93 protein-coding genes, 3 tRNA genes and 1 pseudogene (1 of these 97 running past the window's edge) are annotated in these 115,343 nt (G+C 56.9%); 61 read left to right on the top strand and 36 right to left on the bottom strand.

Translation table 11 applies throughout. The features are described from left to right. The 5 genes from K787_RS0117955 to K787_RS0117935 all read left to right on the top strand — a co-directional run. On the top strand, positions 1–545 hold the 3' portion of the coding sequence (locus tag K787_RS0117955; protein ID WP_022964203.1) for an SPOR domain-containing protein. It extends 40 nt beyond the left edge of the window; 545 of the gene's 585 nt are visible here — the last part of the coding sequence; its start codon lies off the left edge, out of view; its stop codon occupies positions 543–545. A 62-nt stretch (positions 546–607) separates the two neighbouring features. After that, positions 608–1,090 carry a CvpA family protein gene (locus tag K787_RS0117950; protein ID WP_022964202.1) on the top strand — a complete coding sequence of 161 codons (483 nt, stop codon included), beginning with the start codon at positions 608–610 and terminating at the stop codon, positions 1,088–1,090. A gap of 57 nt (positions 1,091–1,147) precedes the next feature. After that, entirely contained in the window at positions 1,148–2,653 is a 1,506-nt protein-coding gene (gene purF, locus K787_RS0117945; RefSeq protein WP_022964201.1) for an amidophosphoribosyltransferase, read from the top strand. A 67-nt stretch (positions 2,654–2,720) separates the two neighbouring features. After that, positions 2,721–3,938 carry an O-succinylhomoserine sulfhydrylase gene (locus tag K787_RS0117940; protein WP_022964200.1) on the top strand — a complete coding sequence of 406 codons (1,218 nt, stop codon included), beginning with the start codon at positions 2,721–2,723 and terminating at the stop codon, positions 3,936–3,938. Between the two features lie 149 nt (positions 3,939–4,087). Then, complete coding sequence (locus K787_RS0117935; protein WP_022964199.1) at positions 4,088–4,372, top strand: ComEA family DNA-binding protein; 285 nt, start codon at positions 4,088–4,090, stop codon at positions 4,370–4,372. 37 nt (positions 4,373–4,409) lie between these two features. On the opposite strand, the gene K787_RS0117930 is transcribed toward K787_RS0117935, so the two are convergent. After that, a complete protein-coding gene (locus tag K787_RS0117930) occupies positions 4,410–5,858 on the bottom strand; it encodes a methyl-accepting chemotaxis protein (protein ID WP_022964198.1) in 1,449 nt (482 codons plus the stop codon). A 192-nt stretch (positions 5,859–6,050) separates the two neighbouring features. On the opposite strand from K787_RS0117930, the gene rnd reads away from it, so the two are divergent. Both rnd and K787_RS0117920 read left to right on the top strand, forming a co-directional pair. Next, complete coding sequence (gene rnd / locus K787_RS0117925) at positions 6,051–7,196, top strand: ribonuclease D (protein WP_235801956.1); 1,146 nt, start codon at positions 6,051–6,053, stop codon at positions 7,194–7,196. Further along, a complete protein-coding gene (locus tag K787_RS0117920; RefSeq protein WP_022964196.1) occupies positions 7,193–7,486 on the top strand; it encodes a YcgL domain-containing protein in 294 nt (97 codons plus the stop codon). The genes rnd and K787_RS0117920 overlap by 4 nt, the downstream gene beginning before the upstream one ends. Before the next feature lies 1 nt (position 7,487). Here the strand turns inward: K787_RS0117920 and K787_RS0117915 are convergent, their stop codons facing one another. Then, positions 7,488–7,730: a DUF3820 family protein gene (locus tag K787_RS0117915; RefSeq protein ID WP_022964195.1), complete on the bottom strand. Its 243-nt coding sequence runs from the start codon at positions 7,728–7,730 to the stop codon at positions 7,488–7,490. A gap of 86 nt (positions 7,731–7,816) precedes the next feature. On the opposite strand from K787_RS0117915, the gene K787_RS0117910 reads away from it, so the two are divergent. Continuing rightward, complete coding sequence (locus tag K787_RS0117910; RefSeq protein ID WP_022964194.1) at positions 7,817–8,188, top strand: glutathione S-transferase N-terminal domain-containing protein; 372 nt, start codon at positions 7,817–7,819, stop codon at positions 8,186–8,188. Positions 8,189–8,210: 22 nt separating this feature from the next. Continuing rightward, a complete protein-coding gene (locus tag K787_RS0117905; protein WP_022964193.1) occupies positions 8,211–8,798 on the top strand; it encodes a TetR/AcrR family transcriptional regulator in 588 nt (195 codons plus the stop codon). Positions 8,799–8,878: 80 nt separating this feature from the next. Here K787_RS0117905 and queD read toward each other — a convergent pair whose 3' ends face one another. Both queD and K787_RS0117895 read right to left on the bottom strand, forming a co-directional pair. Then, positions 8,879–9,235, bottom strand: a complete 357-nt coding sequence (gene queD / locus K787_RS0117900; protein ID WP_022964192.1) for a 6-carboxytetrahydropterin synthase QueD — start codon at positions 9,233–9,235, stop codon at positions 8,879–8,881. Between the two features lie 77 nt (positions 9,236–9,312). After that, on the bottom strand, positions 9,313–9,714 hold the full coding sequence (locus K787_RS0117895; RefSeq protein WP_022964191.1) for an NINE protein: 402 nt from the start codon (positions 9,712–9,714) through the stop codon (positions 9,313–9,315). Between the two features lie 80 nt (positions 9,715–9,794). On the opposite strand from K787_RS0117895, the gene K787_RS23625 reads away from it, so the two are divergent. From K787_RS23625 to K787_RS23615, 5 genes are all read left to right on the top strand, one after another. Continuing rightward, on the top strand, positions 9,795–11,153 hold the full coding sequence (locus K787_RS23625; RefSeq protein ID WP_022964190.1) for a YcjX family protein: 1,359 nt from the start codon (positions 9,795–9,797) through the stop codon (positions 11,151–11,153). After that, entirely contained in the window at positions 11,150–12,184 is a 1,035-nt protein-coding gene (locus tag K787_RS24405; RefSeq protein WP_022964189.1) for a TIGR01620 family protein, read from the top strand. Before K787_RS23625 ends, K787_RS24405 begins: the two co-directional genes overlap by 4 nt. Beyond that, complete coding sequence (locus K787_RS0117880) at positions 12,171–12,854, top strand: hypothetical protein (RefSeq protein WP_022964188.1); 684 nt, start codon at positions 12,171–12,173, stop codon at positions 12,852–12,854. The genes K787_RS24405 and K787_RS0117880 overlap by 14 nt, the downstream gene beginning before the upstream one ends. Positions 12,855–12,980: 126 nt before the next feature. Beyond that, complete coding sequence (locus K787_RS0117875) at positions 12,981–13,775, top strand: acyl-CoA thioesterase (protein ID WP_022964187.1); 795 nt, start codon at positions 12,981–12,983, stop codon at positions 13,773–13,775. 39 nt (positions 13,776–13,814) lie between these two features. Then, entirely contained in the window at positions 13,815–16,937 is a 3,123-nt protein-coding gene (locus K787_RS23615; protein WP_022964186.1) for a bifunctional diguanylate cyclase/phosphodiesterase, read from the top strand. Between the two features lie 13 nt (positions 16,938–16,950). On the opposite strand, the gene cmoB is transcribed toward K787_RS23615, so the two are convergent. Further along, positions 16,951–17,922 carry a tRNA 5-methoxyuridine(34)/uridine 5-oxyacetic acid(34) synthase CmoB gene (gene cmoB, locus K787_RS0117865; RefSeq protein WP_022964185.1) on the bottom strand — a complete coding sequence of 324 codons (972 nt, stop codon included), beginning with the start codon at positions 17,920–17,922 and terminating at the stop codon, positions 16,951–16,953. Then, a complete protein-coding gene (cmoA, locus tag K787_RS0117860; protein ID WP_022964184.1) occupies positions 17,919–18,659 on the bottom strand; it encodes a carboxy-S-adenosyl-L-methionine synthase CmoA in 741 nt (246 codons plus the stop codon). The genes cmoB and cmoA overlap by 4 nt, the downstream gene beginning before the upstream one ends. Positions 18,660–19,046: 387 nt before the next feature. Here cmoA and K787_RS0117855 point away from each other — a divergent pair, with 387 nt between their 5' ends. After that, positions 19,047–21,182, top strand: coding sequence for a type IV pilus assembly protein FimV (locus K787_RS0117855; protein ID WP_022964183.1), 2,136 nt, complete (start codon positions 19,047–19,049; stop codon positions 21,180–21,182). 50 nt (positions 21,183–21,232) lie between these two features. Here K787_RS0117855 and lon read toward each other — a convergent pair whose 3' ends face one another. Then, a complete protein-coding gene (lon, locus tag K787_RS0117850; RefSeq protein WP_022964182.1) occupies positions 21,233–23,644 on the bottom strand; it encodes an endopeptidase La in 2,412 nt (803 codons plus the stop codon). A 136-nt stretch (positions 23,645–23,780) separates the two neighbouring features. Here lon and K787_RS0117845 point away from each other — a divergent pair, with 136 nt between their 5' ends. From K787_RS0117845 to K787_RS0117820, 6 genes are all read left to right on the top strand, one after another. Next, positions 23,781–24,551, top strand: a complete 771-nt coding sequence (locus tag K787_RS0117845) for a helix-turn-helix transcriptional regulator (protein ID WP_022964181.1) — start codon at positions 23,781–23,783, stop codon at positions 24,549–24,551. A gap of 252 nt (positions 24,552–24,803) precedes the next feature. Further along, positions 24,804–27,959 (top strand): bifunctional proline dehydrogenase/L-glutamate gamma-semialdehyde dehydrogenase PutA, encoded by a 3,156-nt coding sequence (gene putA / locus K787_RS0117840; RefSeq protein ID WP_022964180.1) that lies wholly within the window; start codon positions 24,804–24,806, stop codon positions 27,957–27,959. Between the two features lie 112 nt (positions 27,960–28,071). After that, positions 28,072–29,547: a sodium/proline symporter PutP gene (putP, locus tag K787_RS0117835; protein WP_022964179.1), complete on the top strand. Its 1,476-nt coding sequence runs from the start codon at positions 28,072–28,074 to the stop codon at positions 29,545–29,547. A gap of 191 nt (positions 29,548–29,738) precedes the next feature. Then, entirely contained in the window at positions 29,739–30,395 is a 657-nt protein-coding gene (locus K787_RS23610; RefSeq protein ID WP_022964178.1) for a TetR/AcrR family transcriptional regulator, read from the top strand. Between the two features lie 241 nt (positions 30,396–30,636). After that, on the top strand, positions 30,637–31,677 hold the full coding sequence (locus K787_RS23605) for an efflux RND transporter periplasmic adaptor subunit (protein ID WP_161785949.1): 1,041 nt from the start codon (positions 30,637–30,639) through the stop codon (positions 31,675–31,677). Between the two features lie 4 nt (positions 31,678–31,681). Beyond that, on the top strand, positions 31,682–34,783 hold the full coding sequence (locus K787_RS0117820; RefSeq protein WP_022964176.1) for an efflux RND transporter permease subunit: 3,102 nt from the start codon (positions 31,682–31,684) through the stop codon (positions 34,781–34,783). 74 nt (positions 34,784–34,857) lie between these two features. Here the strand turns inward: K787_RS0117820 and K787_RS0117815 are convergent, their stop codons facing one another. Beyond that, positions 34,858–36,870: a S9 family peptidase gene (locus tag K787_RS0117815; protein WP_022964175.1), complete on the bottom strand. Its 2,013-nt coding sequence runs from the start codon at positions 36,868–36,870 to the stop codon at positions 34,858–34,860. Positions 36,871–36,937: 67 nt separating this feature from the next. Here K787_RS0117815 and K787_RS23600 point away from each other — a divergent pair, with 67 nt between their 5' ends. Next, positions 36,938–37,321, top strand: a complete 384-nt coding sequence (locus K787_RS23600; RefSeq protein WP_152486863.1) for an MFS transporter — start codon at positions 36,938–36,940, stop codon at positions 37,319–37,321. A gap of 7 nt (positions 37,322–37,328) precedes the next feature. Here the strand turns inward: K787_RS23600 and K787_RS0117805 are convergent, their stop codons facing one another. The 3 genes from K787_RS0117805 to aceK form a co-directional block, all read right to left on the bottom strand. After that, complete coding sequence (locus K787_RS0117805; RefSeq protein WP_022964173.1) at positions 37,329–38,003, bottom strand: TetR/AcrR family transcriptional regulator; 675 nt, start codon at positions 38,001–38,003, stop codon at positions 37,329–37,331. A 142-nt stretch (positions 38,004–38,145) separates the two neighbouring features. After that, a complete protein-coding gene (locus K787_RS0117800) occupies positions 38,146–38,352 on the bottom strand; it encodes a cold-shock protein (RefSeq protein WP_028615072.1) in 207 nt (68 codons plus the stop codon). Positions 38,353–38,658: 306 nt separating this feature from the next. Then, a complete protein-coding gene (gene aceK / locus K787_RS0117795) occupies positions 38,659–40,362 on the bottom strand; it encodes a bifunctional isocitrate dehydrogenase kinase/phosphatase (protein WP_022964172.1) in 1,704 nt (567 codons plus the stop codon). 186 nt (positions 40,363–40,548) lie between these two features. Between aceK and K787_RS0117790 the strand changes: the two genes are divergently transcribed. Then, positions 40,549–41,622: a DUF748 domain-containing protein gene (locus tag K787_RS0117790; protein WP_022964171.1), complete on the top strand. Its 1,074-nt coding sequence runs from the start codon at positions 40,549–40,551 to the stop codon at positions 41,620–41,622. Between the two features lie 66 nt (positions 41,623–41,688). Here the strand turns inward: K787_RS0117790 and cysK are convergent, their stop codons facing one another. Next, positions 41,689–42,663, bottom strand: a complete 975-nt coding sequence (gene cysK, locus K787_RS0117785; protein WP_022964170.1) for a cysteine synthase A — start codon at positions 42,661–42,663, stop codon at positions 41,689–41,691. A 149-nt stretch (positions 42,664–42,812) separates the two neighbouring features. On the opposite strand from cysK, the gene K787_RS0117780 reads away from it, so the two are divergent. Both K787_RS0117780 and K787_RS0117775 read left to right on the top strand, forming a co-directional pair. After that, positions 42,813–43,658, top strand: a complete 846-nt coding sequence (locus tag K787_RS0117780) for an AAA family ATPase (RefSeq protein WP_022964169.1) — start codon at positions 42,813–42,815, stop codon at positions 43,656–43,658. Between the two features lie 14 nt (positions 43,659–43,672). Further along, complete coding sequence (locus K787_RS0117775) at positions 43,673–44,851, top strand: vWA domain-containing protein (RefSeq protein WP_022964168.1); 1,179 nt, start codon at positions 43,673–43,675, stop codon at positions 44,849–44,851. Positions 44,852–44,921: 70 nt separating this feature from the next. On the opposite strand, the gene K787_RS0117770 is transcribed toward K787_RS0117775, so the two are convergent. Next, entirely contained in the window at positions 44,922–45,392 is a 471-nt protein-coding gene (locus K787_RS0117770) for a MaoC/PaaZ C-terminal domain-containing protein (protein ID WP_022964167.1), read from the bottom strand. Beyond that, positions 45,379–46,335: an alpha/beta hydrolase gene (locus K787_RS23595; protein ID WP_022964166.1), complete on the bottom strand. Its 957-nt coding sequence runs from the start codon at positions 46,333–46,335 to the stop codon at positions 45,379–45,381. The genes K787_RS0117770 and K787_RS23595 overlap by 14 nt, the downstream gene beginning before the upstream one ends. 204 nt (positions 46,336–46,539) lie before the next feature. On the opposite strand from K787_RS23595, the gene K787_RS0117760 reads away from it, so the two are divergent. From K787_RS0117760 to K787_RS0117700, 13 genes are all read left to right on the top strand, one after another. Beyond that, positions 46,540–48,225, top strand: coding sequence for a long-chain-fatty-acid--CoA ligase (locus tag K787_RS0117760; RefSeq protein WP_022964165.1), 1,686 nt, complete (start codon positions 46,540–46,542; stop codon positions 48,223–48,225). Positions 48,226–48,562: 337 nt separating this feature from the next. Then, the gene (gene fadD1, locus K787_RS0117755; protein ID WP_022964164.1) at positions 48,563–50,251 is read left to right on the top strand and encodes a long-chain-fatty-acid--CoA ligase FadD1; all 1,689 of its coding nucleotides are present in this window, start codon (positions 48,563–48,565) and stop codon (positions 50,249–50,251) included. Between the two features lie 115 nt (positions 50,252–50,366). After that, the gene (gene hrpA / locus K787_RS0117750; protein WP_022964163.1) at positions 50,367–54,263 is read left to right on the top strand and encodes an ATP-dependent RNA helicase HrpA; all 3,897 of its coding nucleotides are present in this window, start codon (positions 50,367–50,369) and stop codon (positions 54,261–54,263) included. Continuing rightward, a complete protein-coding gene (locus tag K787_RS0117745) occupies positions 54,263–55,168 on the top strand; it encodes an alpha/beta fold hydrolase (RefSeq protein WP_022964162.1) in 906 nt (301 codons plus the stop codon). The genes hrpA and K787_RS0117745 overlap by 1 nt, the downstream gene beginning before the upstream one ends. 87 nt (positions 55,169–55,255) lie before the next feature. Continuing rightward, on the top strand, positions 55,256–56,377 hold the full coding sequence (locus K787_RS0117740) for a beta-ketoacyl-ACP synthase III (RefSeq protein WP_022964161.1): 1,122 nt from the start codon (positions 55,256–55,258) through the stop codon (positions 56,375–56,377). Then, on the top strand, positions 56,377–56,988 hold the full coding sequence (locus K787_RS0117735) for an RNA polymerase sigma factor (RefSeq protein ID WP_022964160.1): 612 nt from the start codon (positions 56,377–56,379) through the stop codon (positions 56,986–56,988). Before K787_RS0117740 ends, K787_RS0117735 begins: the two co-directional genes overlap by 1 nt. Beyond that, entirely contained in the window at positions 56,982–57,239 is a 258-nt protein-coding gene (locus K787_RS24850; RefSeq protein ID WP_084672163.1) for an anti-sigma factor family protein, read from the top strand. Before K787_RS0117735 ends, K787_RS24850 begins: the two co-directional genes overlap by 7 nt. 130 nt (positions 57,240–57,369) lie before the next feature. After that, the gene (locus K787_RS0117725) at positions 57,370–57,618 is read left to right on the top strand and encodes an HvfA family oxazolone/thioamide-modified RiPP metallophore (protein ID WP_022964158.1); all 249 of its coding nucleotides are present in this window, start codon (positions 57,370–57,372) and stop codon (positions 57,616–57,618) included. A gap of 24 nt (positions 57,619–57,642) precedes the next feature. Beyond that, entirely contained in the window at positions 57,643–58,482 is an 840-nt protein-coding gene (locus K787_RS0117720) for an HvfB family MNIO-type RiPP peptide maturase (protein WP_028615070.1), read from the top strand. Next, complete coding sequence (locus tag K787_RS0117715) at positions 58,479–59,234, top strand: HvfC family RiPP maturation protein (RefSeq protein ID WP_022964156.1); 756 nt, start codon at positions 58,479–58,481, stop codon at positions 59,232–59,234. The genes K787_RS0117720 and K787_RS0117715 overlap by 4 nt, the downstream gene beginning before the upstream one ends. A 305-nt stretch (positions 59,235–59,539) precedes the next feature. Further along, the gene (locus K787_RS0117710) at positions 59,540–60,580 is read left to right on the top strand and encodes a porin (protein WP_022964155.1); all 1,041 of its coding nucleotides are present in this window, start codon (positions 59,540–59,542) and stop codon (positions 60,578–60,580) included. A gap of 153 nt (positions 60,581–60,733) precedes the next feature. Next, the gene (locus K787_RS0117705) at positions 60,734–61,429 is read left to right on the top strand and encodes a DUF2057 family protein (RefSeq protein WP_022964154.1); all 696 of its coding nucleotides are present in this window, start codon (positions 60,734–60,736) and stop codon (positions 61,427–61,429) included. 234 nt (positions 61,430–61,663) lie between these two features. Beyond that, positions 61,664–62,788: a GNAT family N-acetyltransferase gene (locus K787_RS0117700; RefSeq protein ID WP_028615069.1), complete on the top strand. Its 1,125-nt coding sequence runs from the start codon at positions 61,664–61,666 to the stop codon at positions 62,786–62,788. A 26-nt stretch (positions 62,789–62,814) separates the two neighbouring features. On the opposite strand, the gene K787_RS0117695 is transcribed toward K787_RS0117700, so the two are convergent. Genes K787_RS0117695 through K787_RS0117685 form a run of 3 tightly spaced genes read right to left on the bottom strand, consistent with a single transcriptional unit; the run spans position 62,815 to position 65,150 of the window. Continuing rightward, complete coding sequence (locus tag K787_RS0117695) at positions 62,815–63,381, bottom strand: peptidylprolyl isomerase (protein WP_022964152.1); 567 nt, start codon at positions 63,379–63,381, stop codon at positions 62,815–62,817. Positions 63,382–63,397: 16 nt separating this feature from the next. Next, on the bottom strand, positions 63,398–64,204 hold the full coding sequence (locus K787_RS0117690; RefSeq protein ID WP_022964151.1) for an alpha/beta fold hydrolase: 807 nt from the start codon (positions 64,202–64,204) through the stop codon (positions 63,398–63,400). Positions 64,205–64,262: 58 nt separating this feature from the next. Next, positions 64,263–65,150, bottom strand: a complete 888-nt coding sequence (locus K787_RS0117685; RefSeq protein WP_022964150.1) for a LysR family transcriptional regulator — start codon at positions 65,148–65,150, stop codon at positions 64,263–64,265. A 48-nt stretch (positions 65,151–65,198) separates the two neighbouring features. On the opposite strand from K787_RS0117685, the gene K787_RS24400 reads away from it, so the two are divergent. Next, positions 65,199–65,543 carry a hypothetical protein gene (locus K787_RS24400; RefSeq protein WP_152486862.1) on the top strand — a complete coding sequence of 115 codons (345 nt, stop codon included), beginning with the start codon at positions 65,199–65,201 and terminating at the stop codon, positions 65,541–65,543. A 56-nt stretch (positions 65,544–65,599) separates the two neighbouring features. On the opposite strand, the gene K787_RS0117675 is transcribed toward K787_RS24400, so the two are convergent. Further along, positions 65,600–66,589: an AraC family transcriptional regulator gene (locus tag K787_RS0117675; RefSeq protein WP_022964148.1), complete on the bottom strand. Its 990-nt coding sequence runs from the start codon at positions 66,587–66,589 to the stop codon at positions 65,600–65,602. Positions 66,590–66,738: 149 nt separating this feature from the next. On the opposite strand from K787_RS0117675, the gene K787_RS0117670 reads away from it, so the two are divergent. Beyond that, the gene (locus tag K787_RS0117670; protein WP_022964147.1) at positions 66,739–67,878 is read left to right on the top strand and encodes an acyl-CoA dehydrogenase family protein; all 1,140 of its coding nucleotides are present in this window, start codon (positions 66,739–66,741) and stop codon (positions 67,876–67,878) included. Between the two features lie 177 nt (positions 67,879–68,055). On the opposite strand, the gene K787_RS0117665 is transcribed toward K787_RS0117670, so the two are convergent. Then, positions 68,056–68,131, bottom strand: a tRNA-Asn gene (locus K787_RS0117665). A gap of 82 nt (positions 68,132–68,213) precedes the next feature. Further along, on the bottom strand, positions 68,214–69,425 hold the full coding sequence (locus K787_RS0117660) for an amino acid aminotransferase (protein WP_028615068.1): 1,212 nt from the start codon (positions 69,423–69,425) through the stop codon (positions 68,214–68,216). Positions 69,426–69,611: 186 nt separating this feature from the next. Here K787_RS0117660 and uvrB point away from each other — a divergent pair, with 186 nt between their 5' ends. The 11 genes from uvrB to K787_RS0117605 all read left to right on the top strand — a co-directional run bounded on the left by uvrB (position 69,612) and on the right by K787_RS0117605 (position 80,054). Beyond that, positions 69,612–71,633, top strand: coding sequence for an excinuclease ABC subunit UvrB (gene uvrB / locus K787_RS0117655; protein ID WP_022964145.1), 2,022 nt, complete (start codon positions 69,612–69,614; stop codon positions 71,631–71,633). Positions 71,634–72,337: 704 nt separating this feature from the next. Then, positions 72,338–72,414, top strand: a tRNA-Val gene (locus K787_RS0117650). Positions 72,415–72,598: 184 nt separating this feature from the next. Continuing rightward, positions 72,599–74,524, top strand: coding sequence for a threonine--tRNA ligase (gene thrS, locus K787_RS0117645; protein ID WP_022964144.1), 1,926 nt, complete (start codon positions 72,599–72,601; stop codon positions 74,522–74,524). Beyond that, complete coding sequence (infC, locus tag K787_RS0117640) at positions 74,521–75,072, top strand: translation initiation factor IF-3 (RefSeq protein ID WP_201765123.1); 552 nt, start codon at positions 74,521–74,523, stop codon at positions 75,070–75,072. Before thrS ends, infC begins: the two co-directional genes overlap by 4 nt. 61 nt (positions 75,073–75,133) lie before the next feature. Then, complete coding sequence (gene rpmI, locus K787_RS0117635; protein WP_022964142.1) at positions 75,134–75,334, top strand: 50S ribosomal protein L35; 201 nt, start codon at positions 75,134–75,136, stop codon at positions 75,332–75,334. A 22-nt stretch (positions 75,335–75,356) separates the two neighbouring features. Next, entirely contained in the window at positions 75,357–75,713 is a 357-nt protein-coding gene (gene rplT, locus K787_RS0117630) for a 50S ribosomal protein L20 (RefSeq protein WP_022964141.1), read from the top strand. A gap of 104 nt (positions 75,714–75,817) precedes the next feature. Continuing rightward, positions 75,818–76,822 carry a phenylalanine--tRNA ligase subunit alpha gene (gene pheS, locus K787_RS0117625; RefSeq protein WP_022964140.1) on the top strand — a complete coding sequence of 335 codons (1,005 nt, stop codon included), beginning with the start codon at positions 75,818–75,820 and terminating at the stop codon, positions 76,820–76,822. Between the two features lie 39 nt (positions 76,823–76,861). Further along, positions 76,862–79,243, top strand: coding sequence for a phenylalanine--tRNA ligase subunit beta (pheT, locus tag K787_RS0117620; RefSeq protein WP_022964139.1), 2,382 nt, complete (start codon positions 76,862–76,864; stop codon positions 79,241–79,243). Positions 79,244–79,246: 3 nt separating this feature from the next. Continuing rightward, positions 79,247–79,549 carry an integration host factor subunit alpha gene (gene ihfA, locus K787_RS0117615; RefSeq protein WP_022964138.1) on the top strand — a complete coding sequence of 101 codons (303 nt, stop codon included), beginning with the start codon at positions 79,247–79,249 and terminating at the stop codon, positions 79,547–79,549. Then, the gene (locus K787_RS0117610; RefSeq protein ID WP_022964137.1) at positions 79,530–79,889 is read left to right on the top strand and encodes a MerR family transcriptional regulator; all 360 of its coding nucleotides are present in this window, start codon (positions 79,530–79,532) and stop codon (positions 79,887–79,889) included. The genes ihfA and K787_RS0117610 overlap by 20 nt, the downstream gene beginning before the upstream one ends. A gap of 88 nt (positions 79,890–79,977) precedes the next feature. Continuing rightward, positions 79,978–80,054 (top strand) — tRNA-Pro (locus K787_RS0117605). A 108-nt stretch (positions 80,055–80,162) separates the two neighbouring features. On the opposite strand, the pseudogene K787_RS25890 reads toward K787_RS0117605, so the two are convergent. Continuing rightward, positions 80,163–80,264 (bottom strand): annotated as a pseudogene (locus K787_RS25890) (alkaline phosphatase); the annotation flags it as partial. Between the two features lie 225 nt (positions 80,265–80,489). On the opposite strand from K787_RS25890, the gene K787_RS0117600 reads away from it, so the two are divergent. The 4 genes from K787_RS0117600 (at position 80,490) to K787_RS0117585 (ending at position 87,290) form a co-directional block, all read left to right on the top strand. Beyond that, on the top strand, positions 80,490–83,594 hold the full coding sequence (locus tag K787_RS0117600; protein WP_028615066.1) for a TonB-dependent receptor domain-containing protein: 3,105 nt from the start codon (positions 80,490–80,492) through the stop codon (positions 83,592–83,594). Positions 83,595–83,655: 61 nt separating this feature from the next. Next, on the top strand, positions 83,656–84,609 hold the full coding sequence (locus tag K787_RS0117595; protein WP_022964135.1) for a HupA family protein: 954 nt from the start codon (positions 83,656–83,658) through the stop codon (positions 84,607–84,609). 157 nt (positions 84,610–84,766) lie between these two features. Continuing rightward, positions 84,767–86,248, top strand: a complete 1,482-nt coding sequence (locus K787_RS0117590; RefSeq protein ID WP_022964134.1) for a porin family protein — start codon at positions 84,767–84,769, stop codon at positions 86,246–86,248. A 259-nt stretch (positions 86,249–86,507) separates the two neighbouring features. Further along, positions 86,508–87,290: a Crp/Fnr family transcriptional regulator gene (locus tag K787_RS0117585; RefSeq protein WP_022964133.1), complete on the top strand. Its 783-nt coding sequence runs from the start codon at positions 86,508–86,510 to the stop codon at positions 87,288–87,290. Between the two features lie 10 nt (positions 87,291–87,300). Here K787_RS0117585 and K787_RS23585 read toward each other — a convergent pair whose 3' ends face one another. The 5 genes from K787_RS23585 to K787_RS0117560 form a co-directional block, all read right to left on the bottom strand. After that, entirely contained in the window at positions 87,301–88,542 is a 1,242-nt protein-coding gene (locus tag K787_RS23585) for an NnrS family protein (protein WP_022964132.1), read from the bottom strand. Beyond that, the gene (locus tag K787_RS0117575; RefSeq protein ID WP_022964131.1) at positions 88,539–89,327 is read right to left on the bottom strand and encodes an ABC transporter ATP-binding protein; all 789 of its coding nucleotides are present in this window, start codon (positions 89,325–89,327) and stop codon (positions 88,539–88,541) included. Before K787_RS0117575 ends, K787_RS23585 begins: the two co-directional genes overlap by 4 nt. Next, positions 89,324–90,130, bottom strand: coding sequence for an ABC transporter permease (locus K787_RS0117570; RefSeq protein ID WP_022964130.1), 807 nt, complete (start codon positions 90,128–90,130; stop codon positions 89,324–89,326). The genes K787_RS0117575 and K787_RS0117570 overlap by 4 nt, the downstream gene beginning before the upstream one ends. Then, on the bottom strand, positions 90,131–91,126 hold the full coding sequence (locus K787_RS0117565) for an ABC transporter substrate-binding protein (RefSeq protein ID WP_028615064.1): 996 nt from the start codon (positions 91,124–91,126) through the stop codon (positions 90,131–90,133). A gap of 425 nt (positions 91,127–91,551) precedes the next feature. Next, positions 91,552–93,846: a heavy metal translocating P-type ATPase gene (locus K787_RS0117560; RefSeq protein WP_022964128.1), complete on the bottom strand. Its 2,295-nt coding sequence runs from the start codon at positions 93,844–93,846 to the stop codon at positions 91,552–91,554. Between the two features lie 287 nt (positions 93,847–94,133). Here K787_RS0117560 and K787_RS0117555 point away from each other — a divergent pair, with 287 nt between their 5' ends. From K787_RS0117555 to K787_RS25720, 5 genes are all read left to right on the top strand, one after another. Then, entirely contained in the window at positions 94,134–94,481 is a 348-nt protein-coding gene (locus tag K787_RS0117555) for a hypothetical protein (RefSeq protein WP_022964127.1), read from the top strand. Between the two features lie 81 nt (positions 94,482–94,562). After that, entirely contained in the window at positions 94,563–95,810 is a 1,248-nt protein-coding gene (locus tag K787_RS0117550) for a TolC family protein (RefSeq protein WP_022964126.1), read from the top strand. Beyond that, on the top strand, positions 95,807–97,267 hold the full coding sequence (locus tag K787_RS23580; protein WP_022964125.1) for an efflux RND transporter periplasmic adaptor subunit: 1,461 nt from the start codon (positions 95,807–95,809) through the stop codon (positions 97,265–97,267). Before K787_RS0117550 ends, K787_RS23580 begins: the two co-directional genes overlap by 4 nt. Beyond that, positions 97,264–100,440 (top strand): efflux RND transporter permease subunit, encoded by a 3,177-nt coding sequence (locus K787_RS23575; RefSeq protein WP_022964124.1) that lies wholly within the window; start codon positions 97,264–97,266, stop codon positions 100,438–100,440. Before K787_RS23580 ends, K787_RS23575 begins: the two co-directional genes overlap by 4 nt. A 384-nt stretch (positions 100,441–100,824) precedes the next feature. Further along, positions 100,825–101,064, top strand: a complete 240-nt coding sequence (locus K787_RS25720) for a HupE/UreJ family protein (RefSeq protein ID WP_022964123.1) — start codon at positions 100,825–100,827, stop codon at positions 101,062–101,064. A 315-nt stretch (positions 101,065–101,379) separates the two neighbouring features. On the opposite strand, the gene K787_RS0117530 is transcribed toward K787_RS25720, so the two are convergent. Beyond that, a complete protein-coding gene (locus K787_RS0117530) occupies positions 101,380–101,943 on the bottom strand; it encodes a carboxymuconolactone decarboxylase family protein (protein ID WP_022964122.1) in 564 nt (187 codons plus the stop codon). After that, entirely contained in the window at positions 101,913–103,286 is a 1,374-nt protein-coding gene (locus tag K787_RS23570; protein WP_022964121.1) for an aspartate aminotransferase family protein, read from the bottom strand. Before K787_RS23570 ends, K787_RS0117530 begins: the two co-directional genes overlap by 31 nt. A 499-nt stretch (positions 103,287–103,785) precedes the next feature. On the opposite strand from K787_RS23570, the gene K787_RS0117520 reads away from it, so the two are divergent. Further along, the gene (locus K787_RS0117520; RefSeq protein ID WP_022964120.1) at positions 103,786–104,088 is read left to right on the top strand and encodes a hypothetical protein; all 303 of its coding nucleotides are present in this window, start codon (positions 103,786–103,788) and stop codon (positions 104,086–104,088) included. 215 nt (positions 104,089–104,303) lie between these two features. Here K787_RS0117520 and K787_RS0117510 read toward each other — a convergent pair whose 3' ends face one another. From K787_RS0117510 to tssI, 8 genes are all read right to left on the bottom strand, one after another. Continuing rightward, positions 104,304–104,981, bottom strand: a complete 678-nt coding sequence (locus K787_RS0117510) for a 3'-5' exonuclease (RefSeq protein ID WP_022964118.1) — start codon at positions 104,979–104,981, stop codon at positions 104,304–104,306. Between the two features lie 256 nt (positions 104,982–105,237). After that, positions 105,238–106,275 carry a hypothetical protein gene (locus K787_RS25140; RefSeq protein ID WP_022964117.1) on the bottom strand — a complete coding sequence of 346 codons (1,038 nt, stop codon included), beginning with the start codon at positions 106,273–106,275 and terminating at the stop codon, positions 105,238–105,240. Beyond that, positions 106,275–107,078: a hypothetical protein gene (locus tag K787_RS0117500; RefSeq protein ID WP_022964116.1), complete on the bottom strand. Its 804-nt coding sequence runs from the start codon at positions 107,076–107,078 to the stop codon at positions 106,275–106,277. The genes K787_RS25140 and K787_RS0117500 overlap by 1 nt, the downstream gene beginning before the upstream one ends. 120 nt (positions 107,079–107,198) lie before the next feature. Continuing rightward, positions 107,199–108,233 (bottom strand): hypothetical protein, encoded by a 1,035-nt coding sequence (locus K787_RS25135; RefSeq protein ID WP_022964115.1) that lies wholly within the window; start codon positions 108,231–108,233, stop codon positions 107,199–107,201. 255 nt (positions 108,234–108,488) lie between these two features. Next, positions 108,489–109,523, bottom strand: a complete 1,035-nt coding sequence (locus tag K787_RS25130) for a hypothetical protein (RefSeq protein ID WP_022964114.1) — start codon at positions 109,521–109,523, stop codon at positions 108,489–108,491. Beyond that, positions 109,523–113,341: a hypothetical protein gene (locus K787_RS0117485; protein WP_022964113.1), complete on the bottom strand. Its 3,819-nt coding sequence runs from the start codon at positions 113,339–113,341 to the stop codon at positions 109,523–109,525. Before K787_RS0117485 ends, K787_RS25130 begins: the two co-directional genes overlap by 1 nt. Continuing rightward, positions 113,338–114,075 carry a DUF4123 domain-containing protein gene (locus tag K787_RS24390; protein WP_022964112.1) on the bottom strand — a complete coding sequence of 246 codons (738 nt, stop codon included), beginning with the start codon at positions 114,073–114,075 and terminating at the stop codon, positions 113,338–113,340. Before K787_RS24390 ends, K787_RS0117485 begins: the two co-directional genes overlap by 4 nt. Before the next feature lie 8 nt (positions 114,076–114,083). Next, positions 114,084–115,343 (bottom strand): type VI secretion system tip protein TssI/VgrG (gene tssI / locus K787_RS23560; protein ID WP_022964111.1); only part of this gene is annotated, 1,260 nt, incomplete at its 5' end.

Genomic DNA, 115,343 nt, shown 5'->3' with positions numbered 1-115,343 from the left:
TGCTGGTCGTCGCTGCAGTGGTGTTTTTGCCGATGCTGTTATCCGGCCAGGACGAAACAGTCAGCGTTGAAGTGCAAGCGCCGCAGCAGCCTGAGATGTCGAGTCAGCCAATTGCGCCGGCTGCGCCGATTGAGCTGCCGGAGCCAGAGCCGGTTGCGGGCATTCCAGAGACAGAGGTTATTCCGATGCTGGTTGAGGAGGGCCTCAGTGAAGCCCCGGCAGTTGTCACGCCGCCCGAGCCTGCTACGGCGACGCCTGCTCCCGAGCCTACACCTGCGCCAACGGCTGGTCAGGGTGATTGGGTAATTCAACTGGGCAGTTTCTCCGCCGCCGCCAATGCAGATGGGTTCAAGGAAAAGCTGGTAGAGCAGGGTTATAACGCCTACACAGTTGCCGCCACGGCGGACGGTAAGGCTATTACCCGGGTGTATGTCGGGCCGGTGCTGGATCGCGCGAGCGCCAATCGTTTGCGTGATGAGCTCGAGCGTCGCCAGGGTGCCAAGGGTTTTGTCGTAGCCTTTGACGCGGCTTCTGGCAAACGATAGCGGTTCCGGTCAAAGGGTGGCTCTGGTAGAATATTGGCCTTTCCGCTAACGGGTGTTTCGTCGTGACACTAGCCTGGATTGATTGGGCCATCATCGCCATTATTGCCGTCTCGACCGTGATCAGTTTAGCCCGGGGTTTCGTCAAGGAAGCGTTATCACTGGTGACCTGGGTGGTTGCCGGCCTGGTAGCCTGGATGTTTGGCGGAGCGCTTGCTGAGTACCTTGTCCCGTATATAGACACTCCTTCAGTCAGGGTTATCGCGGCCTGCGCGATATTGTTTGTACTGACTTTGATTCTTGGTGGTCTGATCAATTATTTGATCGGGCAACTTGTGGTGGTTACCGGGCTGAGTGGCACCGACCGTTTCCTGGGTATGATATTTGGTGCCGCACGCGGTGCGTTGCTGATTACCGTTGGCGTTGGTCTGTTGAGCCTGGCCCCGGTAGATGCAGACGACTGGTGGCGGCAGTCCGAGCTGATCCCGCATTTTCTCCTGGTGGCTGACTGGTCCAAGAGTATGATTCTCGGGTTTGTTGGGCGCTGATCCTTGCACCTGTTAGCAATAGGTGTGGTGTATCCATAGACGAAAAGGTGTTTAGGCATGTGTGGCATTGTTGGCATAGTGGGCAAAGCGAACGTCAATCAGGCGCTCTATGATGCCCTGACAGTCCTGCAGCATCGCGGCCAGGACGCCGCCGGCATCGTAACCTGTGACCATGGACGACTCTACCTGCGCAAGGATAATGGCCTGGTGAGGGATGTTTTCCACCAGCGGCACATGCAGCGTCTGATTGGCAATATGGGTATTGGCCACGTGCGTTACCCGACAGCCGGCTCTTCCAGCTCGGCTGAAGCACAACCGTTCTATGTCAACTCGCCCTATGGCATCACGTTGGCGCATAACGGCAACCTGACCAATGTCGAGCAGTTATCGCGGGAGATCTACGAGTCAGACCTGCGCCACGTCAATACCAATTCCGACTCGGAAGTGCTGCTCAACGTTTTCGCTCATGAGCTGGCCCGTTGCGGCAAGCTGCAGCCTAGCCAGGAAGATATTTTCGACGCCGTACAGGCGGTGCACAAGCGTTGTGTCGGTGGTTATGCGGCGATCGCGATGGTCACTGGCTACGGCATTGTCGGTTTCCGCGATCCGAATGCCATTCGTCCTATCGTATTTGGCAAGCGTGATACCGAGAACGGCGTTGAATACATGATCGCATCGGAAAGTGTCTCGCTGGACGTGCTGGGCTTTGATCTGATTCGCGATCTGGAACCAGGTGAAGCGGTCTACATTACCGCCAAGGGCGAGTTGTATACTCGTCAGTGTGCTGATAACCCGCAATATTCGCCGTGCATCTTCGAGCATGTCTATCTGGCTCGCCCGGATTCAATGATCGACAATGTGCTGGTCTATAAGGCGCGGTTGCGCATGGGGGAAAAGCTGGCCGAGAAAATTCTCCGCGACAACCCCGACCACGGTATTGATGTGGTGATTCCGATCCCGGACACCAGCCGCACCTCCGCGGTTGAGCTGGCCAATCATCTGGGCGTCAAGTTCCGCGAAGGGTTCGTCAAGAACCGCTATATAGGGCGTACCTTCATCATGCCCGGGCAGGCTGCGCGCAAGAAGTCCGTGAGGCAGAAACTCAATGCCATTGAGCTTGAGTTTCGTGGTAAGAACGTGTTGCTGGTGGATGACTCCATCGTCCGCGGGACGACTTGCAAACAGATTATTCAGATGGCGCGTGAAGCCGGTGCCAAGCAAGTCTACTTCTGCTCGGCGGCTCCTGCGGTGCGCTACCCGAATGTGTATGGCATCGATATGCCCAGCGTGCATGAACTGATCGCACACAACCGCACCACCGAGGAAGTGGCCGAATTGATTGGCGCTGACTGGCTGATCTACCAGGACCTGCATGATCTGGTCGACGCCGTGAGCGAAGGGAATCCTAAGCTGACGCGCTTTGATTGCTCGGTATTCGACGGCGACTACATCACTGGCGACGTGAACGAAGCCTATCTTGGCAAGATCGAACGTGCTCGCAACGATGCGGCCATGACCACGGGCGATCAGGGCAATGCGGTCATAGAGTTGCATAACAACTGAGTAAGCATAACTGCAGGTGGTGGCCTGGCGTGAGCCGGGCTGCCAGCTCGCTGAAAGAGAATCAGCCATGACTATAGAATGGGATGCGGGTCGCCTGGATAGCGATCTGAGCGAAGCGGGTTTTGATACCTTGGCGGTACGCGCAGGACAGCGTCGCGGGCCAGAGGCGGAGCATGGCGAAGCTTTGTTTTTGACCTCAAGCTATGTCTTTCGCAGTGCTGCCGATGCGGCAGCGTGCTTTGCTGGTGAGGCCAAGGGGAACGTTTACTCGCGCTATATGAACCCCACCGTGCGCACCTTCGAGGAGCGGATGGCTGCGCTAGAAGGCGCTGAGCAAGCCGTCGCGACCGCCTCAGGCATGGCGGCGATCATGGCCATGGTCATGAGCCTGTGCTCCGCCGGTGATCACATTCTGGTCTCACGTAGCGTGTTCGGCGCGACCGTCAGCCTGTTCGATAAATATTTCAAGCGGTTCGGTGTCGAGGTCGATTATGTCGTGCTCTCTGATCTGAATGGCTGGAAAACTGCGTGCAAGGCCAACACCAAACTGTTTTTCGTAGAGTCACCGTCCAACCCGCTGGCAGAGCTGGTAGATATTCGCGGGCTCGCTGAGGTAGCTCACGCCAAGGGCGCTCTGCTGGCGGTGGACAACTGTTTTTGCACGCCGGCCTTGCAGAAGCCGTTGGAGCTGGGCGCCGACATTATCATTCACTCGGCAACCAAATATATTGATGGCCAGGGCCGGTGTCTTGGCGGTGTTGTAGCCGGGCGCCACGAGCATATGCAGGAAGTCGTCGGCTTTCTGCGCACTGCTGGCCCAACCTTGAGCCCTTTTAATGCCTGGGTCTTCCTCAAGGGTCTTGAAACGCTGCGTTTGCGCATGCAGGCTCACTGTGCCAGCGCACAAGCTCTGGCAGAATGGCTCGAGCAGCAGCCGGGTATTGAGCACGTGTATTACGCCGGTTTGCCCAGCCATCCCCAGCATGAACTGGCGAAGCGTCAACAAAAAGCGTTTGGGGCGGTGGTCAGCTTTGAGGTCGCCGGCGAGCGTGAAGCCGCATGGCGGTTTATCGATGCGACGCAGTTACTCTCCATTACTGCGAACCTGGGTGATAGTAAGAGCACCATCACGCATCCGGCGAGCACCACCCATGGTCGCCTTACGGCTGAAACCCGTGCTACCGCCGGCATACGCGACAACTTGATACGGGTCGCGGTAGGGCTGGAAGAGGTTGCGGACCTGCAGGCCGATCTGCAGCGTGGATTGGCCGCGTTGCGAGCGTGATAGTGAGAAGCGCCTCACACTAGGGGCAAAAAGGTTTTTATTTTCGGATAAAGGTGTTTTAAGTTGATTTGGCCGCAGGGAAGCGGAACCGATCTGCTGCAGTCATCCCCTGCATTGCGGCATTTCCTACTAAAACATGGAGTTCTATAATGAAACATTTCATTCTTGCTGTTTGTCTGTCTTTCGCCTCACTGTTCGCTTTGCCTACCCTCGCAGAAACCAGCCAGCCACCCCTTGTCAGCGTCAATGTCAATACCGCCAGCGCAAGCGAGATTGCTGAGGTATTGCAGGGCGTCGGCGAGTCAAAAGCTCAGGCTATTGTCGAGTACCGTGAGGCCAATGGGGCCTTTTCTTCGGTCGACGAGATAGCGCAGGTCAAAGGTATTGGTCAAGCCACCTTAGCCAAAAACCAGCAACGCATTACCTTGGAGTAAGCGCAACAGGCCTGATATCGGCGCATGCTCGCGGATATCAGGTTTTCAGCCGGCTGACCGAGCTGCTTAGCGTTTTCGCCAGGGTGGCCAGCCGTTCACTGGTCGTGGCGCTGACTAGGGTCTGTGTCACTGTTTTCTCGGTCACATCGCGTATTTGCACAACACTCTGGGTAATGGCCTCTGCGGCTTCACTCTGCTGCTCTACGGCAGATGCAATCTCACTGTTGCCATCACGGATCCGACTGACCGCAGCAGTAATGACGCTAAGGGCCCGGCCCGCGTCTTCGCTCTGTTCGACAGAGTCGTGAGTCAACGCCGCACTTGCCTGCATATCCTCCACCGCGTCAGCGGTGCCGCTTTGCAAGGCTTCAATCATGCGCTGGATTTCGTCAGTGGAATGCTGAACCCGTTGCGCCAGGGCACGGACTTCGTCAGCGACCACCGCGAAGCCACGGCCTGACTCGCCAGCGCGCGCTGCTTCAATTGCCGCATTCAACGCGAGCAGGTTGGTTTGCTCGGCGATGCTGCGGATTACGTTGACGACTCCGCTGATATCCTGGCTGTTGCCCTGCAGGCGCTCCATATGCTGAGTGCACCGTTCTATGCTGGTCGCCAATCCGGCGATGGTCTGGCTGACACGTGTGACCTGCTCATGGCCCTGCCGGGCGAGTAGGTCAGCCTGTTGTGATTGATCACGAGTGGTTGACGAGTTGCTGGCGATGTCTTGCACTGTAGCGCTCATTTGATTGGCGGCAGCAGCGACCATATCGGTCTCGCTTTGCTGGCTGATCATGCCATCGCGCATCAAGCCCATGACTTGCACCAGATCGGCTGCGCCCTCATCCAACTGATCGGCAGCCTGTCGGACGGCGCTGACGATGTTTTGTTGCGAGGCCTGCATGGCATTGAATGCGCGCGCAATAGAGCCTACCTCGTCGCGGGAGTCGGCGTGCGCACGCAATGTCAGGTCACCGCTTTCCTGTACCTTGAGCATGACGTCACGCAGGGCCACGATATGGCCAGTAATGAATGAGATTAGCCACTGGGAAACGACCAGCAGCAGAGCCATTAGCAGCATAACGCTGACGGCGTAAAAGGGCGCACGCGCTATGAGCAATTCCAGATAGGAAATCCGCTCGACGCCGAGCAGATGCAGTTGATCATCCTGCCTGCCAGACCAGACGCCGCTGAACTGGCTAGCATCGGCCTCATCCAGCTCCTCAGCTGGCGTCCACACAGCTTGAGCAACCCCAGTAGGCATAAGACTCGCATGGCGAGCAGCAACCGGCAGGCGTGTCAGGCCAAGCGTTTGTGGCAGATCAGTCGCATTTGCGGTCAGTAAAACGCCAGCGAACTGCTCGCGCTGCTCCTGCAGACTGCGTTGTTCGACCCAGAGCGCTGCCAGTACCAGCAACAAGGTGGTGATAAAGGCGACTGAGTTCACGGCCCAAAATTTGTACTTTAACGCCAAGTTCTGAAGAAACACGCAGTCTGCTCCTGAAGGCCTGTACTATCCCGAGGCAGGTGCCCCACGAGAGTCATTATAAAATGTCCTTCCAGGTTATCGGTTGATACGGATCAAACTTGAGTGGCAGGCGTGCTGGCTAATTGCAGTCAGCGCCGCGTTTCGGTGGCCGATCAGGTATACTCAGGCGCTGAATATGAGCGAGAGTTACCTATGACGAGCGCACTACCTGACCCCTTGATGATTGATCATGACGCCGATCTGGCATATTGGTGCGCGCGTTGGCTTGAGCTGCCCTATGTCGCTGTTGATACCGAGTTTGAACGGACCGAGACGTTCTTTCCGATTGCCGGCCTGATCCAGATCGGCGATGGCACCAGCGCCTACCTTATCGACCCCTTGGCGATCAGCGATTGGTCGCCGCTGGTGGCTCTGCTGCAGAGCCCGACGGTGCTCAAGGTGCTGCACGCGTGCAGTGAAGACCTTGAAGTGTTTATGAAGCTCTGTGGCGTGGCGCCGGCGCCTTTGTTCGATACGCAGATGGCCGCGGCCTATCTGGGCATGGATTTCTCGATGGGCTATTCACGTCTGGTCAAGGCGTTGTTGAATATCGAGCTGTCCAACGCTGAAACCCGCTCCAATTGGCTGCAGCGCCCCCTCAGCAACGATCAGGTGACCTACGCCGCCGCCGATGCGCTGCATCTCGCCGAGCTTTATCAACTGCTCGGGCCGCGGATCGAGGCGGCCGGCTTGACTGCCTGGTTGTTGGAAGACAGCGCCGAACTGGTCAGTACTGCGGGTCGTGTTCAGGAGCCGGAAACGGCCTATCTGAACATCAAGCAGGCCTGGCGTTTGAAGCCCTCCGAGCTGGCGATCCTCAAGCTACTGGCCAGTTGGCGCGAGCGCGAATCGCGTCAACGGGATCAAGCGCGGAATCGGCTGCTACGGGAAAAAACGCTGTGTCCGCTGGCCCAGCGTCAGCCAGATAACCTGCAAGCGCTGTCGCGCATTGAAGATATGCACCCGCGCAGCGTGCGACAGGATGGCCAGGCTATTCTTGAGCTTATCCGCGCGGGGCAGGCAGTGCCCGAAGCTGATTGGCCCGAACGTCTGCAAGAACCGCTACCTGCAGACGCCAATAAATTACTCAAGGCCTTGCGCAAAGTCGGCCAGCGGCATGCCGTGAAGCTGGGCATGGCTGAAGAGCTGATGCTGCGCAAGAAGCATCTTGAAGCGCTGGTGCGTACCGGTCACCCGGGCGGCCCATACCAACTGCCAGATGAACTTAGCGGTTGGCGGCGCGCCCTGATGGGCGACGAACTACTGGCCGTGGCCAATGGAAGAGAGCAGCTTGCATGAAAGTCATGTGTTCGATTTACCGCAGCAAGCGCAAGGATGGCATGTACCTGTATGTGCCACGCAAAAAAGATCTGACTGAATTGCCCGCAGCTCTGATGCAGTTTTTTGGTAAACCCGAGTTGTCCATGGACCTGGTCCTCACTCCAGAGCGCAAGCTCGCCCGTGAAGATATCCATAGTGTACTGCGCAATCTTGAACAGCAGGGCTACCACCTGCAGATGCCGCCTCAGGAAGACGACTATCTGGTGCACCTGCCTGATGAGTTGCTGTACCGTAATGACCCGATCTGAATCAGTGCTGCGGCCCTCGCGGCCTGGCTTGCTGTGCGTTTCTGAGCGGATCAAGTAGATAGGACAGTCCGTTGTGGTCGATCTCCTGCATGAGCGCAAGCAGTCGTCCTATTTCACCGCGGGGGAAGCCTTCACGGGCGAACCAGTTGAGATAGTGGCCAGGCAGGTCGGCGATTATCCGGCCCTTGTATTTGCCATAGGGCATCTGGCGCTCAAGCAGCAGGGGTAGATCATGTGGATTCATTGCAGGTTCCGGATGTCCAGGGTCGTTGCATGTTATCGTCGCGGTCGGCAGTTTACTGTATTGCCCAACACACAACAGGATAAGTCATGATTGTAAAAGCACTTCGCAATGGATTGGGAAATCTGATCATTTTTGTCGATTTTTTGACCCGCCCCGCCAAAATGAAGCGTTCAGCGGAGGATCAGGCCGATGTGGAGCGGGCCGCGGCTGCCATGAGTCTCTATCAATTTCGCGCCTGCCCTTTTTGCGTCAAAACAAGGCGCACGTTGCACAAGCTCAACCTGCCGGTGACGCTGCGCGACGCCAAGAATAACCAGCAGGACCGTCAGACGCTGCTGGAGCAGGGTGGGAAAATTCAAGTGCCATGCTTGCGCGTTGATGAGGCGGGTGGAACCACATGGCTTTACGACTCCAAAGCCATTGATGAGTATCTTCAGAAGCGGTTTGCTGCGGCCTGAACCGCAGCAAGTAGGAGCTGAAATGGGCGCACCGTCGAGGCATCGCAGTAATATTCTGAACGCCGCTGTCACGCTGTTTCGCCGTCGTGGCTACGCGGCGACTGGGCTCAATGACATTCTGCAGGAAAGTCGTGCCCCCAAGGGCTCGCTATATCATTATTTTCCCCAAGGGAAAGAGCAATTGGGCGAGGAGGCGGCGCTGCTCGCGGGGTCGGTAGTATCGCAAACCCTACGCACGCTAGCGGCTGAACAGCCCTCAGCTGCCGAGGTCATGCGCGCTTACGGACGCATGCTGGCAGGCTGGCTGGAGGCTTCTGCGTTCAAGGATGGCTGCCCGTTGGCCACCACGCTGCTGGAAACGACGCCACAGTCCCCGCGAATGGCGGCGGCAGGGCAGCAGGCTTTCAATCAGTGGGCCGCTGAAATCAGAGGTGTGCTGGAACGCCAGGGTGCCGATAGGGAAACCGCCAGACGGCTTGCGCAACTTGCCATCGCCGCCATCGAAGGCGCATTGATTCAGGCGCGGGTCGAATCCAGTGCTCGCCCGGTGCTAGAGTCGACTGAAGAAATTGCCTTTCTGATCGAGGCGCGGCTGGCAAAGTGTGAGTAACGCTTAACGCAGAGCTCGATCTTTTTAGCCGGTATACTTTTTGCTGGTACAGCTGCTGCCGGTATATTTGCTGGTGCCGATCAATCGCCGCGATATACGCAACCGCTGGTGCAGGTCTCACGGATGGTGATCTGGCATAGCTCGGGCAGCAGCGGCTTTAGCTCGCGCCATATCCACTTGGCCAGGACCTCGCTGGTTGGATTGTCCAGACCAGGAATGTCGTTCAGATAGTTGTGGTCCAGTTGTTCGTACAGCGGCTTGAAGATTGCCTTCAATTCAGAAAAATCACGAATCCAACCGCTGTGCGCATCCGGTTCGCCGCTGATATGAATGGCCACCATAAAGGAATGCCCATGCAGGCGCCCGCACTTGTGGCCGTGCGGTACATGCGGCAGCCGGTGCGCCGCCTCGAAGGTGAACTCCTTGAATATCTCCACGATAACTACCTGGGTGCGTTGCTGAGGGGGCGCAAGTTTATCTTAATCTGAAAGCCTGCGCAGTCTTCAGGTGTTCGTCACCATTCGCGCTGCATATTGCGCGTCGATATCTGCTCATTGAGTGTCCAGTAATCGTAGAGCACCCCGAGCAGGAACAGGCCGCCAGTGAAGAAGTAGATAATCGCAGTGATCCATTTGCCCATGTATAGGCGATGAGCGCCGAAGATGCCGAGAAAGGTCAATAACACCCAGGTAAGATTGAAGTTGACCGGACCGCTGCGAAAACGCCGGTCTGCCTGGGCATCCATCGAAGGGATCAGAAACAGATCGACGATCCAGCCAATGAAGAACAACCCCAGAGTAAAAAACCAAATGGTCCCGGTAATGGGTTTGCCATAGTAAAAGCGATGTGCGCCCATGAATCCGAAAATCCAGAGTAAATAACCGATACCTTTGCTGTGCGTGTCTGAATAGGCCATGTGGCCAACCTCTATTGAATGAGTGGACTGTGCGATACTGCCAAAGAGCATAGACCTTAAATGATTTGCGGAGTGCCTGCATGGTTGCAGTAAAAAATGTGAGCTGGCTCAAACAGGTACAGCAGCAAGCTGCGCGTTTGGGTGGCCAGACCGTCCGCGTTGGCGTCACCGGATTGAGTGGTGCCGGCAAGACCACTTTTATCACCAGTCTGATCAATCAGCTGGAAAATCACCAGCGTGGTCTGCTGTCTCGGCGCAGGCCATTTGATCGACTGTTGTCCGTGCGCTGGCAGCGCGAGCAGGTAGAGCAGCCTTTTGCCTATCTGCAGGCGCTGGGAGCGCTCTCGGGCCAACCGCCGCAATGGCCGTTGTCGACCTCTGATCTGTCGCGGGTAGTAATCGATTTGCAGTTCCGCCCTGAAGGGCTGCTGAAAAGCTTGCAGGGGCAGCGTCATGTACGCCTGGAGTTGCTCGATTATCCTGGCGAGTGGCTGCTGGATTTGCCGCTGCTAGGCATGACCTTTGGCCAGTGGAATGAGCAGATGCGCGCATTGCTGGACGCCGAGCCGCGTGCCAGCCTGGCCGGAAGTCTGCGTGAACGTTTGTTGGCTATCGATCCGGCGGCGCCTTGTGATCAGGCGCTTGTGCAGCAGTTGACTCAGGAATGGACAGATTTTTTATTACGCTGCCGCAGTGAGGCAGGGCTTTCACGCAATCAACCGGGCCGCTTTATGTTGCCTGGCAGTGGCATAGCCCCGCAGATGCTGATGTTTGTGCCCTTGCTGAGTGCCAATCAATACAGTCAGGGTGAGGCTGGCAGTTGGTGGGAGCAGTGTCGGGAACGCTTCGATTATTATCGCGATTTTGTGGTGAAAGGTTTCTACGAGCAACATTTCAGTCGGCTAGACCGGCAAATATTGCTGGTCGACATGCTCGCGCCGATGCAAGCCGGGCAAGCTGCTCTGCACGACTTGCAGCTGGCGCTGGAGGCTGTACTGGGCAGTTTCAGATATGGCCACAACAGCTTGTTCCAGCGGCTGTTTAAACCGCGCATTGCGCGCATGGCGGTCTGTGCAACCAAGGTCGACCAGGTCGCCCCAAGCCAGCAACGAGCACTGCAACAATGCCTGGAAGACCTGGTAACCGATAGCCTGTCTGAAGTCCGCCATGGAGGAGTGCAGGTCCAGGGTTTTCCATTGGCGGCGGTGCGCGCCGCAGAGCAGGATGGAGAGACAATGATTGGCGGGCTGGTTGGGCAAACGGCGTTTATTCGCTATCAGCCAGCAAGCATTCCCGAGCACCTGCCCCTGGATTTACAGCTCAAAGGCCCCTCGTTGTTGCAGTTGCGGCCGCCGGCTGGTCTGCATCGCAATAAGCCGTTCCCGCACTATCGCATGGACGATCTGGTGAGCTGGATTCTCGAGGGCGCACAACCATGACCCACAAGCCGACAATTGAACCGCCACGCATTTTGGAAACTTGGGAGCCAGCGCCGGATCGGCCGCTTGATGACGTCAAGGTGCTGGATGAATCGCTGGAACAGGTCACCCCCCGCGAGATCTTGAGTGACATGCCATTGCCGGGAACTTTGAATGCGCCTCCTGCCAGTCGTTGGCCTGCGCGCATGGGGAAACTTGTGCTTGCCGTCGTTGTAGGTGGCGCCGTGCTGGAATGGAGCCGCTGGACGCTTGAGGCTTTTGCCTGGAATCCACTTGCTGGTGGCTTGCTGGGTGCGCTGGGGCTTGGGTTGGCAAGTACCGGATTGCTTAGCTGGCGCGCGCTGAGGCAGCAGCGTCAGCGGCTGACAGCCTTGGAGCAGTTGCGCCAGGAGATGCGCGAGGCGCTGGCCGACCCAGCCGAACGCCTCGCCGTGGACTGGTTGGATCGGCTACAGACGCTGTATCGGGATACCCCCTTGGCCGCAAGCATGGCTGATGTCTGCGCGGGACTTGATCAGTCGCATAGTGCGCAGGAAGTAACGCGGCGCTTGAATCTGCAGTTCTACCAAGTACTGGATATCCAGGCTCGGCGCATGATCCGCAATGAGTCGATCAGTACCGGCATGCTGGTCGCTACCAGCCCCTGGGTGTCGGTAGACTTGTTATTGGTAGTCTGGCGCAATATCCGCATGATGCAGCGCGTGGCAATCTGCTACGGGCTGCCGATGGGGCAGTTGGGTCGTTGGCGGCTTGCCCGGCATGTGCTGCGCAACATCGCCCTGGCTGGCGGCAGTGAAATGGCCATTGGCGCGCTCAGTGACAGCTTGCTTTCGGGCATGTTGGAAAAGCTCGCCGCACGCATCGGCCAGGGCATTGGCATAGGGCTCTACAGTTCCCGGCTGGGTCATTTCACCCTGGACCTATGCCGCGCTGCGCCGCTTGCCGACCAGACCAGCCTGGCGGAAGACAACCGCGGAATCATCCAGGGCATTCGTACGCGTTTAGGGCGTAAGTCCGATGACAGCTTATAAGAGCCGGGTGCGCTGGCTGACGGAGCGCTGGTTAGCCGTCAGGCGTGACCGGCTGCTGCTGCACTGGCAGGCACTCAAGACGCAACTAATGCCTGCTCCATGGCCGCAACGCTGCGAGCGGATGTTACAGATTCCCGAGGGGAATCTAGGTGATTGGCAGCCGCGCAGTGGGTCAAGCAGTGCCGAACTGGCATTGCTCCTCGAGCGCACAGCGCTGCCTCAGCGGCGCTGGCTGGCGGCTTTGCTGGACGCGCCTTGCGCTGGAGTGCTTACGCTGGTGGAAGCGGTGGAGCGTCTGCAGCTGGATTGGCGTTGCCAACTGGATCCGCTGCACAGTCATCGTGAATATGCTGCGCAGTTGGTGATATTGGCACGCCAGCTTGATCTGCCAGCGATTGCCGCGACAGCTTACCTGGAGAATGAACAGCAGATACGCAAGGCGATTGACGAGCTGTTGTTCACCTCATTGCCCATGCGCTTGCGCGCCGAGCTGGCTGGCGAACAGATCGGTAATGGCTTTTATTTAAGCTGGTGGCATGATCGGCTATTGGCCAGAGCAGGTGTGATCAATTACACCCTGGAAGGTTTAGGCGCGGATGATTGGCCGGAGATGCCACCTTCCTGGTTAGCTCTTGCCTGGATTGCCAGTTTGCGTGTGCAGCCCGGGTAGTCTTGCGTTGTATAAACGCCTGGGCCCATAAGGGTGCATTCTGCAAGAATATGTTGCCGCTACAAGCCTTGGCCGCACCGAGCTGATGACCTACCATGCGCCTTCGCAAATAACAGGAATCCCTTCATGACCTTTGCTGAGCTGCTTGCTGCTTTAGCCGATTCTCCCCAACAGGAAGTCATCATTCCCACGGGCTGGGCGCAGGGCCGCGCCGGCTATGGCGGTTTGATTGCTGCCCTGGTGTATCAGGGCATGCGCGCCAAGGTGCCGGCTGACAGACCGGTCAGGTCGCTGGCTATTACCTTTGTTGGCCCGGTAGCACCGGGACAAAGTATGCAGGTAGAAGCCCAGGTGCTACGCGAGGGCAAGGCCGTTACGCAGATGCTCGGTATGGCTCGGCAGAATGGCGAGATCATGTGTATTATTCAGGGCAGCTTCGGCGCTTCACGGGAATCGGTGGTGGCCGTCCCGAGCTTGCCGGCACCACTCGCCAAGGCGCCAGCCGACTGTGTGGAAATGCCCTATGTAGAAGGTCTTAACCCGGTTTTTATCAAGCATTTTGCGGTACGTTGGGCGTTTGGTGACCTGCCGTTCAGCAATAGCCGCAAGCGTGAGATGGGGGGTTGGATGCGTTTCCGCGAGGATGAGGGGGGCATCCATGAGGCCCATATTCTCGGACTCGTGGACGTGTGGCCTCCAGCGGTTCTGCCGCATTTGCAGCAGCGTGCGCCAGCTAGTTCACTGACCTGGACTATCGAATTCATGCAGCCGCAACCTCAGATTGGCAACACCGATTGGCTGTTGTACCGAGCCGAGATTGAGCATGCCTGTGACGGTTACGGCCACGCTTCTGCGATGATCTGGCGAGAAGATGGTACGCTGGTGGCAATAAGCCGTCAGACAGTCACCGTGTTTGGTTGAACAGCGGCCAGCAACACGGTACAAGGCCGGAGCGTGCTGATGACAAGAACAACCTTTGCGAACCTCTTGATTGTGTGCCTTGCCAGTTTGCTGGCAGTGCAAATGGTCATCGTTGGCGTTTATTCATCCGATAGTCCAATAGCTACCGTTCGGTGGTTGTTGCCCGCTATTGCGCTCGTGCTGACCCTCATTATTGGCCGTCACCTTTGCCGTGCCCACACGGTAATCCGTGCGCTGCGAGAAAATGCTCGGGCCGCGCTGAACCGTAACATTCAGGTTATGGCAGCGGTCAGGGATGTGGTGTTTCGAGCGGATTTCGAAGGCCGGTTGGTGCATGTCACCCGTGCCTGGCAAGACCTGACCGGAATCGATATCGAAAGTGTTAAAGGGCTCTCTATTCTGGACGGGGTGCATGAAGATGATCGCAATGTGCTAGGCGATTATCTGCGAGAGGTCCGTCGCGGAATCACCGATCAATTGGAGGTAGATCTGCGTCTGCGTGATCGGGTCGGCCGTTATCGCTGGCACCATCTCACTGCTCGGCCTTATACGACGGTGGAAAGTGGCGATGTCATTATCGGTACCCTGCAGGACATTCAAGCTAGGCAAGAACAGGCCATGCTGCAGTCGGCACGTTTAAATGTGCTCGATGGCCTGCTGGGGAAAGCGGGTATCCAGGAAATGGCCATCCAGTTGGCCAAGACCTGGGAGACGTTGCAAATGGGCCAGCGGGTGTCTGTCCTGGTGGTTGATCCAGTGACCGGTGCTTTGCAGACGCTCGCTGCGCCGAGCATGCCGGAACGCTACAATGATGCGCTCAACGGCGTCATGCCTGACGAAGGCGTGGGTTCCTGCGGTACGGCTATAACCCGACGGCAGCCGGTCTATGTCAGCGATGTGCGTACTGACCCATTGTGGCGTGATTTCCAGGAGCTCGCCCAGGTAGGGTCGGTAGTGGCATGTTGGTCCACCCCTTTCAGCGATCAGGACGGCAACATTCTCGGCTCCTTTGCGGTCTACGCTGATCAACAGCGGGTCCCGGATGAGCAGGAAGTGCAAATGCTTGAGGAGTTTACTCGTCTGGCTGCCCTGGTAGTCCAGAAGTCACGCCTAGCGCAGGAGCGGGAGCTTACGGAGAAACGTTTCTCGGCGATCTTCGAGCATGCTGCCGTGGGTATATTGCTGCTTTCTCCCGCAGGTCGCTACATCAGCGCTAACCCGCGCTATCTGGAACGCTCCGGCTTTAGCCAGGAGGAGCTGTTAAGTGGGCATCCGAGTGACACGCTGTTCGCCGACGATCTGCCCTTGGTGGAAGCCGGACTGCGGGATCTGCGTTACGGTCTGCTTGAACGCTTTACCCTGGAAGCCCGTTATCTGCGCAGGGATCAATCGGCAGCATGGACCAATCTGACGGTCACCTTGGTACGCGATCTGGACGGAGTGGCGCTTTATTACGTCTTTATCGCCGAGGATATTTCCGCACGCAAGGAGCAGGAGCAGTCGCTCAAAGAGGCAGCAGCATTATTCGAGAGCAGCCCGGAAGGCATGATGGTAATGGATAGCCATTTGCATATCCTGCGGGTCAATCCCGCCTTTGCCGATATTACTGGTGCGGCGTCGCATCAGGTGATTGGCAAACGCCCCTATGCTCATCGGGATGATATGGACCGAGAAACATTGACCCAGCACCTGTTGGCTGTTCTTGACACGCATGGCTATTGGCAGGGTGAAGTGCTTTTTGATCGTGCCGGTGAACGGGATATTCCTGTCTGGGTGACGCTCACAGCAGTCAAGGGCGAGGGCCGGCAGATTAGCCGTTACATGGCGACCTTCAGCGATTTGCGTGGATTGCAGCGCAGTCAGCAGCAACTGCAGCGTATGACGCATTTTGATGGGCTAACCGGCTTGGCTAATCGCACCCTGGCGCTGCTCAAGCTGGATCAGGGTCTGCAGAGCGCGCTAGCCTGCAAGCAGCCGCTAGCGGTTCTGTACATTGATCTGGATCGCTTCAAGGCTATCAACGACAGTCTTGGGCATGCGATCGGAGACGAAGTATTGCGTCAGGCGGGCAGGCGACTGGCTTGCTGCAGTACTGAAAAGGATACGCTGGCGCGCTTGAGTGGCGATGAGTTCCTGCTTATTTCATATGATCGGGAGCCCTCGGAAGTGCGGGAGCTGGGCGAGCAGATTTGTGCCAGCATGCGCGCGCCGGTGGTATTGGAGGATGGGCGGGAAATCTATATCGGTGCCAGCGTGGGCTTTGCCTGTTATCCCAATGATGGTGACAGCGCGGCCGACCTGATTCGCAATGCCGATGCGGCAATGGATACTGCCAAAGGTATCGGGCGGGATCAAGTATGTGGCTATTCGCGTGCGATGACCGAGGACGCCAGTCAGCGCTTTGAACTCGAACGGGGCTTGCGTAAAGCCTTGGAGAATGGTGAGTTTGAATTGCATTATCAGCCCTTGATACAGGTGCGTAGCCGCCGCGCTTATGGCGTTGAGGCGCTGCTGCGGTGGCGTCATCCGCAGCGAGGGCTGATACCGCCCGACAAGTTCATTCCACTGGCTGAGCAGAATGGGCTGATCGTGCCGATCGGCCGATGGGTGTTGCACGAGGCCTGTCGCCAGGCGCGTCAGTGGCAACAGCAAGGGCTAGGGCTTGAATCGATTGCGGTAAACCTCTCTCCGCGCCAATTCATTCAGCAGGATATAGTTGCGCTGGTGCGTTCGGCGCTTGATGAAAGTGGCTTGTCCGCAAGCATGCTCGAGCTGGAAATTACCGAAAGCGCATTGATGACCAGCGCCCATCAGGGCGAGCAGATTCTCAGGCAGTTAAAGGAACTGGGGGTCACCCTGGCGCTAGATGATTTTGGTACCGGCTATTCTTCTCTTGCCTACCTGCGGCGTTTTCCCTTGGATAAATTGAAGATCGACAAGAGCTTTCTGGCGGGCGTGCCGCAAAGCATCGAAGACAACCAACTGGTGACCACCATTCTGGACATGGCTGCCAACATGCGTCTGCATGTTGTCGCTGAAGGAGTGGAAACGGAAGCGCAGTGGCGCTTTCTGCAGGGTCGGGGTTGCGGCGCCTGTCAGGGCTTCCTGTTCTCTAGTGCACTGCCGCCCGCTGAGTTGTCGGCATGGCTGGAGCGGCAGTAGATATGAACCTCGGTTACCCCGGTTTGCGCGCCGTAAACGTAGCCCGCAGGGGGGCGGGATAGCCCTCACAGGTCAGGCTCGGGTTGGTCGGGTCGAGAAAATCGGGCAGCGATTGAAAGCGCATCCACTCGGTACTGCGTTGTTCTTCGGTACTGGTTGACGTCAGATCGATACATTTGATCTGCTGGAAGCCGCTGCGCTGTAGCAGCCGTTCCAGCATAGCGACCGATGGCAGGAACCATACATTGCGCATTTGCGCGTAGCGATCTTCGGGCACCAGGCAAGTATTGGCATCACCTTCAATTACCAGGGTTTCCATAACCAGCTCACCGCCGGGCCGCAGACAGGCTTTGAGCTGCAGCAGGTGGTCCACGGGCGATTTGCGGTGGTAGAACACGCCCATTGAAAAAACGCTGTCAAAACCACCCGCTGGCTCTGGCAACTCCTCCAGAGTAAAAGGCAGTTGCCATACCGGGGCTGCCGGAAGGTAGCGCTGCACGGCCATGAACTGGTGATAGAACAGCAGATTCGGGTCTACGCCTACTACCATATGTGCGCCTGCCTGCCACATCCGCCACATGTAGTAGCCGTTGCCGCAACCCACGTCCAGAACGCGTTTGCCGGCCAGATCGATATGCGCGGCGATGCGCTGCCACTTCCAGTCTGAGCGCCACTCGCAATCCACATGGATGCCAAACAGTGTGAACGGGCCCTTGCGCCAAGGATGCAGCCCCTGCAGCCCGACCAGCAGATCCTCCTGCTGCTGTGCGCTTAGTGGCCTGGCGCTGCTGATGTCCACACCCTGGCTGAGGTTGACAACGGCCTCGGCAATCTCGGGTAGCTGACTCAGTGCCGTCTGCCAGCGGGCCAGGTCGCCGTGGTGCATATCAGCGAAACGCTGGTCCAGGGCGGCAGGCAACACGGCGAGCCAAGGCGCCAGGGGTGTGTTTTCTATTTGACGATAAAGCGGCTTGTAATCAATCACTTATGAGCCATAATTGAACAAAAGTTGAGGGACTGAAACCAGCTATGACTATGCCTGAAGCCGGCGTGCTGTAGACGGGCCAGGTGGGTTTCCAGGGTGTCGGGCAGCATAACCTTTTCGATTGCGCTGCGCTTCTGGGCGATCTCCAGCTCGCTGTAGCCGTTCGCGCGCTTGAAGGCGTAATGCATGGTCTCCAGCGTTCGCTGGGTATCGGGGTCATCAAAGCGCAGTTTTTCCGACAGGATCAACACACCGCCAGGCAGCAATGCCATGTGAATAGCGCGCAGCAACTCCAGTCGTTGTTCTGGGGCAATAAACTGCAGGGTAAAGTTCAGTACTACTACCGAACATGGGGCCAATGGCAGGCCCAGGATGTCAGCCTGCATCACCTCTGCTGGGGTGAGCTCTTCGACCATGGCGTCTTGGGCTTGAAGGTATTCACGGCAGCGCTCGGTCATCGCCAGGGAGTTGTCTACGGCGATGATGCGGCAGCCAGGCACACGCACATGGCGGCGCATGGATTGAGTGGCAGCACCCAGCGAACTGCCAAGGTCATAGATGAGGCTGTCCGGTTGGGCATATTGCCCGGCAATCAGGCCGATACTCTCTATAATGGTCGGATAGCCGGGCACTGATCGTTTGATCATGTCAGGAAAGACCCGCGCAACATCAGCGTCGAATACAAAATCGCTGACTTGGGCGAGCGGGGCGGAAAACAGCTTGTCGACCTCGGTCATAAGTCCATGTCTTTGTGCGAATGAAGGCGGCATATTAACGCATGTTGTGCCGCTTGGCAGGCGAGGACATAGATCGCTTGACTGCGGGTTGTTGTCGTGATGCCATAGTGAAATCATTCGGACGTATGATTGGCGCTGAATTCTGCGAGAAGCCATGTAATTGGTGGTGTGTTGCAGTCAAATTTGTGGCATAAAGCAACCAGTCGTATTAATTGCAGATTTTTTTGACGATTTTGCTCAATACACAGGTTGGTTTCGCCGTCACGATGGCATAATGCGTGGCGCTGGATTGTGTTGCTGAGTGCCCCGTTCCCTCAAGGGAATGCGATGGAAAGCATGGTTGGCGATGGCCTTCAGGTCAGCGTCCACAGAATAAGAGGAAAGGGTATGGCTGTGAAACGCCAAGTGATTGCGGGTGTCGCTACGCTGGCTGCACTGTATGTGGGTGTCAGCAATGCATTAGGGCTGGGGGAGTTGCGTCTGGATTCGGCATTGAATCAGCCGCTGAGTGCCATAATCCAGTTGCAGGGAGGAGAGGGCCTGGCGCCGACGGATATCCGTGTTTCGCTGGCTAACCAGGAAGCCTTTCAGAGTGCCGGTATTGACCGTCCATTCTTCCTGACCGACCTGCGTTTTGTCCCGGTAGTGGAAAACAATCAGCTATTTATTCGAGTTGAATCCAGCCGTCCGGTGCGCGAACCCTACCTGAACTTCCTCGTGGAATTGCGCCGGCCTAACGGCCGTATGCTGCGCGAGTACACCTTGTTGCTTGATCCGCCGCTATATGACCCGCAAGCTGGCGTCCTGGCTGATGCACCTCGGCAGGCCCCCGCGTCTAGCCCGCAGCGTCCGGTGGTCGCGGCCGCCCAGCCGCGCTCCAGCTATCAGGCTGATCCGCAGCCTGATTTGCCGCAGTTAACACCCGCGCCAGGTGCGGATCAATACACGACTGTTTCTGGCGATACCCTGTGGGACATCGCTGCCGCGCAGCGTCCGGACAGCAGCGTCAATATTCGTACCAACATGTTGGCGATCCGCGCGCTGAACCCGCAAGCCTTCGTGGATGGCAATATTAATCGCCTGCGCGCCAATCAAGCGTTAACACTACCTACTCGCGAACAGTTGGTCTCGGCTGGCGCGCCTGCTTCGATTCTGGATGCGGTAGCCGCAGCTCAACCGGATACCGTTGCTGAAAGCCAAGAACAGCCAGTTATTGACTCTGCGGCTCAGACGCCAGCCCAGCCTGAAGTCCAGGCTCCATCGCCGTCACGTCCGCAGCAAGAATCGGCCGAGCTAGTGGATCCCGAAATGGTCAGCGAGGCCAGTCCGCAGGACGCGTCGGATGCGCGTTTACGCATTGAAGAGTCGAGCGTCGAGACCGCAGAGGCCGACTCGGTTGAGCTGCTTGATCGCTTGCGCTCATTGGAGAGCCGCTTCAATGTGCTGCTGAGCGAACTCGATGCGCGTGACGCACAGATTGCCAGCCTGCAGGCTGAGCTGGAAGTATTGCGCCAGGCTCGTGATGCCGAAATGGTAGACGATGACGCGCTGGTTGGAGTTACTGGTGCGGGTAGCCTGGGAAGTAGTGAGCAAGGCTCAGGCCCAGGCTCTGCCGAGGGTAGTGACAGCCCCGCACCAGGCTCTTTGAACGCCAGTGTCCTGCCCGCCGAGGAGTCGGTGCAAGCTGCCCCCAGCAGGTCTTCATGGGTTGCGTGGCTGACGTTGCCGCTAGTGCTTGTGGCCTTCCTGTTGGGGCTGTTCCTGGCTCGCCGTCGTTCTTCGGACGATGCTGATGATGACCGCCCTGAATCGGTCGAACCAGAAGCACCTGCAGGATTTTCTTCGAATATCACCACCGTCCCTGCGATGGTCGCCCGGCCTGTTCAGCAGGTGGTAAAGCCGCCGGTCGATCCTCTGGATGGTGTTGAGCTTTACATTACCTACGGCCGGTTTGCCGAAGCTCGTATCATGCTCGACAAGGCGATTGACGAGGAGCCCGAACGCCTGGATCTGCGTTACAAGCAGCTGCGCGTATTGGCAGAATTGGGTGACGCCCCGGCGTTCGCCGAACAGATTGAAGAGATCGGTGATCTGGGTGGCGATCCTGAGCGGGTAAATCAGATCAAGGCGCGCTTCCCGCTCTTGTTTGATGCCAACGGCGACATGGTTGAGCAGGCTGAACAACTGGACCCGATGATTGATGAAGATCTGGAAATCAAGGGCCCATCCGAGTTTCGCTCGGGAATTGTCGAGGAACATGACGAGTCAAGCACCAGTCAGTTGAACCTGAATGACTTTACCCTTGACCCCGACTGGGATCTGATTGAGGGCCTGAGTCCGGAACCCGTAAGGCGCAGCGCCGAGCGAGAAGCCGCCAGGGAAAAAGCGCAGAGCTTGGCCAAGGACGATGACTTCGAATCCAGTTTGCATGATTTCCCTGAAGTTGAGGAACTGGATGAGGATCACCATGACCATTTTACCCCAACGGATGGCACCAGGCCTGGCGGTGGTAAAAAGCGCTAAGTGCGAGCCATGAAGACACAACAAAGGCGCCCAAGGGCGCCTTTGTTGTGTCAGTCAAAGAGCTTTTTAGCCACGTCGCGGAAGTGACTGGCAAAGTGAATTTGCATACCGATCTTCAGGTAATCGGGCAGTTCTTGGTAATCCCCTCGGTTGGCTTCTGGAATGATCAGCTCGAAAATTGATTGCCTGCGCGCGGCAATGACTTTTTCGCGAATGCCCCCGACAGGCAGCACCTGGCCAGTGAGGGTGATTTCGCCGGTCATCGCCAAGCCGGTGCGCGGTGCCTGATTGCGCGCCAAGGATAGCAGTGCGCTGGCCATGGTAACCCCTGCACTAGGGCCGTCCTTCGGCGTGGCGCCCTCGGGTACGTGCAGGTGAACAAACGCCTGATCGAAGAAGCTGGTGTCGGCCTTGTAGGTCTTCAGGTTGGCGCAGATATAGCTATAGGCTATCTCGGCAGATTCGCGCATCACCTCACCGAGTTTACCGGTCAGCTTGAACCCGCGATTGAGCGTATGGATGCGTGTGGCTTCCACCGGCAAAGTGGCGCCGCCCATGGAGGTCCAGGCAAGCCCGGTGATAATGCCCGTGCCCTTCAGGGTTTTTTCGTTACGGAACGGTGCAGCGCCGAGCAATTCAGGCAGGTCGGTCGGTTTGATAATGATCTTCTGCTGCCTGTCCTGCAGCAGTCGCATGATCGATTTCCGGACTATCTTGGCCAACTGCTTTTCCAGATTGCGCACACCTGCTTCCCGAGCGTAGCCTTCGATCACGGTGCGCAGGGCCTTGTCGGTAATGCGTAACTGGCTCTTGCGCAAGCCTGCGCGTTCCAGCTGTCTTGGCCATAAGTGATGCTTGGCGATAGCCAGCTTCTCTTCGCTGATATAGCCCGACAGGCGGATAACGTCCATCCGGTCCAAGAGCGGCCCGGGGATGCTGTCCAGCGTGTTGGCGGTGCACACAAAGAGCACTTTGGACAGGTCCAGGCGCAGATCCAGATAGTGATCCAGAAACTGATTGTTCTGCTCCGGATCCAGCGTCTCCAGCAATGCCGATGCTGGGTCACCCTGATGACTGCTACCCAACTTGTCGATTTCATCGAGCATGATCACTGGGTTCATTACCCCGACATCCTTGAACGCCTGAACAAACTTGCCCGGCATGGCGCCGATGTAGGTGCGCCGGTGGCCTTTGATCTCAGCTTCATCGCGCATACCGCCAACGCTGAAACGGTAGAAGGGCCGACCCAGGCTTTCGGCGATCGAATGCCCAATACTCGTCTTGCCGACCCCTGGCGGGCCTACCAGCAGGATGATGGATCCGGACACCGAGCCCTTGAAAGCGCCAACAGCAAGGAACTCCAGGATCCGTTGCTTTACATCATCTAGCCCATCGTGATCGCGATCCAGCACCTTGCGGGCATGCTCTATATCCAGTTTGTCCTGATGATACAAACCCCAAGGCAGGGCTGTTGCCCAATCCAGATAGTTGCGGGTAACCGCGTACTCGGGGGACCCGGTTTCCAGAACGGACAATTTATTGAGTTCTTCCTCGATCTTCTTGCTGGCCGCCTCGGGCGGGGTTTTGCCTTCAAGGCGCGCGCGAAACTGTTCGATGTCGGCGGTGCGATCATCTTTGGATAGCCCCAGTTCTTTCTGGATGACTTTAAGCTGCTCTTTGAGGAAAAAGGTGCGTTGATGCTCGCTGATGGTGCGGTTGACTTCGGCGCTGATCTCGCCTTGCAGGCGCGCGACGTCAATTTCCTTTTTCAGCAGTATCAGTACCTTTTCCATACGTCGTAGCACAGGCACCGTATTCAGAACATCCTGCAATTCGCTGCCCTTGGCTGACGTCAGTGTGGCAGCGAAGTCCGAGAGCGGGGAGGGCTGGTTGGGGCTGAAACGATTCAGGTAATTCTTCAGCTCCTCGCTGTACAGCGGGTTGAGGGGTAATAGTTCCTTGATGGCATTGATTAATGCCATCGCATAGGCGCGTACCTCGTCACGCTCATCGCTGGGCGCCTCAGGGTATTCCACCTCGACCAAGTAGGGAGGCTTGCGGCTTAGCCACTGGGTAATTCGCACGCGGGTCAAGCCCTGGGCGATAAACTGGATCTTGCCTTTTTCCTTGACCGCGTGATGCACCTTGACCGCGCAGCCGGTCTCCGGCAAGCGGGCGGGGTCAAGTTCACCGTTGGTAGGCAGAGGGCCATCGATATAGAACAACGACAGGGCATGATGCGGGGTATCTGCTACCCGCTCCAGCGTGGCGTCCCAAGGCGCTTCGTCGACCACCACTGGCATGACTTGTGCAGGGAAAAATGGACGATTCTGTATCGGTAGCAGATAGAGTTTATTGGGCAGGCGTTGATTAGGTACGACCAGCTCGGTGCCGTTATTGCTTGAGGTGCTCTTGTTATCTCGTTCGATGTAGTCGGATTGGCTGCTGTCCTGATCGGTCATAGGTATTCTCGTTGGTGGTTCCATATGAGACTAGAGATGGAGCCAATTAAAGGATTTTCAATGCCTGGATGTGTGCGGCTTGTGACAACCAGGAGCAAGGACTAATATTGAACCTCCATGCGCAGTGGCCCGTTGCATGATCAAGACCAAAATACTAGATCTGCCTGTTCAGACGTCTACTCATGCCCATTCGCAACATCAGTTGATTGTGGGGCTAGACGGCTGCGCGGATTTTGAAGTCATGGGGCAAGGCGGGGCGGTCAATCGACTGCATGCCTGTCTGGTACCAGGTCACGAGGCGCACGCGTTTTCCGGACGCGGTAGCAACCATATGCTAGTCCTGGATCTGGCCGAAGTATCGGAAAGTACACCGGGTTACGAGTCCGATGATCTGTCCAGGCTGTTTGAGAAGCCGCGTTTTTTGCAGCTTGATCAGCGCCTGCAAGGCCTGTTGGATTTTGCCGCGCATGAATTGCGTGATGATCAAAGTAGGCAGTTACCGATGGCCTGGCATTTGGGCGGGGTCCTGCTACACAGCCTGCATGACCGGCTGTTTTCTATGCCGCTGGTGACTCAGCCGGTGCGGAGTCTGGATCTGGCGCGGATCGATGCCTTTATTCTCCAGCGTCTTGATCAACCGATCAGCGTTGCCGACATGGCCGCCCAGGTGTATGTCAGCCCCAGTCATTTTCATGTGCTTTTCAAACAGTTTTCCGGTCAGTCGCCTCATCAGTATCTGCTGCGGGCCAGGGTTGCCGAGGCGCTCAGGATGATCCGCCAAAGTCGCATACCCTTGTCGGAAGTAGCCAGCCGCTGTGGTTTTTCCAGCCAGAGCGCACTAACTCACGCCGTGCGTGATTATAGTGGTCAGACGCCGCGTAAGCTCAGGCTGGCGGCGGGCGGCTAAGTTCCGTTGCGCTGCTGGTTTCAGAGCTTTTTGCAAAAAAACACCAGGTTTTTGCAAGATTTGACTGCATCAGACTTTTACAGTCGACGCATGGCGTTCTTGTGCCTGCCCCAGTAAGGGTGGTGCACCTGACAATAAAAAGTGAATTCGTCCAAACGCTGCTGATAGTCTAGGCTCAGGTATGTGATTGACTCCTGGCCAGACTGGCCGTTATTCCGGCAGGGCGGCGCAGGCGGCAACGGAGCAAAACAGATGTTCAAAACCAGTCAAGTCCTGCAGGGTGCCTTCCTTACCAGCAACCCCGACGATTTTCTCAACGTGGTTAGTGATAACTACGCGGTTGACGAAGCCACCTATATCGCAGAGTTGCAATCTCTCGCAGAGCCGGACGACATCGCCGCGCTGTCGCAACGAGCTACACAGCTGATCGAGGATGTACGCAAGCGCGATAATGCCAGTGATAGCATCGACGCTTTGCTACAGCAATACAGTCTGGACACTCAGGAAGGCATTATGCTGATGTGCCTGGCCGAGGCACTTTTGCGTGTGCCGGATGCTGAGACCGCTGATGCCCTGATCCGCGACAAGCTTAACGCCGCGCAGTGGGACAAGCACGTTGGTCAGAGTGAAAGCGCGCTGGTTAATGCTGCGGCCTGGGGGTTGGTCATGACCGGCAAGGTCGTGAACATGGACAAGCGTCAGGACGGGACGCCCGGCACCGTTTTGGGTCGATTGGTCAAGCGTAGTGGTGAACCAGTGATCCGCAGCGCCATGCTGCAGGCCATGCGTATCATGGGCAAGCAGTTCGTGCTCGGGCGCACCATTAAGGAGGCTCTGAAGAACGGCAAAGAGCAACGCGATAATGGCTATACCTACTCCTTCGATATGCTCGGTGAAGCGGCGCTAACCCGCTCCGACGCCAGCAAGTATCTGGCTGACTACAGCGACGCAATCAATGCGTTAGCCAATGACAGCTACAAGGGCACCAGCCCCAAGCCGACTATCTCCATCAAGCTGTCTGCTCTGCACCCCCACTATGAACCTGCCCGCGAGCAACAGGTACTTGATGAACTGAGCGAAATCGTTCTGGGTCTGGTGCGCCAAGCGCGAGCGGGTGGCGTGGGTATTACCATCGACGCTGAAGAAGCGGACCGCCTGGAACTCTCGTTAAAGTTGTTCCGTCGCGTGTACAACCATACCGATGTTAAGGGTTGGGGCAATTTCGGCCTGGTGGTACAGGCGTATACCAAGCGGGCCATGCCGGTGCTGTGCTGGCTGACGCTGTTGGCAAAAGAGCAAGGCGACCTGATTCCGGTGCGCCTGGTCAAGGGCGCTTACTGGGACACCGAGATCAAGCTCTGCCAGCAAGCGGGTCTGGACGGTTATCCGGTATTTACCCGCAAGGAAGGTACCGATGTGTCTTACCTGGCCTGCGCGCGCTATCTGCTTAGCCCGCTGACCGACGGCCTGATCTATTCCCAGTTCGCTACCCATAACGCACATACCGTGACCTGCATCCTTTCAATGGCCGGTCAACGCGCGTTTGAGTTTCAGCGCCTGCACGGTATGGGTGACGCCCTGTACGACACGGTGATTGAGCAGAACAGCTGCGCAGTACGCATTTATGCACCGGTCGGCGCGCACAAGGACCTGCTGCCCTATCTGGTTCGTCGCTTGCTGGAAAACGGCGCAAATTCGTCTTTCGTGCACAAGCTGGTAGACAAGAAGGTGCCGGTCGAGACCTTGATCGAGCATCCGCTGGTTAGCCTGCGCCGACACGCCTCACCTGCCAACCACCGCATTCCGATGCCAGCGGATATTTATGGCGCGCAGCGGCGCAACTCCAAGGGCGTTAACCTCAACGTGCTGTCCCAGTGGTTGCCGCTCAAGCAACAGCTCGACAGTCATATGCAATCGCGCTGGACCGGTGCGCCGCTGGTTAATGGCAAACGTTTGACGGGCGAGAGCAGGGCCGTCATGTGTCCCTACGCCCTGTCTCATCAGGTCGGTGAGGTCATCTGGGCCACTGCGGAACAGACCCACGAGGCGATCGATCAATTAGCCGCTGCCTTCCCGGCCTGGAACGCCACCCCGGTCGATACCCGCGCCGCCGTACTGGAGCGCACCGCTGATCTGCTTGAGGAGCATTTGCCCGAGCTGATGGCGCTCTGCACCCGTGAAGCGGGCAAGAGCTTGCAGGACGGTATCGATGAAGTGCGCGAGGCTGTGGATTTTTGCCGGTATTACGCCTTGCAGGCTCGTCAGCGCTTTGCGTTGATCACCTTGCCCGGCCCGACCGGCGAAAGTAATGAGCTGTATTTGCAAGGCCGCGGTGTGTTCGCCTGCATCAGCCCGTGGAATTTTCCGCTGGCGATTTTCCTTGGCCAGGTGTCTGCCGCGTTGGTGACCGGTAATACGGTAGTGGCCAAGCCCGCCGAGCAGACCAGTCTGTTGGCGGTGCGCTGTGTTGAGCTGATGTTCGAGGCAGGTCTTCCAGGCAATGCACTGGCCTTGTTGCCGGGCGACGGCGCGCAGGTGGGTAGTGTGATCACCTCTGATCCGCGGATCACCGGGGTGGCCTTTACCGGCTCAACCCAGACAGCGCATCTGATCAACCGCGCGTTGGCAGCCAGGGACAGCGCCATTGCGCCTATGGTCGCCGAAACCGGCGGACAAAATGCAATGCTGGTCGATTCAACCGCGTTGCCGGAACAGGTGGTCAAGGACGTGGTGCATTCGGCCTTTACCAGTGCCGGCCAGCGCTGCTCTGCATTGCGGGTGTTGTATATTCAGGAGGATATTGCACCGAGGGTTCTGGAACTGCTCAAAGGTGCCATGGCCGAACTGCATGTTGGCGACCCCTTCAGCCGTGCGACGGATCTGGGCCCGGTTATTGATGCCGACGCCCGCAACGGTTTGCTCAAGCATATTGAGACGATGAAGGCCGGTGATCGCCTCATCGCTGAAACCCCATTGCCAGAGGGGCTTGATGGACACTTCGTGGCCCCTGTAGCCTTCCGCCTGGATAGTATCAAGCAACTGGATCGCGAGCATTTTGGGCCGATTCTGCATGTAATTACCTGGCGCAACGATGGCCTGGACAAGGTCATCGACGAGATCAATGCGACCGGTTTCGGCTTGACCCTGGGTATTCACAGTCGCAACGAAGACACCGCTCTGCATATTGACCGTCGCGTGCGCATCGGTAATGTGTATATCAACCGTAACCAGATTGGTGCGGTAGTTGGCGTTCAGCCGTTTGGCGGTATGGGTCTATCAGGCACTGGGCCGAAAGCAGGAGGCCCGCATTATTTGCTGCGCTTTGTTACTGAGCGCACGCGCACCATTAACACGACCGCAGTGGGAGGCAATGCCAGCCTGTTGTCGTTGGGTAATGGTGAGCCCTGAGCAACAACGCGGCAGCCATCGGGCTGCCGTCATGGAACAGAGGGAATTGATCAGTACTTCCCCATACCAATAACAGAACAGGGACTGTTCACTAAAATGAGAGAAGAAGGCCATGACTGATAACCTAGGCATTGTGAGTGCGACCTTTGCGGTCTATATCGCGGTGATGCTAGCCCTCGGCTATATCGCTTACAAACGAACCAATAACCTGTCCGACTATATTCTCGGTGGACGCTCACTAGGCCCAGGCACGGCTGCTTTGTCAGCTGGCGCCTCGGATATGAGCGGCTGGCTGCTGCTGGGTTTGCCCGGCTATGCATTTGCCGCCGGTTACGAAGCCACCTGGATTGCCGCTGGTCTGCTAGCAGGTACCTGGCTCAACTGGCTGATTGTCGCACGCCGTTTGCGGGTGTATTCGCATGCGGTCAACGATTCTCTGACATTGCCGGCCTATTTCGAATTCCGTTTCGAAGATAAAAGCCGCGCATTGCGCGTAATTTCAGCCGTTTTCATTCTGCTATTCTTCCTCTTTTATACCAGCTCGGGTCTGGTTGCTGCAGGCAAGCTGTTTGAAAGCACCTTCGGGCTTAGCTACGAGATTGCCGTGGTCGTCGGTACCCTGGTAATCGTGTCCTATACTTTCTTCGGCGGCTTTCTCGCTGTGTCGTGGACCGATGTCATCCAGGGCTTGCTAATGGCTGCAGCACTGGTGATTGTTCCCATCATGGCGCTCAACACCATGGGCGGCTGGGACGAGGCCAGGGCGGCGATGGAAGCCAGCAATCCCGAACTGTTGACCTTCTTCAATGATGTTGAGGGCAATCCGTTGGGCTTTGTCGCGATCATTTCGCTGCTGGCCTGGGGCCTGGGTTATTTCGGTCAACCGCACATCCTTGCGCGTTTCAAGGCGATTGGTGATGACGCTGCACTGCCCACCGCACGCCGTATCGCAGTTGGCTGGACGGCTATCTGTCTGGTCGCTGCGCTGCTGGTAGGCTGGGTAGGCATAGGCTTCCTCGGCGAAGGCGGTATTGGCGATGCTGAGACCGTATTCCTGGCGCTGATTCAGGCAATGATGCATCCGATTGTGGCCGGTATCCTGTTGGCGGCAGTGTTGGCGGCGATCATGTCCACCGCCGACTCCCAATTGCTGGTGTCGTCTTCCGCCCTGGCGGAGGACTTCTACAAGGCGCTGTTCCGCCGTGACGCCACGCAGACCGAGCTGGTCTGGGTTGGTCGCTTTGCGGTAGTTGGTATCGCGCTGCTAGCCTTGATGTTCGCCTTCAACCCGGAAAGCACAGTACTGGGTCTGGTGTCCTATGCCTGGGCTGGCTTCGGCGCCGCCTTTGGTCCAGCGGTGATTCTGTCGCTGTTCTGGAAGCGCATGAACCGAAACGGTGCATTAGCTGGGATTATTGTTGGTGGCTTGACGGTGGTACTGTACAAGCAAATCGATACCATCGGTCTGTACGAGATCATTCCTGGCGTTATTCTGGCGACCATCGCTATCGTGGTAGCTACGCTGCTGAGCCCTCCGCCTTCAGCGACTATCGAAGCAACTTTCGATGATGTAGCCAACCGCTACTGAGCAATACTGCCGGACAGCTAATGCTGTCCGGCAGTTCGGCAGGCTAGCTGCTGGCTTTCCCTTCATTTACTCTCCGTAGTAATCCTCTGGTTTTCGACACAACTGGCAGCAGTGTTTTTTTACACTGCGGGTTGTTTAGCGCTGCCTTGTGTTTTCTAATACGGACTGACGCGTCAGTCCGTGAGCAGCCAATGCCTATTGATACCCATGAATGCCATTCCAAGCGCTTGCGCAAGCCTCCCGCTGAGCGTTGTGAGGAGATTCTCTGTGCAGCAATCAAGGTCTTCGCTGAGCAGGGCTTTCGCTGTACCGATGTGCAGCAGATCGCCGACCTGGCCGGCGTTGGCAAGGGCACCGTGTATCGGTTTTATCCTACCAAGGATGAGTTGTTTCAGGCGGCAGTCGACGACGTGATGCTGCGACTGATCAGCCAGGTGGATACTGCGGTCATTGGCATTGAGGATCCTCTTGAGCACCTAAAGCAGGGCTTCAAGACCTATATGGCGTTTTTTCAACATCATCCTGAAGCTATTGAGCTCTTCGTTCACGAATGCGCCGAGTTCGGCAAGGTCAGTAAACCGCGTTATTTTGTCTATTCGGACCTGCGCCGTACGACTTGGTTGAATGTGTACCAACAGTTGATCGATAGCGGGCGTTGTCGAGTTAATGATCCCGAACAGATATTGAATTTCATGAGTAATCTGGCTTACGGCAGTGTGCTGCTTAATCGGATTTCAGGACGCAACAGCTCGTTGGTGCTCATGGCAGACGAGCTGCTGAATACGCTTTTGCATGGCATTTTGCGTGCCTCTGACGAGCAGGCACAGACAACTGACGGCCATGCTTGACGACGTACGCAACAACACAGGCAGCACACGCGCAACATCCTTGTTTTTCTGCGCGGGCACCGGCCCGGGCATTTCTTTCCCTATTTTCGAGCGATTGAAGTCTATGCAAACCTCCCGTTTCCCCTACCGTAATTCTGTAGTCGCGCCGTGGCTTCGTGCGTTTTCTCTGCTGGCAGCGGCAGGTCTGGTATCGGCTTGCGGCAGTGATGATAACGCGGTGTCTGCAGAAAAAACCCCGCCCATGGTAACTGTACAAGAGGTCGCTCGCTCGAACGCCGACCTGATTCAGGAGTATCCGGCACGCGTGCGTGGCGCTCGGGAAGTCGAGGTCAGAGCGCGTATTTCAGGTGAGTTGCAGGAGCGCGTGTATGTCGAGGGTGCCGACGTGGAGGAGGGCGACATTCTGTTTCGCATCGTTCCCGAGTCGATGCAGGTGTTGGTAAAACAGGCCGAAGCGGCGAAGAATAATGCCATTGCGGGAGTCAAGCAGGCGGAGCGGGAGTGGGAGCGCGCCAAACAGTTGTTTGAGCGAGGCGCATTGAGTGCCAGCGAACGCGACCGTACCGAATCCCAGCTCGACTTCGCCCGTGCGGGTCTGGATGAGGCTGATGCGCGTCTGGACGAGGCCAAACTGAACCTGTCCTACACCAATGTACGGGCACCAATGGCCGGCAGCGCTAGCCTTGAGGTCGTGCCGGAAGGGAGTGTACTGGCGGTGGGCGCGCTCCTGACCACGCTGGTCAAGCAGGACCCGGTGCATGTGCTTTTTGCCTTGCCGGAGCGCGACGCGGCTATGCAGCGCGCGGCGCAGATCGAAGACGATAAGCTAAATGGTGCTGTCACCCTGTTGATGGCCGATGGCGCTGAGTATCCACTCACCGGCAAGATTGATTTCACTTCGAGCAGTATTGATAACGCGACCGGCAGCATCACCCTAAGGGCGGTATTTGATAATCCTGACAGACAGCTTATACCGGGGCAGTTTGTGCGCATCCGGCTGGTTCTCAAGCACTTCAGTGATCAGATATTGCTGCCGTCCGAGGCGGTCGGTGCCAGCGGTGAGGGTCCGCAGGTGCTGGTCGTCAATGACGCCTCCGAGATAGAAGTGCGCAAAGTAAAACTGGGTGAGATTCTCGGCGAACGGCAAATCATCCTTGAGGGGCTCGAGCCAGGTGATCGGGTAGTTGTCAATGGCCAGGTGGGTCTGCGCGGGGGGGCCAAGGTACGGGTAGTCGACCCGCAAACAGGGCAACGCGCTGCATTCGACGACGCCGAGGAGTAAGGGCATGCTGCAGTTTTTTATTGATCGTCCGATCTTTTCGACGGTGCTGTCGATCCTGATTCTGATTGCCGGTGGTACTTCGCTTTATCAATTGCCGATTGAGCAGTACCCCAATGTGGTGCCGCCGCAGATTGTAGTCGAGGCCCGCTACCCAGGAGCCAGTTCGCAGGTGATTGCCGACGCAGTGTCTGCGCCGTTGGAGCAAGCCATTAATGGTGTCGATGACATGCTGTATATGGAGTCCTTCAGTGCTGACTCTGGAAACATGCAACTGACCGTGTATTTCCGCATTGGCACCGACCCGGACCAGGCAACTATCGACGTTAACAATCGGGTACAAAAGGCCACCGCAAAACTGCCGCAGGAGGTACGCGATCTTGGTGTAGTGGTGCAGGCACGCTCAACATCCATCCTGCAGGTGGTGGCGCTTTCATCTGAAACCGAACAAATGGGCGTATTGGAGATCAGCAACTATGCGCTTCTCAACGTGCTGGATGAGCTGGTGCGGCTGCCGGGTGTCGGCGACGCGCGGCTGTTCGGTGCGCAGGACTACTCCATGCGCATCTGGTTGAGGCCCGATAAACTGGCTGATTACGACCTGACGCCAAGCGATGTGGCCACTGCCCTTCGCGAGCAGAATGCACAGTTTTCTGCCGGCCGGATCGGCGCTAACCCGGCACCTAAGGGGCAAGCCTTTACCTTCAGTGTCAGCACGCCTGGGCGGATGTCCACCCCGGAAGAGTTCGAGCAGATCATTCTGCGTAGCGATTCTGACGGACGTACGCTACGACTGGGGGAAGTGGCGCGCGCCGAGCTGGGCGCACAAAACTACGACTTCAGTGCGACCTTCAATGCCAAGAATGCGGTGCCTTTGGGTATCTATCTGCAGCCTGGGGCCAATGCGCTGGACACCGCAGAAGAGGTGCGTCGGGCAATGGAGCGCATTTCGCAACGCTTCCCCGGCGACTTGCGCTTCGATATTCCCTATGACACTACCTTGTTTATCGATGTCTCGATCAAAGAGGTGCTGATTACCTTTATTCAGGCGCTGGCGTTAGTGGTGCTGGTGACCTTCCTGTTCCTGCAGCACCTCAAGGCCACGCTGATTCCGCTGGTGGCGATCCCGGTATCGCTTATTGGTACTTTTGCCGGGATGATGCTGATGGGGTTCTCCATCAACCTGCTGACCCTGTTCGGGCTGATTCTGGCCATTGGTGTGGTGGTGGATAACGCCATTATCGTGATGGAGAATGCCGAACGGCTGATCAAGGAAGAGGGGCTCTCCAGCTACGAAGCGGCGAGCAAGACCATGAAGCAGGTATCCGGCGCTGTGGTGGGTTCCACGCTGGTGCTGATTGCGGTATTTGCTCCGGTGTCATTTCTGGGCGGGCTCAGTGGTGAGCTGTATCGTCAGTTCGCCATCACTATCGCTGTGTCTGTGGGTATTTCCGGGGTGGTGGCGCTAACGCTTAGTCCAGTGATGTGCGCGCTGTTGCTGGATCGGAAGGAAACTGAGGCGTCTCCGAAATTTGCCTGGTTCAACAATGGATTTGACCGTCTGACTGAAGGCTTTACGCGTCTGGTGGGCTGGATGCTCAACCATGCCAAAATTACTCTGGTGCTGTTTTTGCTGCTGATCGGATCCACCTTGTTTCTGCTCGATCGCATGGCCAGCGGTCTGGTTCCGCAAGAGGACCAGGGCTTCCTGCTGACGGTCTATCAACTGCCTCCGGTATCTTCGTTGGAGCGCACGGAAGCAGTGCGGGAGGAGTTGAGCCAGCAGATCGTTGACATGGACGAGATCAAGGGCATCACCAGCTTTGCTGGCTTCGACATTATGAATCGCGGGCTGCGGACCAATATGGGCGTGGCCTTCGTCACGCTGATCGATTGGGATGATCGCACCGCGTTCGAGCAAAGTGCTCAGGGAATGGCAAACCGGATTGTTGGTCTGGGTGCGGAGATTCAGGAAGCCAACGTCATGGCCTTCGTGCCGCCACCCATCAACGGCCTGTCGCTGACCGGCGGTGTGGAAGGTTACCTGCAACTGCGCGGTGAGAGCGATCCGCTCAAGCTCAAAGCGCAAGCTGATCGGCTGATTGGCGCGGCCAGTGAACGCCCTGAGCTGACTAACGTGCGCGCCGCTTTGGACGTGGGTGTGCCGCGTTACCAGGCGCAAGTGGATTGGGACAAGGCCAAAGCCATGGGCGTTCCGATTAACGAGATATTTACCGCCATGCGCAGCACCTTTGGCGCGCTGTACGTCAACGATTTTACCTTGCAGGGTCGTAATTGGCAGGTCAACCTGCAGTCCGAGGGTGAGTTCCGTAGCCATCCGGATGACTTGCGCAGAGTGTTCGTGCGCTCGGGTACGGGTGAGCTGGTGTCCTTGAACAACGTGGTAACCCTGGAGCGTACTCAGGGTGTTGATGCGGTAAGCCGCTTCAATTTGTACCCCGCGACCAAGGTGACCGCTGACCCAGCGCCGGGTTACAACACGGCTGCTGCGCTGGCGGCCCTGCGGGAAGTGGGTGCCGAGGTGCTGGCTCCTGAAGCACAGTTGGGTTGGGTCGGTGAAGCCTACCAGCTGTTGGACTCGGCTTCTTCAGGGGCGCTGGCGTTCGGCATGGGTATCCTCATGGTGTTTCTGATCCTGTCGGCGCAGTACGAGCGCTGGAGTTTGCCGCTGGCGGTTGCCACAGCGATTCCCTTCGGCGTATTCGGTGCGGTCGTGGCCTCGTTGTTGCGCGGCTTCCCGAACGACATCTACTTTCAGGTCGGCTTACTGGTACTGATCGGTCTCGCCGCCAAGAACGCCATTCTGATCGTCGAGTTTGCGGCGCAGAATCGTAAGGAAGGCATGTCACCTTATGACTCGGCCCTGACCGCCGCACGCCAGCGTTTCCGCGCAATCATGATGACCGCCCTGACGTTTATCATCGGCAGTTTGCCGCTGGCCATCAGTAGCGGAGCAGGCGCGGTAAGTCGTCAGGAGATCGGTACGGTGGTGGTCGGTGGGATGATCGCGGCCAGTACCCTAGCGTTGATCTTCGTGCCGGTGTTCTACATGTTGCTGGAGCAGCGCGGCTTTAAGCGCGCCGAGTAAGTTGTACTGTTGTCCCTGTCCCTGTTGCTTATGAGCGGCAGGGACAGGGACGACGACAGGGAGGATAGGGCGGTTCAGTCCTTGGCAGGAATCACTGCCAGCAGAAAGCTGTATTCCTCGGCCAGCTCGCGAATCGCCTGATAGCGCCCGCTGGCACCGCCATGCCCTGCGCTCATCTGCGTGCGCAGCAATAAAGGTCGGGAGTCGGTCTTGCAGTGCCGCAGTTTGGCAACCCACTTGGCCGCTTCCCAGTACTGTACGCGCATGTCGTGATAACCCGCAGTAACAAACAGCGCCGGGTAGTCCTGAGCACGCACCTGTTCGTAGGGCGCATAGCCACGAAGCCGTTCGGCGACTTCGGGATCGTTCATGTCGCCCCATTCTTCGTATTCGCCGATGGTCAGCGGCAATTCCGGATTGTTCATGGTGTTGAATACATCCACGAAGGGCACATCAGCCACTGCGGCCGCGAACAGCTCTGGACGCTGGTTGATCACATTGCCAATCAGCAAGCCACCGGCGCTGCCGCCGGCCACCACCAGCTGTGCAGGAGAGGTCAGTTTGAGTTCAACAAGGTGTTCGGCGCAGGCGATAAAATCACTGAAGGTATTGCTCTTGTGCTCCAGTTTGCCTGCTTGATACCAGGCTTCGCCGAGATCAGCGCCGCCGCGTACGTGGGCAATCGCAAAAACCCAGCCACGCTCGAGGAGCGAGAGTCGCGCATGGGAAAACCAGGGGTCCATGCTGGCCCCGTAGGCGCCATAACCATACAGGTATAGCGGTGCAGGGGCACCACTGCTGTTGCGCGCCGCGACCAGGCTGATGGGGATACGGCTGCCGTCCTTGGCAACGGCCCATTCGCGGGTCACCTGATAATCTTCGGGATTGAACAGGCCTTCTACCGGTGTCCGCTTGAGGATATGCTGCTCACCACTAGCAATATGCAGCGCTCTGACCTCGGCCGGGCGGTTCAGTGATTCGTAACGCAGGCGGATGTAAGGGCTGGCGTATTCCTCCCCCCCTTGGACGTGCAGACTGTAGACGGCGTCAGGCATTGCTACCTGGTAGCAGGCCGATGCGCTGGGTTTGACCTCCAGGGTAATCAACCCTTGGTCGCGGTAATGCAGCAGGAGCCCCGCCTGTTGCACACTGAAGTCTTCAAGCGTGCGCTGCGGATCCAGTTGGGCAATTGACTGCCAATGGGCTTGCGCCGGCCGAGTTGGGTCTGCTTTGAACAGCGCAAAGTTCTCGCCTGTGGCATTGCTGCGGATGACCAGACCCTCTGGGCCGTGATCCACATGGTATTCATGCCCCGCCTGGCGGGGCTCGATCAGTTGCCATGGGCCGGTGGGCTGGTTCGCGGGCAGTAGTCGCACTTCGCTGGTGTTCTTGCTGGAGCTGGCCAGCATGATCCACTGCTCGGAACTACTGCGATAGGCATGCAGATAGAAGCGTTGATCTTCTTCATGGAACAGATGTACCGGCTCGGAGCCGGCTTTCAGGCGCCATAGGTAAGCCGGGCGCGAAGTGTCGTCCATGCTGATGGCAAACAGATGTTGGCTATCCTGCGCCCAGACAAGGCTACCGTCGGCATTCTCCAGGGGTAATTCGGTGACCAGGCCGCTGCGCAGATCCTTCAAGTACAGGGTATAGGTCTCGTCGCCTTGACGGTCCAGGCTATATGCCAGTGATTGATGGTCTGGGCTGATGGCATAATCGCCCAACTGCAGAAAATCGGCACCGGCAAGGGCATTAAGGTCCAGTAGTAGTGCTTCGCTGGACGGGTCTATTTCAAGGGAATCGTTAACTGGCCGCACACACCGGTAATATCGCGGATATTCGTCACCCGCTTCAGTGCGTTGGTAATACAGCCACGGACCCCACACACCAGGCAAAGACAAATCGGTTTCACGAATGCGCCCACGAATCTCCTGGAAGAGCGTTTCACGCAGGTCGCTATGGGTGGCCAGCCAGGCTTCGGTAGCTTGATTTTCTTCCGCAAGAAACGCCAACACTTCAGGATTGTCTCGCTGCTCAAGCCAAGCGTATGGGTCATCGGTGGTATCACGGCGAACAGACTGTGGCATCGAGTTGGGACTCCCTGAATAAAACCGCTATTATAGCGGCACATTTTTGCTGACCGGTGACCGCCTGATGTTCAACGAACCCGAATACCAGATCATGTGGATGATATATCTGGCGGCAGCTGGCTGTGCCTGGCTGGTTTGGTGGAAAATGACCAGTTGGATTCCGTTATGGTATGTGCGCGAGCCGTTGTGGCTGGTAGTCGCGGTGCTGCTGTTCACACCGGTCAGAGTGGTTCCAACGGAAGTCTGGCTGGCACCGGCAACAATGATATTTCTGCTGGATACGGTGCTTGATACCGGTGATAACGAAGCGCGGGTGCTGGGTGAACTGGCTCTCGCGATGGGCATTGCGGTGTTGGGGTATTTTGCATTTGCGGCAGGCAGGGCTGGTTGGAAGCATTGGCGCAAACAGCAGACTGTTCACGCCAAGGGGCATTACAAAGGCCGCTAAGGGCGCTTTAGCCCTCGTTTTTCTGCTCGTACAGGGTGCGTGCCATACGCATGATCTGTTCTTGAAACTCACTTCTTTGAATATCCGTCATCGGGCAAATACCAATTTGCTCGAATAGTCGGTAGCCGCGTACGGAAAAGAACAGAATGCTCGCTTGAGCCAGGCCTAGAGGCGACTCGGCAAGGATGTTGAATAGTCCCTGTACGTCGTCCGAGGTGGTTTGTAGCAGAGCCGGATTGCTGGCTGCGGCGGCGAGAATCGCGGAGTCGAGGTTTTTCTCCTCGTTGGACTCGCTCAGGTTGCTCAGCAGCAGGGATTTGAGTTCGCGCATGGGTTCATCGGGTAGCACGCTTTCATAGGCTCTCCAGCGTACGCGAAAGCGTTCCAGACGATGCTCAATCATGGCCGAGAGCAATGCCTCGCGGTCGGGGAACATGGCTTGCAGATCGCTTTCCTGGATCCCCGTGCGTTCGCTCAAGCTGGTGAAGGTGAGCTGCGACGCGCCGAGCTCGCTGACAATAGCTTCAGCTGCGCGGAATATATTCAAACGACGGTTTTCGATTTCTTTGGTTGAATCGATGCTTTCCACTGTATAGACATCCTGGTGGTGGGGTAGCAAGGCAACACTGAATAAGGCAGCGCCGGTTGTTTCCCAAATGGCCTTCAGAGTGAGAACACTCATATTATGCGCACTAGGTTACGACTTAAGAGCGTATCAGGCGAGTATTTTTTGCAGGCTGATATCTCGTATGGCGGTCTTGCGGGGCAAATTGCAGGCATTAAAAAACCCGGCCGAGGCCGGGTTTTTCAGTCAGACTTCGGAATTAACCGATAACCTGAATGTTTGCAGCTTGCTTGCCTTTAGGACCAGTAGTGATATCGAAAGATACCTTCTGGTTCTCGGCGAGGGACTTGAAGCCCTGAACCTTGATTTCGGAGAAGTGGGCGAACAGATCATCACCACCGCCGTCTGGAGTAATGAAGCCAAAGCCTTTAGTGTCGTTGAACCACTTAACTGTACCAGTTGCCATTTCGGATAATTCCTATCAAATAAAAAAATTTGAGCTGAGCTCAATTAAAGCGTGGGGAATCAAAGATTACGAGAATGACAAACTTACGTACTGAAAAGTGCGCTTGCAGCCTACTACTCTATCTTGAAAACCTACGCGCTCACTGTGCGCCTTAATGCAAATCAAGTCAAGCAATGCTGGACTCGCTGCATCCGGGCTTGCAATGAACGAAACTCAGTATACGACAGATTCCAGAAATAACACCCTTTACCTGAGTTTTTTTTAATTCTGGGGCACCGTTCGTCTGAAATCGGCCCCGAAAGCGGGTCAGCTACGCTTGTAAGGGAACACATCCAGTACCTGTCCATCCTTTATACGCTCCTGCAAACCTTTCCAGAAGCTAGCCTCGAACAGATTGCCATGCATGCTGGTAAAGGCCCGGCGGTGGCGGATGTCAGCAAACAGGAAGACTGGGAACTCTTCCGGGAAGACGTCATTGGGGCTAACTGAGTACCAGGGCTCTGAGGCCATCTCCTGCTCCGGATACATCGCCTCTGGGATGTTGCGAAAGTTGACCTCGGTAAGGTAGCTGATTTCGTCGTAGTCATAAAAAACCACGCGGCCGTGGCGGGTGACGCCAAAATTTTTCAACAACATGTCGCCCGGAAAGATATTGGCTGCGGCAAGTTCCTTGATGGCTTTGCCATAATCGAGCAGCGCCTCGTGGATTTGGGTTTCGCTGGCGTTCTCCAGATACATGTTCAGCGGCGTCATGCGGCGTTCGGTCCAGCAGTGGCGTACCAGGATCACGTCGCCTTCTTCTACGACAGTTGAAGGTGCAACGTCCAGCAGTTCAGCCAGGCATTCAGGATCGAACCGGTCGCGCGGAAAGCGGAAGTCGGCAAATTCTTGCGTATCTGCCAGGCGTCCGACCCGATCATGCCGCTTCACCAGGCGGTAACGGTCAATGACCGTAGCGCGGTCGATATTCTTCGACGGAGCGAATTTGTCCTTGATGATCTTGAACACGGTATTGAAGCCGGGAAGGGTGAACACACTCATGACCATCCCACGTACACCCGGGGCCATAATGAAGCGGTCCTCGCTGTTGGCTAGATGGGCAATCAGGGCGCGATAGAATTCTGACTTGCCCTGCTTGTAAAAACCAATGGCGGTATACAGCTCGGCAATATGCTTGCTGGGCAGCAATTGCTTCAGAAAGGCGACCATCTCCGCAGGAATGGGGGCTTCAACCATGAAGTACGAGCGCGTGAAGGAAAAAATAATCGAGACCTGAGACTCATCGGTTATCAGGGTGTCGACACTGATACCTTCATGCTCTTGATGAATTAATGGCAGCACAAACGGCCATTGTTCCTGCTGGCTGATGACGCGGCCAACCAGGTAGGCACCTTTATTACGATAAAACACCGACTGGATCAATTCCACGGTCAGGCCGCGGTCTTGTTGAGCCCATTCAGGTAGACCCTGACGCAAGTGCTCAACGACCATCTTGCAGTCGCGCTCGAAGTTGGCCCAGGGGGCGTCGAAGCTGTGCTCGTCGAGAACCTGTCGCACCAGCCCGCCAAGGGACCCATCAGAGATAAAGCCACGTGTCAGCGGGATGCGTGAAGGCGGGCGGGTCGCCGGCCGCGTGCTATGTACGAACATGGTTTCATCGCTGATCTGATCATGCTGGTGTAGCGAGCAGAAAATCGAGTTGAACCAGGTTTCGGCAAGCTCATCGTCAAAGCGCTGATCTATCAGGGTGATATAGGCCCTGCGAATCTCCGGCCAGCTGGCTACATCCAGTATAAAGTCGGCGACCGGCGCGCTCTTCAGTTTGCCGGCGGTAATGTGCACACAGTCCTCATACAGATTGATGCGCGCCGTGGAGGCCAGCTGTATATCGCTCCATCTCGCCTGTTCAAAGCGCACGCGCGCCCCAGAGGTGATGCTCCGAAACTCGTCACGGTAGTGATCAAAGCCGTCCAGAATATCTTGCGCAATGCGTTTGGGGCTGTAGGACATGGAATGGGTGCCGCCTGTGCCAAGTGGGAAACTGCAGGATAGCCAGTCCGGGGATTGGGTGAAAGTACTCAGCTATCTTCGGCAGGTAAATTATCTTTCTCAGGTAAACACTCTAGCCTGCTCAACTATCTGACCCTGAGACGTTAAAGTAGCTGAACTGTTTGCAATCGATGAAGTCATTTTAGTATGAAAAAGACCTATAGCGTTCCCGTGGCCGTATTAGCTGTTCTTGTCGTATTGTTGGTGATTCTGCACCTGTCGTTATCCACCCTGGTTCGTAATATGTTGAACGAAAACATGGCGGTAATGGGGGATTACACGGGGCAGGTTGAAGATGTTGACCTGTTCTGGTGGCGGGGCGCCTACAGCATTCATGGGCTGAATATTGAGAAGAACGTAGGCAGTGTCCAGGCGCCTTTCTTTGTCGCGCCACGTATCGATATTGCACTTAGCTGGCGGTCGCTGTGGGAGCACCATGCGCTGGTGGCCCGTGTGCGCTTCACTGACCCTGAATTGAATTTTATCGATTCAAACGTGGAGAGCGATCGTCAGACGGGTGAGGGTGTAGATTGGCGCGAACGCCTGCGCGAACAGATCTTGATTCAGATCGATGAACTGCAGATCGTTAACGGAACCGTGGCCTTTCGCAACTTTACAACTGAGCCCCAGGTGAACGTCTACGCTAATGACCTGAACATGACAGTGCTCAATCTGAGCACCTCCCGTGAAGTTGAGGGCACCCGTGACGCCAGCCTTGAAGGGACCGCAGACTTGCTTGGTCACGCGCCCATGGAGATGGAAGCTGCGTTCGACCCATTGTTGGAAATGGACGATTTTCAACTGCGCTTTCGGGCCAGTGAGGTAGATTTGACGCAATTGAATGATTTTGCTTCGGCTTATGCTGGCTTCGACTTCCATAACGGCAGTGGAGAGTTAGTCATAGAGGCACAGGCAGATGCTGCGCAGTTGACGGGCTATATCAAGCCGCTATTGCGTAATGTTGAGGTGTTCAATTTTGAGCAGGATATCCAGAACCCAGATAAGGGCTTCTTTCGCGGTGTATGGGAGGCGTTGGTCGGTGCTGGTGGCGCAGTGGTTAAAAATCACAGTCGCGATCAGATTGCCACTCGAGTCAACTTGAGCGGGAGTTTGCAAAACGCTGATGTCAGTCCGATGCAAGCGTTTTTCGGTATTCTTCGTAACGGCTTTATCGAAGCATTTAATGCCGGTTTTGAAGAGCCCGCGCCGGAAACCGAGTAAGCTTTTTCCGCCACAGAATCAATCAGAAGAGCTGGCGCAACCCGCAGGGCGGGCTGTGCCAACGGCTTACTGCTGCATTTCCGCTTCGCTGAACATGTCGCTGAACAGCATGCTGCTGAGGTAGCGCTCGCCTGAATCAGGCAGGATCACCACCATGGTCTTGCCTTGCATTGCCGGCTCTTCGGCCATGCGCACGGCGGCGGCCATGGCGGCGCCGCAGGAAATGCCGCACAGAATGCCTTCCTCGCGCATCAGCCGTAACGCCATCGACTTGGACTCTTCGTCAGTCACCTGCTCGACCCGGTCGACCAGTGTCATATCCAGATTGCCGGGTACAAAGCCAGCACCGATGCCCTGAATTTTGTGCGGCGCGGGTTTGACCTCCTGGCCATCGCGGGTCTGGGTGATCACCGGCGAACTGACCGGCTCGACGGCCACCGACAGGATATTTTTCTTGCAGGTGTGCTTGATGTAGCGCGATACGCCGGTAATGGTACCGCCAGTGCCGACGCCAGATACCAACACATCAATGCTGCCTTCAGTGTCTTTCCAGATTTCCGGGCCAGTGGTTTTCTCGTGAATCGCCGGGTTGGCCGGGTTTTCAAATTGCTGCAGCAGAATATGCTGGGCCGGGTCCTGGGCAGCGATTTCTTCGGCGGCGGCGATCGCACCTTTCATACCCTTGGCCGGGTCAGTCAGTACCAGCTCGGCACCCAATGCTTTAAGCACCTTGCGCCGCTCCAGGCTCATGGAGGCTGGCATGCTTAGCTTCAGTTTATAACCCCGTGCTGCGGCAACGAAGGCCAGACCAATACCAGTGTTGCCGGAGGTCGGCTCGACAATGGTCATACCTGGCTTCAGACGCCCGGATTCTTCCGCGTCCCAGATCATGCTGGCACCGATACGGCACTTGACCGAATAAGCAGGGTTGCGACCTTCAATCTTGGCCAGGATGGTCACGCCCGAGGGGCCAATACGATTGATGCGGACCAGCGGCGTATTGCCGATGGATTGAGAGTTGTCTGCGTAGATTTTGCTCATGATGACATCCTGTTGGGTGCGGGGATCATTCAGTGACTGAATACTACATCCAGGTTCACAGTGCGCCTACCGTCACGTTATAGTCGCTGTTTTGACCGGGAGCCAATTAATGCTGGCCCTGCTGCTGAATTCTCCAGAGGATAGCCCGAATGAAATTTGAAGGTACTGACGCCTACGTTGCTACGGATGACCTGAAGCTGGCGGTCAACGCTGCCATCACTCTTGAGCGCCCACTGTTGGTCAAGGGCGAACCCGGTACCGGCAAAACCATGCTCGCCGAGCAACTGGCCGAGTCCATGGGTGCGAAACTCATCACCTGGCACATCAAGTCGACCACCAAGGCGCATCAGGGTTTGTACGAATACGATGCCGTGAGCCGTCTGCGTGATTCGCAACTGGGCACCGACAAGGTGCACGACGTGCGCAACTACATCAAGAAAGGCAAACTCTGGGAAGCCTTTGAAGCCGAAGAAAAGGTCATCCTGCTGATTGATGAGATCGACAAAGCCGACATCGAGTTCCCCAACGATTTGCTCCAGGAACTCGACAAGATGGAATTCTACGTTTACGAGACCAATGAGACAATCAAGGCCGACAAGCGCCCGATCATCATCATTACCTCGAACAACGAGAAAGAGTTGCCTGACGCCTTCCTGCGTCGCTGCTTCTTCCATTACATCGCTTTTCCGGATCGCAATACCATGCAGCGCATCGTTGATGTGCATTTCCCCGAGATCAAGAAGGAACTGGTGTCCGAAGCGATGGATATTTTCTTTGACGTGCGCAAGGTGCCGGGTCTGAAGAAGAAACCGTCCACCTCCGAGCTGGTTGACTGGTTGAAGTTGCTAATGGCCGATCAGATCCCCGAGGCAGTGCTGCGTGATCGCGATCCAACCAAAGCCATCCCGCCGCTCTACGGTGCGCTGGTGAAGAACGAGCAGGACGTGCAGTTGCTGGAACGTCTGGCGTTCATGACCCGCCGCCAAAACCGTTAAGAAGGAGGGCGCCCATGTTATTGGGCCTGTTCAATGAAATGCGTGCAGCCAAGGTACCGGTGTCGGTCCGTGAGCTGCTCGATCTGATCCGTGCGCTCAAGCACCATGTGGTCTTCGCCGATATGGACGAATTCTACTATCTGGCGCGCACCGTGATGGTCAAGGACGAACGCCATTTCGACAAGTTCGACCGGGCCTTTGGTGCCTACTTCAACGGTCTGCAGAATCTTGATCAGTTGCTCGAAGCGCTGATTCCGGAGGATTGGCTGCGCAAGGAATTCGAGCGCATGCTGACCGATGAAGAGCGCGAGAAGATCAAGTCGCTCGGCGGGCTGGACAAGCTGATCGAGGAGTTCAAGAAACGACTCGAGGAGCAAAAGGAGCGGCACGAAGGCGGCAATAAATGGATAGGCACCGGCGGTACCAGTCCATTTGGCTCGGGCGGTTACAACCCCGAAGGTATCCGCGTCGGGGATGCCGGCAAGCGCCAGGGCAAGGCGGCCAAGGTCTGGGACCAGCGCGAATACAAAAATCTGGATGATCAGGTCGAACTGGGCACGCGCAATATCAAGGTGGCCTTGCGCCGCCTGCGCAAGTTCGCTCGCCAGGGCGCGGCCGAAGAGCTGGATATCGATGGAACCATCGACCACACAGCCCGCGATGCAGGCCTATTGAATATTCAGATGCGACCGGAGCGACGCAATGCGGTCAAGCTGCTGCTGTTATTCGATATCGGCGGTTCGATGGATGCGCATATCAAGGTCTGCGAAGAGCTGTTTTCAGCCTGCCGTACGGAGTTCAAGCATCTGGAATACTTCTACTTCCATAACTGCCCTTACGAGTCGGTCTGGAAGAACAACCTACGCCGCACCAACGAACGCACCTCGACCATGGATCTGTTGCATAAATACGGTCCTGACTACAAGGTGATATTCGTCGGCGATGCGGCTATGGCGCCCTACGAAATCACCCAGCCCGGCGGCAGCGTCGAGCATTGGAATGAGGAAGCCGGGCACGTATGGATCCAGCGTTTTATGGAGAAGTACAAGAAGATGATCTGGATAAACCCTTACCCCAAGGACGCCTGGGATTACACTACCTCAACGCGTATCGTGCGTGATCTGATCGAGGACCGGATGTACCCCTTGACGCTGGAAGGTTTGGAGGAAGGGATGCGCTACCTGAGTAAATAGCCAGCGGCTATTTACCCGGAACGTGAAAGCGAAGGGGTAACCGGTCAGAGCGACGCTGGCTTCCCTTTTTTTAACCGATTTTCACGCCTGGCAATACCTGCCGCTCAACGCTGACCTTCTCGGTTGGTACCATGACGGTGGCGACGCCATCAACGACCTGCTTGGCATCCTGGTTGAATACCCGCGTGGCAATACGCGCGCGGTTCTTCGGTAGCTTTTCGATCACTTCCAGTTCAATACGAATCTCGTCGCCCAGGCGCACCGGACGCAGAAAACTCATCTCCTGGCCGAGATAAATGGTGCCAGGCCCCGGCAGCTCGCAGGCGATGGCGGCAGAGATCAAGGCGCCGGAGAACATGCCATGGGCAATGCGGCCTTTGAATGGAGTGGTTGCGGCGAACTCTTCATCCAGGTGCACCGGATTAACATCGCCGGACACTTCAGCAAACAGGATCAGGTCGCGCTCCGTCACCAGGTGACTGATCTCGGCCTTGTCGCCGACGCTGAGTTCATCATAGATACGGTTTTCAAGCTTGGACATCGGGTGTCTCCGTCTGGGTGGCGGGGTTGTGCGTTTCCAGCCAGGCAATCAGATCCTGCATCACCTGGTCGCGGTTTGTTTCGTTGAGGATTTCGTGTCGTGCGCCATCATACAATTGCAGGCTGACCTGCGACAGTCCGGCGTCCTGCAGGCGCTTTTGCAGCTTGTGCAGGCCGCCGCCAGCGCTCACTGGATCGGCACTGCCGCCGATGATATGTATCGAAAGGTCGCTGGGCAGTCGGCTGAGTTCACGCGGGTCGGCAATGTGCAGCAGACCGCTGAACAGGTCTTGCCACAGCCGCGCAGAACAGGGAAAGCCGCATAGCGGGTCGGCTATGTAACGGTCGACTTGCTCGGCGTCGCGACTCAACCAATCGAACTCGGTGCGGGCCGGACGAAAGGCGCGGTTGAATTGGCCAAAACTCAATTTGGCCATGCTTAGCGCCGGTTGTGCGAAGCCGCGCAGGCGGCCTTCCAGGGTGGCGGCGGCCCGGCCAAAACGGCTCAGTGCCGTGGGGTGGGCGTTGCTGCCACTGAGGATCACACCCGCCAGTTGTGCGCTATGGCGGAGTAGAAAACCCTGCACAATGTACGAGCCCATGCTGTGGCCCAGCATGAAAACCGGCTTGCCCGGCATTAATGCCTGAGCCTCACCCAGCAATAACGCCAGATCGTCTGTTACTTTGTTCCAACCCTCCCTATCGGCAAAATGGCCAAGCATTTGACCCTCTGCGCTTTGACCATGTCCGCGTTGGTCCAGCGCCAATACCGCGTATCCTGCTTGATTCAACTGCTGCGACAGGGGGGCATAGCGCGCGGCATGTTCTGCCATTCCGTGGCATACCAGTACCAGGGCCGAGCACGGCTCGTCATCGGGCAACCATTGGTGCAATGTTAGCGAAGTGTGATCTGCGGGGGCCAGCCTGCGAGTCTGGTAAGCCATCGGCGTATTTCTCCTATTCACATGGCAAATGAAACAGATCAGTGTTTTGTGTTTATTGGCAATACTGGTACTTTTACGGGTTACGCATAGACGTGAACCGAATGACAACCCTGACCTAGAGCGGGATGATCTGCCGGAACAATAGTACCCAGGAACAACCGGTTGTTCTTGGGGTAAATGATACGGGGAAAGAGGACAAGAATAATGGAAGCAGCATTCTGGAATGACAAACGCCCAGCCGGTGTGCCTAACGACATTGATCTGACGCAGTACAGCTCAATTGGTGATGTGTTCGAACGCTCGTGCAAGCAATTTGCAGATCGACCAGCCTTTACCAATATGGATACCACCCTGACGTACGGAGAGCTAGATCGCCTGTCGGGCAATTTTGCCAGTTACCTGCAAACCGAAACAGATCTGCAGCCCGGTGACCGCATCGCGATCCAGATGCCCAATGTATTGCAGTTCCCCGTAGCCGTTTTTGGTGCTATTCGTGCCGGTTTGATTGTGGTCAACACCAACCCGTTGTACACCGCGCGGGAAATGCGCCACCAGTTCAAGGATTCCGGTGCCAAGGCATTGATCTACCTGAATATGTTCGGCCATCTGGTTGAGGAAGTCGCTCCCGATACCGACCTGAAATACTTGTTTGAAGCGCGCATGGGCGATATGTTGCCAGGGCTCAAAGGCTTGCTGGTCAATACCGTGGTCAAGCGCGTCAAGAAGATGGTCCCGACCTTTAATCTACCCCAGGCTGTGTCTTTCAAGGCTGCACTCAAGGCCAGTAAAGGCAAGACGCCAAAGCCGGTCAGCAAGACGTTGGATGATGTTGCCGTACTGCAATACACCGGCGGTACTACTGGCCCGTCCAAGGGCGCAATGCTGACCCATGGCAACCTGGTCGCGAACATGCTGCAGGTGTATGCCAACATGCAGCAGCTGGACAAAGACGGCAAGAAGATCATGAGCGATGGCAGTGAAATCGTGATTTGCCCTTTGCCGCTTTACCATATCTTTGCTTTCACAGCGAACTGCATGTGCATGATGCTGGCGGGTTATCACAATGTGCTGATCACCAACCCTCGTGATATTCCAGGCTTCGTCAAAGAGCTGAAAAAGTGGAAGTTCTCCTCCATGGTCGGCCTTAACACGCTGTTTGTGGCGCTGATGGAGCATCCCGAGTTCATGGATATCGACTTTTCCCACCTCAAGGGCACCACCTCCGGCGGTACTGCGTTGGTGAAAGCCACCGCCGAGCGCTGGGAAGGCAAAACTGGCAGCCGTATCGGTGAAGGTTATGGCCTGACCGAGTGCTCGCCTGTCGTCTGCTCCAGCCCCGGCGATGGTCTGGCGCGTCTGGGTAGCGTCGGCCTGCCGGTGCCGGGTACCGCGATCAAGGTGATTGACGAAAACGGTGTCGAACTACCGATCGGCGAGCGCGGAGAGTTGTGTGTGAAGGGCCCGCAGGTGATGAAGGGTTACTGGCAGCGGGACGATGCTACGGCAGAAATGCTGGATGCTGACGGTTGGCTGAAAACCGGTGACGTGGCCGTGATTGACGAGGATGGTTTTGTCGCTATCGTCGACCGCATCAAAGATCTGATCATAGTATCGGGCTTTAACGTATACCCGAATGAAATTGAAGACGTGGTGGCCGCGCATCCGAAGGTCGCCAATGCTGCGGCGATCGGTGTACCTGATGAGAAGTCCGGTGAAGCGGTCAAGCTGTTCGTTGTCCCGAGCGTGGATGATCTGAGCATTGATGAGCTGAAGGCTTATTGCCGCGCCAATTTTACCGGCTACAAAGTACCCAAACACTATGAGATTCGCGATTCTTTGCCGATGACGCCAGTTGGCAAGATTTTGCGTCGGGAGCTGCGGGATAACTGATTACTCGCAACGCTTTTCCGGTATTGCCAGGCCACAGCCCGACGCACGTGCGTCGGGCTTTTTTCTGCCCTGCCAAATGTGCTTGCTACCGCCTTGGTTAGCCGTCCCAATGGGCTGTGACGTCCATCGGCGTGTGCGCTGGTCTGATCTGGCAAAAACTGCTAGTCTTCGGCCACTTTTCGACTGAAATGCTGTTTTCGTTCATCATTGACGCCGATAAGCCCAGTTCTGTGCAGGAAACTCGGCAAGCGCGCTTTCAGTGCGTTTTCGGAGTAGCCTTTATAAACCATAAGAGAAAATCGGCTCGCGTGGCCGACTAGTTCAGGAGCAGGCATCAATGCTTGAGAATTTCTGGAAAGACAAATACCCGGCAGATATTCCGACCGAGATCAATGCGGACCAATACCCCAACATCCTTGCCGTATTGAAGGAATCCTGCCAACGCTTTGCAGACAAGCCCGCCTTTAGCAACCTGGGCAAAACCATCACCTACGGCGAAATGTACAAACTGTCTGGTGATTTTGCCGCCTACCTGCAGAAGCACAGCGGTTTGCAGCCAGGTGACCGCGTCGCGATCCAGATGCCCAACGTGTTGCAGTACCCAGTAGCGGTATTTGGCGCCATGCGTGCCGGCTACGTGGTAGTGAATACCAACCCGCTTTACACGCACCGCGAGATGGAGCACCAGTTCAACGATTCCGGGGCCAAACTGCTGATCTGCCTGGCCAACATGGCTCACCTGGCCGAGCAAGTCGTGCCCAAGACCGGCGTGAAAAAGGTTATCGTCACCGAAGTGGGTGACATGCTGCCGCCGCTCAAGCGGCTGCTGATTAATTTTGTGGTCAAGCATGTCAAGAAGATGGTCCCGAGTTTCAATATTCCAGGGGCAATCAAGTTCAACGATGCATTAGCCAAGGGCAAGGGCCAGAGCTTTAACGAAGCCTCGCCGGCCAGCGACGACGTGGCAGTGCTGCAATACACCGGTGGTACCACCGGCGTAGCCAAGGGCGCGATGCTGACTCACCGCAATCTGGTTGCCAACATGCTGCAAGCCAAGGCGATGATGGGCAGCAGCATCAAGGACGGTCAAGAAGTGCTGATCTGCCCGCTGCCGCTGTACCACATCTACGCCTTCACCTTTCACTGCATGGCGATGATGATCAGTGGCAACCACAACATTCTGATCACCAACCCGCGCGATATTCCGGCTTTCGTCAAGGAGCTGACCAAGGTCCGCTTTACTGGTTTTGTTGGTCTGAACACGCTGTTCGTCGCGTTATGCAATGATGAAATCTTCCGTGGGCTGGATTTCAGTCAGTTCAAGGTCACCCTGTCTGGCGGTATGGCGTTGCAACAGGCTACGGCCGAACGTTGGGAAAAAATCACCGGCTGCAAGGTCTGTGAAGGTTATGGCATGACCGAAACCAGCCCGCTGGCCACGGTCAATCCGATTCAAGCCATTCAGTTGGGTACCATTGGTATTCCGGTGCCGTCGACCTTGTGCAAGGTTATCGATGATGACGGCAATGAAGTGCCACTGGGCGAGCGCGGCGAGTTGTGCGTCAAAGGCCCGCAGGTGATGAAGGGTTATTGGCAGCGTCAGGAAGCCACCGATGAAATGCTCGACGCCGAAGGCTGGTTGAAGACCGGTGACATCGCCATTATCCAGGAAGACGGTTTCCTGAAGATTGTCGATCGCAAGAAAGACATGATTATTGTCTCCGGCTTCAACGTGTATCCGAATGAACTGGAAGATGTCATGGCCGCGATTCCGGGCGTTACTCAATGTGCCGCCGTCGGCGTACCGGATGAAAAATCCGGTGAAGCCATCAAGGTCTTCCTGGTCAAGGCTCCGGGTGCCGAACTGAGTGCCGAGCAGGTCAAGGCGCAGATGCGTGACAGCCTGACAGCCTACAAGGTGCCGAAGTATGTCGAGTTCCGCGATGCACTGCCGACCACCAACGTCGGCAAGATTCTACGTCGTGAACTGCGCGACGAAGAGCTGAAGAAAGTCGCCAGTAAGTAATATTAGCTGGACGCTGCACACTCAGTTGCAGCAAAGCGCAGAGCAAATCTGCGACAATACAACCCCGCCAGCGCGATGCACTGGCGGGGTTTTTGTTTTCTCCAGAGCTGAATTGATGACTGATCTGAACTCCGTTACTGCCAACCTCGACCAGACCATGGCCGCTGACCGCCCGCGCTTGGCACGCCAGCTAGCCAGCCTGGGCAAGCATCCAGACGCGCAGCGTCTGGCCCAATGGCAGGAGCGCTTCAGCCGTTCGTGCGCGCGGGTCGAGGCGCGGCGCGCGAGCATTCCGCCAATGTGTTACGACGATCAGTTGCCGATTGCCGAGCGTCGCGAACAGATCAGAGCGGCCATCGGCGAGCACCAGGTAGTGGTGATTGCTGGTGAAACCGGTTCCGGTAAGACCACGCAGATCCCGAAAATCTGTCTGGAACTGGGGCGGGGTAGTCACGGGCAAATTGGGCACACCCAGCCGCGCCGTCTTGCGGCCCGCAGTGTCGCCAGTCGGGTCGCCGACGAAATAGGCACGCCCCTGGGTGAGCTGGTCGGCTTTCAAGTGCGCTTTACCGATCAGAGCAAAGACAGCACCCTGATCAAGCTGATGACTGACGGTATTCTGCTGGCCGAAACCCAGCATGATCGGCTGCTACAGCGCTACGATACCTTGATCATCGATGAGGCCCACGAACGCAGCCTGAATATCGATTTCCTGCTCGGTTATCTGAAAACGATTTTGCCAGAGCGACCGGATCTCAAGATCATCATTACCTCAGCCACCATCGATTTGCAGCGCTTCTCCGAACATTTCGACAACGCCCCGGTGATTGAGGTCTCAGGCCGCGCCTATCCGGTGGATGTCTGGTATCGGCCGCTCAGTGCAGAAATGGATGAAGAGGGCAATCAGGTTGAGGAAGACCTGAGCATCGACCAGGGCATTCTTGCTACGCTGCAGGAGCTGGAAAAATACGAGCGCGCTAACGGCAAGGGGCCGGGCGATGCGTTGATCTTTCTGCCCGGCGAGCGAGAAATTCGCGACACCGCAGACTACCTGCGCAAGGCCAATCTGCGCCACACCGAAATACTGCCGCTTTATGCGCGGTTGTCCGTGGCCGAGCAACAGAAAATTTTTGCCTCGCATGCGGGTCGCCGGGTGGTACTGGCGACCAACGTCGCCGAAACCTCGCTAACCGTGCCTGGTATCGTCTATGTGATAGATCCGGGTGAGGCGCGCATCAGCCGGTACAGTCCGCGTTCCAAGGTTCAGCGTCTGCCGGTCGAGGCAATCTCCCAAGCCAGCGCCAATCAGCGCAAGGGTCGCTGTGGACGGGTAGCTCCGGGTATTTGCGTGCGTTTGTATGCGGAGGAGGATTTCAACGCCCGGCCAGAATTTACTGACCCGGAGATTTTACGCACCAACCTGGCCGCGGTGATTTTGCAGATGCTGCATCTGCGGCTGGGCCGGATCGAGGACTTCCCCTTTATTGAACCGCCGGATGGGCGCTCGATCAGTGACGGTTTTAACCTGTTGCAAGAATTGGGCGCGGTGGACCGCGATGGCGTGATTACCGACAACGGCCGCCAGTTGGCGCGCTTACCGGTGGATCCGCGGATCGGCCGTATGCTACTTGAAGCCAGTACTAGTGGCAGTCTGGAAGAGGTATTGATTATCGCCAGTGCGCTGGCTGTGCAGGATCCGCGCGAACGTCCGCTGGAGCGTCAGCAGGCTGCAGATCAGGCGCATGCCCAGTGGAAGGACGAGGGCTCAGATTTTGCCGCCTTCCTGAACCTGTGGCGCGGCTTTGAGGAGCAGCGCCAGGCGCTTACCCAGGGGCAGCTACGCAGTTGGTGTCGGCGGCAGTTTCTCAACTATATGCGTATGCGCGAATGGCGCGAAACGCACCGGCAACTGGTATTGACCAGCAAGGATCTGGAACTGGTGCGCAATGCGCAACCGGCCTCAGAGGACGCGGTGCATAAGGCCTTGTTGTCCGGGCTGCTGAGTCAGTTGGGTAACAAGACTGAGGACGGAGACTATCTTGGCGCGCGCCAGCGGCGTTTTATGCTGCACCCGTCATCGGCCTTGGCAAAAAAACGCCCGAACTGGGTGATGGTCGCCGAGTTGACCGAAACCCGCAGGCTGTATGGCCGTCTGGCGGCAAAGATTGACCCGCTGTGGGTCGAGCCGCTGGCCGCGCACCTGGTCAAAACCAGCCACAGTGAACCGCACTGGGAGAAGAAACGCGGTCAGGTAGTCGCCTTTGAACAGGTCACGCTCTATGGTCTGATCATTGTACCCAAGCGCAAAGTCCATTTCGGGCCTATTGATCCGGTCGCTTCGCGCGAGATCTTTATTCGCCGGGCGTTGGTTGGTGGGGAGTGGCATGGGCGTTCAGCCTTCAACAAAGCCAATCTGCAATTGCTGGCCGAACTGGACGAGCTGGAAGCCAAGGCGCGGCGGCGCGATATTTTGGTTGACGACGAAACCCTCTATGCTTTTTTTGACCGGCACCTGCCGCAGAATATCTATCAGTTGGCGAGCTTCGAGCGTTGGCTGAAAAAAACCCAACACGACCAGCCAACCATTTTGCACATGACCCGCGAGGATTTGCTGAAACGCGAAGCCGGCGAAGTGACGGTCGAGCAGTATCCCGATGCCTGGCGCTGGGAGCAGGTGGCATTGCCGCTCAGCTATCACTTCGAACCGGGGCATGAGCAAGACGGCGTTACCCTCAAGGTACCCGCCGCGCTGTTGCGGCAGATTCCCGCCGAGCGGCTGGATTGGCTGGTACCCGGCCTGATTTTCGATAAGTGCGTGGCGCTGGTACGCGGGTTACCCAAAGCGCTGCGCCGCAACTTCGTGCCGGTACCGGATTTTGTGCGTGCGGCGCTGGAGCGAATGCCCTTTGGCCAGGGCCCGCTGGCGCAGACGCTCGGTCGTGAGTTGAGTCGCATGACTGGCACGCGGCTGGATGACGCCGCTTGGGATGATGTCGAGTTGGAAGCGCATCTGCGCATGCGTGTTGAAGTTGTCGATGCCGACGGCAACGTGATTGCCAGCGGGCGCGATTACAGTGCTTTGTGCAGCCAACTGGCTGGTCAGCCCCAAGCCCCGGCAAAACCGCTGCAGACAGAGCGTAGCGAGCAGGCCAAAGCGCACCCTCCGGGCGAATATGCATTGCCGCTGAGCTTGGTACGCAAGCAAGCCGGCATCGAAGTCACCTTCTGGCCAGCTTGGGCAGAGCAGGGTGAGCAAGTGGTAGAACAGCTCTTTGATACGCCAATCCAAGCCGAACAGGCCCATCGCCGCGGCGTGCAGCGTCTGCTGTTGCAGGCACAGAGCGAGCAGGCTCGCTTTCTACGGCAGAAACTACCGGCATTAAAGGAAGCTGCGATCTACTACCGTGAGTGGGGTAATCAACCGCAACTGACCGAGGATCTTCTGCTCGCGGCTATCGACCGCGTATTCCTGCCTGAGGGCGAGCCGCTGCCGCGCGATCCGCAGGCGTTAGCAGAATGCCTGGCCAAAGGACGTGCCGAATGGGTGCCCGCAGCCGAAAGTCTGTCGCGTGAGCTGCTGGCTCTGCTCAAACAATGGCATGCGCTGCAGAAACGCCTTAAAGGCAAGATCGATCTGGCTTGGGCAGTGGCGCTGACCGACATCCGTGGTCAGTTGGAGGGGTTGGTATTCAAGCATTTTGTTCGTGATGTGCCGGCCCAGTGGTTGAGCCAATATCCGCGCTACCTGCAGGCGATCGAGCAGCGGCTGGACAAATTGCCCGGTCAGGTTCAGCGCGACCGTGTCTGGACCGGAGAGATTCAGCAATTGCTAATCCAGTATCAGGCACGCGAGCAGAAGCACCGTCAGGAAGGCCGGTGGGATGGACAACTGGAGCAGTGGCGCTGGCTGCTGGAAGAGTATCGGGTATCACTGTTTGCCCAGCAGCTCGGCACCCGTTTTCCGGTGTCGGCTAAACGGTTGGCCAAGCTGTGGCAGGAGATCGCCGGCTGATGCCCCGCATTCTGAGTTCGTCCATACAGTTGGAGGCGGCGCCCGGCATAATTCTGCACGTACAACGCTTTCAACCGGAGTCCGCTGGTACGCCGATGCTGCTGGTGCACGGCCTGGTCGAAGACGGGCGGATATTTTATTCACAATCCGGCAGAGGCCTGGCGCCTTGGCTAGCCGAGCAGGGCTATGACGTCTTCGTACCGGATCTGCGCGGTCGCGGCCAAAGTACCCCTGCGCTTGAACCTGGCATGTGCATCACCCAACACCAGATGATCACTGAGGATTTGCCGGCCCTGTTCGAGTTGATCGAGCGCGAGCATCCTGACCAGCCGTTTTTTGCGGCGAGCCACTCCTGGGGTGGTATCTGGCTAGCCAGTGCACTGATTCGCCAGCCGGAATATCTGCAGCGGGTGATGGGGATAGTGCACTTCGGCTGCAAACGGGTGATCTACCAGCGCAGCCTGCGCAAACGGATCATGATCGATTTGTTGTGGGGTAGGGTGGCCGGGCTGCTGGGCCGTTTCAAGGGGTTTATTCCGGCGCGTTCCCTGGGTGCTGGGTCAGCGGATGAGTCCTGCGCGCTGCATAAGGACAATATGGCGTGGATGAACGGCGGTGAATGGCGTGATCTGGAGGACGGATTCGACTATGCTTTGACATTGGATGCTTTGAACTGGCCGCCAGGTCTGTACCTGGCCGGTAAGCATGACCTTTATTTAGGCCATGTTGACGACGTGAAAGCCTTTGCCCGGGAGCTGGGCAAGCATGATGCACAGATTGTGTTACTGGAGAAAGGCACAGGATGCTCCAGAGACTACGGTCATAATGACATGCTGACACACGCAAATGCGCTGGATGACCATTTCCCCCTGGTCCGCTCCTGGCTATTGCAGCGCAGCAGATAACTTATTCATGAACAGTCAGCCAATTGAGCGCTGTTCAGGCATTACCTCGATTGGTGATGCATTGCCCATAACAGAAGAGGACCGACCGTGCACAAAGTCGTGATCAGCGGAACAGGTTTGTATACCCCGAGCAGTAGCATCAGCAACGAAGAGTTGGTTGCCAGCTTCAATGGCTATGTCGAGCAGTTCAATAGTCGCAACGCGGCGGCTATTGAGGCGGGTACTGTCGCCGCTTTAGCGCCGTCCAGTACCGACTTTATCGAGAAGGCATCGGGTATTAAAAGCCGCTTCGTGATGAACAAGAGCGGCATTCTGGATATCAATCGCATGAAGCCGGATATCCCCGAACGCAGCAATGACGAATGGTCAATCCTCTGCGAAATGGCGGTCAAGGCTGCCACTGACGCGCTGGCCCGCGCTGGCCGTACCGCTGCGGATATCGACGGCGTGATCGTCGCCTGCTCCAACCTGCAGCGCGCCTACCCGGCGATTGCAGTGGAAGTGCAGGAAGCGCTGGGTATTGAAGGCTTTGGCTTTGATATGAACGTAGCCTGTTCTTCAGCTACCTTCGGGATCCAGGTAGCAGCCAACTCGGTACAATTGGGCCAGGCCCGCGCCATTTTGATGGTCAATCCGGAAATATGCACCGGCCACATGAACTTCTGTGACCGTGACAGCCATTTCATTTTCGGTGATGCCTGTACTGCGGTTATCGTCGAGCGCGCCGATCAGGCAATATCCGATTGCCAGTTCGATATTCTCGGCACCAAGCTGCTGACCAAGTTTTCCAACACCATCCGCAATAACTTCGGCTTCCTCAATCGCGCCGATGATAGCGGTGTGGGCAAGGATGACAAACTGTTTGTTCAGCAGGGCCGCAAGGTGTTCAAGGATGTCTGCCCGATGGTGGTCGAGCTGATTGGCAACCATCTCAAGGAATTCAATCTGCCGGTTAGTGATATTCGTCGCTTCTGGTTGCACCAGGCCAACCTGAACATGAACATGCTGATCGCGCGTAAGCTGCTAGGCCGTGACCCGGAAGCCCATGAGGCTCCAGTGGTGCTGGATGAGTACGCCAACACCAGCTCGGCCGGTTCGATCATCGCTTTTCACAAGCACCAGGCGGATCTTCCCAGCGGCAGCCATGGGGTTATCTGCTCCTTTGGAGCGGGTTACTCTATTGGTAGCGTGATCGTGCGCAAGCATTAATGACAGATCTGGATGATGAAAGGCTACTGGCGCTGTTGCTGCAAGGCGACCAGGCTGCCTTTCATCATCTGGTCAGCCGGTATCAAGGGGCGATGCGCGCGGTGGCGGTGGCCATTGTCGGCAGTACTCTGGCCGATGAGGTGGTGCAGGACAGCTGGCTGGCCGTGGTTCGGCATCTGGACAGTTTTGCCGGTCGCTCATCGCTTAAAACCTGGTTGATCACCGTTACGGCCAACACCGCCAAGACCCGACTGAAAAAGCAACGCCGCCAGGTGCCGCTTGACGACAGAGACGGGCCACATGGTTCGGTGGGCGACGAGCGCTTTTTGACCGATGGCCATTGGCGCGACGCGCCAGCCTCCTGGCACAGCGACTCACCTGAAGAGTTGTTGTGTGAACAACAGCTGGCGGAATGCCTGGAACATACGCTGGCCTCGCTATCGGAGTTGCAACGTAGCGTGCTGCTCTTGCGCGAGCGCCAGGGCGTGGAATTAATGGACATCTGTAATCTTCTGGATATTTCTCTCTCCAATGCCCGAGTACTCTTGCATCGGGCGCGCCTGAGCGTGTTCGCCACCCTGGAACACTATGAGGTGACCGGAGAATGTTAAGTTGCAGGGATCTGGTAATGTATTCCAGTGATGTGCTTGACGGCCAACTAAGCTTTCGTCGGCAATTGGCCGTACGGGCGCACCTGGCTATTTGCTGGAAATGCCGCCGCTTTATGCGTCAGATGCGCGTTGTCCAGCGCGTCGTACGTGCGTTGCCTGACGCTCCCAGCGCGGACCTGAACAGGCTTGCCGAGCATTTGGCCGATCTGCAGTGTGGTAAAACTCGCTCCGAACCTCGGCCCGAGCATTGACCGTGCGTTGGCCGACGAGCGATTCAGCCCGTCGTTTTTTTGTCGTGCGTGTAACGCCCTTCTCAAATAAAAGTCTACAGTTTCAGGAGGCGTCATTGGGCGTCTCATTTCAAGCGACTGGAGAACTACAATGAAAAAGCTGAATACCGCCATCGTTACCTTAGGTGCCACTCTACTGGGCGCATCCTTCACTGTCTCCGCAGCAGAAAACCCCTTCGCTGTGCAGGAGCTGCAAAGTGGCTACAACCTGGCCGACAGTCATGCCGGTGATATGGAAGAGGGCAAATGTGGTGAGGGTACCTGCGGTGAAGAAGAGAAGGGCGGCGAGGAAGGCAAAGATAAGGAAGGCAAGTGCGGTGAAGGCACCTGCGGAAGCTGATCCAATCTCTGAGGGGGGGCGGTGATGGCTGAGGATTTTGTTCAAGGAGCAGGGCTAGGGTTGCGTCGGGCGCTGCTTGCAGAACTCGCCAACTGCGCATCGGCGAAGCTCGACTTTCTTGAGGTCGCTCCGGAAAACTGGATAGGCTTGGGCGGGCGTATGGGGCGGCAATTTCGTGCCATGACCGAGCGCTTCCCCTTTCTCTGCCATGGCCTGTCCCTCAACCTGGGCGGGTTCGCTCCACTGGATATGACCCTGGTCAGGGCCGTCCGGGATTTCCTCAATCTGCATGGCATCAAGGGTTACAGCGAGCACCTCTCGGCCTGTGCGGATGATGGTCAACTCTATGACCTTATGCCTGTGGCTTTCTGTGAGGAAAACGTCTGGCGCATTGCTGCGCGTATCCGGCAGGTCGAGGATGTGCTCGAACGGCGGTTGATTATCGAAAACGTTTCTGCTTATGCAGCCCTGCCTGGTGCCATGAATGAAGCCCAATTCATCCGTGCGGTGCTGACGGAGGCGGACTGTCAACTGCTGCTGGACGTCAATAACGTCTACGTCAACGCGATCAATTTCGACATGGATGCGTACTCCTATATCAACGCCATGCCCGGTGAACGCATTGCTTATATGCATGTGGCTGGGCATTACGACCAATCCGATCAATTGAAGGTCGATACTCACGGCGCACCAGTGATCGATCCCGTTTGGGATTTGCTTGGTCATGCGTATCGCCAGCATGGCGTCAGACCTACATTGCTAGAACGCGATTTCAACTTTCCGCCGCTGGACCAATTACTGGCGGAGGTGGAGCGCATTCGCACCATGCAGGCCCACGCACGCCGTTTCTCAGGTGCGGCGTGAGCGCAAAAGAGTCGCAGTGCCAGTTCGCCGCGCGGCTTCGGGAGCCGCGATCCACTGCGTGCTTGCCGGGCATAGCCGCCGAACGCATGGAGCTCTACGAGGGTTTGTTCTTTCGCAACATCGAGGGGTTTCTATCAAGCGGTTTTCCGGTATTACGCAGACTGGTGCCGGATGTGCGCTGGCAACAGATCGTGCGCGACTTTATTGCGTCACACCGCTGCCGCAGTCCTTACTTTCTGGACATTACTCAGGAATTCATCGATTGGCTTCAGCAAGGCTACCAGGCGGAGGCCGATGACCCGCCTTTTATGCTCGAGCTGGCCCACTACGAGCGCGTTGAGTTAGCGCTGGATATAGCCGATGTCATGCTGCCTCCAGTGACACCGTTGCTGGGGGATTTACTGAGTGTGCCGTTGGCCTGGTCGCCGCTGGCCTGGCCACTGGCTTATCAATGGCCGGTGCATCAGTTGGGCGATAGCTATCGGCCGGTGGAAGTGCCGGCGACGCCCACCTGTCTGCTGGCCTGGCGGGACAGAGCTGACAAAGTGCGCTTCATGCAGCTTACCGCCTTTGCCTATCAATTGGCGTTGGGGTTGCAGGCAGAGCAAGCGCTGCAGCCGCTTTTGCAGGCGCTGGCACACCAGTCAGGGCTGACGGTAGACCAGGCCTTTCTGGCCCAGGCCACTGGGCTGCTGACTCAGTGGTTTGAACAGGACATCCTGTTTGAGCGTCAAGCCGGAACATTGTCTTGATAATGACTTCACAGTGTCATGATATTGACATCATCGGGATTCATTATCGGCAACTTGATTCATTCGGTTGACACCGCCTGCGTCAAATTAGGTACTGCTCCTTCAGCCCCACTTCGGTGGGGTCTTTTTTTGTGAGTTCACATGACCTCGTCATGTATCACTCATTCCGCTAAAAGTTCCCTACGCATTCAAATCTTCATCAGACGGTAACCGTTTGGTCATCTGGGATTTCCATAATCGCTCCAGTCGAAACAACGACGTCACGTCACCTGAGCTGGCGTTTAAAAAACCTAGGAGATTTACTGATGAATAAGAAGCTGCTTGCGATTGTTGTTGGGGCCGCTGCTGCCATGCCAGTTATGGCCATGGCCGATGTGAGCATCTATGGCCGTGCCCACGTATCCGTTGACTATCTGGACGACGGTGCTGATTACTCCGAGACCAACCTGTCCAGCAACTCTTCACGCCTGGGCTTCAAGGGTGATCATGAGATCAACCCAAATCTGAAAGCTTTCTTCCAGATTGAACAGCAGATCGACTTCGGAACCGATAACGACAATTCTTTCAGCACCCGTGACACTTTCGTCGGTCTGAGTGGTAACTTCGGTAGTGCTCGCATGGGTCGTTTCGACAGCCCGTTCAAGGCTGCTCGTGGCCCGGCCAACCTGTTCGGTGATCAGGTCGGCGACATGCGTAACCTGACCCGTGTTGGTAACGCGCGCTTCGACGAACGTTATGACAACACTATCGAATACACCACACCAAACTTTAGCGGTTTTAACGCCAAGTTGGGCTATTCGGTACATGAAGATACCGTGGCGGGAGAAGATGTTGATTCCGATACCCTGAGCATGTCTCTGAACTATGCTGGCTCGGTTATCGAGGCTGCGCTGGCCTATGAGCAGGCAGAAGAAGATACCGGTCGTGGAGAGCGTGACGGTATTCGTTTTGCCGGTGCTTACAAGATAACTGATGCGATCAAGGCAGTGGCGTTCTACCAGACTATTGATTACACGAACGATGCTGTTACGCCCGCTGTCCGTGATCAACTGACCGCCGATACTTTTGGTCTGGGCGCCGAGCTGAAAGTCGCGTCCAACACTGCAATCAAGGGCATGTGGATGACTCGTGATGCAGACGCCGACAACTTCGACAGCGATATGTGGGTCATAGGCGTTGAGCACAAGTTGGACAAGGCTGTTCGCGTTTATGCTAACTACGCCATGGTTGACAACGATTCCAACGCTGCTCTGACACCATGGAGCCAGGCTCGTACTGCTAACCCCTCTGGGGCAGCTGGCGAAGATGCAACTGGCTTGTCAGTAGGTCTGCGCTACGACTTCTGACCGATAGTTTGACGCTGTACTGAAAAAGGGTTGTGCCGCTGGCACAACCCTTTTGTCATATTAGTGACATCTTTTCGTCTTATTATTGCCTCCAACCGCTCTGCGGAAGATTGCCCCCACCTAATTGTATTTTTGCTATATCAAGGAGTTGTCATGCGAAGCCTGTTCGTAGTCGCTGTTGCCTGTATGCTGGCCGCCTGTGCCCAGCGAGAGCCGGTCAAACTCTATTCCGGCGCCGAGCAGCCGGCCGCTCAGGTTGTCGTGGTAGAAATGCCTTATACGCTTGAAGTATTGAATATCAATGGCCAGCCAGTGCCCGCAGCCAACAGCATGACAGGCAATCGCGATCGCAAGCTGCACCTGCAGCCCGGCCAGTATCGAATCAATGCTTATTACGAAAACATTTATGATGTTGATGGCGGTCTGAGTCATGAGGTTGTGCGCACACGCAGTGCTACTTTCATGATCGATGGTCAGGCTGGAGATATCTGGCGTCTGGACTTCGACGCCCCGCAGAACCTGACCGAAGCCAGAGCCATGAAAGACGAGTTCTCGGGTTGGGCGCAGAACACGCGTAGCGGTCAGCGCAATCCCACTGAGCCAGGTCCGGCTTACGTTTCGCTGGTAGGCCAGTTGATGGGCGGTGGAAGCTCACCGACTTATTCCGACGAGGTCAAGCCGCTGGGGGCTCAGGCGCCTGTTACAGCAGCGCCTGTGGTGCCCTCGCAGGCAGCACCTGCCACACAGACCCTCCCGCACACTGATGCAACCCTGACCACACTGCAGCAGCTGTGGTTGATGCTTAGCCCCGAAAGCCGTCAGGCGTTTCTGCAGTGGGCGGAAAAATAGAAGGTGCATTCGTTTGGAAGACCCCGCTTTGGCGGGGTTTTTTATTGGTTGCTCGTTGGTGGCTGAAAGTCAAAATGGATTCCGGCTTTCGTGGCAATGACGGGAATGAAGGTGCTGCTCTCCAGCTAGCAGCGTAGCTTGGGGGGTAGGGCCAGACACCAGAAGTGGTAAATCCGGGGCTTTGAAGAGCATGCAATGCTGCGATGACCCGGCGCGGTATGGCATGCTATGCAAATGAAAATACGCCAACTTGCCCACATTGAAGACGTCCCCGCCGAGCAATGGGACAGCCTGCTGAGTAACGACTATCCGTTTATGCGCCACGCGTTTCTGGTTGCGCTGGAAAACAGCGGTTCGGTCTGTGCGGAGCAAGGGTGGGAGCCTGCACATCTGCTGGTAGTCAATGACGATGACAGCCTGCAGGCTGCCTTGCCGTTGTATCGCAAAATGCACTCATATGGCGAATACGTGTTCGATTTTCAGTGGGCGCAGGCCTGGGAGCGGGCAGGGCGGGACTACTATCCGAAGCTACTTGCCGCTATCCCCTATTCCCCGGTTCAGGGCCCGCGCCTGTTGGCGCGCTGCGAAGCCAGCCGCGACCTGCTGCTGCATTACCTGAATGACGGGTTGACGCAGAGCCAGGCGTCCGGAGCACATTTGCTGTTCAATCTCGGTGAAGAGAACCTGGCTTTGCAAGCCGCAGGCTGGGTGCAGCGGTTGGGTTGTCAGTTCCATTGGTTTAACCGGGGCTATCAGCATTTCGATGATTTTCTGGCCGCGTGCAATTCGCGCAAACGCAAGAATTTCCGCAAGGAACGTCAGGCGGTGGCGGAGCAGGGCATCAGCTTCCATTGGCTAACAGGGGCGGAGTTGACCCCGGCGGTGTGGGATAATTTCTATCCATTCTATGCCGCGACCTACCTCAAGCGTGGGCAGCAGCCTTACCTGACGCCCGCGTTCTTTCAACTGCTCGGCGAGTCCATGCCCGAAGCGATCCGCCTGGTATTTGCCCGTCATGCTGGCCGTGATGTGGCCGGGGCCTTTTTTCTGGCGGACCAGAGTTCGCTGTATGGGCGTTATTGGGGGTGCCTGGAAGAGTACGACCGCTTGCACTTTGAAACCTGTTTCTATCAGGGCATGGAGCGCTGCATTGCTGAAGGTCTGACGCGCTTCGATGCGGGGGCCCAGGGCGAGCACAAGCTGATCCGTGGTTTTGAGCCGGTATTGACCCAATCCTGGCACAAGTTGCAGGAACCACTGCATGCGGCGGTGGCGGGCTTTCTAGAGCGTGAGCGCGAGGGTATGCAGGCTTATCACCTGCAAGCGCGGGGCTATCTACCCTACCGACAGACCGAGTAGAGCAGAATCCCGCGCTGGCAGCGCTATTACTCTGCGGAGGCCTCTACGCGCTTGGCGCTGATGATGGTGACCGGGTTGGTCGGCACATTCTGATGCATGCCCTGGTTGCCGGTGGGCACCTTGGCGATGGTTTCGACCACGTGCTGGCCCTCAACCACTTCACCGAACACGGCGTAGCCGAAATCGCGACCGCCGTGGTTGAGAAAATCATTGCTACCCAAGTTGATGAAGAACTGGCTGGTGGCGCTATCCACTACCTGAGTACGGGCCATGGCCAGGGTGTAGCGGGTGTTCAGCAGGCCATTATCAGCTTCATTCTTGATTGGCTGGCCCACGTCACGCTGACGCATGTCGGGGTTAAAGCCGCCGCCCTGGATCATGAAGCCCGGAATCACACGGTGGAAGATCAAACCGTCGTAGTGTCCGGCATCGGTATAGCGCAGGAAGTTCTCCACGCTGATCGGCGCTTTTTCAGCATTCAATTCAATCAGCATGTCGCCATGGCTGGTTTGCAACAACACGCGCGGATTTTCGGCTGCCGCTGTAGTCGCAATCAGTAGCAGCGCACAAGCGCCAATGAGGCGTTTAAGCATAATTATTCTCCGGTTATCACGATTGGGTGGGTGCAGCAGACCCTGAATGGCGTAAAAAGTCCAGTAACAGGGTATTGAATTTGTCGGCCTGGTCGATAGGGGTGCCATGCCGGGAATCCTCTATCACTTCCAGCCGCGCATCGCCGAGCCGACTGACGTATTCACGCTTGCTCTCTACCGGCGTGTAGTCCATATCAGCAGCTACTACCAATACCGGGCAGTCGATACGGCTCAGCTTGTCGCTGACGCCCCAGCCGACGATTGCACGCAACGACGCTAAATAGGCGCGCCGGTCATTTTCATTCCAACGGCTTTCAAATGTCTCGCGGATAGACTGCTGCTCTGGCTTGGGAAACAGCATCTTGGCCAGCCCGCGGGCGATCATCGGCAGCGGCAGAACGTGGGCGAAGAACAGGCGTTTGGCGACCATCACATATTCTGCGGGCTTGCGTGGGATGACCTCGGGGCCGCTGTTGACTATGGTCAGGCTGGCAGGCAACTCAGGACGCTCGGTCGCCAGTTGAAAGGCGATCATGCCACCCATGGAGATGCCAACGATGTGCGGTTTTACCAGTTGCAATTGCTCAATGAAGGCCACGCAATCGGCAGCAAAGCGTTTGATCGAGTACCCGCCCCTGGGCTTGTCGCTCTGACCGTGCCCGCGCATATCCAGACAAATCACCCGGAAATAGGGCGTCAAACTGGGCACCTGGTACTCCCAGTCGCGTGTGCTGGAGCCCAGTCCGTGGATTAACAACACCGTTGGGCCCTCGCCTTGGTCGGTGTAGTGCAGGCTGCAGCCGTCAATGGTGATATGTGGCATGGGTCCTTCCTATTGTGATCAAGCCGGGATGTATTCTAGTCAGCATCTTCGGCGGATGTCAGTCTGTCATCGAATGTTCAATTAATAGATCGGCAAGGATGCGCGTCGCAGGGCCGAGAGGCTTGTCCTTATTGGCATATAGGTACATGAAATGCGAACGATAAGTGCCTTGCTGAAGGCGCAGGGGTAACAATTCATGGTTATCCAGCTGACGTTGAATCTCATGCCGGGGTAGCCAGGCGAAGCCCAGCCCACTGGCAACCAGGCTGGCGGCGGTACCGATGCTGGTGACTGTCCAGCGCTGTTCAGCGCCAAGCCAACCGGAATCGATGGGGTGATGGCCAGAATCGCGAATCACGACCTGTAATTGAGTTTGCAGATCATCGTGGGTCAGTTGCCGTTGCAATTGGTGCAGCGGATGCTCCGGGTTGGCCACCGCCATGAACTCAACCTTGTTGATCTGGTGCGGCAAGTAGCCGGCAATGCTCATTCCGGAAATCGCCAGATCCGCAGAATTATCCAGTAAACAGTCTTCTACACCGGACAGCACCTCCTCGCGCAACTGCACCCGACAGCCCTGGCTCAAAGGCATGAACGCTTTCAATGCGGCTGCCAGGCGGGCGGTGGGGAAGGCCGCATCAACTACCAGTCGAACCTCCGGTTCCCATCCCTGGTCCATATTGAAAGCTAGCGTTTCCAATTGGCTGGCCTGCTTGACCAATGCACGTGAACGGCGCAGCAATACCTCGCCAGCGTCGGTCAGTACCGCCTTGCGGCCTTCTATTTCAAGCAGGGGGGTACCAAGCTGCTCCTGCATTTTGGCCACGGTGTAACTGATCGATGACTGCGAACGGTGCAGCGCTTCAGCGGCTTGAGCAAAGCCACCGTGGTCGACCACTGCTTGCAGAGTTCGCCACTGTTCAAGGGTAACGCGGGGTGCTTTCATGGCAAACAGTCCTGGCGTACTCTGAGGCTAAGTTTAATAGGAGTTATCATGACTAAATCCTTGTCGATAATGGTGCTAACGCTGCTATCCATGCCGCTAATGGCCCAGACCATACCGGCCCCCAACAAACCTTTTCCTATTGAGGTCGAGTTGCAGGGAGACGACCTGGGCGTAAGAGCGGTCAGTGGTCAGGTGAGCAATATTGCCACCGTTACATTAACGCATACCGGCACCCAGCCAGTGTTGTGCGAAGCCAGCTTTGTTAACGGTCCGGAACGGCCTGCAGCCAAACGTGCACGGCTTGAGCCCGGCGAAGAGACGGTTGTTACCCAGGCATTCAATCGCGAAATAATCCGCGTAAGGGTACTGGTGGCGTGCTCGGCGCAATCATAATATCTGATTGCGCGATAGATATAGCGTTTATGACCCGGCATATCTATCGATTTATTTCAATGATATTCGCCCGGTGTTAAACCGGTCCATTTTTTGAAAGCGCGGTGAAAGGCTGATGGCTCGGAGAATCCGAGTAATGCGGCAATGTCCTGAATCGCCAGATCCTGGCGGGCCAGATGATAGATGGCGATATCGCGGCGCAGATGGTCTTTAAGCTCTTGCCAGGAGGTGCCTTCCTCGCGCAAGTGCCGGCGCAGGGTCGCAGGGCTCATATTCAGTTGGCCGGCCACTGCCTCCATATCCGGCATATCTGCTCCAACCCGTTTGCCAATCAGTTGCCGAAGTCGGCTGGACAGACTATTGCCGAAGTCCCTGCGCGATAACAGATCAGAGGGTGAGTGTGCGAGAAAGCGCTTGAGCGTGCGCTCATCCTGGATCAGTGGCATCTGGAGGTAGTGAGTGCGCAGGGCGACGGCGGTTGTCGGTTGGTCAAAGTGCAGATCGCAGCCGTAAATCAGTTCATATTCCTGGTGTTGCGGGGGGCGGCAATAGTCAAAGCAGGCTTGCTCTAATGGAATGCGTTTACCAATCAGCCAACTGCCCAGCCGGTGCCAGATTACCAGCAGGGATTCGGTAAGAAAGTGATCCGGATCATCCATCACGCGAGTGTCGATTTCCAGCCAGGTGAGCTCTCCCTCCTCGCGCAGCTGTACCTGCGGTGCATCCGGGAACAGACCGTAAAACAGCATGCCCCGCTTGAGTGCTTTTTCCAGGGTCGGGCAGTGGATCAGCGCGTGACACATCATGGCAAAAGTGCCCGGCTTGCTAGGCGACTTACCCAGCCCCATGTATTCGTCCTGCAGGGTATGCCAGACCACCTGCACCAGCCGCGCATATTGTGCGGGATCAACGCGCATGCGCGGCTGCTCCAGCAGCTCAGGGTTGATGTCCGCCGCGCGCAACAACGAGGTTCTAGCGTGCCCCTGACGCTCCGCGCCTGCCAGCACGGCCTTGACGAAATGAATGGCGACGGACCTGTTATGCATGCTTCTGCCTTTTTTCTGTTGCCAGCGAGTTAGCCATAGCTGCCGCACCCCCGCAACCCGGCGAAATGGTCAATTGCTGTGAGCGTTCGCGTCATTGAGGCGCTCGCGGCCTAGACCTAATCTGGATACATCATCAAAAGGAGTCGGTCATGCAGCGCATTCACTTCGATACCGAGCACAACCTGTTTCGCCAATCCTTTCGCAGTTTCCTGCAAAAGGAAGTTGTCCCGCACCAGGAACGCTGGGAAGAGGCGGGCATGGTCGATCGGGCGGTTTGGACCAAGGCGGGTGAAATGGGATTTTTGCTGCCTTGGGCCGATCAAGCCTACGGCGGGTCGGGGATCAAGGATTTCCGCTACGAACAGATCATGAGCGAAGAGTTAGCCTACATCAATGAGCCAGGCTTTATGCTGCCGTTGCACTCTGCGCTGTGCGGGCCTTATATCACCGAGTACGGCAATGAAGAGCAAAAGCAGCGCTTCCTGCCTGGGGTTATTCGCGGCGAATGCATTCTGGCGGTGGCCATGACCGAGCCGGGGGCGGGATCGGATCTGGCTGGCATGCGGACTAGCGCTGTGGATAAGGGTGATCATTATGTGCTCAACGGCTCAAAGACCTATATCTCCAATGGCCTGCTCAGTGACCTGGTGATCGTCGCAGCCAAGACCGATCCAGCCAACAAGCATGCGATGGGCTTGTTTCTGGTCGAGCGGGGTATGCCGGGCTTTGAGCGTGGCCGCAAGCTGAAGAAACTGGGCATGCACAGTCAGGACACCGCTGAGCTGTTTTTCAACGACGTAAAGGTCCCCAAGGCCAACCTGCTGGGTGATGGCAAGGCAGGCTTCATCTATTTGATGCAGATGCTCGCCCAGGAACGCCTAACCAACGCCTGCGGTGCGGTAGCCGGTGCCGAGGCCGCTTTCCAGGCGACCATGGAGTACGTTAAAGAGCGCAAGGCATTTGGCCGTGCGGTGGCTGATTTTCAGAATACCCGATTCAAACTGGCCGAGATGCGCACACAGATCGACGTGGCGCAGGTGTTTGTCGACCGCTGCGTGATGGACCATAACGAAAAGAAGCTCACCGCTGAGGTCGCTGCCGAGGCTAAGCTGTTTACCACAGAATTACTCGGGCGCGTGGTGGACGAAGGCGTGCAGTTGCATGGTGGGGCGGGATATATGTGGGAGTACCCGATCTGCCGTATGTACGCCAATGCTAGGATTCAGCGGATATTCGCTGGCACCTCGGAGATTATGAAGGAGATTATCAGTCGGGGATTGAAGCTCTAGGCGGAGCCGCTTGCGGTATGGCACGGTTTCATCGGTAACCCATGTGCCCGGTTAGTACCAATTTATGGTGAGCTACGGTGCCTCGACTAAAACATATGCACCATCATTACCGTTACACTTAACCTCAAAACCCGGATACAAAAAAGCCCGTGCAACAGCACAGGCTTTTTCAAATAGTGGCTCCGCGACCAGGACTCGAACCTGGGACCCAATGATTAACAGTCATTTGCTCTACCAACTGAGCTATCGCGGATCGGACGCTGCGCACTTTATCAAAAATATCATCCAAGTCAACGCCTTGGACTGCCTTTTTATCTAAGTGCCGAGCTTCTGGGTCAGCTGTTAGTGGTCAGTAGAACCTGAGCCATCGCATTCGCGACATGGTCAATATTGCCGTGGTTCAATGCCGCTACGCAGATCCGCCCGCTACCTACGGCATAGATCCCAAAGTCTTCAGCCAGCATTGCCACCTGAAGCTGGGTCAGACCGGAGTAGGAAAACATGCCGCGTTGGAGGCGGATGAAATCCATGTCCATGCTCACGCCCGCCGCAGTCAATTTCTCCACCAGCGCCTGACGCATCTGGCGAATGCGATCGCGCATTTCAGCCAGCTCCTCTTCCCATTGCGCGTAAAGCTCGGGATCGGTCAACACCTTGGCTACCACCTTGGCTCCGTGGGTGGGCGGGTTGGAGTAGTTGGTCCGGATTACGCGCTTGAGTTGCGACAGGACCATCGCGCTTTCTACCTTGCTCTCGGTTACCAGAGTCAGGGCGCCTACACGCTCGCCATACAGCGAAAAGGATTTAGAGAACGAGCTGGCAATAAACATCGGCAGACCGGATTCGGCGAATAAGCGCACGGCAATGGCGTCGTCCTGCAGATTGTCGCCGAAACCCTGGTAGGCTATATCCAGGAAAGGCACGTGCTTGCGGCGCTGTACCACGTCGATTACCCGAGTCCAGTCAGCCAGGCTCAGGTCAGCGCCGGTTGGGTTGTGGCAACAGGCGTGCAGCAATACCACGCTGCCTTCGGGCAGGGCTTCGATACCCTGCAACATGCCTTCCAGATCGACCCCGTGGGTGGTTGGGTCGTAATAGGGGTAGTTCACCACCTCAAAGCCAGCGGCCTCGAATAGCGCGCGATGGTTTTCCCAGCTCGGATCACTGATCGCTACCAGACGCTTGTCGAGCAGGCGATATAGAAAGTCCGCGCCCAGCTTCAAGGCGCCGGTACCACCTAATGCTTGCGCGGTGATCAGTTTGCCGGATTGCAGCAGCGGCGAATCAGTGCCGAATAGCAGGGTCTGAACTGCCTGATCGTAGGGCGCCAAGCCTTCCATCGGAAGGTACGCGCGCGCTGCATGTTCAGCCACGCGCGCTTCTTCGGCGGCCTGCACTGCACGCAGCAAGGGCACCTTGCCATTTTCGTCGTAATACACCCCGACACCCAGGTTGACCTTGTCAGCTCGGGTATCGGCATTGAAGGCTTCGTTCAGGCCAAGAATCGGGTCGCGTGGAGCCATTTCAACAGGGGAGAACAGAGTCATGGTATAGGCAAACTCAAAGCAGGTGGGTGGGTGTAACCGGGGGGCATTATAAACAGACAAGCCATCCTGTGCGAGTGCGGCCGCAACTGGCAGCATGCTGAAACCCTTTGCCGTGGACTGCTGTCAGAAGCTGACACAGGCAATGATATAGTAGTCGTCGATTTTCACCCGCGGAACCCAGACCCCATGAGCCAATTCAAGCTACAGACCCGTTTTCAGCCCGCCGGCGACCAGCCTACGGCCATCGCGCAGCTGGTGGAAGGCCTGGAAGCCGGGCTGTCGCACCAAACGCTGCTCGGGGTCACCGGCTCCGGCAAAACCTTTACCATCGCCAATGTCATTCAACAGGTACAGCGCCCGGCGATCATTATGGCGCCGAACAAAACGCTGGCGGCGCAGCTGTACGGGGAGTTTCGTGAATTCTTTCCGAATAACTCGGTCGAGTATTTCGTCTCCTATTACGACTATTACCAGCCCGAAGCCTACGTACCTTCCTCGGATACCTTTATCGAGAAGGACGCGTCGATCAACGACCATATCGAGCAGATGCGCCTGTCCGCGACCAAAGCCCTGCTTGAGCGGCCCGATGCGATCATCGTCGCCACCGTCTCGGCGATTTATGGTCTGGGTGACCCGGCGTCTTACCTGCGTATGGTGTTGCATGTGGATCGTGGTGATCAGTTGGATCAGCGCTCCCTGCTGCGCCGTTTGGCCGAGCTGCAATACACGCGTAACGATATGGAGCTGTCACGGGCCAATTACCGGGTACGCGGTGACGTGATCGATATCTTCCCGGCGGAATCGGATCTGGAAGCGATCCGCATCGAGTTGTTCGACGATGTGGTCGAAACCATCAGCTATTTCGATCCGCTTACAGGTGAAGTATTACGCAAGGTTCCGCGTGTAACTGTTTATCCTAAATCACATTATGTGACGCCGAGGGAAAAGCTTCTAGATGCGGTCGAGCATATCAAGGTCGAGTTGGGCGAGCGCCTAGAAGTGCTTAAAAGCCAGAATAAGCTGGTTGAAGCCCAGCGTCTGGAGCAGCGTACGCGCTTTGATATGGAGATGATTCTCGAGCTGGGTTACTGCAACGGCATCGAGAACTACTCCCGCTACCTGTCCGGTCGCGGCCATGGTCAGGCGCCGCCGACTCTGTTCGACTATCTGCCAAAGAACGCGTTATTGATTATTGACGAATCCCACGTATCGGTGCCTCAGGTTGGCGCTATGTACAAAGGCGACCGCTCGCGCAAGGAAACGTTGGTGGAGTACGGCTTCCGCCTGCCGTCTGCGCTGGACAATCGGCCAATGCGCTTCGATGAATGGGAGCTGATCTCGCCCCAGGCGATTTTTGTGTCTGCCACGCCAGGCCCTTATGAGGCAGAACATGCTGGGCGCACGGTCGAGCAGGTAGTGCGGCCTACTGGTCTGGTGGACCCGCTGATCGAAGTGCGGCCCGCCACCAGCCAGGTGGATGATCTGCTGTCCGAAATTGCCTTGCGCGCGGCCAAGGAAGAGCGGGTGCTGGTCACTACACTGACCAAACGCATGGCTGAAGACCTTACCGACTACCTGTCAGATCACGGCGTACGGGTACGCTATCTGCACTCGGATATCGACACGGTCGAGCGGGTGGAGATTATTCGCGACCTGCGTATCGGTGCGTTTGATGTGCTAGTTGGGATTAACTTGCTGCGCGAAGGCCTTGATATGCCAGAGGTTTCTCTTGTTGCTATTCTGGATGCGGATAAGGAGGGCTTTCTGCGTTCCGAGCGTTCGTTGATCCAGACCATTGGCCGGGCAGCGCGTAACCTGAACGGCAAGGCGATCCTCTATGCTGACCGAATGACCGGCTCGATGGAGCGGGCAATTGGTGAAACCGAGCGGCGCCGCGAGAAACAGATTGCGTTCAACCTGGAGCACAATATTACGCCTGTCGGCATTACCAAAAGCGTCCAGGACATTATGGAAGGCGCGGTGGTGCCGGGCAGCAACAGCCGCTCGAACAAGCGCAAGAAGCTCAAGGCGGCCGAGGACGCAGCCGAGTACAGCGCAGCCCAGTTGCGCTCGCCCTCCGAGATCACCAAGCGGATCAAGCAGCTGGAAGAGAAGATGTACCACCATGCGCGGGATCTGGAATTCGAGGCAGCGGCGGGTATGCGCGACGAGATACAGAAGCTGCGGGCTCAGTTGATCAAGGTGTAAATCGCAGACACCGCTTGGATCCCCGCCTACGCGGGGATGACGAGGGGTGGGACGGGGATGATGCGGGGTGAAGTGAGGTGAGGCGCTGATGAGATGAGGTGGCGCGGCGTTGGCGTCAGGTGATGCTTGAGGTGGAGGGTGAGCTCGGGCTACAGGGGGTGAGAGGCCCAGGGTTGAGGTAATATACCCCGCGATCCTCAATGCATCGTCATTCCCGCGCTCGCGGGAATCCATTTTGACCTTTGCGGCACTTACGGATACTCCGGCCTAAGACCCTCTCAATGGATCCCCGCGTTCGCGAGGATGACGGGCGTGGGGCTGGCAGCGGGGGCTTTGGGGTGATACTCCGACCTGCCCTAATACTCCGTCACTCCCGCGAAGGCGGGAATCCATTTTGACCTTTACGGCACTTACGGATACTCCGGCCTAAGACTCTCTCAATGGATCCTCGCGTTCGCGAGGATGACGGAGTGGGTAGGCGGCGGCGGGGTGTGAAGCAATACACCGAACGACCCCCGGCACCCCGTCATTCCCGCGTAGGCGGGAATCCAAGCGGAGCATGTCTTAACATCCGCCTTGTCGTTAAACCGAGCCCTGTTTGCCCAGTCACACATCAATCTGAGCAAATAAACGATTTATCCGCTTTTATCAGTAGCTTATGCTTGACAAGGTCCGGCGTGCTGCGTAAAGTTCGCGGCCATTGCAGGCACGTAGCTCAGTTGGTTAGAGCACCACCTTGACATGGTGGGGGTCGTTGGTTCGAATCCAATCGTGCCTACCAAATTGAAAGCCCGGTCCATGTGACCGGGCTTTTCTTTTTCAGCGCCATTTGGGGCGTCTTTGCAGTAGCCTGAAGAGGGCTGCCGGCAATCGTCAGCCGGTATGAACTGCAGTAACAGGCAACCCAAGCGGACTTTTCCATCATGTGGCCTTGCGTAGGGGTCACCACTGAGAAGGAGCGGCATATGCCCACTATTACTCTCCCTGACGGCAGTCAGCGCAGTTTCGATCACCCTGTATCCGTAGCTGATGTGGCCGCCTCGATCGGCGCTGGCCTGGCCAAAGCGACGCTAGCCGGTAAGGTTGACGGCCGTCTGGTCGACGCCTGCGACATTATCGATACTGATGCCACTCTGCAGATCATCACGCCGAAGGACGAAGAGGGGTTGGAAATCATTCGCCACTCCTGTGCGCACCTGATTGGTCACGCGGTCAAACAGCTGTATCCGACCGCCAAGATGGTCATCGGTCCGGTGATCGACGATGGCTTCTATTACGATATCGCCTACGAGCGCTCCTTTACCCCTGACGACATGGCCGCGATCGAAGCGCGCATGCGTGAGCTGATCGCTACCGATTACGATGTGATCAAGAAGGTCACGCCGCGTGATCAGGTCATTGAGGTGTTCGAGTCCCGCGGTGAAGACTACAAACTGCGTCTGGTGGAAGATATGCCGGACGAGCAGGCGATGGGCCTGTATTACCATGAAGAATACGTCGACATGTGCCGCGGTCCGCACGTGCCGAACACGCGCTTTCTCAAGGCCTTCCAGCTGACCCGTATTTCCGGCGCCTACTGGCGTGGCGATGCCAAGAACGAGCAGCTGCAGCGCATCTACGGTACCGCCTGGGCCGACAAGAAGCAGCTGGCCGCCTACATTCAGCGTATGGAAGAAGCCGAAAAGCGCGATCACCGTAAAATCGGCAAGCGCCTGGGCCTGTTCCACACCCAGGAAGAAGCGCCGGGCATGGTCTTCTGGCACCCGAATGGCTGGACTATCTATCAGGTGCTCGAGCAGTACATGCGCAATCTGCAGCGCGTCAGCGGTTACAAAGAGATCAAGACCCCGCAGGTCGTCGATCGCGTCCTCTGGGAGCGCTCCGGCCACTGGGAGCACTACTCGGCGAACATGTTCACCACCGAGTCGGAAAGCCGTGACTACGCGATCAAGCCGATGAACTGCCCGTGCCACGTGCAGGTGTTCAATCAGGGCCTGAAGAGCTACCGCGAATTGCCGTTGCGTCTGGCCGAGTTCGGCTCCTGCCACCGCAACGAGCCATCCGGTTCGTTGCACGGCCTGATGCGCGTACGCGGCTTTACCCAGGACGACGCGCACATCTTCTGTACCGATGAGCAGGTCAAGTCCGAGGCGGCTGATTTCATCAAGCTGACCCTGCAAGTGTACAAAGACTTTGGTTTTGACGACGTCGAGCTGAAACTGTCGACCCGTCCGGATGACCGTATGGGCGACGACGCCGATTGGGATCAGGCCGAACAGGGTCTGGAAGCTGCACTCAACGAAGCTGGCCTGAAATGGGATCTGCAGCCGGGTGAGGGCGCTTTCTACGGTCCAAAGATCGAGTTTTCCCTGAAGGACTGCATTGGCCGGGTATGGCAGTGTGGTACTTTGCAGCTGGATTTCATGTTGCCGGGCCGTTTGGGCGCGCAATATGTGGCAGAAGATGGTGCGCGCAAGACTCCGGTCATGTTGCACCGCGCGATCCTGGGTTCCTTTGAACGATTTATTGGAATTCTGATCGAACACTACGCTGGCGATTTTCCAGCCTGGTTAGCTCCAACTCAGGCCGCGATTCTCAATATCACCGATAATCAGGCGGTTTTTTGCTCCGAAGTGGAGAAAAGCCTGAATGAAATGGGCTATAGAGCAACTGCGGACTTGAGAAACGAGAAAATTGGCTTTAAGATTCGCGAGCATACTTTGAACAAGACTCCCTATCTGCTGGTAATAGGTGATAGAGAAGTCGAATCGCACACTGTGGCCGTGCGCACGCGGGAGGGCAAAGATCTGGGTTCCATGACGGTTACCGAGTTCTCAGAGTTCCTTGACCGCGCCGTTGCACAACGAGGCCGCCAGAATTCGGAGCTATAAAGATTAAACGCGAGATGAGACAAGACAAAAGAGCCGCACAACGTCCGCCGATCAACGAAAACATCACCGCACGGGAAGTGCGGCTGATCGGCGCCGAAGGTGAACAGATCGGTATCGTGTCCATTCAGGAAGCGATGGCTGTAGCAGAAGAGGCCAAGCTTGACCTGGTTGAAATCTCCCCCGATGCAGAGCCGCCGGTTTGCCGAGTCATGGACTACGGCAAGCATGTCTTCGAAAAGAAGAAGCAGCAGGCCGTAGCGCGGAAGAATCAGAAACAGATTCAGATTAAAGAAATAAAGTTTCGACCAGGGACGGAAGATGGGGACTATCAGGTGAAGTTACGCAACCTGATACGCTTCCTAAGTGATGGGGATAAAGCCAAGGTTTCATTGCGATTCCGCGGCCGCGAAATGGCCCACCAGGAACTGGGGATGGAACTGTTGAAACGGGTCGAACAAGACCTGCTTGAATACGGTACCGTCGAACAGTACCCGAAAATGGAAGGTCGTCAGCTGATGATGGTCATCGCACCCAAGAAGAAAAAGTAACCTCCAGGGCAACGCCAGGCCTTGCGGTTATCTATTAACGCAATTTGCGGAGTAATTGAACATGGCTAAAGTAAAGATGAAGACCAAAAGGGGTGCTGCAAAGCGCTTCAAGGCGACCGGCAACGGTCTCAAGCACAAGCATGCTTTCAAGAGCCACATCCTGACCAAGATGAGCACTAAGCGTAAGCGTCAACTTCGGGGTACTTCCGAGTTGCACCCTGCTGATGTGCAAAAAGTCGAGCGCATGTTGCGTCTCCGTTAAGTCTAGGTTGAGGATATAAAGAATGGCTCGTGTTAAGCGTGGTGTAATGGCGCGTAAGCGTCACAAGAAAATTCTGAAACTCGCCAAAGGCTACTACGGTGCGCGCTCGCGTGTATTCCGTGTTGCCAAGCAGGCGGTTATCAAGGCAGGTCAGTATGCCTATCGTGACCGCAAGCAGCGCAAGCGTCAGTTCCGTGCTCTGTGGATCGCTCGTATCAATGCTGGTGCTCGTATCAACGGTATGTCCTACAGCCGTTTGATCGCTGGCCTGAAAAAAGCGTCCATCGAAATCGACCGTAAAGTTCTGGCCGATCTGGCTGTGAACGAAAAAGCGGCGTTTACCGCGATTGTCGAAAAAGCAAAGGCTAGCCTGGCTTAAGCCCTCGTTACGACAATCACCGGAGCCTAGCTCCGGTTGGCAACGTCATAAATAGGGGAAGAGCCTCATCGCTCTTCCCCTATTTTTGTTTCTGGAGTCTGTAAATGGAAAACCTTGACGCCCTGGTCTCCCAAGCCCTTGAAGCTATCGAGCAGGCAACTGATGTCAATGCGCTGGAGCAGATCCGCGTGCAGTACCTGGGTAAGAAGGGTGAGCTGACTCAGGTGATGAAGACCCTGGGCAACATCCCGGCCGAAGAGCGCCCGAAAGTGGGTGCCATGGTCAATGACGCCAAAGAACGAGTCTCTAGCGTGCTGAATGCATGCAAGAGGGATATGGACGCCGCCGCGCTGAACGCCAAGTTGGCAGCCGAGCGTGTCGACGTTACCCTGCCGGGCCGCGGCCAAGTCAGTGGTGGATTGCATCCGGTCACGCGCACTATGGAGCGGATCGAACAGATTTTTGCCCACGTCGGTTATACCGTCGAGGAAGGTCCTGAAGTCGAGGACGACTACCATAACTTTGAAGCCCTCAACATTCCCGGCCATCACCCGGCCCGGGCAATGCATGACACCTTCTACTTCAACGCCAACACCCTGCTGCGCACGCACACCTCGCCGGTGCAGGTGCGTACCATGGAGAGCACGCAGCCGCCGATCCGGATCATCTGTCCGGGCCGTGTTTACCGCTGCGACTCGGATCAGACCCACTCGCCGATGTTCCACCAGGTCGAAGGCCTGCTGATCGACGAAGGCGTGAGCTTTGCTGATCTGAAAGGCACCATCGAGCAGTTCCTGCGCGAGTTCTTCGAGGCCGATCTGGAAGTCCGCTTCCGACCCTCGTTCTTTCCCTTTACCGAGCCGTCCGCTGAGGTGGATATCCGCCGTACCGTGATCAAGAACGGTGAAGAGAAGGCTGACTGGCTGGAAGTGCTGGGCTGCGGCATGGTGCATCCGGATGTGCTGCGCATGTCCGGCATCGACCCGGAAAAATACCAGGGGTTTGCCTTCGGCATGGGCGTCGAGCGCCTGACAATGCTGCGTTACGGCGTGGGCGATCTGCGAATCTTCTTCGATAACGATCTGCGTTTTCTTGAGCAGTTTCGCTAAGCGTCGCACCCGCAACCCTTTTGAGAGCAGGAACCAACAATGAAATTCAGTGAACAGTGGCTGCGCACCTGGGTGAATCCCAACGTCTCCCGTGAAGAGCTGGTAGCGCGCCTGTCCATGACCGGACTCGAAGTAGACAGCGTCACCCCGGCCGCTGGCGTGTTCAGCGGTGTAGTGGTGGGCGAGATCGTCAGTGCCGAACAGCACCCGGACGCCGACAAGCTGCGCGTGTGCCAGGTCAGCAACGGTAGCGAGCAGTTTCAGGTGGTCTGCGGCGCACCCAATGCGCGCCCCGGCATCAAGATTCCCTTTGCCATGGTTGGCGCCGAGCTGGGCGAAGACTTCAAGATCAAGAAGGCCAAACTGCGTGGCGTGGAATCCTTCGGCATGCTCTGTTCTGCAGCCGAGCTGAAGCTGTCAGATGACCACGACGGCCTCTACGAATTGCCAACCGACGCCCCCACAGGTCAGAACCTGCGTGAATACCTGGGCCTGGATGACGCGATCATTGAAGTCGACCTGACGCCGAACCGCGGCGACTGTCTGTCGATTGCCGGCTTGGCCCGTGAAGTGGGTGCCAACTACGGTGAAGCGGTTTCGCCCGTGCATATTGATGCTGTGGCGGCTGTGCACGACGAGGTGCGTCCAGTCGAGCTCAAAGCTCCCAAAGCCTGTCCTCGTTATTTGGGCCGCGTAGTTCGCAATGTGGATCTGTCGCGCCCTACGCCCTTGTGGATGGTCGAGCGTCTGCGCCGCAGCGATATTCGCAGCATCGATGCCGTAGTGGATATCACCAACTATGTGATGTTGGAGCTGGGTCAGCCGCTGCATGCGTTTGATTTGGCCGAGATCAAAGGTGGCATCCGCGTACGCATGGCAGTGGAGGGCGAGAAACTGGTTCTGCTCGATGGCCAGGAAATTAGCCTGCGCGCCGATACTTTGGTTATCGCGGACCACGAACGTCCGCTGGCCATGGCTGGCATTATGGGTGGCGAGCATAGTGGCGTCAGCGAGGGCACGCGTGACCTGTTCTTGGAAAGCGCGTTTTTCGACACCATCGCGATTGCCGGGAAGGCCCGCGGCTACAGCCTGCACACCGACTCATCACATCGCTTTGAGCGCGGTGTGGATTGGCAGTTACAGCGCGACGCCATAGAGCGCGCCACTGCGCTGGTCGTGGAGATCGTTGGCGGTGAGCCGGGTCCGGTGATTGAGGCCGTTAACGAAACCACATTGCCAACGCTAAAGCAGATCACCTTGCGTAGCGAACGTATCAACCAGATGCTCGGCATGCAGATGAAAGGGGCTGATGTTGAAGCCTATCTGTCGGGTCTGGGGCTATACATCACTGCCGACGGCGAAGGGCAATGGCAGGTGGACGTGCCAAGTCATCGTTTCGATATCAGCATTGAAGTAGATCTGATCGAAGAGCTCGCACGCCTGTACGGTTACAACCGTCTGCCCGTCAGTGCACCAACGGCCGCGCTAAACCTGACGGCCAAGCCGGAAACCCGTGGTGAGCTGCCAGTACTGCGTCGTTTGCTGGTTGCTCGCGGTTATCACGAAGCCATCACTTACAGCTTCGTCGAGCCGGGTTTGAACAAACTCTTTGATCCCGAGATCGAGCCGCTGGCACTGGCTAACCCTATCTCGTCTGATATGGCGGTCATGCGCACCTCGTTGTGGCCCGGTCTAAGCAAGGCGGTGCAGTATAACCAGAATCGACAGCAGGGCCGTGTGCGCCTGTTCGAAAGCGGTTTGCGTTTTGTGCCTCAAAGCAATGGCGAGCTGCTGCAGGAGCCGATGCTGTCCGGTGTCGCCTGCGCATCTCGCCTCCCGGAGGGCTGGGCGAACGGCAGCGACAAGCTCGACTTTTATGATGTGAAAGGCGACGTTGAAGCCTTGCTGGGGCAGGGCGGTGCCGGTAACCAGTATCTGTTCGAGCCCGCCGAGCATCCTGCACTGCACCCGGGTCAGAGCGCGCGCATCAGTCGCGATGGTGAGACTGTCGGCTGGCTCGGTGCATTGCATCCGCAGCTGCTTATCGAGTTAGACATTCAGGGCCCGCTGTTCATATTTGAGCTAACCTTAAGCAAGATCATTCAGGGCCGGCTGCCAAAATTCGCTGAACTGTCACGCTTCCCGGAAGTCCGAAGGGATGTGGCATTGCTCGTGGACAAGACGGTAGTGGCTGAAGATTTGCTGGCAGACATTCGTGCAAATGCAGGCGATGCTCTTAAAAACCTCAGGTTGTTTGACGTGTATGAGGGTAAAGGTATTGATCCGCATAGAAAAAGTCTGGCAATCGGCTTGACGTTACAGCATTCCTCGCGCACTCTTACTGATGATGAGGTGAACGCTGTCATGGACAAGGTGCTGACGTCCTTGGAGCAAAGGTTCAATGCCACACTAAGGAAATAGTCTATGGGGGCTCTGACAAAAGCAGAAATGGCGGAACATCTCTACGAGGAACTCGGTTTCAATAAACGTGAAGCCAAGGAACTGGTAGAACTGTTTTTCGAAGAGATTCGCAATGCCCTGGAAAGCAACGAGCAGGTCAAATTGTCCGGTTTCGGCAACTTTGACCTGCGCGACAAGCGCCAGCGGCCAGGCCGTAACCCCAAGACCGGTGAAGAAATTCCCATTACCGCCCGGCGTGTGGTCACCTTTCGCCCCGGACAAAAACTCAAGGCACGAGTAGAAGCATATGCTGGAACCCAGCCATAACGATGAACTACCAGTTATCCCTGGTAAACGTTACTTCACCATTGGTGAAGTGAGCGAGCTTTGCGCAGTCAAACCCCACGTACTGCGCTATTGGGAGCAGGAATTCCCGCAATTGTCCCCGGTCAAGCGCCGCGGCAATCGTCGTTATTACCAGCGCCAGGACGTTCTGATGATCCGTCAGATCCGTGCGCTGTTGTATGACCAAGGCTTCACTATCGGCGGTGCGCGTCAGCGCCTGTCCGGCGACGAAGCCAAGGAAGATGTAACCCATTACAAGCAATTGATCCGTCAGACCATCACCGAGCTGGAAGAAGTTCTGCAGGTTCTGCGCACTCACTGAACTTGCCTCAACCCGAAAAAAAACTTTCTCATTTCAGATAGTTAATGTATTATGCGACCCGCTTCGACAGACAAAGTCGAAGCAACGTCGGGGCGTAGCGCAGCCTGGTAGCGCACTTGCATGGGGTGCAAGGGGTCGAGTGTTCGAATCACTCCGTCCCGACCAAACAACCTAAGAAATCCAGTCGATTAAAAGCGACTGGATTTTTTTTGCCTTAAGTTTGGTCGCCGCTGAAAAAAACCTAGTTATACCCCTGCCGGAGAAGCCCCTTCTGCTGCGTCCATCGTCTTGTGGACAGAGACAACGTAGTGCCTCATCGGCGGAGTAACTGCCGTTAGCCGGGGGCGGAGTATTACTCACTACGTCTTGCCAAAATCTTCAGTCCATCTCGATCTGTCGGTGGTCCGGGAAAACCAGGTACATCGCCCAGAATACTTGGTCAAACCCCCTAGTGCGAACGACGCATCGCTTCCTTGTTTTTACCTTCTGATTTTGCCAACGCATTGACAATTGTCATAGGACTAATGCATTGAACTGCTCAAGAATAATGATTCTCATTTGCGGAGTCCATTCTTTGCTTAGAGTTACTTGGAGGGGGTAATGCCGTACACGCTAAAAATACTCGCACTAATTATATCGAGCCTTTCTCTATTGAGTCCGCAGGCGCAGGCGCAGGCGCAGGCGCAAGAGCAAGCGGAGTCCAGCACTGACACGGACGACAGTGACCGGATCGAACTACTGCCGATCACGGTTGTGGGCACCAGGGACAAGGACGCCGAGGGGCGCGACAAGGTCTACCAGGAGAACGTGACCAGCGTATATGTCGGTCGCGAGGAGCTGGAGCGTTTCCAGGCTACCAATCCCGGCGACGTGTTCAAGGGCATGAACGGCGTCTACAGCATGGACACGCGCAGCAGCCAGTCCATCACCCCGAATATTCGCGGCATCACCGGCGAAGGGCGCACGCCGCTGACCATTGATGGCACCGAGCAATCGACCAACGTCTGGCTGCATTTCGTGGGTGCAGGCAACCGCAGCTATGTCGACCCGGCGCTATTCCGCAGCATCGAAGTGGAGAAAGGCCCGTCGCTGAGCCGGGGCATCAAGAGCGGCGTGGGTGGGGCGGTAAACATCCGCACCATCGAAGCCAGCGACATCATCCCCGAAGGCGATAGCTGGGGTATCGAAACCAACCTGAAAACCTCGGGCAATACCAGCAAGCCCCGGTTCGATGCCGCCTCGGTATACGGTCAGGATTATCGTAGCGTACCCGGCGCGGAACGGGCGAACCTGGATGGCATAACGATCGATACGCCACCTGCTCGCACCAGAAGCGATAGCCAGACGCTTAACTTCGATGATCACTCGGAAATGCTGGCCATTGCCGGGCGCAATGAGTTCGTCGATATTCTGCTGTCGCGCAGCGAGCGTACTTCGGGGAACTACTATGCCGGGAAAAACAATGCCAACAGATATAAGGGGCACGATGTATGGGATACAAGTACCACTGACGTCTATATCCCCAACCTGACCAAGGTATACGCTGCGGGCAGCGAGGTATTCAATACCTCCAGTGAAACCGAAACCACCCTGATCAAGAACAACTGGTACCTGCCCAACGAACAAAAGCTGGGCTTGCAATTCATGCGTACCGATACAGCCTTCGGTGAAACCACGCCCGGTCGCTCGATGCTGATGTATGCCTACCGAGAGGGCGCGGAGCAAGCTCAGCCGGATCTTGACTGGGCGAACATTCGCAACTTCGTCTATGAAGATCCGCGCTCGGAACTGAGGCTCGACAGTTACAAGTTGAGTTACGACATAAAACCTAAGGACTCCAGATGGCTGGACCTGGAAACCAGCCTGTGGCAGACCAAGGCGAAGGGCACCCGCTATCAAACGGGTGCATCACCCTGGGGCCTCGATCTTGATGACGCCCAAAGAGATGAATTGGGGCTTTGGGATAGTTTCTGTACTGGGCCGTGGGAAGGTACGTGTACTGGGATCTGGCCTGAGCCAGACCACGACGGCACCATTGTTCCCCTTGGCCGGCAATGGACCAATCATGATCGCACCGGCTTCGATTTCAGCAACCAGATGATCCTGGCCAGCAACCTGCAACTGACCCTCGGAGGCAGTTACCAGCAGGAAAAGCTGGATGAGCGAGTGCAGCAGAGTGATAGAAACACCAACAGTATGCTGCCGGATGGCGTTTATCTGAATGCCGGGACCGACCGTTTTGGTCCGCGTTCTGGTGAACGCAAGGAATACTCGGCCATGATGAACCTGGCCTGGCAGGCCACCGATTGGCTCACTGTAACTGCAGGCACCCGCTACTTGCATTACACCGGTAAGGATACCGGTACGGCCAGGCTTCGCCGTCAGCAGAGTGAGTTTTATAAAGCAACACGGCGCAAAACCGGTGTGGAACTGGAGTGGGGGGAATTGCTTACGGCTGAAGAAAATATAGCCCGCCTAGCGGCAGCAGCCCAAGGAAATGAGGCGATACAACAGTTCTATAATGGCCGAGAAGTCAGCTTTGCAAATATCAATGGCTATAGATATGTGTTCTGGAAAAAAACAGCATTAATTCCCTATAAGGATGGCAAGCTGGACTCCTCGCAAAACCCATTCGCCAATGGTGAAGTTGACACCTCAAAGCTATATAAAGTCGTAGAAAACGCTTTGGAGCAAAGTGGCAATGCAACAGAGACCAGTGTCCCCGTAATTTACCCAACAAATTCTTCATATGGTACGGATGTTTATGAAACGTTGGATGCCAGCCAAGGATGGGAGGCTCCAGAAGAGCAGTCCGGTGATGCCTTTAGCCCGGTATTGAGCGCAACCGCCAGAGTGACCCCTTATGGCACGGCGTTTGTGCGTTATGCGCAGACCACCCGCTTTCCCAGCGTCAACGAGCTGACCTCCAGCGCCATTCTCGACGGCGCCGGCACCGTGGGAACCCTGGCGACGGGCGCCAGCAAGCCGGAGCGCAGCATCAACTGGGAAGTGGGCTATGCCCATGACTTGACCCAGTTCTTCCCAAGCTTGGGCTTTGCCGACATGCGCATCAGCTATTACAACACCGAGATCGAGGACTTTATCGATCGCGGCCTGTATTACGACAGCATCCAGTTCGACAAGAAAGAGTCCAGCGGCGTGGAGTTGCAATCGCGATTCGATACGGGCCGTGTGTTTGGCAGCCTAGGCGCCACCTACCGGCTGAACCAGAAACTCTGTGACAAGGACTACGCCTCGGGGTTGGACCCATATTACAACCGTATCCCCACCTGCATGACCGGCGGCTTCCCCGGCACTTACAGCGGCAACAGCCTGCAACCCAAATATTCCATCGATATGTTGCTGGGCACCCGTCTATTCAACGAACGGCTGGAACTGGGCTGGCGCAGCGTATACCACGCGGGAGCGGAAAACAGTCAGCTGGATAGCCTGCTGGCCTCGGAGTCCTCTGTTACCAGCACCTTGGTGCGGAATGTGTGGTTCAGGGACGGTAATCAGGATGGCTTCTACTGGCGCTCGGTTCTGTTGCATGACCTGTATGCCAACTTCGAGGTGAATAAACAATTGGCTTTGAATCTGGGCGTAACCAACCTGACCGATGAATATTACCTGGACCCGATGGCCAAGACCCTGTTGCCGGGACCGGGACGTACCCTTACAGCAGGACTAAAAATTAATTTCTAGTTTTTTGCTGGTTTTTTGTAAAAAACCAGCCGTTTTTAAACTCAATCAAGAGGATATGAAAATGAAAAAATCAACATTGGCTCTGGCCATCATGGCGCTGGTGGGTAGTGGTGCTGCACTGGCTGTCCCTCTGGGGGGAACCTCGCATAGTGCGGGTGTGGCTGTGGGGGCGTCGAACCACATCCTGTTCGGTGGCGGTAACTCCGGTGTGGCGCTGAATGGGGCGAGCACCCGTATCGACCTGGCAGGTGGCCCGATCAATGGCTCGAATAACGCCATTGCCGACCATGGCAATGGCGCGATCATGACGCCTTCCGATATGGGCATGCCTGCCTTGCCGATCAACGTCGCCCAGGTGTGGAAAGATACCGAGTCGGTGAATGGCGCGGGTAGCACTTATGCCAACTTCGCCGTCAACAGCATTCGTCAGATCACCACCCTGTCCATCGCGCCGCAGTTCGGTGGCCTGGTGATCGGGCAGGTAGCGGCCAACAGTTCGGGTACTCCGGCCAGCCCCGTCGTTCCGCTGGCCGTGGGCAGTGGTGTGTACTTCGGCGAGTGGGCACCTCGCGCTGCGGGCACTCCGCCAGCAAACAGCACTAACCTGAATATGACCAGTGCTGATCGCACGGTCTGGTATGTGGGTGACAATGCCGTTACCGCCATGCCAACACTGGTTAATGCGGTTTATGGTGTGATCGGTATCAACCAGACGGGTACAGACGCCGCGGGTAATGTTCTTGCCGGCGGCCTGCCGGGTAACCAGAACTTTTACACCGGCAAGCTGACCGCTAACTATGCCTCGGGTTCAGGTGATATCACCGGCAGCATCAGTCGTGGCGCCAGCAGCATCAACTTTGCTGGTACCAGCATTGGCAGCAATGGCACCTTCGGTAATACCGTAGGCACCATTGACGGCCGTTTCTACAACGGTGCTGATGCCTTGGCTGGTATCTATACCGGTGGTTCAAGCGCAGATCATGTCGCCTTCGGTGGCAGCAAGATCGCTCCCTAAGGTTTGACCACTCTCCACTGGCGGCTACCAGCGGAGAGCGTCAAACAGGGCGATGCCGGATGGAGTCTCGTTCGGTAACGCTTGGGAGGGGTACCTGTGGAGGCCGGTTCGCCGGCCTCCATTCTATATGCACACACATCCATTGTGGAAATCCCTTATGCCTTGCCGTTTCAGAGCCGTCTGGCTGCTGTCGCTGGCGTGCCTTGTTGCGCCTGGAGTCTGGGCCGATGACGACGATACGCGCTTTCTGCAGGATCAGACCCGCCGCAGTATCGAGCAGAAGGCCCAGGCCGAGGAGGCGCTGGCAGCGCCGCCCGGTACGCTGATGTATGAAGGCCAGCGCTACCAGGTGACGAGCACGCTGGAGGCGCTGACGCCAGCCATCTATGTGGCCATCAATACCAACCAGTGGACGCAGTTGCCGGACTTTGTCGCCCGTTACCGTGAGCTGCCGGGGCACCGGCCAGCGCTGGCGAATATGGCGGAAAGCCTGCTGGCGCGCTTCGATGGGAATTATCCGCTGGCGTTGCAGCGCATGGAGCAGGCCAGCGGACAGGAGCCGGAAGATGCCCGTATCCAGCTGGAGCTGGCGCGCCTGTGGTTTGAGGATCATCAGGAAAAGCGCGCAGAGGAGGGCTTTGCCAGGGTGCTCAATATGGGCTTGCCCGAGCAGGCGCAGATGCTGGTGCAGCAGTACCGGCAGGCAATGGATATTCGCGCGAGCTGGCATGGCAGCGCGGCGGTGGGGGTCGGCTATAACGATAATATCAATCAGGCCAACGGCTATTACAGTTGCCTGAGTTCTTTTTTCGGTATTTGCTTTTTCGAGCGGAAAATGCCGGATCCGGTTGAGTCCGGGCTGGCGAGCTATGAGTTGTCATTGCAGCGCCGATATAACCTGGCGGGTAATCACAACCTGCAACTGCGGCCCATGAGTTATGGCACCTATTATTCCAAAACCAATCCGTCTGATACGGCAACCATGCAGGATTACAGCACCAACCTGGCACAACTGCAGATGGGTTATCAGTACCTGAATGCGCGGAACAGTATCAGCGTTATGCCCTATGCGGAGCATTACTACCGCAACCGTGCCAGCGAATATCTGGCGCAGGGCCTGCAACTGGAATGGCAGCACACGTTAAGCCGCAAATGGCAACTGAGCACCAGCCTGGATACCAAGCGTTACGAATACACCAGCAAGGGGCAGCGCCTGGGGGCGGATTATGAAATGCACCAGTGGGGCGTTACGGCTGCCTATATGCCTGGCGTCAATACCAGCCTGTACGGCGGTGTGACCCTGACCCGGCGTAAATACGAGGTGGATCAGGCCAGCAGCAAGGAATGGGGCATGCGCGGCGGCGTTTACCACGCCTTTGCCGGTCGGGCTGGCTTTTTTGTCAATGGCATGGGCATCTACCGGGAAACCCGCAACGACGCCTACGACTTCTTCCTTGGTGAACGGCGCTACGACAAGCAGCAGGTGTATATCCTCAGCGCCGGGGCGAACGGCTGGAAGATCGCTGGCCTGACCCCGGAGCTGCGCGTGCGCCATAGCATCAACCACAGCAGCAATCTGGATTGGGCGTTCGGCTTCAAGCAGACGGAGCTAAGCTTGATGTTGCGCAGGAATTTCTGAGTCGCTCGGCGAATGTAAAAACCAAGTCAGCAGCCTCGGTGATCAGACCTAGCCAGAATATCAGTCACGGGGTGACAAAGATCTACTGCAAAACACCACAGAAGAAGGGGTATTTTAGGAATGATAATACTTCTCATTACAGTGGAAGTTGCGTAGGGTGGTGACTTCACGGACGGACGGTCTGCTGCTGCCGCCGCAGCGTTGCGCCTGGGCGGGAGCGTCACGTACCCTATCAATTCTCGCACGGTATGAGTTAACCATGAAGACCTCAGATCTGATACATATGCTTAGCCTCTCACCGGCATTTTCCAAGGTGGGGATTGAACGACTGCAGTTTCTTCTCGAAGGCTCTTTACGGATCAAGCTGGAAAGTGGCCAGCACCTGTTTCGCATGGGTGACAAGGCAAGCTATTTCTTCCTCGTCGAGGTGGGCAATGTAGTCCTGTACCGACCCAGCTACAAGGGCGATCACAAGATCTTTCGTAGCATGGCTGCAGGCGATCTCCTGGCGGAAACTGTTATGTTCGTTGAACCATGCCATTATCCGCTGTCGGCGCAGGCCAGCGTAGATTCCTCTGTTTATCGGTTGCCACGTGAACGTCTGCTGGGACTGTGCCAGGCGTCTCCGGATTTCAGTATGGCCATGCTGGAAGGCATGGCCATCCGGATTTCCCAATCGCTCAACCGTATTGATTTACTGACCATTGGCAATTCGGCCCAGCGTCTGGTGGTCTACCTGATGGACCTATACGTGCAGCAACGTAGCGCCTGGCTGACATTGCCGGCCCATCACGGCGTGCTAGCCCGGCAGCTGAATATTACGCCGGAAACCTTCTCGCGCCAGTTGGGCGCCTTCCGCCGTGCGGGCTATATCGGAGGGCGCAACCTCGAACTGGTACTGTTGGATATCGAAGGGCTATGCCATTCCGTCGATCTACCCTTGCCGAAAACTGGCTCTGAGCACGGAAACCCTACAACACACCTGGGCAGCAGCTTATTCGATTGCTGCAACTACGCCAGACGGGCCCTGGGTAGCAACTGAACAGTTCTTTTCAGCAATCCCGGCTACTTTTCGCCTGGGGTGCGGAGCAGTCTTGCAGACCATCTTCGCGTGGGCCGGTGAGGGTGGCCCAAGTGTAGTAGAGATAGGTGGCAAAGCAGCACGCCCACAGCAGGCCAGACAGATTCAGAACAGGCATGATTGCTTTCGCCACGAGGGACGTACCTGCCAGCGCGCGGAGCAGGGAGGCACCCACTAACACAATGGCGCAGAGTGGAAGCCAGGGCCGCCTATCCAGCCAAAGTCCTGAATGAATACGGGCAACCAGCGCCATGACAGTGAATATGGCCAGAGCGGCGGCACCGCTGGTCAGCAGGTGCTGACCAGCTGACGGACTAAGCGGTGCCCCGAGCCAGGCCGCGCCCATGCCCGCGTACCCGAGAGCGATCAGCCAGTAGCTGGTATAGAGCATCAGCGCCCAGCGGTTGAGCAGTTCCCGACCTACATGCCAGTCGTTAAGTAAATTGAACATACCTGCAGCGGCCGCCAGCGCAGCCCAGCCGGTGACGCTGTGATGGCCCAGCGCGAATTCGCTGACACTACAGGTTGCAATGCAGAAAATAGCAAGATAACGGCGCGGCGGACGAGCCAGGTAGCCGTCCGTGGGTGCAGAGCCCCCTGGACGCCCTTCCTCTATACGGCCGTTGACTACGCTCATGGAGATGCGGCTGGTGGCGATCACGATCAATATCATTAAGGCGCCCACTGCTGCCCGGATCCAGGGCAGCGCATCGCCCTCAGTGATCTGTGCGATGAAAAACCCAAGCTGCAACACTCCCAGACAGGTTATGACCCAAACGAAGCTCAGATGCTGGCGCCCCGGGTCTTTCCATAACGGACGGGCGATCAGGCGCAGCAGGAGCCCCCAGAAGGCTAGGTTGCAGAGAGCTGCTGGCCATAGCCCAAGTGCTGGATGCCAAAACGACGACAGCAGGTAGAACAGGCGAGCCAGTAGCCATAGCCAGACCAGGGGAAGCAGAGCCTCGCCCTTGACTCCGGTCGTATGGGTGAACTCAGGTATAGCGGTCAGCGCGAAGCCCGCAGTAGCCGCTGCCGCGAAGCCGAAGATCAGCTCATGAGCGTGCCAGAGAACAATTCCACCTGCAGGGTTCCAGGACGACAACCAACCATTCAATAGTGCTAACCAGGCCAGCATGAAGAGTGAAGCGCTAGCCGCAGTCAGCAGAAAAAAGGGGCGAAAACCACACATCAACACAGGCATAATTGGCTTCATGGGCGACAACCCGCGTGCGCTCCATGGCGGTTCACGATAGGAGCCAGCGTTCCCTGGCTAAGGCCGAAGCCAATGCGCATTTCACGAGTCTCCATCAGCTCACAGGTTGTCTTGTATATCCAAGCCTCCGTACGCTCTTCCTGCGGCAGGTCCATGACAAACTCATACACCAAACGCCCCGGATTGGGCACCATCAACAGGATACGATCCGCCAAGCGCACGGCTTCCATAAGGTCGTGGGTGATCAGCAGGACCGCACTGCGGCGCTGCATGAACTGTTCACGCAGCAAAGAATAGAGTTCCAGCTTCAGGCCAACGTCGAGCGAAGAGAAGGGTTCGTCCAGCAGCAATAGATCCGGCGACAATGCCAGGGCACGGCCGAGCGAAACCCGACTCTGCATCCCGCCCGAGAGCTCATGTGGATACTTGAGCAGATCGCTCTCTGTCAGCCCCAAGCGCGCGGCAAAGTTCTCCACCTGCCTGCGGCGAGCAACCTTGGGTACGCCTAGGGCTTTGAGGCCGAGAGCGATATTATCCCTGGCAACCATCCAGGGCATTAGGCTGGGCTCCTGGAAAACACAGCTTATCCCCCGGAAGTCGCACTGCATGACGGCTTCCGAGGGTTGGATCAAGCCGGCAATCACTTGCAGCAGGGTGCTCTTGCCGCAGCCGGAGGGGCCTATCAGAGCGAGAGTTTCCCCCGCGTAAAGGTCGAGCCCCACATCGGCCAGCGCTTCAGTCAAACCAAAACGGTGATAGAGATGACGAATGTGCAGAGATTTCATTGTTCATCCACCGTGCGCCAGCGTTCAACTCGCCGCTTGAGCGGCTCAAGAAGCAGATACTCGGCGCCCAGCAACAGCGCCAGTACTGCGACAATCCAGGCGAGCGAGGTGGCAGTATCCAGCTGTGCGCGGGACACTGCCAAGGCCGCACCAACGCCGTCCGTTGTGCTCAACAATTCCGCCATAACCACTACCTTCCAGGAGGTTCCCAGCGCCGTGACCCAGGCTGGAACCATATATGAAGTGACATGGGGAACATACAGGTCGGTAAGTAACATGCGCCAGGGCAGTCGGTAAGCTCGCGCAACCTTCTGCAATTGATTGTCCAGCGTACGCGCACCTTGCATGGCGGCGGCGAATACAATAGGGAAGCACGCGATAAATACAGTAAACACGGGGGTTGCGTCACCCATACCAAACCAAAGCATAGCCAGCACCAGCCAGGCGATCGGGGGCATACCTAACAGCAGCGTGACAAGCGGACGTGACAGCATGGCTGCCGTAAGCGACCGGCCGGCCAACAGCCCCAGAAGGCTGCCAGCTAAGAGCGCGGCGCTTAGCCCGTAGAGCGTGCGTCGGGCTGATATGATCAATTGCGGCTGGACAATTCCGTCTTCGAACATAACCACAAGCTGCGTCAGCGTTGCCAATGGGCCCGGTAGCACAAGAGGGCCGTAAACCTGTGCGGCAAGCTCCCATACTGCGGCAAACAGCAGCAGGCTTGCCAGGGCGCCCCAACCACTCCACAGGTAGCTCAAAGCAGCGCGCGCGCCATCGAATACAGTTTCAAGAAAAAGGCGCATTCAGTTAGGCGCGCCGCCATAGAAACCGACTTTCGGTAATTTACCGCCAACGCTGGCAGGCTGACGATCAAGCAAAAGCTGGAAGAAAGCTTCCAGCTCAGGGCGAGCCATAATCGCACTCGTAAGATGGCGCGGAACAACTTGAAGAGAATCAGTGACGGCTGCAGCGCTGAGCAGACCAATATGGCGAGCGACCATCTCGCCACACTCCTTGGAGTGCTCGAAGCACCATGCGTTCGATTGCGCGTAGGCTTCTTCGAAACGCCGGAGTATTTGCGGATCACCGCGAATAGCGCCTGACGCCACCAGCCCGGCCTGGGGCATGCGGGCATCACTGTTCTGCAGACGGCCCCATTCTTCCTGCAGGTTCACGCTGCGAAACAGCTCTGGAGCCACCAGTGAAACGGGTAAAGAACGGGTTTTAAGGAGCGCCATAGAGACTGCGGGTTCGGCCAGTAAGGCATGATCTACCTGACGCATTATTAGCAGTTGCAGAGCGTCCAGCGGAGTCGAGGTATAGCGAAGAGAGAAGTCCCTGCCTGGATCAAGTCCCTGCTGTTCCACAAGAAAGCTGAATACGATATCCGGCATGTCGGCGCGGAAGGGGATGGCTACTTCTTCGCCCTTGAAATCGGCCAGCGTATTCATATTCGGGTTGCGTGATACCATCCACAATGATCCCCAACCAGACACGTTGAGCAGGGTGATGTCGGCCCCCCGATTGTATAGATTGGCCGCTACGTTGGTCGGGGCTGCAATGAAATCGGCCTGCTTGCCAACCACCAATGCGCGCAACTGATCCGGATTGGTCCAGAGAACGAACTTGATGTCTGGCGCCAGGTCGCTCAGGGAACCGCTTTCTACCATATGTATCAACGGATACGAAACCGAGGCTGGTGGACCTGCCAGCACAAGTTGTGACCGAACGACAAGTTGCGTATCCGCCACCGCCGGTAGACACGGCCCCAAGAAAAATACGAGCATTGTCAGCAGCATGTACAGGCGCCGAAAACCGGGGAAACGGTTCGATCTCATATGGCAAATCCACGTAGCAGGAGGCGGGCCCGATTTTTGGGATGCGATGGATTCGAGTATATTGTCTATGTGTTTAAACGAGAATGATAATTATCAATTGCGGCGCATTATTCACCATCAAGGAGCGCGCGTACTCCGAGGGAGTTCTAGGGGCTGTTATCACATGCCTAGCCAACGGGCGCGCATTGTGACCATTCATTTGACCAGGAAATAGGCCAATACCGGTCCGTCTGGTGCTTGCTGTTCTAACCGTGCAGCGTCTGTGTCCATCGCTTATTTTGGGCGCAATCGATTCGGTGACCTTTGATTCGGATGGGTAGTGCGAGCGTCGCTAACCCATGCAGGCTGATCCAGTATCCCGGTTTTTTTGCCTTGAGGGTTGGTATTCACTGTTTTTCAGCGCCGTTACCTGCATTCAACTTCACCCGCTTGAGCAGCAGTGAATTGCCGATCACCGACAGCGAACTGGCGGTCATGGCCACGACACCAATCATCGGATGCAGCAGCCCCACGGCAGCAATAGGTATGGCCGCAACGTTGTAAGCACTGGCCCAGATCAGGTTCTGCACGATCTTGCTGAAGGTGGCGCGAGACAGGTACATGGCGTCCACTACACCGGTTAGCTCGCCGCGCACCAGGGTGATATCGGCTGCTTCGATGGCCACATCTGCACCCGCGCCGATGGCGATACCCACGTTGGCCTGTTTCAAGGCCGGTGCATCATTGATGCCGTCGCCCACCATGGCCACGACATTGCCGTGTTTTTTCTGCAATTCTCGGATCGCATTAACTTTGCCTTCCGGAAGCACGCCCGCCTGAACCTCGTCGATGCCCACTTCCTTGGCGACAGCTCTTGCCGCACGTTCGTTGTCGCCGGTAATCATCACCACATGCAAGCCCAGTTCGTGTATGCCACGAATCGCTGCTATCGACTCCTCTTTGATCGTATCTGCCACCGCGACAATGCCGCAGGCCTGGCCGTCCACCGCTACCAGCACAGCAGTACGGCCACGGCCCTCAAGATCATCCAAGTTTTCATCTAGGGCCTCCAGACCGCTTACGCCTTCCTCGGCGAGCAGTTGACGGTTACCAATAAGTACAGAGGCGTCATCGACCTTGCCGTAAACGCCACGCGCCCCGGTCGAGCGAAACTCCGTCACCGCACCTGGTCTCAGGTTGCGCTCGCTAGCGCCTTCGACAATAGCGCGTGCGATAGGATGCTCCGAGGCATTCTCTACCGTCGCAGCCCACTGCAATACCTGTTCATCGGTAATACCTTCCGCGGCCACAACTTCGGTCAGCTTTGGCTTGCCTCGGGTAATGGTGCCGGTTTTATCGAGGACTATTACCTTGATGTCTTTGATGGTTTGAATGGCCTCTCCAGAGCGAATCAGGATGCCGCGTTCCGCCCCAATCCCTGAACCGACCATCAGTGCCGTTGGCGTTGCCAGACCCAGGGCACAGGGGCAAGCAATAACCAGCACGGCAATGGCTGCGATAAGAGCCAGCGCGGGCGTGGTTGCGGTGGGATCGACCCAAGGTAGAAATCCGGCGCCCCACACCAGAATTGGCCGCAGGCTGTCGCCAGCAATCAGCCAGGCGGCAAGACTCCCCAGGGAGATCAGCATGACGATAGGTACAAAGCGCCCGGTCATGCGATCGGCAAACTCCTGTATGGGCACCCGCGACCCCTGAGCCTGTTCCACCAACTTGATGACCTGGGACAAAAAAGTATCGCCCCCCACCTTGGTGGCTTTGACGCGCAAGCGCCCCTCCTTGTTGATGGTTGCGCCAATAACGGTGTCGCCCTGGGTCTTGAACACTGGCACCGATTCCCCCGTGGCAATCGACTCATCCAGGTGGCTTTCACCTTCCACCACTTCGCCGTCAGTGGGCACCTTGTCACCCGGTCGGACCACCATAATGTCACCGGGCTGCAACTGCTCGATGGGGACTTCAATTTCCTCGCCATCACGTTCTACCCGCGCGGTCTTGGCGCCCAGTGTCAGCAATTTGCGGATCGCCTGAGAGGCCCTGCCTTTTGCCTTGGCCTCAAGGTAGCGTCCGAGCAAGTGAAAGGTCATGATCGTGGCGGCCATTTCCATGAACGAAGTCATGTCCATAAAGAAACCAGCCAGGCCGATCAGGTAGGGCGGTACGCTGCCCAGTGAGATCAGCACATCCATGTTAAAAGTGCGATTTGTCAACGAGCGCCAAGTGGATTTGTGCGTGGCCGCGCCGCCGAAAAGAAACACCACCGGGAACGCCAGTAACGCCACAATAAGCAGATAGCCGGGTACTGGCTGCCAGAACATGTGCGGGATCATCAACAGCATGATCAGGGTGGTAGGGACGCCAGCAATCCATAAACGTTTGAGCGCCTGGCTCAAGTAAGCGCCTTCGATGTCGGCATCCTTCGCGGCATTAGGCGCGTCTTCGGCCGATGAGACCTGGGCAACATCGTAGCCGGCATTTTCCACCGCAGAGCGGAGATCCGCCAGGCTCAACAGGCTGGAATCGTAGGCTGCCTCCACCCGGTGAGCTGCGATGTTGGTTGAGATTTCACCCATACCGTTCAAGCGCTTCAGCGAGGTTTTGACAATACCCGCACAGTGGTCCGACCCCATGCCCGGAACAATCAGCCTCGCGAGGGCGCTGGCATGATTGGCGTCTTTGTTCATTGTTTTCTCCTTGCCTTTTCAGATAGCGAGCATTGTCGTGAAGGATCCACACTGCGCCTCTATCATCACTACAAGCTAGTCTTATAAGTCGGATTGCCTCTTGACCCGCGTCAATCTGGAGTAAGTCGGCTGCCGGCGCCGAAAGGGCGTTAATGGCCCTCTTGCCCGTGAATCTTGTAAATACGATTATTTGATCAGGATCAAGGATCAATCTTGCGCAGCCGGTATGCTGAGGCCATGCTCACCATAAATCACGTACAGCAAATTCAATCCTGGGTATTCTGCCCATGAAGCGCCTGCGGCTGGCGCTCACAGTCCTGCTGTGCGGACTCCTGCTTTCGTTCAATACGTTAGCCGTGTCGCTGCTCGCTATCGAACGCTGCGTGGATGGCATGGATCGTGAGCCAGCAGAAATGCATCACGATTGTGTTGGCGATGCCGGTGAAGCCGGTTGGCTTGAGAGCACCGCTGGCTTGCTGTGCGATTCAGGCGTTGATTGTCAGCTGGGTGGGGCGGTACTCACCGGTCCAGCCACACTTGCCGTTTCTCCCTTTCCTCGACCAGCCAGAGTGACTGAGCTGGTCACGAGCCGAATTACCCAGCCTGATACCTTCTGGCGCCCACCCCGCGACTGATTCCCCCTAGAGAAGGTTCGCCGGCTTAGCTGGCGGTGTCTGCCTGTGCCTTGCGCCAGGCATTAGACGGGAATCAATCCTATGTTTTTCATCCGCACTCTGCGCCCGCTCGGCGCAGCACTGCTCTGCATTATGGTTGGCACGGCTATGCCGGCGTCGGCTGTGACTCTTGAGCAGGCGCTATCAAGCGCAAATCAAACGGCCCCAGCGCTACGCGCCCAACGTCTAGCTGCCCAGGCGGCCCGTGAAGACGCCTCTGCGGCGGGCCAACTGCCAGACCCACGGCTGGTGCTCGGTCTGCAGAATCTTCCCATAGAAGGCGAGGACCGAGGACACTTGGGCGCCGACGGCATGACTATGCAGATGGTCGGCCTGATGCAGGAGGTGCCCAATCGCGCCAAGCGGACGGCGGAGCGGGCCATGGCCGGTGCCGCGGTCGACCTGAGTGAGGCTGAGTATCGAGTCAGACGTCTCGACGTGCGTCTGGCCACGGCAGAAGCCTGGCTCGAGGTCCATCAGCGCGAGCAGCAACTGGAGCTGTTTGACGAGTTGTACGAACAGAATCGGCTGCTCGACGCTGCCGTTAAGGCGCGGCTCGCAGGCGGGCAGGGCGCGCTCGCCGAACGACCGGTGGCGAGCATGGAGCGCCTGTTGCTCGATGACCGGCGCGACCAGCTCAGTAGCGATCTCGCCGTGGCGCGTACAGAACTGCGTAGCTGGATTGGGGCGTTGGCCTATCAGCCGACAGAAGGCGAATGGCCCCACTGGCTCGTCAGCAGCGAGCGCTACCGGGCTCGCCTTGCCGATCAACCGACGCTCGCGCTGTATGAGCCGATGAGCCGGGAACGCCAGGCTAGCGTGAATCTTGCCCAAGCGAACAAGCGCCCCGACTGGAGTTGGGAGCTGGCCTATCAACGCCGCGCCGCAGGCTTCAACGATATGCTGAGCATGCAGGTCAGCGTCGGGCTGCCGGTTTTCCCCGGCTCGCGCCAGAACAGACGCTTGGCTGCGCGGGAATATGAGCTGGCGAATGTTGAGCAGGATCGCGAGGCGGCGCGTTTGCGCCTGGTGCAGCAACTGGACAGCATGCTTGCCGAGCATCAGCGCCTGGAACGGACTCTGGAGCGCAATCTAGAGCGCCTGGAGCCGCTGGCCGGCGAGCGCGCAGAGCTTGCGTTAGCCGACTACAGGGCCGGCCGTGGCACGCTCGATTCGCTGATCAGCGCCCGCCGTGAGCATATCGAAATCCGCCTGGAACAGATCGAACGGACGGCCGCGCTGGCGATCAGCCGTGCCCGTCTAGAGCTGACTTTTGGAGACCAACCATGAATATTCCATCACCTGTCAGCGCCTTTTTCGCCCTGATTGCACTCTTATCGACAACACCCGTTGCCGCTCAACCGCACTCGGAGCACGGCCACGTACCAGAGCAGAAGCAAGATCAAGAGCAAAGGCGGAAAGTGCTCTACTGGTACGACCCGATGTATCCCCAACAGCAGTTCGACGCCCCCGGCCCATCGCCGTTTATGGATATGGATCTGGTACCACGTTACGCCGACCCCGACAGCGACGGCACCACCATCCGCATCGATTCAAAGGTGACGGATAGCCTGGGCCTGCGTGCCGTCGCCGTAAGCCGCGGCACCTTGAGCAGGCCGGTTGAGGCGAGCGGGGTGCTGGGCTACGACGAACGTGCCGTGACCATAGTGCAGACCCGCGCCAATGCCTGGGTAGAGGAGGTAACGCCGTTGGCTCCAGATGACGCGGTAAAAAAGGGTGCGCCCCTCGCTGTACTGCTGGTGCCTGACTGGATTACGGCTCAGGAAGAATACCTGGCGCTACGAAGGATCGGGGATCACACGCTTAGCGGCGCTGCGTGGCAGCGCATGCGCCTGGCCGGTATGCCAGCGGATTTGATGGAGAAGACCCGCCAGAGCGGAAGATTGCAGGGCACCTGGACGCTGCGCAGCCCGGTCGACGGCGTAGTGCGCGAGTTGTCGCTGCGCGAGGGCATGAGTCTGCCCGCCGGTTCGACCATGGTGGTCATCAATGGCACCGACCGGGTCTGGCTGGAAGTCGCTTTGCCCGAAGCGCAAGCGGGTGGCGTGCAGGCAGGGCAATCGCTGGAGTTGGTTCTGCCCTCGTTGCCAGGGGAGATCATCAAGGCGCAGGTCACCAGCGTGTTGCCGGAAGCCGATGCTGCCGCCCGCGTGGTACGGGTACGCGCGGAAATGGATTCCAGTCAGGGCCGTCTGCGTCCTGGCATGACCGCCAGGGTACGCTTGGATACGGGTGACAATGAACTACGTTTACTGCTCCCGGCCGATGCCGTCATCCGCAGTGGCCGGCGTGATTTGGTGATGCTGATTGAGGAGTCTGGGCTGTATCGCCCGGTCGAGATCAGAACCGGACGCGAGGCAGGCGATCTGGTCGAGGTCTTGCAAGGCCTGGAGGAAGGGCAGCGTGTGGTCGGTTCCGCCCAGTTCCTGCTCGATTCTGAGGCCAGTCTGCGCGGTGTATTGGCGCGAGCACTGGATACACCGGTAGATGAAGCGCCGTTGCACACAGCAGATGCCACCCTGGTGTATCAGGACGAGGATGGCCTGATGCTGGAGCATGGCCGGTTCGAAAGCCTGGACATGCCCGGCATGACCATGCAATTTCCAATCGCTGAAGGCGTGGACACTGCGGATATCGCCGAAGGGGACCGCATCAGGGTGTGGGTCCGGCAGGACCCGGACGGCTTGCTAATAGTGCGGATCGACAAGCTGGAGCAGCAGTCATGATCGCCGCGCTGATTCGCTGGTCCTTGAATAACCGGCTGCTGGTACTGCTGGCTACTGTCGTCGTCGTCGCCTGGGGGCTGTGGTCGATGAACCGCATGCCGGTGGACGCCTTGCCGGATCTCTCGGACACCCAGGTCATCATCCGCACCAGCTATCCAGGCCAGGCCCCGCAGATCGTTGAAAATCAGGTCACTTACCCACTGGCCACGACCATGATGTCGGTCCCCGGCGCAGCGACGGTGCGGGGCTTTTCCTTCTTTGGCGATAGCTATCTGTATGTGCTGTTCGATGAAGGGACTGACCTGTACTGGGCCCGTTCGCGGGTGCTGGAATACCTCAATCAGGTTCAGGGTCGTTTGCCGGCAGGCGTCACGCCCTCATTGGGGCCCGATGCAACCGGGGTGGGCTGGATCTATCAGTACGCGCTGGTCGATCACAGCGGCACCCGAGACCTGGCTGAACTGCGCTCGTTGCAGGACTGGTTTTTGAAATACGAACTGCAGGCTTTACCCGGTATAGCCGAGGTTGCCACGGTTGGGGGGATGGTGCGGCAGTACCAGGTGGTGATGGACCCTCAACGCATGGCGAATCTGGGGGTTACCCAACAGCAGATCAGCGCCGCCATCAGCGCCGCAAATCAGGAGACTGGTGGCGGGGTGGTTGAGATGGCCGAAACCGAATTCATGGTGCGCGCCGGCGGCTACCTGGAAAGCCTCGCCGACTTTCGGCAGATCCCGTTGAAACTCACGGAGGCGGGCGTACCGGTGTTGTTGGGCGATGTTGCGCGGATTCAGACGGGGCCGGAAATGCGCCGCGGTATTGCTGAACTGGACGGCCAGGGCGAAGTGGTTGGCGGGGTGGTGATCCTGCGCAGTGGCGGTGATGCACGGGCAGCAATCGAGCGGGTACGCGAGCGGCTGGCAGAATTGTCCGCGAGCCTGCCCGAGGGCGTAGAGATCGTCACCACCTATGACCGCGGCGAGTTGATAGACAGCGCCATCAGCAACCTTAGCCGCAAACTGATAGAGGAATTCATTGTTGTCGCGCTGGTGTGTCTGGTTTTTCTTTGGCACCTGCGCTCTTCCCTGGTCGCTATCGTGGCCTTGCCTATCGGTGTGCTGATCTCTTTTGGCGTCATGCAGTGGCAGGGCATCAACGCCAATATCATGTCACTTGGCGGTATCGCGATCGCCATCGGAGCGATGGTCGATGCGGCCATCGTGATGATCGAAAATGCGCACAAACGGCTTGAAACCTGGCGCGAGGAGCATCCGGGCGAAGAGCTGGATGGGCCGCAGCATCGTCAGCTGATTACCGACGCAACGGTTGAAGTGGGGCCGGCGCTGTTCTTCAGTTTGCTGATCATCACCTTGTCGTTCATTCCGGTGTTTACCCTCGAGGCGCAGGAGGGCCGGCTGTTTGGGCCTTTGGCGTTCACCAAGACCTATGCCATGGCCGCCGCCGCGGGTCTGTCCGTCACCTTGATCCCGGTACTGATGCTGTATGCCGTGCGTGGCCGTATCCGGCCTGAGCACAGCAACCCGTTGAACCGCTTTCTGGTCTGGATATACAAACCGCTGCTTAACGGCGTGCTGCGCTTCCCGAAAGCGACGCTGTTGGTCGCCCTACTGGTGTTTCTGACCAGCCTCTGGCCGATCTCGCGTCTGGGCGGTGAGTTTCTTCCACCGTTGGATGAGGGCGATCTGCTGTACATGCCGACTGCGCTGCCGGGCCTATCCGCCCAGCGCGCATCGCAGCTCTTGCAGCAGACCGACGCGATGATTCTCAGCGTGCCGGAAGTGGCCAGGGTCTTCGGCAAGGCCGGGCGGGCGGAAACCGCCACTGATCCAGCGCCGTTGGAAATGTTCGAAACCACTATCCAGTTCAAGCCACGGGATCAGTGGCGTGAAGGCATGACCCCGGCCAAGCTGGTCGAGGAGTTGGACCAGGCGGTGCAAGTGCCTGGACTAGCCAACCTGTGGATTCCGCCGATTCGCAACCGCATCGACATGCTCGCCACTGGCGTGAAGAGCCCGGTGGGGATCAAGTTGGCCGGCAGCGATCTGTCGCGAATCGACGCGCTGACCCAGGAAATACAGCAGGTCGCTCGTCAGGTACCCGGTGTCAGTTCGGCCCAGGCTGAGCGGCTAACGGGCGGCCGCTACCTGGATGTCGACATCGACCGCCAGGAGGCCGCACGCTATGGGCTTAACATCGCCGATGTGCAGGCGATTGTTGGCGGCGCAGTGGGCGGCAGCAATATTGGCGAAACAGTTGAAGGCCTGGCGCGCTACCCGATCAACTTGCGCTATGGGCGAGACTGGCGCGATTCACCTCAGGCGCTCAGGGATTTACCCATCCTGACGCCCGGAGGCGCGCAGATCACCCTGGGTACTGTGGCCAGGATTAGCATCAGTGACGGGCCACCGATGCTGCGCAGCGAAAACGCGCGGCCCTCTGGCTGGGTGTACATTGATGTGCGCAACCGCGATATGGCCTCGTTGATGCGCGATCTGCGCCAGCGTATTGATGCGGAAATCACCCTGGATCCGGGCATGAGCCTGTCCTACTCGGGGCAATTCGAGTTTCTGCAGCGGGCTAATGAGCGCCTGATGTGGGTAGTGCCGGCGACGCTGGTGATCATCTTCCTGTTGCTGTATCTGGCCTTTGGGCGGGTGGGCGAAGCCGTGTTGATCATGGCCACGCTGCCCTTTGCACTGACCGGCGGGCTCTGGTTTCTCTACCTGCTCGGCTACAACCAGTCGGTGGCCACCGGCGTGGGCTTTATCGCATTGGCCGGGGTGGCTGCGGAGTTTGGTGTCATCATGCTGCTCTATCTGCGCAACGCCTGGGAAGCCAGCCAGGCCCGCGGCGCGGGTGATCAGGCGGCATTACTCGAAGCAGTGCGCGATGGGGCAGTGCAACGGGTCAGACCCAAGGCGATGACGGTACTGGTGCTGATTATCGGCTTGCTGCCGATTCTTCTGGGGACCGGCACGGGTAGCGAGATCATGAGCCGTATCGCTGCGCCGATGATTGGCGGCATGGTCACCGCGCCGCTGCTCTCGATGCTGGTGCTGCCTGCGGCCTACTGGATGATGCTGAACCGACGGCTGAAACGTGCAGAAAAGCAGGTCTGCGGCAAACCTGAAGCCCCTGGTATTTCTGACTGAATGGCACGCGGATAAAACGCTGATGGTCAGGAGGGTCAGAAGATCCAACAACATGGCACCCGTGCGTGACTGGGATGCCATGTTGTTGGTCAGTGCTTGAATCATGAAGAGGGGCATGATTACCACCCACGCAGTCACGATGATATTGACGAAAAGTTAGATGATCACGCGCATCATGATAGGGGTAATCACAGCCACGAATCTCTCGATCACCCAACGATCCGGCCCGTCTCTGGCGCCAGGATGTCACTCCAGCAACTCTCGCCCCATGCCGGAGACTCCCCCCGCAGGTTTCGATACCGCCTAGATCGCCCGCCCAAAGCGGCTTGACTGATTGCGTCTTGCTGCGTTGCAGCTCTTTAAAGCAAATCTGTTGGAGTCTTTGTGTTGTCAATTTTGTTTGATGGCCGTTGGCGTGCGCGTTCGGCCGCCGGTGGCTATCGTGTGTTCTGGATATTCCTGGCCCTCGGCTTCTTCCACGGCTTTGGCCTGTCGTCGAAAACCATCGAATACAACATCTCCCCGGATGGCCTGGTCGCAAACCTGCTTGCCTTCAACGTCGGTGTGGAAATTGGCCAAAACGCCTGCTTCGGCGGCAACATGGTCTTTCCAGGCAGGTTGTAATGGGCTGGTTCGGTACTTCGAACTGATCACCACGTATCGGCAGGAGCACCAAGGTATTATCGCGGAGATCAGCTTTAGTAATAACGATAGCCGCGTCTGTGCTTTATCGCACTGAGTGGAAAAAGCTGCGGCAGCTTCAGCGCGGCGCAAGAGTCTCGAACAGACAGATCCCCCAGCGCCAGGAGGGCTCCCGTGCGCATGTGGCTTATGTGTTGGCGGGAGCCCCACTACAGGTCATTTCGACGCCTACAATAGGAGTGGATACCGGTTTTGGGCTGTTTTGATCCGGATCCGCAGCGGATATTCGAGCCGGAATTAGCCTTCAGAGAATGGCAGGGGAGTATCCGTGTCCCGCCGTACTGCGAAGACATTCAATGTCATCGCTACCAAGGCGTAGTAGCCAAGAATACCGACTAATTCGACTACCGCGGGCTCACCAAAGATGCCGACGGCCTCAGCATAGAGTGCATCATCAACCCGTCGGTGGGTGTAGAGCGACTTGCCGAATTGATAAATCAGGCGTTCGTCAGGCCGAGTGAACTCAGGTTCCTGTTGCAGGCGCAACGCCTCAATGACTGCGTTAGAAACCCCGGCCTCACGAGCAATAGGCGCGTGGATTTGCCACTCGGCTTGAGACTGCCACCAAGCCGCAGTGAAAAGGATCGCGAGTTCGCTCAAGCGAAGCTCCAGACGCGTGCCATAGCGACAGAATCGTCCCAAGCGCTGAGCGTGATCGGCGAGCTCAGGGCTATGAATCCAGGCCAGGAATGGGCCATCAAGATTGCCTCGTGGACCGCTCAGGATGTCGCTTAGAACAGTGCGCTGCGCCGCACTCATTGAGTCTTCACTCAGAGTGCTGAGTCGCGACCGGATCGGCATGTGGTTGGCTCCTTGTAAATGCGGTTAAGTACGCTGTGCACGGCAATTTCCAGCTTCTGAACAATCTCATCCAGATGCGTTTCTTCGAGAATGAACGGTGGGGCGAGTAGGATGTGATCACCTTCTTGGCCGTCGACAGTGCCGGCCATCGGATAGCACATCAGGCCTTGTTCCATTGCCGCTTGCTTGATTCTGACGTTGAGTTTGAGCGCGGGATCAAAGACTTTTTTGCTCTCGCGATCGGCAACCAACTCCAAGCCTTGGAACAGCCCTCTACCACGAATATCGCCGATATTGGGATGGGCCGCGAAGCGCTCTAGCAGGCGTTCGCGCAAACCTTCGCCGAGGCTACATACGCGTGGGAGCAGATTACGCTCTTCAATCCCCTTCTGAACTGCCAAGGCTGCGGCGCAGGCGGTGGCGTGGCCAATATAGGTATGGCCATGCTGGAAAAATCCTGAGCCGCTGGCGATAGCGTTATGGATTTTAGCGCTGACCAGCGTCGCACCGATCGGCTGATAACCTGCACCGAGTCCCTTTGCAATGGTGATCAGGTCCGCAGTCACGCCTTCTTGCTCGGCAGCAAACAGGGTACCCGTCCGGCCCATGCCGCACATCACTTCATCTAGTATCAACAGCACGCCGTAACGCTGACAAACCTCACGAATACGCCGGAAGTAGCCAGTGACTGCGGGGACTGCCCCCAAGGTGGCACCTACTACGGGCTCGGCCACGAAGGCCATAACGTTCTCGGCGCCGAGCCGGAGGATTTCCGCTTCCAGCTCGGCGGCCAAGCGGATGCCGAGCCCTTCAGCGGACTCGCCATCCTTCTGTTCTCGATAGGCATAGCAAGGGGCTACATGGCTGACGTCAATCAGCAGTGGCTCGAACTGTTTGCGGCGCCAGGCATTACCCCCCGTAGCCAGGGCGCCCAGCGTATTGCCGTGGTAACTCTGGCGGCGTGCGATCAGGTGCGTACGCTGAGGTTGGCCTATTTCTATGAAGTATTGCCTAGCCAGTTTCAACGCCGCTTCGATGGCTTCTGAGCCGCCGGAGACGAAGTACACCGACTTCAAACCTTCGGGTGCACGCGCGATCAGAAAGTCAGCCAGCTCCTCCATGGGCTCATTGGTAAAAAACGACGTGTGCGCGTAAGCCAATGTGCTCACCTGTTGCTGGATAGCCTCAATGACCTGCGCATCGCTATGCCCCAGGCAGGAGACAGCAGCTCCGCCGCTGGCATCAAGGTAGCGGCGGCCCTGGCTGTCGATCAGGTAGGGGCCGTCGCCCTTAACCGCAGTTGGATAGCCTTGATTGAGGCTGCGGTGGAATACGTGGCTCATGATGTTCTCCGGGATATCTGGTCAAGGGCCTGCTCCCTGGCCCAGGCCGAAGAGGGCAGTGATCAACTATGCCAGTTATCCGTGTGTCGCATTGCTGGCTACGGTCATCATGCTGCTGGGCACCTCTGTGGTTCTTAATTAGTTGAAGCGCCGCGGCCGAACGGGTGGCGTGTGGATTGCGCGGGTACTGCAGATCCTGTGGCAGTATGTCCGAAAAAGACGCCAGATAAGATTTGTTTTACTGCCCTCTGGGTGTCTGCTTTTGGCCCAGAGTGTGTAAAAGACTTGATTAGAGTATTCAACTTGGCGACTCTCCCTTCCAAACGGACCAGGTTGGCGCCCGAGACTGGACGATCTTGTCGGTCAGCAGCATCGAGTGCGGTCAGGGACCTGCTAATGCTCACTTCTATGTTCTCCATTCGCCGCTTCAGTGTGGTGCTAATGAAATTGTGCTTGAGATTATTAACCGCCTTGAGCTTACTGCCATCGTCTGCCTGTCGTGGCCTGGCTGCTAGTGCAATGGTTACCTGCTGATCCAGCGTTGCGGCTCGGCGTTCTGCTCGTGCTCTTAGTGCCATGCACCTATTGGTTTATCACCTTTAGCCAACTGGGGAAGGGTAGCGTACCTCGTGCAATAGCGGTCACACCCATCAACCTGTTGTTGCATCTGCTATTACTGCCATTCTATCTGTGGCTGATGCTGGGAGCCGAGCTTTCGGCTGCATTTGCACCTGCCGATATCTGGCCAGCATTGGTAGTGGTGCTGGGTCCGCTCGCCGCCGCCGCTCTGTCAGAGCGCTGATTTGAAGTCCGCACAAAACGTGCGCTAATTCGCTACCGGCTGGCTGGGAAGTGGCTGCCGTTGTGATCGTGGTGCAGTCGCTGGTTGAGCTCTTCGGGATGGTGTTTTACCTGCGGTGGGTACCCCGCAAGCTTTTTCGTGATTAACACATCATTCAACGTTTTCGGAACAGCGTTGTTACCCACTCTGGGCCATTGTGCGTTGATTTGTAACCCTCAGAAGGTATTGGCCCGGGTAACCGGTTCCCCTGCCATTGCATTGACCAAGGCCTGCGTCATCAAGCAATCGTCCAGGGCCCGATGGGCTCGGCCGACAGGAATGCCCTGCGCCCGGCATGCTTCAGTAAGAGCTTTCCAGCGCCATCCGTCAGCGCTTTGGGCGCAAGCTGTCGGTTCTTGCCAGAGCTGCGCGTAGGCTTGCATGACACACATCCATGATGTGCCGTTCGATAGCGCTATCCGGCTCGCTGTGTGCGAGCTGACAGTCGGCGATTCCAAGCCATAAAGGTGCGCCATAACATCGATCCGACCGAAGTCGAATGCAGCGCCGTAAGCGAGTACCGGTCGGCCCTTAATCAATTGCCATATCTGGTCATGCACCTCTGGCCAGCTTGGCGCGTTCGCGACCATATCATCCGTGATGCCGTGCACGGCCGTTGCCTCTTCGGGGATCGGAAGGGACGGTTTGATCAACGAATTAAACAACAACACTCCGCCCATGGTCATGATGGCTATTTCAATAATCTCCGCCGCCTCGCCCAGGCCGCAGGTCTCGCAATCAAGCACCAGACCGTCATGCAGAATCCAGCTACGCGCCTGATCAATTACCGACTGCTGCAAGGCATTGTAAGCCGGGAGGGAGGGTAACGTGGCGTAGTTCAATAAGGCGGTCATCTGACGGGTCCTGATAGGTGAAACGAGTAACTGCCCGACGCAGTACTCGGCCTGGAGAAACGAATGATGCGCTTCAATTAAGGCGGGTTGATTAAGGTCTCGTGACGCCGGCGTCACATTGCTAATGCTACGAGCCTGAGTTGGAGGATTTGGTTCAATGCTTGTTGGTCGGTGTGGCGAATTTGGCTATTTGCGCCACACATTGGCGCTAGCGTGGTGTTGGTATGGGCAGGCACCTGGCTTTTGGGTCATGGGCTTAAATCGGATACTCCACATACTGCGCCATCAGATTCGGGCGGGTCAGGGTGTTGATTCTATCTACCCGGCCGCGCATGTCGTGCTGCGCCTGTTTGAACGTCTCGTCGTCCATATCGATCCAGGAACGCGGGTTACGGCCTTTTGCCTTGTCGTGTTCAACCGTGGTCGGGTCGTTGTGGCGGTGCTCTTCAAATAGCGGTGCGTCCGGTAGTGGGTGGCTGGTGTCCATGTAGTTCTGGATAAAATCCCACAGCGCGAGCGGTTGGTTCACGGTGCGATCCGGCGGCTGGATGTCGCCGAAGTGAATGCTGATATCCGAATAGCGGTGCTCCAGGCTGAGCACGTTCATCGGTAAGCCCTGACGGTCAGGGGTGGTGTTGATATAGGCGTCGAACTCATGGAAGGGAGCGCGTTGTTCGGTGACTTCGCTTCGGTGGTACTTGAATACAGTGATCATGCCGGTGCGGCGATTGAGCTCCCATTTGGGGCCTTTGCCGGGCTTGGCCCAGAGGCGGGGGAATTTGTGGATGACTAGGGAGGCAATGTTCCACGTTAAAAGGGATGGCAGCCCTATAGCCAGAAACAATGCCTGAAAACTAGTCAGGAAATTTTCTAAAAAACCACCGCTATCCATAAAACCACTTGTAATTGCTACTAAAGATCCGAGGGCTAAGAAGATAAAGAAGACAACTTTCCCGAAAGCATGAAGGAAAAGCCATAACTGAGAACGCTTAGCCCATGGTGCATGTCGGTAATGCTCATGGTCGCAACGATCGTGAAAATCGATTTTCTCCATTGGTTTGGGCTTGTAAGTACCTTTGGCTTTCAATTCTGCTCTGCGCTTGTACTCTTGCTCCCAGAATCTCAAGCTTTTTGGCTCTGGCCGCATAAAGGTATCGGGCACGACCTCCTGAGTACTCCCCCAAGGCAAGCGCTGGCCAGTCAGTTTTTTGAGCCCTGAGCGCGCCTTCGCCTGTGGCTGCCGTTGCAGGCTATCGGGTGAATAGGATGTTGTGGAGTAGCTGGAGAGGGTCATCAGCCTGTGGCTCCTGTGACGCCATGGGTTTCTTGATCTGCCCATAGTGGTCGGTTTGTTCGTCTAAAATCAGGTTTGGTTTCTTGCTCCATGTTGATTGGAGCGGCCTTGGGCGCAAGCGCAGGAAACACCCAGGTTTTGTTCTTTTGATAGTCTTTTAGCCTGAACTGCGCCCTTACTTCCCAGTAGTAGTGGTCAGCATTCTGAAGGGAGTGACTATGCGGTGTGCTAGCAGGTGTGTTGACGTAGAGCACTCGGGCGTCACAGGTAACCTGTTGCAAGATAGGCGTACTGCGGTCCGGTTGATCTCTGCGTCTTACTCTATGGCCGAGGCCGTGATTGGTCGGTTGATAGCTGATTTCATTACGCACCAGCAGACAGCCGACAATACTGTTCCCGCTATCTAGCTCCGAAAACATGCCACTAACATTGGAGCGCACGGTGATTCGAGTGTTGGCGCGCATTTTAAGCATTTGTTCAGAGGTTGAACCATTTTCAATCATTGTTGGGTCAAAGTCCGGGTTGTCTTCTACCTGAATGCTAACGCCTGTAAGCAAGCCCACCAGGCGGTAGAGTGCCTCTTCAGGATCTTCCAGATGGCGCGAACGGGAGCTTGCCCAGGGCATGGCATCCGCCCGAGCACGTTCCGTGTTGCTGAATCCCCCTTCCTGGCTGAAGATGCTCCCGGCCAGCCAGTCTTCAAAGGCCGTATTACTGAAGCGTGCCACGATTAAGGCCCCTCCCAAAATCAAAGTTACGGCGATAACGCCCATCGGACCAAATAGCGCAGAGCCGGCAAACATTTTCTATATCGGCCTTGGAGCCTCGTTTGGAACCCCGTATGCGCGAGGATAACTTTATCCGTGGCAGGGTGCTTTCTTCTGGAGGAGAGCTGTAGTCGGCCAGGCTTGACCGCGAACTGCTTAGCGGTACTCCACAAATTGCGCCATCAGGTTCGGGCGGGTCAGGGTGTTGATTCTATCCACCCGGCCGCGCATGTCGTGCTGTGCTTGTTTGAACGTCTCGTCGTCCATATCGATCCAGTAACGCGGGTTACGGCCTTTTGCCTTGTCGTGTTCAACCGTGGTCGGGTCGTTGTGGCGGTGCTCTTCAAACAGCGGCGCATCCGGCAGCGGGTGGCTGGTATCCATGTAGTTTTGGATAAAATCCCACAGCGCGAGCGGTTGGTTCACGGTGCGATCCGGCGGCTGGATGTCGCCGAAGTGGATGCTGATATCCGAATAGCGGTGCTCCAGGCTGAGCACGTTCATCGGTAGCCCCTGACGGTCAGGAGTGGTGTTGATATAGGCGTCGAACTCATGGAAGGGAGCGCGTTGTTCGGTGACTTCGCTCCGGCGGTACTTGAATGCTGTGATCATGCCAGTGCCGCGGTTTAGCTCCCATTTGGGGCCTTTGCCGGGCTTGGCCCAGAGGCGGGGGAATTTGTGGATGACTAGGGAAGCGAGGCCCCATACTAAAGCGCAGGGAAGTAGAGTGAAAAGAATAGAAAATTCAAGTGACTCAAAGAAACCAGTAAAAAAGCTACTGTTTGAGGCAAATCCTTCTAGAAAAGCGACTATGCCCCCTACTAGGAGGAAAATGAAAAGCCCGCCTTTTCCAAAAGAAGCCAGATGTATCCAGAAATGGGTTCTAGTTGACCAAGGAGCGTGACGATAATGCTCATGGTCGCAGCGGTCATGAAAGTCTATATGCTCCAGAGGTGCTGGCTTATAAGTGCCTTTGGCCTTCAATTCCGCCTTTCGTTTGTATTCCTGTTCCCAAAATCTTAGGCTTTTGGGTGCCGGCTGCATAAAGCTATCGGGCACCACCTCCTGGGTATTACCCCAAGGCAAGCGCTGCCCCGTCAGTCGCTTTAGCCCTGAGCGAGACTTGCCTGGAGGCTGGCGCTCCAGGTTGGCAGGTGAATACGACGTTGTGGCATAGCTGGATTGGGTCATCAGCCGGTGGCTCCTGTGACGCCATGGGTATCGGGCACGCTACCGCCATACCGATCTGGAAAATCAGTAGGCAGTATGCGCTGGCGTGGTTATGTTCAACACCTCGCGGGCCTTTAATTATTCAGGCTACACTCGTTTCCGGTGTGGGCCTTTGTACCCTGCTTGGATCCTCGCCTGCGCGAGGATGACGTTATGCGGGGCAGGGTGCTTTCTTCTGCAGCAGCGCGGAGGCCGGGAGGCTCGACCGCGAATGGTTTAGTTGTATTCCACAAATTGCGCCATCAGATTCGGGCGGGTGAGGGTGTTGATTCTATCCACCCGGCCCAGCATTTCGTGTTTTGCCTTTTTGAATGTCTCGTCGTCCATATTGATCCAGTAGCGCGGGTTACGGCCTTTTGCTTTGTCGTGTTCAACCGTGGTTGGATCGTTGTGGCGGTGCTCTTCAAACAGCGGTGCATCCGGCAGCGGGTGGCTGGTATCCATGTAGTTCTGGATAAAGTCCCACAGCGCGAGAGGCTGATTGATGGTGCGGTCAGGCGGTTGGATGTCGCCAAAATGGATGCTGATATCCGAGTAGCGGTGCTCCAGGCTAAGCACGTTCATCGGCAGGCCCTGACGGTCAGGGGTGGTGTTGATGTAGGCGTCGAACTCGGGAAAAAGGGCGCGATGTTCCGTTGCCTCTTTCCCCTTATATTTGAAGACGGTAATCATGCCGGTGCGACGATTGAGCTCCCATTTCGGGCCTTTGCCGGGTTTTGCCCAGAGGCGGGGAAGCTTGTGAATTACTAGAGAAGCAAGGCCCCAAAAAACTAGGCATGGCAGAAGAAGTACAAGTGCTAGAGTCTTGACTGACTCCCAAAAGCCGGTAATGAAACCGGTTTGCGACACGAAACCAACCTGCAAAGCCGTTATGAGTCCTATCACAAGAAATATGAAAAAACCCACCTTTCCGAAGCTAGCCACATATATCCAGAAGTGCGTCCTAGTTGACCAAGGAGCGTGCCGGTAATGCTCATGGTCGCAGCGATCATGAAAGTCTATATGCTCAAGAGGTGCTGGCTTATAAGTGCCTTGTGCTAACTCCTGGTCTCGCTTTAAGCGTACGCTTTCCAAGTGGCGTAGGCTGGAGGGGCCTGGCGTCATAAAGCTGTCCGGCACTACCTCCTGGGTATTGCCCCAAGGCAGGCGCTGACCAGTCAGGCGCTTTAATCCTGAGCGAGACTTGCCCGGTGGCTGGCGGTGCAGGTTGGCGGGTGAATAGGCTGTTGTGGCGTAGCTGGAAAGGGTCATCAGCCGGTGGCTCCCGTGGCGGCATGGGTTTCTTGATCTGCCCAGAATGGTCGACCGATCCGGACATAATCGGGATCGGTTTCTGTCTCCATATCGATTGGAGTGTCCTTGGGGTCCGGCGCCGGAAAGACCCAGGTTGTGTTCTTTTGCTCGTCTTTAAGCCTGAACTGTGCTCTGACTTCCCAGTAGTATTGGTCAGCATTCCGAGAAGAGCCGCTATGGGGGGTGCTGACATAGAGCACGCTTGCGTCGGCCGTGACGTGCTCTAAAAGGGGGTTGCTACGATCTGGTTGGTCCCGGCGCCTGACTATGCGGCTGCGACCGTGCGTGCTTACTTCTTTACGTACCAGCAGGCATTTGACGATACTGGTTGCGCTGCCCAGATGCGAAGCCATGCCACTCAGGTTGGAGCGCACGGTTATCCGTGTGTTGGCCTGTTTTTTAAGCTCCTGTGCAGAAATGTGGCCATAAGCGGGTATGCTTGGAGCGTAGTCTGGATTGTCTTCCACCTGGATGCTGACGCCGGTAAGCAAGCCGACCAGGCGATAGAGTGCCTCGTCAGGATTTTTCAGGTGGTTTGAGCGCTCCCAGAACCTTAAATTCTCCTGGGGAGGCTCTATGTTGGTAAATCCTTCTTTTTTAGTAAAGACGCTACCGGCCAACCAGTCTTCAAAGGACGTGTTGCTCAAGCGTGCTACCAGTACTGCGCCGCCGATGATCAAGGCTACTGCGATTACGCCCATTGGGCCAAAGAGCGCTGAGCCGGCAAACAGCGGTGCGGCAGCGCCAATGAGGCCGCCTACGGTCATCATGGAGTGCCCCCAGACAGCATTGTCCGACCATTGGGCGGAATGGATGGCATCGGACAAGCTAATACCAGCAAAAATCAGGCCGGCGCTAACTTGACCCACCATCCGTACAGTCACAACATTGACGATGCTCTTGGCTAGCCGAGGACCGAGAAGCCTTGTAGCGAGGTCGTCGGAGATTGTTAGAGCAGTCCTGTTGGCGGTCCTGGCCAGTATCTGCTGATTGCCAGCAACCTTAGTGACCAATACCTCCAAAGCTATAACCAAGTCTAAGTTGGCGCTCGCCATGCCGGAGACCCCCCTGATCCCCCTTCCTTCCTGCGAATAGTTTGCGAGCTCTGACGCAGCTACCTGCACATTCCACGTCTCCATCATCAGAACGAGGCCAGAGAAAGGCCTGCTATTCAAGACCCTGTGTCCCGGGCCTTCCTTCCGTTGTTGAACGTCGCCGTCGGCATGCCGCAGAGCTCCGGCTAGTTGCTCGGAATTTGCTCGTGAGGCGAGCAGCGCCGAGCTAGCCAATGCTTCTTCGTTAACAGATTGACTGAGTTCTTTCAAAATACGTGCGGTTTCACTGGTACTTGGAACAGCTAAATAGACCCCTTTTTCCGGCACTATACGCATACGCGAACCGTTCGCCGCGCGGTCGTCGGTGGTAGCAATGCGGTTGCCTTGACCGTCCCGATATTCACCGAACACATTATCTTCAATCAGTCGGCGGTCGACTTCTGGCAAGTCTTCCAGGCCGAAGAGGTAGTACTCGGCGCCTCTGAACTTACCAGACCTGACAAAAAGCGCACCTTCAAAAGCCTGGGGCATGGTTTGGCGCAAATGTTCTAATGTCATGCCGTGCAGTTTGATTTTGACTTCTATGGCATGCTCGCTCAGATCTGTTCTGAGCCGGCTCTGGTCCTGGCGGACCTGGTCCACTGCGGCCCGATTTGCAGCTACGGTCTGGTTGCTGCTGTCGAGCTGGTTGGAGATATTCGCTGCGTGGTTCTCGGCGGCTTTGATTGAGCTATTCAATATTTCATTGATCTTGGACAGTACCGCCATTCCAGCCTTGAAAGGGGCGTGTGCGGTAAAGCTGTCCTGCAGCTCGCCGCTTGCCATCAGCGCTGCCAAGGTCATGCCATCCAGCGTTTCGCTCTCTTCATCTGGCGCATCCATGCCTTCCAGACGGGCCAGCACCGTTGCTCTGAAGCGTCCGTCGCCGTTATTTGGCTCTTCCTCGGCTGGCTTGATGTAATCAGCAAAGAGCTCGTCATACCTGATTTCTGGCCAGAGCATTGCGTGAAGGGGGTGGCTCTCTCTGTTGACGATTTCTGTGAGTAGCCGCTGCCCTGGATGCTGGCCCGGGGTATGCAGACGGAAGCCGCTCGCGGCGTCATGAATGTCGCCTTTGAGCGCCAGTGGGTCGAGTTGGGCTGGAGATGAGGCAATAGACGCCATGAGCTGAACTGAGAAGAGCATGGCTCCGCAGTATTCAAGGTTGTCCAAACTCAAGTGGTCGCCCATGCATTGCTGGGATTGGGGCAGATTCAGGCAATTGGTTAGTGCCAGTTGGGCGCTTTCCAGCAGCTTCCAGGCGTTGGCGCGCTCGACGGCTGCGGTGGCTATATTGATTTCGCGCTTTCCCTCCTCGCTCAGCTTGTTCTTGACGCTTTCTGCCAAGGGGTTCCTGTTGCCGCCAATGCGGTTGGGCACAGCCAGGTTCTGCAGCAGCAAGGCGCTGGTGTGGTGGGGGTGCTCCATGGCGAGGTTGGTGCAGTACTTCAGTAAGGTTTGCAGGCTGCCAATGCGTGAATGCAGGTGGCGCAAACGGTACATGGGATCAGGTAGCAGTACTGCATACAACTGACGGTCGCGCATGGACTGCAGGGCGTCGGGCTGGGTGTCCTGAGCTTGCCATACGGCGAGTGCGTCTGCCTCGCAGCCCTTATAGCACGCGTGCCAGGCTTCGGATTCGAATTCGGCTGGCGGGTTGCTGGCTACGCCTTTACGCCAGTTTTCAGTGGCCTGGCGCGTGCTTGCGAAGGCTTGTTCCGGATAGGCGCCAGTTAAGTCGCAGAGCATGCGTGCCGGTTGGTCGAGCAGCCGTTCGTGGCCTGGCTGGCGCTGACGTTGGGGCGCGCAGAGGTTAACTGGAAAGGCGTTTGACCTCATGCTGTAGCGTGTTTGTACGGGAGATTTGCTGTGATTGTGCTGGCCGCCATGCTGGGCTTCGAGCAAGGTTAGGCCTGCGGGGGCATCGGCCCAGCGTTGCTGCCAGAGGGATTCGCTTACCAGTAGTCTAGGCATGCTCACGCGGGGGCTGCGATAGTTCTCATGCCGTTCATAGCGTTTAAGTCGAGCTGCGCTCAGTTGTACTTCGGAAAATATCAAGTCAAGCGAGCCGGCCCAACTGCCATTCCACTGGGAGGGCAACCAGATGTCTTCCAGTGCTACGCCGGTGGCTGGGCGCTTGCCATTGGCAAAGCCGTGTTCGTTACGAAAGGATGCGACGTCTACATCGAAATAGCGTGTGCCTTCCTCGGTAAAACGGACTTCAAGCTCGCGCCAGAGTTTGCCCCACACGAAGACGTAGATATAGCCGCTGCGGACCAGTACGGGTATGCCGGAATCATCTTGCTGTTTGATGCTCGGCAGTGCCGTGCAAGGTACAACAGGCACAATCTGGTTGAGCTGTGCTTCGTCCTGGCGAGGGGTGGCGCGCAGGTCGGTCAGCAAAGGCAGACGGATAGGGGCACCAGATTCGGTGGCAATTTCCAGATACAGGGACTCGCCTGGCTGTTCTTCCCAGTCCCATATTTTCAATAGACTGGATACACCCTCGCCGGAGATCTCTTCCTCTTCTACCGCTGCGGTAATGGCGTCGAGAGGCTGCCCTTCTGCGTCGCAAATCAGCAGCTTCTGGGTATCGGGATGTTGTTTGCCGATGATTTCAACGATTAACTTGTCCGGCTCGCAGGCCGGGCCGTTGTCGAGAATACAAACATTGCAACTCATCCGTGCTGCTCTCCTTGCACCATTGTCTGGCTATCCAGCCAGGCGTTCAGCGATTTCTGTTCGGTATGTCCGGCAGCCATGCCGGCTTTGATCCAATCGAGTACTTGCGTCATTTCATAACCCTTGTGGCTGGCAAGCCAGCGCCAGGCAAAATGTTCGTAGCCTTGATCTACCAGCCGTTGTAGCTGGGTTTCATTCAGAGAGAGGGGCGCCGAAGATGCTTTGGCCTCCGCCTGCTGCACCTGTGTGAGCCGGTGCCATTGTTCACTGCCCCCGGCTTCGTCAGCCCAGGTTCCGCCATACCAGGTGATTTCACTGATAGGGCCCAGCCAGCGCGCTTGCAGATCCCCGGTACAGGTGGGTAGCAGGTAGCTGGCCACGCGGGGGTCGTAGTAGCGCAGCAGGGCTTTGCGACCCTGCAGAAAGCGGGCTTCAAGCAGTCCGCGCAGTTGGTCGAGCAAGGCCGTGCGTGGAGCATGGGTAGCTATCAGCAGGCCGGACAGTTTTTGCGGATCGCTTGCGAGACTGGGAACCAGCTTGCCGCGGGCTGACAGCTTGAACAGCAGTGGTGACTGACTGGCCTGTGCGGCAAACGAAGTATCTTCAAACAGCTGAACTGGGTCAGGGTCTGGTTCGTGCTCGTACAGTGTTTCCAATAAACCTTTTTGTGGTTCGGCCAGCCAGTACAACTGGCCCTGCAGATCAGGCATCTGATCCATACGTTGATAGCTCATACTTGGACCTAAGCTCCCTTACGGCATGGGCAATCAGCAAGGGGACACTGAGCCGGGGTGCCGCCTTTGGGCTTTTGGCAAAGCTCGACAAAGGGCGTGCTGTCCTGGCGGGCCTCTTTGAGTCGGAAAGACAGAACGCCTCCTGCTTCATCACTATCCGCTGCCAACACATCCACTGGCAGCGCAGGTGCAGCACCGCTCCCTGAGCCGGCGCTACCGCCAGAATTGATCTTGACGCTGGGGCCGACCAGGGTGACGCCGCTGGGGTCGAGTTTGACGAAGCTGCCGCCGACCTTGAAGGTGATCTCGCTGCCTGCGTCCAGGACGATTTTCATGCCGCTGGAGAGGTGGATTTCCTGTCCGGCGTCGATGAACTGGCCAGTGCCGAGCTTGACGTGTTGGCTGGTGCCTACCGTCAGGTGGTCATTGGCCTTGATCTCAGTTTTGCGTTCGCCGTGGGTGGTGTGGTGCTCTTCGGCCATGAATTCCGAGTAGCTGTTGGCTTCTACACGGTCGTGGCGTTCGTTGCCGACGCGGATCTTCTGGTCGTTCTCGATGTTCTCGTCCCAGTCGCGCTGGGCGTGCAGGTAGATCTGTTCTTCACCCTGCTTGTCTTCGATGCGCAGTTCGTTGTAACCGCCACCGCCACCACCCGGTGCACTGCTCAGGGTCTTGAATACGCTACGGGTCTTGTTTGCCGGCAGCTCGTAAGGTGTCGGATGAGTCTTGTGGTACAGGCAGCCGGTGACCAGGGGTTGGTCCGGGTCGCCTTCGAGGAAGGTAATGAGCACTTCCATACCGATTCTGGGGATGGCGATGCCGCCGTAGCGGTTGCCTGCCCAGCTGGATGACACTCGGAGCCAGCAACTGGTTTGCTCGTTGCCCTGGCCTTCACGATCCCAGTGAAACTGCACCTTGATGCGGCCGTATTCATCACAGTGGATCTCTTCGCCTGCCGGGCCGGTGACCACTGCAGTCTGGCTGCCGAGGACTTTGGGTTTGGGATGTTGCAGTTGCGGCCTGAACGGCACATCCCAAGGGGTCGCGGTGAACTGGTTGCGATAGCCCTGAGTGAAACCGTCTTCAGCTTTGACATCACTAGTGACCGACTCTTCAAGTACCTGCGGCTGCTTTCCTTCGTGATGCAGGCCGGTGATCAGCCACAGGTCATTCCAGTCGGTTCTGGGATGTTCAGACAAAGTCAGAAAGTGGCCGCTGACGAGGGCGGGCACGTCGCTTTTGCCTTCGGCCAGGCGATAGTCGCTGCG

Origin of the sequence: Halopseudomonas pelagia CL-AP6 (genome assembly GCF_000410875.1) — a bacterium.
GTDB lineage: Bacteria > Pseudomonadota > Gammaproteobacteria > Pseudomonadales > Pseudomonadaceae > Halopseudomonas > Halopseudomonas pelagia.
This window is presented reverse-complemented; position numbering and strand designations above follow the sequence as displayed.

What these genes read in the sequence shown, in the direction of transcription:
- purF (WP_022964201.1), top strand. Translation starts at nt 1,148, where the DNA reads ATGTGTGGCATTGTTGGCATAGTGGGCAAAGCGAACGTCAATCAGGCG.
- K787_RS0117940 (WP_022964200.1), top strand. Translation starts at nt 2,721, where the DNA reads ATGACTATAGAATGGGATGCGGGTCGCCTGGATAGCGATCTGAGCGAA.
- K787_RS0117935 (WP_022964199.1), top strand. Translation starts at nt 4,088, where the DNA reads ATGAAACATTTCATTCTTGCTGTTTGTCTGTCTTTCGCCTCACTGTTC.
- rnd (WP_235801956.1), top strand. Translation starts at nt 6,051, where the DNA reads ATGACGAGCGCACTACCTGACCCCTTGATGATTGATCATGACGCCGAT.
- K787_RS0117920 (WP_022964196.1), top strand. Translation starts at nt 7,193, where the DNA reads ATGAAAGTCATGTGTTCGATTTACCGCAGCAAGCGCAAGGATGGCATG.
- K787_RS0117915 (WP_022964195.1), bottom strand. Translation starts at nt 7,730, where the DNA reads ATGAATCCACATGATCTACCCCTGCTGCTTGAGCGCCAGATGCCCTAT.
- K787_RS0117910 (WP_022964194.1), top strand. Translation starts at nt 7,817, where the DNA reads ATGATTGTAAAAGCACTTCGCAATGGATTGGGAAATCTGATCATTTTT.
- K787_RS0117905 (WP_022964193.1), top strand. Translation starts at nt 8,211, where the DNA reads ATGGGCGCACCGTCGAGGCATCGCAGTAATATTCTGAACGCCGCTGTC.
- K787_RS0117895 (WP_022964191.1), bottom strand. Translation starts at nt 9,714, where the DNA reads ATGGCCTATTCAGACACGCACAGCAAAGGTATCGGTTATTTACTCTGG.
- K787_RS23625 (WP_022964190.1), top strand. Translation starts at nt 9,795, where the DNA reads ATGGTTGCAGTAAAAAATGTGAGCTGGCTCAAACAGGTACAGCAGCAA.
- K787_RS24405 (WP_022964189.1), top strand. Translation starts at nt 11,150, where the DNA reads ATGACCCACAAGCCGACAATTGAACCGCCACGCATTTTGGAAACTTGG.
- K787_RS0117880 (WP_022964188.1), top strand. Translation starts at nt 12,171, where the DNA reads ATGACAGCTTATAAGAGCCGGGTGCGCTGGCTGACGGAGCGCTGGTTA.
- K787_RS0117875 (WP_022964187.1), top strand. Translation starts at nt 12,981, where the DNA reads ATGACCTTTGCTGAGCTGCTTGCTGCTTTAGCCGATTCTCCCCAACAG.
- K787_RS23615 (WP_022964186.1), top strand. Translation starts at nt 13,815, where the DNA reads ATGACAAGAACAACCTTTGCGAACCTCTTGATTGTGTGCCTTGCCAGT.
- cmoA (WP_022964184.1), bottom strand. Translation starts at nt 18,659, where the DNA reads ATGACCGAGGTCGACAAGCTGTTTTCCGCCCCGCTCGCCCAAGTCAGC.
- K787_RS0117855 (WP_022964183.1), top strand. Translation starts at nt 19,047, where the DNA reads ATGGCTGTGAAACGCCAAGTGATTGCGGGTGTCGCTACGCTGGCTGCA.
- lon (WP_022964182.1), bottom strand. Translation starts at nt 23,644, where the DNA reads ATGACCGATCAGGACAGCAGCCAATCCGACTACATCGAACGAGATAAC.
- K787_RS0117845 (WP_022964181.1), top strand. Translation starts at nt 23,781, where the DNA reads ATGATCAAGACCAAAATACTAGATCTGCCTGTTCAGACGTCTACTCAT.
- putA (WP_022964180.1), top strand. Translation starts at nt 24,804, where the DNA reads ATGTTCAAAACCAGTCAAGTCCTGCAGGGTGCCTTCCTTACCAGCAAC.
- putP (WP_022964179.1), top strand. Translation starts at nt 28,072, where the DNA reads ATGACTGATAACCTAGGCATTGTGAGTGCGACCTTTGCGGTCTATATC.
- K787_RS23610 (WP_022964178.1), top strand. Translation starts at nt 29,739, where the DNA reads ATGCCTATTGATACCCATGAATGCCATTCCAAGCGCTTGCGCAAGCCT.
- K787_RS23605 (WP_161785949.1), top strand. Translation starts at nt 30,637, where the DNA reads ATGGTAACTGTACAAGAGGTCGCTCGCTCGAACGCCGACCTGATTCAG.
- K787_RS0117820 (WP_022964176.1), top strand. Translation starts at nt 31,682, where the DNA reads ATGCTGCAGTTTTTTATTGATCGTCCGATCTTTTCGACGGTGCTGTCG.
- K787_RS0117815 (WP_022964175.1), bottom strand. Translation starts at nt 36,870, where the DNA reads ATGCCACAGTCTGTTCGCCGTGATACCACCGATGACCCATACGCTTGG.
- K787_RS23600 (WP_152486863.1), top strand. Translation starts at nt 36,938, where the DNA reads ATGTTCAACGAACCCGAATACCAGATCATGTGGATGATATATCTGGCG.
- K787_RS0117805 (WP_022964173.1), bottom strand. Translation starts at nt 38,003, where the DNA reads ATGAGTGTTCTCACTCTGAAGGCCATTTGGGAAACAACCGGCGCTGCC.
- K787_RS0117800 (WP_028615072.1), bottom strand. Translation starts at nt 38,352, where the DNA reads ATGGCAACTGGTACAGTTAAGTGGTTCAACGACACTAAAGGCTTTGGC.
- aceK (WP_022964172.1), bottom strand. Translation starts at nt 40,362, where the DNA reads ATGTCCTACAGCCCCAAACGCATTGCGCAAGATATTCTGGACGGCTTT.
- K787_RS0117790 (WP_022964171.1), top strand. Translation starts at nt 40,549, where the DNA reads ATGAAAAAGACCTATAGCGTTCCCGTGGCCGTATTAGCTGTTCTTGTC.
- cysK (WP_022964170.1), bottom strand. Translation starts at nt 42,663, where the DNA reads ATGAGCAAAATCTACGCAGACAACTCTCAATCCATCGGCAATACGCCG.
- K787_RS0117780 (WP_022964169.1), top strand. Translation starts at nt 42,813, where the DNA reads ATGAAATTTGAAGGTACTGACGCCTACGTTGCTACGGATGACCTGAAG.
- K787_RS0117775 (WP_022964168.1), top strand. Translation starts at nt 43,673, where the DNA reads ATGTTATTGGGCCTGTTCAATGAAATGCGTGCAGCCAAGGTACCGGTG.
- K787_RS0117770 (WP_022964167.1), bottom strand. Translation starts at nt 45,392, where the DNA reads ATGTCCAAGCTTGAAAACCGTATCTATGATGAACTCAGCGTCGGCGAC.
- K787_RS23595 (WP_022964166.1), bottom strand. Translation starts at nt 46,335, where the DNA reads ATGGCTTACCAGACTCGCAGGCTGGCCCCCGCAGATCACACTTCGCTA.
- K787_RS0117760 (WP_022964165.1), top strand. Translation starts at nt 46,540, where the DNA reads ATGGAAGCAGCATTCTGGAATGACAAACGCCCAGCCGGTGTGCCTAAC.
- fadD1 (WP_022964164.1), top strand. Translation starts at nt 48,563, where the DNA reads ATGCTTGAGAATTTCTGGAAAGACAAATACCCGGCAGATATTCCGACC.
- hrpA (WP_022964163.1), top strand. Translation starts at nt 50,367, where the DNA reads ATGACTGATCTGAACTCCGTTACTGCCAACCTCGACCAGACCATGGCC.
- K787_RS0117745 (WP_022964162.1), top strand. Translation starts at nt 54,263, where the DNA reads ATGCCCCGCATTCTGAGTTCGTCCATACAGTTGGAGGCGGCGCCCGGC.
- K787_RS0117735 (WP_022964160.1), top strand. Translation starts at nt 56,377, where the DNA reads ATGACAGATCTGGATGATGAAAGGCTACTGGCGCTGTTGCTGCAAGGC.
- K787_RS24850 (WP_084672163.1), top strand. Translation starts at nt 56,982, where the DNA reads ATGTTAAGTTGCAGGGATCTGGTAATGTATTCCAGTGATGTGCTTGAC.
- K787_RS0117725 (WP_022964158.1), top strand. Translation starts at nt 57,370, where the DNA reads ATGAAAAAGCTGAATACCGCCATCGTTACCTTAGGTGCCACTCTACTG.
- K787_RS0117720 (WP_028615070.1), top strand. Translation starts at nt 57,643, where the DNA reads ATGGCTGAGGATTTTGTTCAAGGAGCAGGGCTAGGGTTGCGTCGGGCG.
- K787_RS0117710 (WP_022964155.1), top strand. Translation starts at nt 59,540, where the DNA reads ATGAATAAGAAGCTGCTTGCGATTGTTGTTGGGGCCGCTGCTGCCATG.
- K787_RS0117705 (WP_022964154.1), top strand. Translation starts at nt 60,734, where the DNA reads ATGCGAAGCCTGTTCGTAGTCGCTGTTGCCTGTATGCTGGCCGCCTGT.
- K787_RS0117700 (WP_028615069.1), top strand. Translation starts at nt 61,664, where the DNA reads ATGAAAATACGCCAACTTGCCCACATTGAAGACGTCCCCGCCGAGCAA.
- K787_RS0117695 (WP_022964152.1), bottom strand. Translation starts at nt 63,381, where the DNA reads ATGCTTAAACGCCTCATTGGCGCTTGTGCGCTGCTACTGATTGCGACT.
- K787_RS0117690 (WP_022964151.1), bottom strand. Translation starts at nt 64,204, where the DNA reads ATGCCACATATCACCATTGACGGCTGCAGCCTGCACTACACCGACCAA.
- K787_RS0117685 (WP_022964150.1), bottom strand. Translation starts at nt 65,150, where the DNA reads ATGAAAGCACCCCGCGTTACCCTTGAACAGTGGCGAACTCTGCAAGCA.
- K787_RS24400 (WP_152486862.1), top strand. Translation starts at nt 65,199, where the DNA reads ATGACTAAATCCTTGTCGATAATGGTGCTAACGCTGCTATCCATGCCG.
- K787_RS0117675 (WP_022964148.1), bottom strand. Translation starts at nt 66,589, where the DNA reads ATGCATAACAGGTCCGTCGCCATTCATTTCGTCAAGGCCGTGCTGGCA.
- K787_RS0117670 (WP_022964147.1), top strand. Translation starts at nt 66,739, where the DNA reads ATGCAGCGCATTCACTTCGATACCGAGCACAACCTGTTTCGCCAATCC.
- K787_RS0117660 (WP_028615068.1), bottom strand. Translation starts at nt 69,425, where the DNA reads ATGACTCTGTTCTCCCCTGTTGAAATGGCTCCACGCGACCCGATTCTT.
- uvrB (WP_022964145.1), top strand. Translation starts at nt 69,612, where the DNA reads ATGAGCCAATTCAAGCTACAGACCCGTTTTCAGCCCGCCGGCGACCAG.
- thrS (WP_022964144.1), top strand. Translation starts at nt 72,599, where the DNA reads ATGCCCACTATTACTCTCCCTGACGGCAGTCAGCGCAGTTTCGATCAC.
- rpmI (WP_022964142.1), top strand. Translation starts at nt 75,134, where the DNA reads ATGGCTAAAGTAAAGATGAAGACCAAAAGGGGTGCTGCAAAGCGCTTC.
- rplT (WP_022964141.1), top strand. Translation starts at nt 75,357, where the DNA reads ATGGCTCGTGTTAAGCGTGGTGTAATGGCGCGTAAGCGTCACAAGAAA.
- pheS (WP_022964140.1), top strand. Translation starts at nt 75,818, where the DNA reads ATGGAAAACCTTGACGCCCTGGTCTCCCAAGCCCTTGAAGCTATCGAG.
- pheT (WP_022964139.1), top strand. Translation starts at nt 76,862, where the DNA reads ATGAAATTCAGTGAACAGTGGCTGCGCACCTGGGTGAATCCCAACGTC.
- ihfA (WP_022964138.1), top strand. Translation starts at nt 79,247, where the DNA reads ATGGGGGCTCTGACAAAAGCAGAAATGGCGGAACATCTCTACGAGGAA.
- K787_RS0117610 (WP_022964137.1), top strand. Translation starts at nt 79,530, where the DNA reads ATGCTGGAACCCAGCCATAACGATGAACTACCAGTTATCCCTGGTAAA.
- K787_RS0117600 (WP_028615066.1), top strand. Translation starts at nt 80,490, where the DNA reads ATGCCGTACACGCTAAAAATACTCGCACTAATTATATCGAGCCTTTCT.
- K787_RS0117595 (WP_022964135.1), top strand. Translation starts at nt 83,656, where the DNA reads ATGAAAAAATCAACATTGGCTCTGGCCATCATGGCGCTGGTGGGTAGT.
- K787_RS0117590 (WP_022964134.1), top strand. Translation starts at nt 84,767, where the DNA reads ATGCCTTGCCGTTTCAGAGCCGTCTGGCTGCTGTCGCTGGCGTGCCTT.
- K787_RS0117585 (WP_022964133.1), top strand. Translation starts at nt 86,508, where the DNA reads ATGAAGACCTCAGATCTGATACATATGCTTAGCCTCTCACCGGCATTT.
- K787_RS23585 (WP_022964132.1), bottom strand. Translation starts at nt 88,542, where the DNA reads ATGAAGCCAATTATGCCTGTGTTGATGTGTGGTTTTCGCCCCTTTTTT.
- K787_RS0117575 (WP_022964131.1), bottom strand. Translation starts at nt 89,327, where the DNA reads ATGAAATCTCTGCACATTCGTCATCTCTATCACCGTTTTGGTTTGACT.
- K787_RS0117570 (WP_022964130.1), bottom strand. Translation starts at nt 90,130, where the DNA reads ATGCGCCTTTTTCTTGAAACTGTATTCGATGGCGCGCGCGCTGCTTTG.
- K787_RS0117565 (WP_028615064.1), bottom strand. Translation starts at nt 91,126, where the DNA reads ATGCTGCTGACAATGCTCGTATTTTTCTTGGGGCCGTGTCTACCGGCG.
- K787_RS0117560 (WP_022964128.1), bottom strand. Translation starts at nt 93,846, where the DNA reads ATGAACAAAGACGCCAATCATGCCAGCGCCCTCGCGAGGCTGATTGTT.
- K787_RS0117555 (WP_022964127.1), top strand. Translation starts at nt 94,134, where the DNA reads ATGAAGCGCCTGCGGCTGGCGCTCACAGTCCTGCTGTGCGGACTCCTG.
- K787_RS0117550 (WP_022964126.1), top strand. Translation starts at nt 94,563, where the DNA reads ATGTTTTTCATCCGCACTCTGCGCCCGCTCGGCGCAGCACTGCTCTGC.
- K787_RS23580 (WP_022964125.1), top strand. Translation starts at nt 95,807, where the DNA reads ATGAATATTCCATCACCTGTCAGCGCCTTTTTCGCCCTGATTGCACTC.
- K787_RS23575 (WP_022964124.1), top strand. Translation starts at nt 97,264, where the DNA reads ATGATCGCCGCGCTGATTCGCTGGTCCTTGAATAACCGGCTGCTGGTA.
- K787_RS0117530 (WP_022964122.1), bottom strand. Translation starts at nt 101,943, where the DNA reads ATGCCGATCCGGTCGCGACTCAGCACTCTGAGTGAAGACTCAATGAGT.
- K787_RS23570 (WP_022964121.1), bottom strand. Translation starts at nt 103,286, where the DNA reads ATGAGCCACGTATTCCACCGCAGCCTCAATCAAGGCTATCCAACTGCG.
- K787_RS0117510 (WP_022964118.1), bottom strand. Translation starts at nt 104,981, where the DNA reads ATGACCGCCTTATTGAACTACGCCACGTTACCCTCCCTCCCGGCTTAC.
- K787_RS25140 (WP_022964117.1), bottom strand. Translation starts at nt 106,275, where the DNA reads ATGACCCTCTCCAGCTACTCCACAACATCCTATTCACCCGATAGCCTG.
- K787_RS0117500 (WP_022964116.1), bottom strand. Translation starts at nt 107,078, where the DNA reads ATGTTTGCCGGCTCTGCGCTATTTGGTCCGATGGGCGTTATCGCCGTA.
- K787_RS25135 (WP_022964115.1), bottom strand. Translation starts at nt 108,233, where the DNA reads ATGACCCAATCCAGCTATGCCACAACGTCGTATTCACCTGCCAACCTG.
- K787_RS25130 (WP_022964114.1), bottom strand. Translation starts at nt 109,523, where the DNA reads ATGACCCTTTCCAGCTACGCCACAACAGCCTATTCACCCGCCAACCTG.
- K787_RS0117485 (WP_022964113.1), bottom strand. Translation starts at nt 113,341, where the DNA reads ATGAGTTGCAATGTTTGTATTCTCGACAACGGCCCGGCCTGCGAGCCG.
- K787_RS24390 (WP_022964112.1), bottom strand. Translation starts at nt 114,075, where the DNA reads ATGAGCTATCAACGTATGGATCAGATGCCTGATCTGCAGGGCCAGTTG.